The following is a 113302-nucleotide window of genomic DNA, read 5'->3' as shown; positions in this document are numbered from 1 at the left end:
TCGGGCTCGACCGGCTGATCGACGGGTTGAGGGCCGTCATTCCAGCCGGCTGAGCCCGATCGGGAGGCGCTCAGTGCGCCTCTTCCCAGTTGTCGCCGATGCCGGCCTCGGCGACCAGCGGCACGCTGAGGCTCGCGGCCTCCTCCATCACCTTGCGCACCAGCGCCGCCGCCTGCTCGGCCTCGGCCTCCGGGACCTCGAACAGCAGTTCGTCGTGCACCTGGAGCAGCATCCTGGCGTTGCTGCCGGCCTCGGCCAGCGCGGCGGGCATCCGGTTCATCGCGCGCTTCATGATGTCGGCGGCGGTGCCCTGGATCGGCGCGTTGATCGCCTGACGCTCGGCGAAGGAGCGGCGGGCGGCGTTCCTGTCCTGGATGCCCGGCATGTAGCAGCGCCGCCCGAACAGCGTCACCACATGGCCGTGCTGGCGGGCGAAGGCCTTGGTCGCCTCCATCCAGACCTTCAGCTCGTGGAAGTTCTCCAGGTAGGCCTTGATGAAGGCGTTCGCCTCGCCCGGCGCGATGCCGAGCTGGCGGCCGAGCCCGAAGCCGGAGATGCCGTAGATGATGCCGAAATTGATCGCCTTGGCCTTGCGGCGGATGTCGGAGGTCATCTGCTCCAGCGGGATGCCGAACACCTTGGCGGCGGTCGCCGCGTGAATGTCCAGCCCGTCGCGGAAGGCGTCCTTCAGGGCCTTGATGTCGGCCATCTCGGCGACCAGCCGCAGCTCGATCTGCGAATAATCGACGCTCAGCAGCTTGTGGCCGTCGGCCGCCACGAAGGCGCGGCGGATCTTGCGCCCCTCCTCGGTGCGGACCGGGATGTTCTGCAAGTTGGGATCGGTGGAGGACAGCCGCCCGGTGTTGGTCGCCGCCAGCGCGAAGGCGGTGTGGACGCGGCCGGTGTTCTTGTCGATCTTCTGTTGGAGCGCGTCGGTGTAGGTGCTCTTCAGCTTGGCGAGCTGGCGCCAGTCCAGCACCCGCTGGGCGATGGCATGGCCCTGTTCGGCCAGTTCCTCCAGCACGCTGGAATCGGTGGAGTAGGCGCCGGTCTTGCCCTTCTTGCCGGCGCCGAGCTTCAGCGTGTCGAACAGCACCTCGCCGAGTTGCTTGGGCGAGCCGATGTTGAAGCCCTGCCCGGCCAGCGCGTGGACGTCCTTCTCGATCTCGACGAGGCGGACCGCCAGATCCTGCGACAGCCGGGCCAGCGCCGCCTGGTCCAGCCGGACGCCGCAGCGCTCCATGTCGGCGACGACCGGAACCAGCGGGCGGTCGATCGTCTCGTAGACCGTGACCATGCGCGCCTCGACCAGCCGGGGCTTCAGCAGGGTCCACAGGCGCAGCGTGATGTCGGCGTCCTCCGCCGCGTAGTCGAGCGCCTTGTCGAGCGGCACCTTGTCGAAGGTGATCTGGTTCTTGCCGGTGCCGCAGACCTCCTTGAAGGGGATCGGGGTGTAGGCGAGGTGCAGCTCGGCCAGCTCGTCCATGCCGTGGCCGTGGGCGCCGCCCTCCAGCGCGTAGGAGATCAGCATGCTGTCGTCGATCGGCGACACGCTGATGCCGTGGCGGGCGAAGAGCTGGTGGTCGAACTTGAAATTGTGCCCGACCTTGAGGATCGCCGGATCCTCCAGCACGCCCTTCAGCGCGGCCATCGCCTCGGCGACGGGGATCTGCGCGGGGGGCGGTGCCGCGTCGAAATCGAGCTGCCCGGCCTCCGCCGCCCCGGCGCCATGGGCAAGCGGAATGTAGCAGGCCAGCCCCGGCTCGGTCGCCAGCGAGATTCCGACCAGCGTCGCCGTCGCCGGGGTCAGGCTGTCGGTCTCGGTGTCCACCGCGACGACGCCGGTCGTCCGCGCGCGCTCGACCCAGACCGCCAGCGCGGCAAGATCCTGGACCAGCTTGTAACGCTTCTCGACGCTGTGCAGGGCGTGCGGGCGCGCGGCCGGAGCCGGCGCTTCGGTGGCCGCGGCCGTTCCGGAGAGGGCCGTTCCGGCGGGGGCGGCGGCGGTCGGGGAGGAAGCCGCGGCGGGCGCCGAGCCGTCGGCGATGCGGCCGTCCTTCTGCATCTCCATCTCGACGCGGGCGACGATGCTGCGGAAGCCCTGCGCCTTCAGGAAGTCGATCAGCTTCTGATGATCCGGCTCGCGGACGCGCAGTTCCTCCAGCGGCTTGGGCGGCGGGGCGTGCGCGTCGAGCTGGACCAGCCGGCGCGAGACGCGCGCCTGCTCGGCGAAGTCGATCAGCTTCTGGCGGCGGGCCGGCTGCTTGATCTTCTCGGCGTTGGCCAGCAGCCCGTCGAGATCGCCGTATTCGGTGATGAGCTGGGCCGCCGTCTTGATGCCGATGCCGGGAACGCCCGGCACGTTGTCGACGCTGTCGCCGGCCAGCGCCTGCACGTCCACCACCTTGTCGGGGGCGACGCCGAACTTCTCGAACACCTCGTCGGGGCCGATGCTCTTGTTCTTCATCGGGTCGAACATGCCGATTCCGGGACCGACGAGCTGCATCAGGTCCTTGTCCGACGACACGATGGTCACCGGCCGCCCGGCGTCGCGGGCCAACCGCGCGTAGGTGGCGATCAGGTCGTCGGCCTCATAGCCCTCCAGCTCCAGGCAGGGCAGGCAGAAGGCCTCGGTCGCCTCGCGGATCAGGGCGAACTGCGGCCTCAGCTCCTCCGGCGGCTCGGGACGGTGGGCCTTGTAGTCGGGATAGAACTCGTTGCGGAAATTCAGCCGCTTGCTGTCGAAGACGACGGCCACCGCCTCGGCCTTGATGTCGGCCAGCAGCTTCAGCAGCATGTTGGAGAAGCCCATGACCGCGTTGACCGGCGTGCCGTCCGGCCGCGTCATCATCGGCAGCGCGTGGAAGGCCCGGAAGATGAAGCCCGAGCCGTCCACGAGATACAGGCCGCTGCGGTCGGGGACCGTGGCGGTGTCCGGGGTTGCGGTGTCGGTCGTTCCGTCGGTCGTTCCGGTGGCGTCGGTCATGGGGCTGGTCTCGTGTGCGTCCTTGCGGGCGCTACCATCGCCGAAGGACGGACGGGAGTCGAGCGGCGATGACCGGGGAACACCCAATCCCCGGCCCGTTCCCGTCCGCCGGTCCGGTTCAGCCGGCGAAGGCGCGGTCGGCCTCCAGCAGCGTCGACGCGGCGGCGCGGATCGCGGCGAGCTGCCCTTCGTCGGTGAGGTTGGAGAGCATGGGGAGCATCGGCCCCATGTCGGCGACTCCCGACAGCGTCACCGCCTCGTGCAGCACGCGGATCGGCGAGATTCCGTCGCGCAGATCCTCCAGCGGCAGGAAGCGCTCGCGCAGCGCCGCCGCCTCGGCGACGTCGCCGCGGGTCAGGGCCCGCAGGATCGCCATCGACAGGTTGGGCGCGACGCAGACCGAGCCGGAGGTGAAGCCGGTCAGGCCGAACTGGGGCAGATGGGCCAGCACCGGCCGCTCGCCGATGCCGCTGACGATGTACCGGGCGTCGACCGCGTCGAGGATGCGCTGGAGATACTCGTCCTTCGACGGATCGTCGCGCACCACCGCGTATTTGACCGAGCACACCGCCCCGTCGCGGACCAGCGCCGCCAGCGCCTTGGGCTCCAGGTAGTTGTCGGACTTGACGTAGGCGGTCAGCGGGCGGCCGGCGCGCTCGGCGACGCGGGCGATGGCGGTGGCAATGCCGGCCGGGGTGGCGCCGAACGCCATCGGCAGCATCATCGCGGTCGGGAAATCGAACTCGCGCAGGATGGCGGCCTGGTCCAGCGCCTTGCCGTAATCGGGACCGATCGACGGGATCACCCAGGTCTCGGGGCCGGCGATGTCGCGCAGCAGCGCCAGCAGTTCGGGAAACTCGCCGGTGCCGATGTTGTAGAGGTTGGCGTTGCCGCCATACAGCAGCGTGGAGACGCCGCCCCGCTCCAGATGCTGGACCAGCTTGCGGTTTTCCTCACGGTTCAGCGACAGGTCGGCGTTGCGCGCCAGCGGCGGCACCGCGATGACCGACCGTTCGAGATCGGCGCGCGTGACGGGGGTCGTCTTCACGTAATCCTCCTACAACGACGTTTCCGGGGCATGTCCGGGATGGTCCGGGCCTTTGGCGACGGGACGCGGCGGCGCAACGCCCAAGGCGTAAAGAGGTATGACAACATCCTTGTTGTCTGACAAGTGAAAACCGCATTCACGCTGCGATGCCGGCTTCCAGCCGTACCGATGACCAATCAGCCACAAATTTGTTTGACAACATCGAGGCCGCCAATCACTTTCTCAGCCCAACAAACCGTGACGCACCGGCACGCGGGCGCGCGATCGGCGCAAGGACGAAACGAGGGGGAGGCGCACGGCCATGCTCGGCCCGATCCAATGTCTGGTGGACGCGCGGGCGCGCGTCGGGGAAAGCCCGGTCTGGGATGCCGGCGGCAACCGCCTGTTCTGGGTGGACATACCGGGATGCCGCCTGTCCGCCGTCGATCTGGCGAGCGGCGCCGTGCGTTCCTGGGCCCTGCCCGCCCCCGTCGGCTCCATCGCCCTGTGCGCCAAGCCGAACGGAAGGGCGTCCGACGACGTGGCCGTCGCCCTGCCCGACGGCGTCCACATCCTGTCGCTGGCGACCGGCGCCCTGCGCTTCCTGGTCGATCCGGAGCCCGGCATGACCACCAACCGGCTGAACGACGGCAAGGCCGGGCCGGACGGCGCCTTCTGGGTCGGCAGCATGGACGACCGGCCGACCAAGGAGCCGGTCGCCGCCCTCCACCGCATCGCCCCCGACGGCACGGCGGAGCGCAAGGTGGATGGGCTTCTGGTCTCCAACGGGCTGGCCTGGAGCGCCGACGGGCGCACCCTGTTCCATTCCGATTCGCGCGGCCCCTGGATCGACCGCTGGAGCTTCGACCCGGCGACCGGCGCGCTCGGCGACCGCACCCGCATCGCCACCCTGACCGGCGAGGAGGGCCGCCCCGACGGCGGCGCCACCGACGTCGAGGGCTGCTATTGGAGCTGCGGCGTGTCGGCCGGCTGCCTGAACCGCTTCGCCCCCGACGGCACGCTGCTGCAACGCATCCCGGTGCCGGTGCCGGCCCCCACCATGTGCGCCTTCGGCGGGCCGGACATGCGGACCCTGTTCATCACCAGCCTGCGCGACGGCCTGTCCGACGATGCCCTGCTCCGCCACCCGCAATCGGGCGGCGTGTTCATGGCGCGCGCCGAGGTGGCGGGCGTTCCGGTCGGCCGTTTCCAGTTGGCCAGTTCCAGCAAGGGGCTTTGACAGATGCACATCCTGATGACCGGCGCCGGCGGCGCCGTCGCCACCGCCCTGACGCCGCGCCTGACCGCGCTGGGCCACAGCCTGCGCTTCAGCGACCGCGTCCGCCCGGCGGCCCTGCCGGCGGACGCCGAGTTCGTGCCCGCCGACCTGACCGACCGCACCGCGGTTCACGCCGCCTGCGACGGGGTGGACGCCGTGCTGCATCTCGGCGCCATCTCCGTCGAGGATTCCTTCGAGGCGATCCTCGACGTCAACATCCGCGGCACCCAGCACGTCTTCGAGAGCGCGCGCCGCGCCGGCAACCGTCGCGTCGTCTTCGCCAGCTCCAACCACGCCATCGGCATGCACCCGCGCAGCGCCCTGCTCGACGAGACCTCGCCCTACCGGCCCGATAGCTTCTACGGGCTCAGCAAGGCCTATGGCGAGCTGCTGGCACGATTCTACTGGGACAAGCACGGGCTGGAGAGCGCGTCCTTGCGCATCGGCTCCTGCGAGGCGGCACCCAGCCAGAAGCGGCATCTCAGCACCTGGCTCAGCCACGACGATCTGGCGCAGCTCATCGACCGCAGCTTGCGCGCCGAGCGGCTGGGCGCGGCCGTCTTCTACGGCGTGTCGGCCAACGACCGCCGCTGGTGGCGCGACCGCTCGGCCGAGACGATCGGCTACCGGCCCAAGGACAACGCCGAGGCCCACGCCGGCAAGCCCGGCATGCTCGACCCGATGCCCAACCCGCTTGACGAGACGCACCAGGGCGGCACCTTCGTCAGCGCCAACTACACGCGCACCCTGCCCCCCTCCGACCTGTGGGAGGCGATGGGCGCCGAACAGAAGCAAGGGAGCCTGTGATGGCCGACATCCACGCCAACCTCATCGGCGGCGAGTGGACGACCTCCACCAACGCCAGCCGCAACATCAACCCGTCGGACCTGTCCGACGTCGTCGGCGACTACGCCCAGGCCGACGCCGCCCAGACCGAAGCCGCCATCGACGCGGCGGCCGCCGCCTTCCCCGGCTGGGCCGCCGCCTCGCCGCAGCGGCGCGGCGACATCCTCGACGCCGCCGGCAGCGCCATCCTCGCCCGCAAGGACGAGCTGGGCCGCCTGCTGTCGCGCGAGGAGGGCAAGACGCTGGCCGAGGGCGTCGGCGAAGCGACGCGCGCCGGCCAGATCTTCAAGTATTTCGCCGGCGAGGCGCTGCGCCTGTCGGGCGAGCGGCTCGATTCCACCCGCCCCGGCGTCGATGTCGAGATCACCCGCGAGCCGCTGGGCGTCGTCGGTCTGATCACCCCGTGGAACTTCCCCATCGCCATCCCGGCCTGGAAGATCGCCCCGGCGCTCGCCTACGGGAACAGCGTCGTCATGAAGCCGGCCGACGCGGTGCCGGGCTCCTCCTGGGCGCTGGCCGAGATCCTCGTCCAGGCCGGGCTGCCGGCCGGCGTCTTCAACCTCGTGATGGGGCGCGGCTCGGTGGTCGGCGAGGCCATCGTCGCGTCGCCGAAGGTCACCGCCATCAGCTTCACCGGCTCGGTCTCCACCGGGCGGCGCATCGGCGCCCGCGCCTTCGAGACGGGCAAGAAGTTCCAGCTCGAGATGGGCGGCAAGAACCCGCTGGTCGTGCTGGACGACGCCGATCTCGGCACCGCCGTGGGCGCCGCGCTCAACGGCGCTTTCTTCTCCACCGGGCAGCGCTGCACCGCCTCGTCGCGGCTGGTGGTGACGGAGGGCATCCACGACCGCTTCGTCGCCGCGTTGGCCGAGAAGATGCAGGCGCTCAAGGTGGACCACGCCCTGAAGCCCGGCACCGACATCGGCCCGGTGGTCTCGTCCGACCAGCTGGAGCAGGATCTGCGCTACATCGCCATCGCCAGGGAGGAAGGCGGCCGCCTCGTCACCGGCGGCGAGCGGTTGTCGCGCGAGACCGAGGGCTATTACCTCGCCCCCGCGCTGTTCGCCGACACCGACAACAGCATGCGGATCAACCGGGAGGAGGTGTTCGGCCCGGTCGCCTCGGTGGTCCGCGTCCGCGACTACGACGAGGCCCTGGCGGTCGCCAACGACACCGAGTTCGGGTTGTCGGCCGGCATCTGCACGACCTCGCTGAAGCACGCGACCCATTTCAAGCGCCACGCCCAGGCCGGCATGGTGATGGTCAATTTGCCGACCGCCGGGGTCGATCCACACGCCCCCTTCGGCGGCCGCAAGGGATCGAGCTACGGCGCCCGCGAGCAGGGCTCCTACGCGCGGGAGTTCTACACGACGGTCAAGACCGCCTACGTCTTCGGCGGTTGATCAACCGGCGCCACGGCCCCTTTCCCCTCCGGGAAAGGGGCTCCCGCCATCACCCCGTCCCGTCCTCGGATGCCGTCGTGACCACCGCGCCGACGAAGGCGTAGCCGACGCCGTGCACCGCCTGCACCGGCAGCGCGCAGCCGGTGCGTTCCTCCACCTTGATGCGCAGGCGGCGGACCAGCGAATCGATGGAACGGCTGTAGGGATCCCAGTCCCGCCCGGTCAGCGCGATGGAGATGTCCTGGCGGCTGACCGGCTCGCCGGGAGCGACGACCAGCAGCGCCAGGAACTTGTATTCGGTGGCCGTCAGCGGCACCGCCGGCCCCTCGGGCGGCTGGATGCGCCACTCGACGTCGTCGAACTGCCAGCTTTTCTTGGTTTCCGCCACGGACGCCAGCCCCGGCGCGGGCGCCGGCACGGCCACCGGCGCGGCGCCCTTCTGGATGCGGCGGACCAGCGCCTTGATCTGGGCCTCGATCTCGCGGAAATCGACCGGCTTGACCAGATAGACGTCGGCGCCCAGTTCCAGCCCGATGACCCGGTCGATCAGGCTCGACCGCGCCGTCAGCATGATGATCGCCGCCTGCGACGCCGCCCGCACCCGCCGGGCGACGGAAAACCCGTCCTCGTCCGGCAGATTGATGTCGAGCACGATCACGTCGGCGCCGTGGCTTTCCAGAAGACCGTCCAGCTCGACTCCGCTCGACGCGCCACGCACCTCGAAGCCGCACCGATCCAGATATTCGACAAGATCATCCCGAAGGTCGGCTTCGTCTTCGACCACGATGATGCGAGGCACGGGGTTCCCAATCCTCAGTTCCAGACCGTATGCGGCGATATTAACCACCGTCCGCCGCCACGCCAACCCCAACCGCCAAACCTCGCAACCTAAATTATCCTTGTTTCAACGATTTGGCAGATACTGGTCACCAACGGTTGAGGAATAGCGTGCGATGGCGTCGCGATCGATGGCATCGGCGCGGCCGCTCTTTACCAAATCCCCATGACAGCGGTCAAACTCCCCGCGCAAGGCGTCATCCCGGAACATCATCGCGTATGGAGTCGGCGGGAAGATCGCGGTGAACACCACATCCTGGGCGGGATCGAACGGCAGCCCGCCGCCGCTCCCCGCCTTCTCCCGAAGCTGCCGGTTGTATTCCGCGAAGATCAGCCCGTCGGCCAGCACCGCGTCGACGCGCCCGGCGAACAGCAGGTTGGAGTGCACGAGCTGGTCGGCGCGCTCGCGGAAATCGGCGAAGCTGGGGATCGCCTCGCGCAAGCCCGGCAGCACGTCGGGCGCGCCGGAAAAGGTGACGACCCGCTTGCCGGCGAGGTCGGCCAGCGAGGCGACCTTCAGCCCGCCCGCCTTCAGCACCGACGCGCCGTTCTGGTAGCGGATGTAGGGCACCGACCGGGCACCCGGCATCGCCATGCCCGCCGGCACGGTGGAAACCGCGTCCACGGCCGCGCCGTCGCGGAAATCGATCCAGTGCCGGCCGAAGGGCACGATCTTGAAGACGGCCGTGTGGCCGCAGGCGGCCAGGGTCTCGGCGATGATCGACACCTCGCGCCCGGTGCCGTCGGCGGCGACCATCGGCGGCAGTTCCGGTGCGAGGATGGTCAAGGTCCGCGCCGTCGCGGCCGGCGCATGGCCCGCAACGGCCAGAACCGCCAGCCCCAGGATTCCGAACGTCCGACCGACGCGCGACGCCATCGCCCACCTCCGCTTCGTTGCAGTGCCGCGGACGTTAGCATGCGGGACCGGGCCCCTGACCATAGGATTTGACGCGCCAAGCGGCCGGCGCATCGCGAAATGGTCACTTTTCGTCACAAATCGGCGATGTTCGTTTTGCCACGTCGTGGATCATTGGGAATCCATACAGAATCTCACAGTCAAGTCACGCAACGCCGCAGGTTCTTGAGAGAAACTTCGGAACCCCCGTGGTACGGATACGAAAGGGGGGACAGAAGGTCACAGGCCCGTTGCGTACATGGCGATTGACACTATGCTGCCTGCACGGACGGGATTACTGCCCGGATGGCAAGCGCCGAAGACTCTGAACCGGGACGGAACATGCGTGGAACGGATCGGCCGGACGGAGCCGCACCTGGGCGCGCCGTGCACCGGATGAGCATCGTGGAGTGGATCAGGAGAAGCTGGATGAGCGTCACGGGCTGGGACGACACCGAATCCTACGAATCGCTCCGCTCCGGATCGGACCGCGAACTGCACGACCCGATCACCCCCGGTCCCGGAGGCGCCGGAACGGCCGCCCGGCCCAAACGGTCGGCCTCGCTGCTGACCCGCGTCATCGTGATGATCGTCGGCTGCACGCTGCTGGTCGGCATGGTGTCGATGGCCGTGTCCGCGATCCTCGTCGGGCAGCAGCAGCGCGAGGCGCTGGTCCACCGGGCGGAATTGATCGGCACGCTCCAGGCCGGCGCGCTGGGGCAGGCGGTGTGGGAGTTCGACACCCGCGCGGTGGAGGAGATGTTCCGCGGCCTGATGGCGCAGGACCCGGCCGTGCGCTCGGTGAAGGTCTGGGCGTCCAGCGGGCGCCAGGGCGCGCCGCTGGCCTCGCTCGAACGGCCGGCCGACCGTGCCGGCTTCACCACCGTCGAGCGCACCGTGTCGATCACCGGCGCCGACGGCCAGCGCAGCTCGGTCGGGCTGCTGCGGCTGGACTATTCATTGCAGGAGGCCGACAACGCCACCCTGACGGCGCTGGCGCCGATGGCCGGGCTGGTGTTCTTCTCGCTGCTGGCGGTCATCGGGATGATCAGCATCCTGCTGAACCGGCTGGTGCTGGCGCCGCTGGCGCGGCTGACCCGGTCGGCCGGCGCCATCGCGACCGGCGACTACCGCATCCGCCTGCGCAACACCCGCAGTGACGAGATCGGCCAGCTGACCAGCGCCTTCAACCATATGGCCAGCACGGTGCACGACTACACCATGACGCTCGAACAGCGCGTCACCGAACGCACCGAGGAGTTGCGCCAGTCCAACGAGCAATTGGGGGTGGTCAACCGGCAGGTGATGGACAGCATCCAGTACGCCAGCCTGTTGCAGGCGGCCATCCTGCCCGACGAGCGCGCCATGGCGCGCCGGCTCGACGAGGTCTTCGCGCTGTGGCGGCCGCGCGACGTGGTCGGCGGCGACTTCTACATCTTCCGCGAGCTGGGCGACGGGCCGGACGGCGATTTCCTGATCGGCGTCGCCGATTGCTCCGGCCACGGGGTGCCGGGAGCCTTCATGACCATGATGGTCAACGCGGTGCTCGACCATGTGGTGTCGGAGACGCCGGACGGCGATCCGTCGGCCATCCTCGGCGGGCTGAACCGCATGGTGCGCGCGGCGCTGGCGCGCGGGCGGGAGAATCCGCGCTTCGACAACGGGCTCGACATCGGCCTGTGCCTCGTCCGTCCGCGGTCCGGCGACCTGCGCTTCGCCGGCGGGCGCATCGGCCTGCACGTCGTCGATCCGGCGGCGGGCACGGTCGCCGAGATCAAGGGCGATCCGCAGAGCCTCGGCTACCGCCGCTCGCGCATCGACCACGTCTTCACCGTCCACACGGTTCCGCTGGCGCCGGGCGTCAGCTTCTACCTGACCACGGACGGTTTCCTCGACCAGGCCGGCGGGCCGCGCGGTTTCGGTTTCGGCAACCGGCGCTTCGACGCGATGCTGCTGGAACAGGCCGGACAGCCGATGGCCGATCGCAAGACGGCCTTCGCCCGCGCCCTTGCCAATCACCAGGGCGACCGGCCGCAGCGTGACGACATCACCCTTCTCGGTTTCGCCGTCGCGCCCGCCTCCACCACCAATTCCCAGTCAAGTCAGGCCATGGCGGAACAATGAAAGGCACCGACCTCTTCAACCTTCAAGAGCTTCTGTCACGGCAGAAGCTCCTGATCTGCTTCAGCGGCCCCTTCAGCCACAGCGTCATCGAAGAGCTGGGCAAGGCCGTCCGCAACCATCTGGAAACCGAGCAGATCGGAAAGTCGGCCATCATGGACGTCTTCTCCGTCTATGTGGAGCAGGCCCAGAACGTCCGCAACTACACCGCCTCCTGCGAGGCGGCGGGCCGGCCGATCCCGGCCAACAGCGGCATCGTGGTGATCGGCAAGGACGGCGACCATTACGTCGTCAGTTCCGGCAACCTGGTCGAGGCTGACGCCGTGCCCATCCTGTCGGCGTCGCTCGACCGGCTGCGCGGCCTGGACAAGGCCGGGCTGAAGGCCGCCTACAAGGAGCAGTCCCGCAAGCCGCGCGAGGCCGCCGCCAGCGGCGCCGGGCTGGGACTGATCGACATGGCCCGCAAGGCCAGCCGTCCGCTCGACTACGCGGTGCGCCCCGTCGACAGCCGGTATTTCTTCTTCAGCCTTGAAGTCCAGATTTAAGGACGCGGAAGCACGACGATGGACAGTTTGCGAATCGAGGCGACCTCCTGCTCGCCTCTCATCGATTTCGACGCCGAGGCCGGAACCCTGCGGATCGAGGGGGAATCCTATCCGGAGAACTCCTTCGACTTCTACGCCCCCGTCTTTTCCTGGCTGGAGGATTTCCTGAAGGAACCGGCCCCCGCCGTGGTGCTCGACATCGGCCTCAGCTACCTCAACACCAGCAGCATCAAGTGCCTGATCGACGTGCTGGAGATGCTCGACACCGCCAACGCCCAGGGCCGGCCGGCGTCGGTGCGCTGGCACTACGACCGCGACAACGACCGCGCGCTCGACATGGCGGAGGAGTTCAAGGAAGACGTGACCCTGCCCTTCGACATCCTGGCCCGCTGAAGGAATGCCCGTCATGCGGTCGCAGGAAGAGGACCTCCATCTCTGGGTCCGGCGTCTGGCCGAGGACCCGGCCAACGCCGGCAATCCCCTGCTGACGGAGTTCCAGACTCTGGCCGACCGCCATGGAAAGCTGCTGCGCCAGTTCCGCAAGATCGCCAAGATCAGCGACCGGTTGCAGACCGAAACCAAGGAGATGGCCCAGCAGCAGCGCCAGTTCGTGCTGATGGTCAGCCACGAGTTCCGCACCCCCCTGGCCATCGTCGACAGCGCCTCGCAGATGCTGGAGATCGAGCCCAACCTGCCGGCGTCGGCGGGACCGCGCGTGCGCAAGATCCGCAACGCGGTGCGGCGCATGCTGCATCTGATCGACCGATGCCTCGCCGACGACCGGCTGGACAGCGTCGCCCGCACGGTGACCGGCCGCTTCGACCTCGCCGCCCTGCTGATGGAGATGATGGCGGAACGCGGAAGCGCCAGCCCCAACCATCATTTCGAGATCCGGGGCTGTAGCCGGCCGCTGGTCATTCCCGGCGACCGCGACCTGCTGGCCGTGGTCTTCTCCAACCTCCTGGAGAACGCCGTCAAATACTCTCCGGGGGGCGGCCACATCCGGCTCAGCCTCGCGCAGGAGGACGTCCAGGCGGTCGTGCGTGTCGAGGACGAGGGAATCGGCGTGAACGCCGCCGACAGCCCGCGCATCTTCGACAAGTATTTCCGCGCCTCCAACGCCGCCGGCACGACCGGGGCCGGCCTCGGCCTGCATCTTGCCCGCCGCATCCTCGGGGCGCATGGCGGCGCCGTCGCGGTGGCGAGCGAACCCGAACTGGGATCGACCTTCACCGTCCGCCTGCCGCTGGAATCCACACCATGAGCCGATGGACCGTGCCGCGCGGAACGACGGAGATGAGCGCCCAGGAGCGCCGGCTCCTGGATTGGGTGCAGCGTCTGGAGGAGACGGGCGACAACGCCGGGCATCCCCTGATGGAGGAGTTCCGGACGCTCGCCGCCGAGCACCGCAAGCTGATGCGGCAGTTGACCAAGATCGCCACGATCAGCGACCGCATGCACACCGACTCGCGCCAGATGGCGCAGGTCCTCCACGCCGCGGCGCAGACCGACCCGCTGACCCAGTTGCCGAACCGCCGCCACATGATCGAGCGGCTCGAATCGGAACTGGGCCGCATCGCCCGCCATGGCGGCGGCTTCACGCTGGTCATGGTGGACATCGATCATTTCAAGGCGATCAACGACGCCTTCGGCCACGCCGTGGGCGACACGGCGCTGGTGGAGACGGCCCGGATCCTGCGGCAGAATCTGCGCGGCCACGATCTGTGCGCCCGCTGGGGCGGCGAGGAATTCCTGATCCTGCTGACCCAGACCGACCAGGAGCAGGCGAAGACCGTCGCGGAAAAGCTGCGGCGGCTGGTCGACGACCACCGGATGCACGTCGAGGGACGGGACATCCACATCACCCTCAGCCTCGGCATCGCGGCGTATCGTCCGGACTGGACCGCCGATGCCTGCATCCAGGCCGCCGACGACGCGCTCTACGCCGCCAAGCGCGCCGGGCGCAACCGCTGGGCGGCGTAACGCCGCCCGCGGCGCCCCCGATCAGATCGTCGGGGCATCCCCGGCGGGCCCGGCGGCCCGCCGCAGTTCCTCCAGCACGCGCCGCAACTCGCCCGGATGCAGAGGCTTGTGCAGGAAGGCGCAGCCGCGCCGCTGACCTTCCAGCAGCGCGTCCGGCGCCGTTTCCCCGGTCAGCACCACCGCCGGGATGGTGGAGCGGAACAGCTTGCGGACCCGGTCGATCACGTCGAAGCCCGACACCTTCCCCGGCAGACGCAGGTCGGTCAGGATCGCGTCCGGCGGGCCTTCCAGCCCGTCGACCGCCGCGAAGACCTCGCGCATGTCCGACGCCGACACCGAGGCGCAGCCCCAGGATTCCAGCGTCAGAAGCAGGCCGGACAGCACCATGCTGTCATCGTCCACCACCAGGATCCTCATGCCGTCCAGCAGCGTCCCGCCAGCCTCGGCGCTCTGGAGCGGAGGCGGCGCGGCCTCGGCGGGCGCCTCCTCCTCCAGCCGCTCCACCGTCACCGCGAAGACGGAGCCCCGGCCGGAGCGCGACTGCACGTCGATGGGCGCGTTCAGCAGGACCGACAGGCGCCGCACGATGGCGAGCCCGAGACCGAGCCCGCGGGTCGGGTCGCGGCTGGGGTTGGTGAGCTGGTGGAATTCGTCGAAGATGACGTCCTGCTTGTCCGGCGGGATGCCGAAGCCGGTGTCCCACACCTCGATCCGCCAGCGGTCGCCGCGCCGGCGCGCGCTCAGCAGGATGCCGCCCTGCTGGGTGTAGCGGATGGCGTTGGCCAGCAGGTTGCGGACGATCCGCCCGAGCAGGACCGGGTCGCTGCGGGTCGTCCCCTTCGGCACGCGCACGCGCAGCCGCAGGCCCTTCTCCTCCGCCTGCGGGCGGAATTCGTCGGCCAGCGAGTTCAGCATCGTGTCGAGCGCCACCACCTGCATCTCGGGCTCGACCGTTCCGGCGTCCAGCGTCGAGATGTCGAGCAGCGCGTTGAGCAGCCGCTCGCCCGCCGTCATGGCGTTTCCCAGCATGCCGGTGGTCCGCATCGCCCGCGAGTTGCCCACAACCTGCCGGGTCAGCGCGTCGAGGAACAGCCGCATCGCCTGGAAGGGTTGGCGCAGGTCGTGGCTGGCCGAGGCCAGGAAGCGCGAGCGGGCCGCGGTGGTGCGCTCGACCTCCGCCCGCATGGTCGTGGTCATGTGCTCGACCGCGTCGTCCAGCGTGGCGGTCGCCAGGGCGCCGATCACCGTCCCATCCACCGTCAGCGGCACCGCGCGCAGGGTCAGCGGCGGCGTCAGCGGCAGGCGCAGCGTGGCGACCTCCGGCCGCTGCGCCGCGTCGCCGTAGAGCGGGCGCAGTTCGGCCAGCAGCGACGGCCAGACGCCCGCCAGCAGGGTCGGGCCGGTTTCGTCCCGCGCCGCCGCGCGCGGCTTTCCGAGCAGCAGAGCCAGCGCCTCGTTGCAGCGCAGCGCCGCCATGTCCGGAGCGCCGACGATCAGCAGCGACGGGATGGCGCTCGCCGCGCACAGGCGCCGGGCGTTGTCGAGGCAGTCTCGATACCGCAGGTCGGTCGCGGAGATGGGGGTAGCCGAGGAACGGAGCATCGCGTCACGGGCTCTTGAGATCGGAGTCTCGGGATGGGTCAGGCTGATCGCCATGCGGGAACGACGTCCGTCATCGGAACAATTTGAAAAGCCTGCCGATAATAAACGGCTGCACCGCATCGCGAAATCAAACGTTGGCGCTATCTCCCTCCTATGCTGAAGGTCCAGGTCTCGGCAGGCGCAGCAGATGATCCTCGACGAAATACTTCCGGCGCAGCAGCGCCATCAGCCGCACCTTCAGCACGTCCATGGTCTGCGCCTTGCCGACGAAATCGTCGGCGCCGGCGTTCAGGCTGATGGCGAGCTGCTCCTCGTCGTCCTGGCTGGTCAGGATGACGATCTGGAAGAACAGCCCGCGCCGGCGGCGGAACCGGTCGAAGCGCTGGCAGAGCTGGGTGCCGCTGGTCCCCGGCATAACGAGGTCGAGGATCACGCAGTCGAGCCCGCCGCCGGACAGCGCCGCGACCGCCTCGTCGGCGTTGCGGGCGGCCGTCACGATGCAGCCCTCCTGCTCCAGTTCGGAACGCAGGAACTCGCGGTAGGTGGCGCTGTCGTCGACGATCAGGATGCGCGCCCGGCGGAAGATGTCCGCCGCGGTCGGGGCGGCGTTGCGCTGCTCCAGCAGGGCGACGGCCTCGCCGACCACCCCCTGCGGGTCGGCGGGATCATGCTCCCCCTCGCCGTGCCCCAGCACGATGACCGACGTCGGTCCGCCGGCCTGCAAGGCCGCCAGCCCGCTCCGCCCCACCGTTTCGGCCTCGACGATCAGCAGGTCGGTCGGCTGGCGGGCCAGCTCGTCCCACGCGCGCTCGATCCCCTCGACGCAGGTGGTTTCGAATCCACGCTCCTCCAGCAGCAGCTTCAGCAGCAGCCCCTGCGTCTGCGAGGCCATGACAACGAGGGTACGGGGTCCGTTCATGACGCCATCTTATCATCGGAGATCAGTTGCACGAGCCGGGATGCGATCTGGTCGAGCGGCAGTTCCTCCACGGCGCCGCCCAGGCGGACCGCCGTTCCCGGCATGCTGTGGATGACGGCGGTGGAGGCATGCTCGGCGATGGTGTAGGCGCCGGCCCGCCGCATCTCGACCAGCCCGCGGGCGCCATCCTCGCCCATGCCGGTCAGCAGGACGCCGATGCCGGCGGCGCCGTAGGCGGTCGCCATCGACCGGAACAGCAGCTCGCCCGCCGGCCGCTGCCCGCAGACCGGATCCCCGGCGGTCAGGCGGACCACGCCGTTCTCGATCGTCAGGTGGCGGTCGCCGGGGGCGACATGGACATGGCCGGGGCGCGGGATCGCGCCATGCTCGGCCAGCAGAACCGGCAGCGGAACGACCGTGTCGAGCCAGGAGGCGAAGCCCGCCATGAAGGGCGCCCCCATGTGCTGGACCACGAAGACCGGCATCGGATAGTCGGGCGGCAGCTCCTTCAGCAGCCGCGCCAGCGCCGCCGGCCCGCCGGTGGAGGTCACCAGCCCGAGCGCGCGGAAGCGCCGCCGCCGGCCGTCCGCCGCCGCCGCCTCGCCGGGCAGCGCCCCCGGCCCGGAGCCGGCGTCGCCGCCGTCCGCCGCCCGGCCGGGCCGCAGGGCGGCGCGGGCGCTGATGCGGTGGCGGATGACCTTCACCTGGCTCATGATGACGAGCTGGGTGCAGAGATGGTGGGCGACCGTCTGGTAATCGGCCCGCGCGACGCTGCCCGGCTTCTCCACCACCGCCAGCGCCCCGGCCTGGAGCGCCCGCATGGGGATGTCGAGGTCGCCCACGTCGGAGGCGACGACGACGATGGGCAGCGGGTGCTGCCGCATGATGCGGCTGGTCACCTCGAAGCCGTCGATGCCGGGCAGGCGGATGTCGAGCGACACCACGTCCGGCGCCGCCCGCTCGATCATGCGCAGCGCCTGCTCGCCGGAGGACGCGACGCCGGCCACCTCCAGGCGCGGGTCGGTCCCGATGATGTGGGCGAGCAGCTGCTGGACGACCGGCGAGTCCTCCACCACCAGCACCCGGATGCGGCGCGGCGCGGTCACAGCAGCCGCCGGATGCCGGCCAGAAGCTCGTTCTGGTCGAAACGTGTCTTGACGATGTAGGCGTCGGCGCCGAGCCGCAGGCCGCGCTCGCGGTCCTCGTCGCTGGCGCGCGAGGTCACCAGGATGACGGGAATCTCCGCCATCCGCTTGTCCGCCTTGACGGCCTGCAACAGGGCGAAGCCATCCATGCGCGGCATTTCGACGTCGCTGACGATCAGCCCGACCTCCATCCCCTCGGCGAGACGCTCCAGCGCCTCGCGCCCGTCGACGCACTGCGTCACCCGATAACCATGGGCCTCCAGGATGCTCTTTTCCAGCGTGCGCGTGGTGATGCTGTCGTCAACCACCAGGATGTGGGCGCGGGCGGGCGGCGCCTCCTCCGCCGGGCGGGCGGCGGCGGGCAGCGCGCTGCCGGGCAACGGCATCAGGCCGGGCACGTTCAGCACCAGACAGGGGCCGCCGTCGTCGAGCAGCACGGTGCCGAGGTAGCGCGCCGGGTCCAGCCCGGTCTCCTCGGCCGCCGTCACCACCGCCTCGCGCGTCGCGGCGAAGCCGTCCACCGCCAGAGCCAGCCGGCGCTCGCCCGCCCGCACCACGATCAGCGCCAGCCGCTTTCCGGTGGCGGGCAGCACCGGCGCCTCCAGCCCCAGCAGGGCGGCGAGCGAGGTGACGGCGATGTCCTCCTCCCCGACCCGGATCATCGGGGTGCCGACCCCGGAGAACAGGGTGTCGGACAGGGTGTGGTTCAGCCGGACCACGTCGGCCGACGGCAGGGCGAAGGTCTGGTCCTGCACCGCGACGAAGACGAGGCGCTGGCTCAGCAGGCTGAGCGGCACCTCGATGGTGACGACGGCGCCGCCCTCCGGCCTTCCGGCGATGGTCAGGTTGCCCTGGAGCCGCTCGACCTCGGCCCGCGCGATGGCGAGCCCCATGCCGCGCCCGGCCAGCTCGGTCGTCCGGGCCGCGGTGGAGAAGCCGGGGTGGAACAGAAAGTCGACCAGCCGTTCCAGCGGCGCCTCGCCGGCCTCCTCGGGGGGCAGCAGGCCGCGTTCGACCGCGCGGCGGGCGATGGCGGCGCGGTCGAGCCCGCGCCCGTCATCCTCGATGCGCAGGCGCAGGCGCGCCCCCTCCACCGACGCGGCGATCGCCACGCGGGCGGCCGGGCGCTTGCCCATGGCCTGCCGTTCGGCCGGCGGCTCGATGCCGTGGCTGATGGCGTTGCGGGCGATGTGCAGGATCGGATCCTTGAGCCGTTGCAGGACGGCGCGGTCGGCCTCGACCTCCAGGCCACGGACATCGACCTCGACCTCCTTGCCCTCGCTGCGGCTGATGTCGCGGATCATGCGGCCGAGGCCGCCGAGCTGGTTTTCCGCCGGCAGCATGCGCAGCCGCCGCATGTCCTCCTGGAAGCCGCCGCCCCAGCGCCGCATCGACCACAGCAGCCGGTCGTGGGTGCGGTGCGCCTGGTCGAGCGCGCCGCCCAGTTCGCGGAAACGCTGCTCGAAGGCCGCCGCCGGGCCGGAACCGCGCGCCGTCTCGCCCTGCTCGCCGGCCAGCACGGCGGCCTGGTTCAACTGGACGCGCAGGTGCCGCCACGAGCGCTCCAGAGCCAACCATTCCCGCCGCATCATCTGGATCTGCTCGCCCAGCCCCGCCTGCGCCTCGACCTCCGGCAACAGGGCCGACGCGGTGTCGGACAGGCGCTCCAGCCCCCGCGCGGCGATGCGGACGAGGGCGGAGGTGTCGCCCTCCCCCGCCCGGTCGGGCGCGCGCTCCGGGCCCGGGCCCGGGCCATGCGCGGGCCGGCGGGCCGGCGGCGGCGGCGGGGCGGCGATGGCGACGCGCTCGCCGGCGATGCGGTCGAGATCGGCCGACACGCCGGCCAGCTCGACCTCCGCGCCTCCCTGGGTCGACCAGGCGACGACGTCCTCGATGGCGTCGAGCGCGCGGCGCACCACCGCCATGGTGGAGGCGTCGAGCGGCGCCTCGCCGCGCTGCACGGCGATGAAGGCCGCCTCCAGCCGGTGCGAGAGATTCTCCACCTCCGGCAGGTCGACGGCGCGGGCCGCGCCCTTGAGGCTGTGGGCCCGGCGGTGGATCTCGACGAGGTCGGGCGCCTCGCCGCTCGCCTCGGCCGCGCGCAGGGCGGCGCGGATCACCGTCAGATGATCCTTGTGCTCCAGCTCGAAGGCGGCCAGCAGCCGTTGACGGATGTCCATCAGGCGGGCGTCCCCATCACACCCGGTAGTTCCGCACCGCCTCGACCAGCCCCTGGCCGAGGTTGTTCAGGTTGGCCGCCGCCCCTTCGAGCTGCCGGGTGCCGGCCGCCGTCTGGCTGCTCGCCTCGCGGATGTTCTGGAGCGCCTGGATGACCTGCTCCAGGCCGATCTGCTGCTGGTTGGTGCCGGCGACGATCTGCTGGAAGGCCAGCACGCTCTCCTGGATGTTGTCCGCCATGCTGCGGATGGTCGTCTGGGTGGAATCGGTCTGGCGCTTGCCGGCGGCGACGCGCTTGACCGCCTCCTCCGTCAGCATCACCGAGGCGTTGATCCCGTGCTGGATCTCGCTGAGGTTGGAGCGCACCTGCGCCGTCGCCTCCTTCGACTGGTCGGCGAGGCTCTTGATCTCGCCGGCGACGATGGTGAAGGTCCGGCCATGCTCGCCGGCCGCCGCCGCCTCGATGGCGGCGTTCAGCGCCAGCAGGTGGCAGCGCTCGGCGATGTCGTTGACGGTGACGATGATCTCGCCGATCGCCTGGGTGCGTTCGGACAGCATGACGATGTTCTCGGCCACCGCCTCCGCCTGCTCGCGGATGGCGTCCATCGCCTGGATGGTGTCGTCCACCGCCTTCAGCCCGGAATGGCTCGACGCCGCGACCGACTGCGCCCCGTGCGCCACGTCCTGGGCGCGGCGGTTGATCTGGGCGCCGGATTCGGTGATCTCCGACAGGGTCGCCGTGGTCTGCTCGACCGCGGCGAGCTGCTCGGCGACGCTGGCCGACTGCTGCTGGGTGGAGGCGCGGATCTGGGCGGTGGCGGCGTGGACGCTCTCGGCGGTCTGGCGCGTCGTGCCGGCCATGGATTTCAGCCGACCGGCCATCTCGTTCAGATGGTCGCCGAGAATCGCCAGCTCGTCGCGGCCGGGGATGGTCACCGACTGGGTCAGGTCGCCGTGCCCGACCTTGGTGACGAACTCGATCGCCTTGCCCAGCCGCCTGGTGATCGATCCGCCGATCAGGTAGGCGACCAGCACCGCGATCAGGAACACCACGACCAGCGCGACGATCGACGCCTGGAGGGCCGAGTTGTAGATCGAGCGGATCTCCTCGCGCCCGGCCTGGGTCAGCCGGTCGATCACCTCCTGCGACTTGGCGATGCTGGCTTCCATGGTCTTGCGCAGATCCTCGACGCGCGCGCGGTGCTGAAGCGCCTCGTTCACCTGGTTGCGCTCCAGCAGGCCGTAGATGAGGCGGGCCTCGTCGCCGACCATGGCGACGGCGCGGCCCATCTCGCTGGACGCGTTGTCCAGCTCGATCCAGCCACGGCGGCGGCCGTCGATCGGGGACAGGGAGGCGCGCTCGGCCGCCATCGTCCTCAGCCTGCCGAGCGTGCCGCGCAGCCGCGCCCCGACCTCCTCGTAGCGCTGCCGGATCGGCGGTATCAGGGCCGGGATCTCGGCGGCCCGCCCCTCGGCGTTGGCGACGGAGACGGCGTTCAGCGCCGATTCGCGGATGCTGCGCAGCTCCGCCTGGAGGGTGCCGACCTCGTTCACCTGCTCGGCGGCGTCGGTGTCGTAGCTGGACACCGCCATGATCACGCCCAGCGCGTCGGAGAAGCGGGCCATCTGGAACAGGGCCAGCATGGCCGACAGCACGCAGATCACCCCGAAACCGAGGACCAGCTTGTGCGCGACTTTGATGTTCATTCCTGGTCTCCGGCCTTAGGCTTTCACGAAATCGAGAAGTGCGGTCATGTCGAGGACCGCCGTGCGGTCCGCCGTGATGCTCCGGACGAATCCGCCGGCTTCCGGCGGGGCGGCGGCGCGCGGCGGATCGACGTCGGCCACCCGTTCCACCGCCGCCACCCGCAGGGCGGCGGGGCGGCCGCTCCCGGTGCGCAGGACGATGGCGTAGCCGGCTTCGCCCCTTTCCCCGCCGGGCAGCGGCAGCGCCACGCCGCCGCACAGCCGGTCGAGATCGAACAGCCGCATCACCCGGCCGCCCACCGCGATGACGCCCAGCATCGCCGGCACGCTCCCCGGCACGGGGGCTAGGCGCGGCATCGGCACGATGTGCGCCAGATGGCGCAGGTCCAGCCCGTACAGGGTCGCCGCGCCGCGCGCCAGCAGCAGGGGCACCAGCGGGCGGTCGTCCTGCGTCTCCGGGCCTTCCGCGAGCGCTTCGGCGCGGCGGCGCAGAACGGCGTCGGCCCAGGGCCCGCGCCCGGCAAAGGCCTCGTCCATCGCCGCGTTGCGGCGCGCCACGCTGTCGCGCACCAGCTCCCAGTCGATGGAGGAGCCGGCCGTCGGGGTTTCATCGGCCATCACGCCTCCTCGCCCGACAGCCAGAGATCCAGCATGCCGCGCAGTTCACGCACGGTCAGCCCGCCGCCCTCGGCGATGGGCTCGTCGTCCGCGCGCCCGGCCAGGGCGTCGCAGGCGTTGCGGAAATGGCGCTGCGCCGGCCCGAGACGGCCGCGCCGCCAGTAGGCCAGCGCCAGATGGTAGTCGGCCAGCACGAAGCCCGAATCGAGATACAGCGCCCGCTTGAAGGCGGCCACCGGATCGCCGACCCCCAGTTCCTCCTCGACCAGCCCGAGCTGGTAATGGGCCGTGGGGTCGAGCCGGTTGGCCTCGATCCGGGCGAGGCAGGATTCCAGCGCGGTGGAGCGCTCGCCGGCCGCCCCATCCAACGGGGCCGGCGGCGGAGGCGGCGGGACGGCGGGGCGGCGGACGGACGGCTTGGCCGCCGCCGGGCGCGGCGTCCCGACGGGCGCCGGCGCCCATCGTCCCGGCGGAGGCGGCGGAGGCGGGGCCGCCGGCTCCATCTGCTTGCGGTAGAGCGTGGCCCCCGGAACCGACACCGGGGTGAACAGCTCGTTCAACTGCGGTCCGGCCTCGGCGTGGCCGACCACCAGCCAGCCGCCGTCGGACAGCGCCTTGTGCAGGTCGCCGAGCAGCCGGTGCCGGGTCGTCTCGTCGAAATAGATCATGACGTTGCGGCACAGGATGATGTCGAACAGCCCGATCCCGTGCGGGTAGGACGGGATGGTGCCCTCCACCAGATTGAACGGCATGAAGCTGGTCCATTGCCGGAACTTCGGCTTCACCGACCACAGCCGGTCGAGCCGGTCGAAGCAGGCGTCCAGCGTCTCCGGCGACAGGCCGCGCACCGCCCAGTCGCCGTAGGCGCCGCGCCGCGCCTGTTCGAGGAAGTTGGCGTTGATGTCGGTGCCGACGATGTGGACCTGCCAGCCGTCGAGCTGGTCGGCGAAATGCTGCTTCAGCAGGATTTCCAGCGTGTAGGCTTCCGGCCCGATCGAGCAGCCGGCGCTCCAGATGCGCAGCAGCCGGCTGTTGCGGTTGCGCCGCAGGCATTCGGGGATGGCGACCGCCCGCAGCGCGTCGAACTGCTCGATGTAGCGGAAGAAGAAGGTCTCGCCGACCGTCAGTTCGTTGATCAGACCCTGATACTCGGCGCCGCCCGGCCCCTGCGCCTCCAGCGCCGCCAGATAGCCGCCGACGCTGGTCACCCGCCCGTAGGGCAGGCGGCGGTTGATGCGTTCGGCGAAGGCCGCGTCCTTGTCGGCGTAATAGGCCAGCCCGGTGGCGTTGATCACCATCGCCTTCAGCCGGGGATAGGCCGGGTCGCGCAGGATCGTTTCGATGGGAGTCATGGCGCCGCCCCCTCGGCCGTCCCGTCCGTCCACAGCCCGAGCCGGCGCTCCTCGGCGGCACGGAAGGCCTCGAGCAGCCGCCCTTCCGCGCGGCTCAGCAGCCGGTCCGGATCAAGCAGGCTGACCGTCCCGCCCGGCCCGGCGGCCGGATCGGCGAATCCGGCCATGGCGCAGCCGTTGAAGGACAGCGACGGCTCGGCCGGCAGCAGAGCTTCCGCCGGCACCGCGACGTCGCCGCGCACCTGGTCCACCAGCAGCGCCAGCGGTCGTCCCTGCCATGTGACCAGGATCAGCGGGGCGTAGAGCCCCGCGTCGCCCGCCCCCAGATCGAGAAGGATCGACAGTCGCAGAACGGGAACGATTTCGCCGTGGTAGCGGAACACGCCCTCCACCGGCGGCGGGGCGGTCGGCAGCCGGTCGAGATGGGGCAAGGGCAGGAATCGCCGCACGGCCTCCACCGGCAGCGCCAGCGGGTGGCCGGCAACCAGGAAAACGACGCAGCGCGACACCGGAGGTGAAGAGGCCGAAAGCGTGGCGAGTGGCGACATCCGTCCGTCAGCGTGTTGGAAACCGGCCCGGAACATGCCCCATCGGGACCGGAATGCGAACTACGCCAAAGGTTTGCACCAGAGGTTCTATGCCTTCCAAGCGAACGGAGCGCCCGCCATGTCGAAGGGGTATGCCCAAGGTGACGTTCACAGGCACCAAAGACCCAATCCGCCCAAGCCCGCCCGCCCGCGCGGAGGGTGCTGACAATCCCACTCTTGGGCAGATCGAGTAAAATTCTATTCAATTGCCACGCTCATGCCCCCCTTTGATGCCTCGACGCAATCTTCACGCATCGGATTTCGCTAACGATTTGGAAAGAAAGTCCGCTTCACAGTTGTTGCATCGCAACATCGTCATGCTCTTCTTGGGAGGCGGCGATGATGGACCAAGACCAGGCGGCATCGGACAGGGGCACGCCGCCTGTTCGCCCGACACACCAATCAATCGCCGGAACGGCATGGGCCATGCCGGAAAAACCTGGGCCGAGGACACGCGCCGCCTGTTCCGGCGCGAAGCGGAATGGGGCCGTCCGGCGGAAGGCTGCCGGCGGCAAACGGTTTCTCTTGTTTTCGAGCGGTGGGAGACGCCCATGACCAACCCAGGCAACAGCCTGTTCGACCTGTCGCGCGGCGTCCTCGACGTGGCGTCACAGAAGGTGGCCCGGATCGAGGACATCACCCGGCGCATGAAGATGCTGGCGATGAACGCGCTGATCGAGGCGGCCCGCGCTGGCGACCGCGGCCGCGGCTTCGCCGTGGTGGCCAACGAGGTCTCGGAGATCTCGACCCAGGTGAACGGCATCACCAGGGAACTGCGCTCGGAGATCGTCGCCCGCGTCGATCACCTGACCACCACCGGCAGCGCCATGGTGCGGGAGATGCATGGCAGGCGGCTGGCCGACCTGTCCTTGAACATGATCGAGATCATCGACCGCAACCTGTACGAGCGCTCCTGCGACGTGCGCTGGTGGGCGACCGACAGCGCCGTGGTCGATTGCGCGGCATCCCCGTCCGAGCAGGCGCGCCGCCACGCCGCGCACCGGCTGGGCGTCATCCTGGAATCCTACACCGTCTACCTCGACCTGTGGATCGCCGACCGCAACGGCACCGTCATCGCCAACGGCCGTCCCGACCGCTACCGCAACGCCGTCGGCGCCAACGTGTCGGACGAGCCGTGGTTCCGGCAGGCGCTGGCGACGCGCGACGGCGGCGGGTTCACGGTGGGCGACGTCGCCCGCAACCGGACGCTGGACGACCGGGTGGTGGCGACCTACGCGACGGCGATCCGCCGCGGCGGCGAGGCCAACGGCGAGCCGGTCGGCGTGCTCGGCATCTTCTTCGACTGGGAGCCGCAGGCGGCGGCGGTGGTGCAGGGGGTGCGGCTGGAGGAGAACGAGCGGGAGCGCTCGCGCTGCCTGCTGCTCGACGCCCGCCACCGGGTAATCGCCTCGTCGGACGGGCGCGGCATCCTGGCCGAGACGATCCCGCTGAAGCGCGGTGCCGGCACCATGGGCCATTACATCGACGCCCAGGGCAAGCTGGTCGGCTACGCCCTGACGCCGGGCTACGAGACCTACAAGGGTCTCGGCTGGTACGGGGTCATCGTCCAGAAGCCGTGATCACGCGGGCGCGTCAGTGCGCCGCCGCCATTCCGTGGCAGTCGAAGGCGCCGGACAGGGCATGGGCGTTGCGGAGCTGGAGCGCCTCGACCAGATCGCGAACCTCGTCGGCCAACTCGTCGGCGGCCCAGTCATGCCGGTCGGCACCGGCGACGGCGAGAAGGCGCAGGGTGGTGCGCAACAGGTCGCCGGGCTCCCAGCCGTTCGCCCGTTCGGCGTCGCTGGCGACCTGGAGCAGCGAGGTCGCGAAAGCCAGCACATCCGGTTCGACGTTCATGAGGCATGCCTCCACGAATTCGTTGGCCTTACGGACTATACTTCCTTTCGGATGATCCGCTGTCAAACGAAAGTTTGCGGCGCTGCGAAACAAGCCCTAGGTCTTGCCCGGCCGATCCTCCTCCGGCTCGTCCAAAGGCGGCATACGGGCAACGAAACGACCCTTGACACCCTGCGGCCATTGCTTGAACGGAACGATTCCGTCCGAAGTGTCGGCGTAAGCCCGCAGATAGGCCGTCAGCGTCTCCACCGACGCATCGTCGGCCGGCAGGTCGCCCAGCACATAGCTCATCCGGCCGGCGGCGCGCACGGCGACGGCGCAGGGGCGGCGGCAGCTCATCAGGCAGCGCAACGGGCGCAGCCGGACCCTGCCCGCCAGGTCCGGATCCGCCGCCAGCGCCCGTTCCATCAGGCCGGCCAGTTGGGCGCCGGCGCGCGGCATGGCCTCCGGCGGATCCTCGGGATGACGGCAGGTTTCGCAGACGATAAGTTCGACAGGCATCGGACCGTTTCCGGAATGGGATCGGCGACGGGCGGGTGCCGCCTTTGCCCGGCCAGTGCTAACGGCCGGCGGACGGCGCTGTCAACCGGGCCGGCCGCGCGTGGTTGCGGCTTGCCAACGACCGGCAAACTCCCGACCATGCGGTGCGGCGGCGAATGGCCGAGGACGGGCGGAACGGGCGGGCATGAGCGCAAGGCAGAGAATCGTTCGCGAACGCCGGCAATACAACCAGCTCGCCGCCGACCAGACGCTCGAAGACTACGCGCTGCGCTACACCGCCGAACGGGCGCGGCACTGGACCGCCTCGCGGGTCGCCAACACGGCCCTCGGCGCCATCTCCTTCCTCGCCTGCGAGGCCATCGGCGCGGCGGTGACGCTGACCTACGGCTTCGCCAACGCCATGGCCGCGATCCTGGCGGTCGGCGTGCTGACCTTCCTGGTCGGGCTGCCGATCACCCGCCACGCCGCCCGCGCCGGGGTCGACATCGACCTGCTGGCGCGCGGCGCCGGCTTCGGCTATCTCGGCTCGACCATCACCTCGCTGGTCTACGCCTCCTTCACCTTCATCCTCTTCTCCATCGAGGCCAGCATCATGTCGGCCGGCCTACAGATGGTGCTGGGGATCCCGGCCTCGGTCGCCCACGTCATCAGCTCGCTGGCGGTGATCCCCATCGCCGTCTACGGCATCCGCTTCATCAGCCGGATGCAGGTGGCGACGCAGCCCATCTGGATCGCCCTGCAATGCGTGCCGCTGGCCTACGTCGCCCTGCTCGACCGTTCGACGGTGGCGGAGTGGATGGCGATGCCCGGCACCCTGGGGGCGCCCGGCGGCGGGCTGGCGCTGCTGCCTTTCGGCATGGCGGCGTCGGTGCTGCTGTCGCTGCTGCCGCAGATCGGCGAGCAGGTCGACTATCTGCGCTTCCTGCCGCCCCGGGAAAGGATCGGCCGGCTGCGCTGGTGGACGGCGATGCTGGCCGGCGGCCCCGGCTGGGTGCTGATCGGCAGCCTGAAGCTGGTCGCCGGATCCCTGCTGGCCTTCCTCGCCGTGCGGCACGGGCTGTCGGCCGAGGAGGCGGCGCAGCCGACGCAGATGTATCATCTGGCCTTCCTCGACGTCTTCGGCTCGCCCGGCCTGGCGCTGGCGCTGACCGGGCTGTTCGTCGTCGTCTGCCAGATCAAGATCAACGTCACCAACGCCTACGCCGGCTCCATCGCCTGGTCGAACTTCTTCTCCCGCCTGACCCGCAGCCATCCCGGCCGCGTCGTCTGGCTGGTGTTCAACGTGCTGCTGGCGCTGCTGCTGATGGAGATCGGCATCCTCGGCGTGATCGAGAGCATCCTCGGCCTCTACGCCAACGTCGCGGTCGGCTGGCTCGGCGCCGTCGCCGCCGACCTCGCGATCAACAAGCGGCTGGGATTCAGCCCGCCCCACATCGAGTTCAAGCGCGCCCACCTCTACGACATCAACCCGGTCGGGGTCGGCGCCATGGGGCTGTCGGTGCTGTGCTCCACCACCGCCTTCTTCGGATTCCTCGGGCCGGTGGCTCAGGCGCTGGCCCCCTTCATCGGCCTGACCGTCGCCTTCATCGCCGCCCCGCTGATCGCCTGGAGGACCGGCGGGCGCTACTACCTCGCCCGCCCCCCGACCGGGCTGCCGGAGGGCAAGGCCGAGATCCGCTGCTGCATCTGCGAGAACCTGTTCGAACGGCCCGACATGGCCCATTGCCCGGCCTACGACGCGCCGATCTGCTCGCTCTGCTGCACGCTGGAGGCGCGCTGCCACGACCTGTGCAAGACCGACAGCCGCTTCGCCGACCAGATCGCCCGTTTCCTCAAGGGCGTCCTGCCGGGCCGGATGGGGGCGGGGGTGCACACCCGCACCGGCCATTTCATCGGGGTGATGACGCTGTTCACGCTGGTGCTGGGCGGCGTGCTGCTGGTCATCGACTTCCAGTACGCCAACGCCGAGGAGGCCCAGCGCGCCGCCATCCACACCGCCCTGTTCGCGGTCTTCGTCTGCCTGTTCATCCTGTCCGGCGTCGCCGCCTGGCTGCTGGTGCTGGCGCACGAGAGCCGCCGCAAGGCCGAGGAGGAGACCGGCCGCCAGACCGCCATGCTGATGGACGAGATCGCCGCCCACGAGCGCACCGACGCCGCCCTCCAGAAGGCCAAGGAGGTCGCCGAGGCCGCCAACGCCGCCAAGAGCCGCTACATCATCGGCGTCAGCCACGAGATCCGGGCGCCGCTGAACGCCATCTCCGGCTACGCCCAGCTCATGGAGCGCAACGCCACCGAGCGCCCGCAGGACGCCGTCCGCGTCATCCGCCGCAGCGCCGAGCATCTGTCGAACCTGATCGACGGGCTGCTCGACATCTCCAAGATCGAATCGGGCCTGCGCCGGCTCAGCCGCGAGAAGATCAACCTGATCGAGTTCCTCGACCAGCTCGCCGACATGTTCCGCCTCCAGGCCGCCGCCAAGGGGCTGGAGTTCCGCTACGCCCGCGTCGCCCACCTGCCGGCCTACGTCCACACCGACAGCAAGATCCTGCGGCAGATCCTGATCAACCTGCTGTCCAACGCGGTGAAATACACCGAGAGCGGCCACGTCACCCTGTCCGTGCGCTACCGCAGCCAGATCGCCGAGTTCGAGATCGCCGACACCGGCATCGGCATCCGGCCGGAGGATCTCGACCGCGTCTTCGAGCCGTTCGAGCGCGGCCACGGCGCCGCCGTGCGGACGGTGGCCGGCACCGGGCTGGGGCTGACCATCACCCGGCTGCTGACCCGCATCATGGGCGGCGACATCGCGCTGCGCAGCCGGCTGGGCGAGGGCAGCGCCTTCACCGTCCGCCTGCTGCTGTCGGAGGCGATGCACAGGCCGGGCGAGATCGCCGAGCGCCGCGCCGTCAGCGGCTACGCCGGTCCGCCGATCACCGTCCTGCTGGCCGACGACGACCGCGACCATCTGGCGCTGATGACCGACATCCTGCGGCCGCTGGGCTTCGTGCTGTTCACCGCGTCCGACGCCGGAAGCTGTCTGGCGACGGCGGCGCAGTGCAAGCCGGACATCGCCATGCTCGACATCTCGATGCCCGGCGAGAGCGGCTGGGACGTCGCCGAGGGGCTGCGGCGGCTGTTCGAGGACCGCATCCGCATCATCATGGTCTCGGCCAACGCCTACGAGTCGCAGGGCCCCGGCGACGGCCGCGCCCCGCACGACGCTTTCGTCGCCAAGCCGATCGAGATCCACGCCCTGCTCGACCGCGTGCAGGAGCTGACCGGTCTGGAATGGATCCACGCCGCCGACCCCTTGCCGGAGAAGGCCCCCGCTCCGCCTGTCACCGCTCCGGCCGCCGCTCCGCCGCCCGCCGGCCCGCCGAAATCGGCGTTGCGGCACATCGACGACCTGCGCCAACTGGGCCGTATCGGTTACATTCGCGGGATCGAAGCCAAGCTGCGCGAGATCGAGGCGGAGGACGCAAGCGCCCTCCCCTTCGTCGAGCGGCTGCGCGCGCTGCTGCGCGCCTTCGACCTGAAGGGCTACATGAGGGCGCTGGACGGGGCGGCCAGCACCGCCGACGCGAGGAGCGATGGGACCTGACACGATGAAACGCCGCGACATGATCCTGGTGGTGGACGACACGCCCGAGACGCTGGGATTCCTGACGGAGGCCATCGAGCAGGCCGACCTGACCGTGCTGGTCGCCGTCGACGGCGAGAGCGCGCTGGAGCTGCTGGGCCAGATCACCCCCGACCTGATCCTGATGGACGCGGTGATGCCGGGGCTGGACGGCTTCGAGACCTGCCGGCGGCTGAAGCAGGTCCCCCACCTGTCGCACCTGCCGGTCGTCTTCATGACCGGGCTCAGCGACACCGGGCATGTGGTCAAGGGGCTGGAGGCCGGCGGCGTCGATTACGTCACCAAGCCGATCGTCGTGGACGAGCTGATCGCCCGCATCCGTGTCCACCTGAACAACGCGCGGGTGTCCCACGCCGCCCGCGCGGCGCTGGACGCCACCGGCCGCTTCCTGCTGGCGACCGACGGGGCGGGCAAGCTCCTGTGGTGCACCCCGCAGGCCGAGCGGCTGCTGGCCGGCCTGCTGCCGGGAACCGACGCCCAGATCCCCGGCCGGAGCCCCGCCCTGGCGGCCGCGCTGGCCGAGGGGCTGACCCGGCTGCGCCAGACCCCGGCGGTGGCCGCCACCGGGGTCGGCGAGGTGTTCTCGCTGGAGATCCCGGACGGCGCTTCGACCCGGCGGCTGGATTTCTCCTACCTCAGCCCGGCCAACCCGGACGAGTTCCTCTACCGCCTGAGCGAGCCCGCCGCCGGCCGGCAGGAGGCGATCCTGCGCGACGCGCTCGGCCTGACCGCGCGCGAGGCCGAGGTCCTGCTGTGGATCGCCAACGGCAAGCCCAACCGCGACATCGGCGAGATCCTGGGCATCAGCCCGCGCACGGTGAACAAGCACCTGGAGCAGGTCTTCGCCAAGCTGGGCGTCGAGAACCGCGCCTCGGCGACCGCCCTGGCGATCCGCACCCTCGCCGCGAGGGGGTGAGGGAGGGCCGGCGCTCCCCTCCCGCCGTCATCCCGCCAGATCGCGCAGGATCGGGCATTCCGGCCGCTCGTCGCCATGGCAGGCGTCGGCCAGTTCGCGCAGCGTGTCGCGCATCGCCGCCAGCTCGGCGATCTTCGCCTCCAGCTCGTCGATGTGCTCCAGCGCCACCCGCTTGACCTCGGAACTGCACCGCGAGCGGTCCTGCCACAACCCGACCAGCCGCTGGATGCGCTCGATCCCGAAGCCCAGCGTGCGGGCGCGCTTGACGAAACGCAGGACGTTCACCTCGCTCGGGCTGTAGACCCGGTAGCCGGACACCGTCCGCCCGGCCTCCGGGATCAGGCCGATGGATTCGTAATAGCGGATCAGCTTCGCGTTGACCCCCGACGCCTTGGCCGCGTCGCCGATGGTCATGCCCATGCCAACGCCCGTGTCCATGTTCACCCCTCTCCTCCCGTCCTTGGCGCCCAGCCGCGCAGGGTCAGCGCGTTGAGCACGACGCTGACCGAGCTGAGCGCCATCGCCGCCCCCGCCAGCACCGGGCTGAGGTGTCCGGACGCCGCCAGCGGGATGCCGACCACGTTGTAGGCGAAGGCCCAGAACAGCCCCTGGCGGATCTTGGCGTAGGTCCGCCGCGACACGTCGATGGCGCCCGCCACCAGGGCCGGATCGCCGCGCATCAGGGTGACGCCGGCGCTGTGCATCGCCACGTCGGTGCCGGTCGCCATCGCGATGCCGACATCGGCCGCCGCCAGGGCGGGCGCGTCGTTCACGCCGTCGCCGACCATGCCGACGGTCCTGCCTTCGCCCTTCAGCGTCGCCACCACGGCGGCCTTGTCGCCGGGCAGCACCTCGGCGAAGACACGCCCGATCCCCAGCGCGGCGGCGACCGAACGGGCCGCCCCCCAGCCGTCGCCGGTCACCATCACCGGCTCGACCCCCTGCGCCTCGAGCGCCCGCAAGGCCGAGGCCGCCGTCTCCTTCACGGTGTCGCCGAAGGCGATCAGGCCGAGCAGGCGGGCCGCGCCGCTCCCTTCCCCCGTCCCTCCGGTCTCGATCAGCCACGACAGGGTGCGGCCATCCCCTTCCAGCGCCGCCGCGCGCCCGGCCAGCTCCCCGCCGTCCAGGCCGGCCTCCTTGAGGGCGCGCGCGTTGCCCAGCAGCAGTTCCCGCCCCTCCACCCGGCCGGACACGCCGCGCCCGGCCAGCGCCCGGAAATCGGCCGGCCGTTCCGGCGTCAGCCCGGCCTCCACGGCCTGGGCGCGGACGGCGTGGGCGAGCGGGTGCTCGCTGCCCGCCTGCAAGCCGGCGGCGAGGCGCAGCAGGGTCGCGGCGTCGGTGCCCTCCGCCGGGATCAGGTCGGTGACGCGCGGCTTGCCCTCGGTCAGCGTGCCGGTCTTGTCGAAGGCGACGGCGGTCAGGGCGTGCGCCTGCTCCAGCGCCTCGGCGTCCTTGATGAGGATGCCGTGGCGCGCCGCCGCGCCGGTCCCGACCATGATCGCCGTCGGCGTCGCCAGCCCGAGCGCGCAGGGGCAGGCGATGACCAGCACGGAGACGGCGGTGACGATGGCGTGCTCCAGGTCGCCGGTGGCGAACCACCAGCCGGCCAGCGTCAGCGCCGCGACCGCCAGCACCACCGGCACGAAGACCGCGCTGACCTTGTCGACCAGCCGCTGGATCGGCGCCTTCGACGCCTGCGCCCCCTCCACCATGCGGACGATCCGCGCCAGCATCGTCTCGGTGCCGACCGCCGTGGTTTCCACCACCAGCAACCCGTCGACGCCGATCGACCCGCCGGTGACGCGGGCGCCGGGCTCCTTGTCGACCGGCAGGCTCTCGCCGGTCAGCATGGATTCATCGACGCTGCCGGCGCCCTCGACGAGGCGGCCGTCGACCGGGATGCGCTCGCCGGGGCGGACGACGACGAGGTCGCCGACACGGACCCGCTCGACCGGAACCTCGGTCTCGACGCCGTCGCGGCGCAGCCGGGCGGTGGCCGGACGCAGATCCATCAGGGCGCGGATCGCCGCCGCCGTCTGGCCCTTGGCGCGGGCCTCCAGCCATTTGCCGAACAGCACGAAGGTGATGAGGACCGCCGACGCCTCGAAATAGAGATGCGGCGTGTGCCCCGGATGGGCGGTCGCCACCATGTAGACGCTGAGCCCCCAGGCCGCCGAGGTGCCGAGCGCCACCAGCAGATCCATGTTCCCGGCGCCCGCCCGCACGGCGTTCCAGCCGGCCCGGTAGAAGCGCGCGCCCAGCCAGAACTGCACCACGCTGGCCAGCGCCATCTGGACCCAGCCGGGCAGCATCCAGTCGAGCCCCACGAGGTCGCCGGCCATGCCCGCCAGCAGCGGCGCCGACAGGGCCGCCGCGATCAGGACGTGGTTGCGGTCGCGCCGCCCGCGATCCTCGCGGGCCTCGGCCTCGGCCCGCTCGCCGCCGGCCTCGACCGGGGCGGCGCCGTAACCGGCCCGCTCGACCGCCGCGACCAGCGCGGCGGCGTCGGTGCTGCCGGCGAAGGCGACGACATGGGCCCGCTCGGTCGCCAGATTGACGGACGCCGTTTCCACGCCGGGAACCCGCCCCAGCGCCTTCTCGACCCGGCCGGCGCAGGAGGCGCAGGTCATGCCCGACACCGACAGGTCGAACTCCCGCCGCTCCGCCTGGAAGCCGGCGGCCTCGATGGCGGCGGCGGCGGCCCTGGCGTCCGGGGGACCGGAGAAGGCCAGCCGCGCCCGCTCGGTCGCGAGATTCACCGAGACGGACGTCACGCCCGGCACCCGGCCCAGCGCCTTCTCGACCCGCCGCACGCAGGAGGCGCAGGTCATGCCGGACACGCCGATGTCGAGATCGGCGGTCGTCGTGGCGGCGGCGGTGTCCGGTGCGCTGGTCATGCCGGCTCTCCTTCCAGTGGGTTGCTGCCCGTTCGATGCGGCATGTCCAGATATGGAGGTTCCAGCCATTGGAAGGTCAAGGGGTGAAAGCGCGCCTGAACAAAGCGCCGCGGCTGCCGTTCCCTCCGAACCCGCTTCACAACCCCGAGCCGCCCCGAATGACCCGCCTGACCATCGACGAGGCACACGCCCGCGTCTTCCGCTTCCTCACCCAGGACATGGTGGAGGAGCTGCGCGCCGTGGAGTACGAGACGCCGCCGCTGTCCGACGCCCCTTCCCCCGCGCCGCTTCATGAGCTGCGGCGCGCGGCGGTGGAGTTCAGCCACGCCCCCGGCGCGCCCGACTGCATCTACCGCATCCGCGCCTTCGGCGATTCGCTGCTGATGCGGCTGCAACTGAACGTCCGCCGCTTCGTCGCGATCTATCAGGTGCCCGTGTCCGACCCCATCGACAGCAACACCATCGCCCCGCATTTCGAGCGCTGGGCGATCGGCGCCGGGCATGCCGGCTGGATGATCGGCTGGCGCGACGGCACCGACCCCTGGGCTCCCGAGCGGCGGACGGTGGAAACCTACTGCTACGCCATGCTGCCCGAGGATTTCCTCGACGATCCGCTGGCCCAGCTCTATTGGCGCACCGACCTGTTGCAGATGACGCGGGCCTTCATGCTGGAATCGCGGCGCATGGGCATCCGGCTGTCGGCGCCCGACCCGACCTGAGCGGTTCACCGGCGGCCACGGTTTCGCTTGGCGGCGGGCGCCGGCTGTGCTCAGTCTTTGGGCATCCCACGGACCGAGACCAGCGACGACCCGACCATGCACGCCGACCTGACCACCCTGCTCTACGCCATGGATCTGACCGGCGTCTTCGTCTTCGGCCTCAGCGGCGGAACCTTGGCGGTCCGCAAGAAGCTCGACATCTTCGGGGTGATGGTGCTGTCGCTGGCGGCGGCGCTGGCCGGCGGCGTGTGCCGCGACCTGCTGATCGGCGCGGTGCCGCCGGCCTCGCTGCACGACGACCGCTATCTGTGGGCGGCTCTGGCGGCCGGGCTGGTCGCCTTCTTCTTCCACCCGCAGATCAACCGGCTGGGCAAGCCGGTGATGGTGCTGGACGCCGCCGGGCTCGGCCTGTTCGCGGTGGCCGGCTGCGGCAAGGCGCTGGCCTACGGCTTGAGTCCGCTGCCGGCGGCGCTGCTCGGCGTGATGACCGCCTGCGGCGGCGGGGTGGCGCGCGACCTGCTGGTCGCCGAGGTGCCGCGCGTGCTGCGCGAGGAGATCTACGCCATGGCGGCGCTGGTCGGCGCCCTGGTGGTGATCGCCGGCCAGTGGCTCGCGCTGCCGCCGGTGCCGGTGGCGGTGTCCGGGGCGGTGGTGGTGTTCGGCCTGCGCGTGGTCAGCGTGCTGCGCGGCTGGAGCGCGCCCCGCGCGCCGGGAAGCTGACGTTTCGTGCGTTTAACAAGAAACGCACGAAACCTTAGCCTTTTGATGACGAGCGGATTCACGCTCCAAACCGATTCCGGTTTCACGCGATCCGCTCCAGCCTTCCTCCCCTGGGAACAAGGTCCCCCGCACACGGGAACCATTTCCCCCCGGCCCTCTCCCCGGCGCGGAGGGAGAAGCCGTGGCTCGGGAATTTGCCGAAATCTCCGCGCCCGAAGGCCTTTTTCCCTATCATGGAGGCCCCCTTCCGTCGCCCACGGAGCCCCGTCATGCTCCCCGACACCCCCGTCACCCCAATCCCGGCCAGCCGGACGAACCGCGCGGCCAAGCGCGCGCACGCCCCGTCCGGCGACGGGGGAGACGATGGAACACGGAACAGGGCCGGGAAAATGTTCCACGGTGTTTCAAACGTTCCAAACGTTCCATTCCCCGCCCCGCGCGGGCCGGGAGACCGCCTCCGCCGAAGGCGGCCGCCCAGCCTCCCGGAACGGGACGGGAAGAGGAAAAGCGCCTTACGCCCGCTTGCCCCAGCCCGGCGCCGGGAACACCGGGTCGTGCTCGGCCGAGCCCTTCGGCAGCACCACCGTCGGGCGCTGGCCGTGGTTCTGGATGCAGGCCGAGACGAGCTGGGTGTTCTGGCCCTTCGCGTCGAACTTGATCGCCGGACCGACCATCATCTTGTCGGTCAGGTTGGTCTCGCGCAGCGCCGCCAGCAGGCTGGCCGGATCGGCCGAACCGGCGCGCTTGAAGGCGTCGGCGGCGATCAGGATCGCCTCGAAGGTGAAGGCGACGTTGAAGGCGTAGCCCTCGAAGCGGTCGTTGGGGAACTGCTTCTTGAAGGCGGCCTCGACCTTCTTCGTCATCGCCGCCTTGGGATCGTACCAGGGCAGGTTGGTCATGGCGAAGTCGGCGTACTTGCCGAGCACCTTGTAGAACTGCTCGTCGTACAGGCCGGGCGAACCGGGGGAGACGATGCCCTTGGGCTCCCAGCGCTGCTTGACCATCTCGCGCACCAGCATGATGGCGTCGTTGGCGCGCGTGGTGACGATGGCGAGTTCGGCGCCGGTCGCCTTGGCCTTGGCCACCTCGACCGCCAGATCCTGCGCCTTCGGGTCGTAGGAGATCGACTCGATCAGCGTGAAGGGCATGTTCAGCGTCGGGAACAGGGCGTCGAGCGCCTGCTTGTTCGCCATGCCGAAGGTGTCGTTGGCGTGCAGGAAGACCGCCGACTTCGGCGTCGTGCCGGTCGCCGCGAACAGGTCCTTCATCAGCGCCAGCCCGTTCGACACCAGCATGGTCGAGGTCGGGAAGTTGCGGAAGACGGTCTTGAAGCCCTGCTCGGTCAGCCGGTCGGCGGCGGCGATGTTCATCACCAGCGGCACGCCGCGCTGCTCGCAGACCTGGGCGGCGGCGGCGGTCTGGCCGCTGTCGAAGGCGCCGACGATGACGTTGGCGCCGTCGTTGATCAGTTTCTCGGTGCGCGAGCGGGCGACGTCGACGTTCGATTCGGTGTCGGCCGACATCACCTCGACCTTGTAGCCCATCTCGGCGAGCACGGCGGGCGCGATCTCGGCGCCGCGCTGGCAGGCCTGGCCGGCCTGGGCCAGCAGGCCGGAACGCGGCAGCAGCACGCCGACCTTCAGCGTCGTGTTCTGGGCGAAGGCCGGCGCCCGGCCGAAGGCGGCGAGCGCGCCGCCGGCGACGGCGGCCTGCCCGAGCTGGCGGCGGGTGAGCGTGATTCCTCCGGTGGAACGGTTCTTATGGTCGTTGGTCATGGGTGCCACGTTGCCTTTGGTGGGACGGTTCGATCCTGGGGCCGAAGAGTCCACCGGAGCGACCCGTTCTGTCAAAGCGGAATCGCCGTTCCGGCCCGAAGCGCAACAAAATGGCGCCCCCTCCATCAGGCCCGGTGGACGGCGGCGAAGAAGCCGTCCACCTCGGCCGTCAGCGCCTTCGAGCGTTCGGCGACGCCGACCGCCGCCGCCAGCACCTGGGAGGCGGCAACCCCCGTCTCGGCGGCGGCGCCGCGGATGCCGCCCATCGTGTCGCTGACCTCGCAGGAACCGTGCGCCGCCTGCTGGATGTTGCGGACGATCTCCTCGGTCGCGGCCCCCTGCTCCTCGACGGCGGCGGCGATGGTGGCGGTGATGCGGTTGACCTGGGCGATGGTCTCGCCGATGCCCTGCATCGATGTGACGGTGCGGCCGGTCACCGCGCGGATCTCGTCGACCTGGGCGACGATGTCCTCGGTGGCCTTCGCCGTCTGGTTGGCGAGATTCTTGACCTCCTGCGCCACGACGGCGAAGCCCTTGCCGGCCTCGCCCGCCCGCGCCGCCTCGATGGTGGCGTTCAGCGCCAGCAGGTTGGTCTGGGCGGCGATCGACTGGATCAGCGTCACCACGTCGCCGATCCGCTGGGCGCCCTCGGCCAGCGCCGCGACCGTCTCGTTGGTGCGCTCCACGTCGGTGACGGCCGCTCCGGCGATGCGCGCCGATTCATCCACCTGCCGGCCGATGTCGCGGATCGAGGCGGAGAGCTGGTCGGTCGTCGCCGCCACGGTCTGCACGTTTCCGGAGGATTGCTGCGCGGTGGAGGCCACCGAGGCGGCCTGCCCGTTGGTGCGGGCGGCGATGGCGGCCAGCGCCTCGGCCGTCGCCTTCAGCTGCACCGCCGAGGCGGCCAGTTCGCCGGACAGCCCGCCGGCCTTGCCCTCGAACTCCCGCTGGAGGGTCGCCAACGCCGTCGCGCGTTCCTCCCGCGCCCGCCATTCGGCCTTCTGCGCGAGGTCGAGATCGCGGGCGCGGATCAGCCCGCCCTTGAAGACGTCGACCGCCCGCGCCATCGTCCCCGCCTCATCCTCACGGTCGAGCGCCGGGATCGGCGTCGCCAGATCGCCGTCGGCGAGCCGCTTCATCGCCTCGGTCATCGCCGCCAGCGGGCGGGCCAGCCCGCCGCCGATGGCCAGAGCGATCAGCGTGCCGGCGGCGACGCAGACCAGCCCGACCAGCGCCGACAGCAGGGTCAGCCGGTTGGCGTCGGCCATGATGCTGGCCTGCGGGACCGCGACGACGAAGGACCAGACGGCGTCGGTCCGTCCGAAACGGATCGGAGACACCCGCAGGTAATGGCTGCGCCCGGCCAGCTCCGCCTCGCCCTCGTAGACGCGCCCCTCGGCGGCGGCGCGGCGGGCGGCGGCGGGCAGATCGTCACCCGGCTGCGACAGGCGCGCCGCCTCGGGATGGGCGACGTAGTGGCCGGACGCCGACAGCACCGCGACATACCCGTCGCCGTAGGGCTTGGCCGACCGCACGATGTCGGTCAGCCCGGCCAGCGACAGGTCGATGCCGGCGACGCCGATGACCTTTCCGCCATCAACACCGTTTTCGAGCACCGGCATGGCGGCGCTGGTCATCAACTGCTTGGTCAGGTCGTCGAGGTAGGGTTCGGTCACCACCGCCTTCCGCGCGGTGGCGGCGGCCTTGTAATACTCCTTCTCCTGGACCTCGGCGTAGCCGACGCCCTCGCTGTCGTCGGCGCGGGGGCCGCCGGCGGAAGGCAGCCACAGCAGGCTCATGCGCCCCGTGTTCGGCAGCCCGAGAATCTCGTCGCCGCGGGCGGCGAAGTCGGCGTCCCGGCCGTCGAAGCCGTTGTCGGCCATGTCGACCCACACCCCGGCATAGGCCGGGTTTCCGGCGGCGAGCCGTGCCAGATAGCGGTTCACCACGGCGCGGCGCGGGCCGTCCAGGCTGCGCTCGGCGGCGACCAGATCGGCGATGCCGCGCGCGCCGTCCACGGCGGCGGCGATGTCGGCGGCGACGCGGGCGGCCTGATGCTCGGCGATCTCGGAGGTCAGGGCGATGGCCGAGGCCTGCGCGGCCTCGCGCGAGAACCACAGCGACACGCCGGTGATCGCCGTCGCGCCCACCGTCAGCACCGCCACCATCCCGACGACGATCTTCGTCCGCAACCGAAGCTTCATCCAACCCGCCACGACACCGCACCCCGCTGCTTGCAACGACACTTTCATATTTGTGCGATAATCAGTCGCAGTAAATCACAGATCAAGCCTTTGCGTCGTGTTTCAGAAAACAAACGACAATCTGAGGTGGGCCGCCCATCCGGCGCACGGCGACGCCAAGACAGGGATGGAACATCTTCGCCACGATGCGGATTTCCGCTGCGCTTCAGCCACAAGACCCGCACATGGCCTCTTGAGTCTCCAGCAGCCGAACCCCAGTTCTGCACAGGGGGACACGGCAAACGCGGAGGAACACGGGTGTTGAGTTTCGCGCGACGGCTGTGGTCGGAGGCCGAGGCGGCGCCAGCCTCGGTGCCGCAGGGGATGCGGGTGTACGCCGTGGGCGACGTCCATGGCCGCCTCGACCTGCTCGACCAACTGCTGGGCCAGATCGCCCGCGACGCCGAGCAGGCTCCCGACCTGATGAAATACCTCGTCTTCCTCGGCGACTACATCGACCGCGGGCCGCAGTCGGCCCATGTGATCGAACGTCTGGCGACCGGCCTGCCACCGGTCTTCGGCACCGTCTTCCTGCGCGGCAACCACGAGGAGACGATGCTGGCCTTCCTGACCGACATCACGGCCGGGCCGGGCTGGCTGACCTACGGCGGCGACGCCACGCTGGCCAGCTACGGCCTGCCCGCCCCGGCGCCCGACGCCCCGCCGGAGCATCTGCTGGAGGCCCAGCGCCTGCTGAACGCCGCCCTGCCGCCGCACCACCGCAGTTTCCTCGGCGGGCTGCGCAGCCACCTGACCATCGGCGATTATCACTTCGTCCATGCCGGCATCCGCCCCGGCGTGCCGCTCGACCGCCAGGACGACGGGGACCGGCTGTGGATCCGCAACGAGTTCCTGTCCTCGCGCACCAACCACGGGAAGATGGTGGTCCACGGCCACACCATCGCGCCGGAACCGGAGCAGCGTGCCAACCGCATCGGCATCGACACCGGGGCCTACACCACCAACCGCCTCACCGCGCTGGTGCTGGAGGGAACGCAGCGGCGCTTCCTCTGCACGGTGTGACGGGTCGCGCCGTGAGGACTTCAAGCGGCGGTGTTCTGGGTCAGCAGGGTGGTCAGCCAGCGGAAGTTGGAGCCGTCGCCGGCATGGATGGCGCTCTCCACGACCTGAAGCGCGCCCTCGTCGGGGTTCGGCGGCTGGATGTCGGCGGCTTGGCCAGCGCCCTCGGACCCCTCCGCCTGCTGGGCGAACAGGCTGACGGCGCCGACGCCGAGCCGCAGCGCCGGCTGAGCCACGGGCGCCACCGCCGGGCCGTTCGCACCGCCGGCCGATGCCTCGCCGACGCCGTTCAGCGTCTCCAGCATCGCCGCGAACTGGCCGGCCAGCGCCCCCGCCTGCCGGGGCGCGGACGCCCCCTTGCGCTCCAGGACCTCTTCGGCCCGGATCCGCATGGCTTGCGTGGCCTCGCTGTTGGCCATCGTCGACATGGAAACGCCCTTGCGAGCCGCGACGAACCATTCGCCGCGAACCCAGGGGATCAAGCAATTTACGCGCCATCGAACGGACGACGGGAGTCAAGCGGAGCAGCCGTCCTGCGGCAAATCGCCCGGCAGAAATTGCCCAGCGGCCCGGCATAATTTTCCCACACCCCGGCAAGCCCTGCCGGGGTGTGCCCGTCGCGAAGCGTCAGTCCCGGAAGTTCTGGTACTGCAACGGCTGCTCGATGCCCATGCGCTTGACCAGCGCGATGGCCTCTTGCAGATCGTCGCGCTTCTTGCCGGTCACGCGCAGTTCGTCGCCCTGGATGGAGACCTGGACCTTCATCTTGGCGTCCTTGATCCCTTTGACGATGGTCTTCGCCAGATCCTGCGCGATCCCCTGCTTCACCGTCACCTTGTGGCGCAGCGCGTCGCCCGCCGCCCGCTCCGGGGTGGCGGAAAAGTCGAGCGCCGCGGCGTCGAGCTTGCGGCGGGTGACATGGACGCGCAGCAGCTCCTGCATCTGCGCCAGCTTCGGCGCGTCGTCGGCCAGCAGGGTGATGTCGTTCTCGAGCCGCTCGACCGTGCATTTCGACCCCTTGAAGTCGAAGCGGGTCTCGATCTCGCGGCGGACGCCGGCGATGGCGTTGTCGATCTCGTGAATGTCGGTCTCGGACACGATGTCGAACGACGGCATGGCGGCTTTCTCCCTGATTTTTGAATGAGCGAATCCGGCGCACCGTAAAGAAGACGGCCGCCGCACTCAACAGCCGCCTTCCCCGGTCGTTCTCGCCGAACCCGCCCGTCAGTTCATCTGTTCGGCGTAATGGCAGGCGACCAGCCGGTCGTCCACCGGGCGCAGGGCCGGAACCTCCGCCGCGCAGCGCTCGGTGGCGTAGGGGCAGCGCTTGTGGAAGGAGCAGCCCGGCGGCGGGTTCAGCGGCGAGGGAAGCTCGCCCTTCGGCAGCACCCGCTCCAGCCGCAGGGACGGGTTCACCCGCGGCGTCGCCGCCAGCAGGATGCGGGTGTAGGGGTGGCGGGGACGCGCGAAGACCACGTCCTTGGCGCCATGCTCGACCGGCTTGCCGAGATACATCACCATGATGGCGTCGGCGATGTGCCGCACCACGCTGAGGTCGTGCGAGATGAACAGGTAGGCGAGGTTCAGCTCCTCCTGGAGATCCATCATCAGGTTGAGCACCTGCGCCTGGATCGACACGTCGAGCGCCGACACCGGCTCGTCCGCCACCACCACGCGGGGGTTCAGCATCAGGGCGCGGGCGATGGCGATGCGCTGGCGCTGCCCGCCGGAGAACATGTGCGGGTAGCGGTCGACCTGGTCGGGCCGCAGCCCGACCTTGCCCATCATGGCGACGGCGCGGGCGCGCCGCTCCTCCTTGCCCATGTCGGTGTTGATGACCAGCGGCTCGGTCAGGATCGAGCCGACCGTCTTGCGCGGGTTCAGCGAGCCGTAGGGGTTCTGGAAGACCATCTGCACCGTCCGGCGCAGATCCTTCATCTCGGACGCGCTGCGGCCGACGACGTCGCGGCCGTCGTAGCAGAGCACGCCGGCGCTCGGCGGCTCGATCATGGTGACCGAACGGGCGAGCGTCGACTTGCCGCAGCCGGACTCGCCGACCACCGCCAGCGTGCGCCCGGCCTGGAGCTGGAAGGACACGCCGTCCAGCGCCTTGACGGTCGCCATCGGCTTGAAGACGCCGCGTTTGACGGCGTAATACTTGCGCAGGTCCTGCGCCTCCAGGACGACGCCGCGGCCGGCGGCGTGATCGGGGGCGGCCTGCAAAATGTCGGTGTTCATCGGATCGCCCCCTCGGCGGCGGCGAGCCCGCCGGAGTAGGTGTCGGGCAGGGGGTAGAAGCAACGGGCCTTGCCGTTGTCCACGTCGAACAGGGCCGGACGCTCGGCCCGGCAGCGGTCGTCGGCAAAACGGCAGCGCGGGCTGAACAGGCAACCCGACGGCCGGTCGGCGATGCCCGGCACCATACCGGGGATGGTCGGCAGCCGCCGCTTGCCAAGCGCCCGCTCCGGCAGCGCGTCGAGCAGCGCCCCGGTGTAGGGGTGACGCGGCCGCTCGAACAGATCGGCGACCGGCCGCGTCTCCGCCACCTGGCCGGCGTACATCACGACGACGCGCTGGGCGGTCTCCGCCACCACGCCCATGTCGTGGGTGATCAGGATCAGGGCCATGCCCCGCTCCTTCTGGAGACGGACCAGCAGGTCGAGAATCTGCTTCTGGATGGTGACGTCGAGCGCGGTCGTCGGCTCGTCGGCCACCAGCAGGCGCGGGTTGCAGGCAATCGCGATGGCGATCATCACGCGCTGGCTCATGCCGCCCGAAAGCTGGTGCGGGAAGGCCGACAGCCGGGTCTCCGGTGCCGGGATGCCGACCTGCTCCAGCAGGGCGATGGCGCGGTTGCGCAGCGCCTTGCCGGACAGCCCCTCATGCACGCGCAGCGTCTCCATGATCTGGAAGCCGACGGTGAAGCAGGGGTTGAGGCTGGTCATCGGCTCCTGGAAGACCATGGCGACGTCCTTGCCGGTGATCGCCCGGCGCTGGGCCGGCGGCATGGTCAGCAGATCCTTGCCACCGAACATCATGCGGTCGGCGACGACCTTGCCGTTTGATCCCAGCAGGCCCATCACCGCCAGCGACGTCACCGATTTGCCGGAGCCGGACTCGCCGACGATGCCGACGACCTCGCCCTCGTCCACGGTCAGGTCGATCCCGTCCACCGCGCGGAAGGTGCCGGCGCGGGTGGTGAACTCGACCGACAGGTTCTTGATGTCGAGAAGAGGCATGACGTCAACGTTTCAGCTTGGGGTCGAGCGCGTCGCGGAGACCGTCGCCCAACAGATTGAAGGCCAGCACCGTCACCAGGATCGCAACACCGGGCCAGGTGACGACCCAGGGCGCACGCTGGAGGAACTGGAGGGAGGAGGCCAGCATGGTGCCCCATTCCGGGGTCGGCGGCTGCGCGCCCAGGCCGAGGAAGCCCAGCGCGGCGGCGTCGAGAATCGCGGTGGAGAATCCCAGAGTCGCCTGCACGATCAGCGGCGCCAGGCAGTTCGGCAGCACGACGATCAGCATCAGCCGCAGCGGTCCGGCCCCGGCGACGCGCGAGGCGACGACGTAGTCCTTGCCGGTCTCCGCCATCACCGCCGCGCGGGTCAGGCGAGCGTAGTGCGGGATGACGACCACCGACACCGCGATCATCGCGTTGGTCAACCCCGGCCCGAGGATGGCGGCGACCACCACGGCGAGCAGCAGGCTGGGCAGCGCCAGCAGGATGTCCATGAAGCGCATGATCAGCACGTCGGTCATGCCGCCGAAGAAGCCGGCGACCAGACCAAGCCCCAGCCCGATGGCCAGCGACAGGGTGACGACGATCAAGCCGATCATCATCGACAGCCGGGCGCCGAACATCAGGCGCGACAGCATGTCGCGGCCGATGTCGTCGGTGCCGAGGATGAAGCGCCACGTCCCGCCCTCGTACCAGACCGGCGCGGCGAGGATGGCGTCGCGGTACTGGATGTTGGGGTCGTGCGGAGCCAGCAGCTCGGCGAAGACGGCGACGAAGGCGATCACCAGGATCACCACGAGGCCGAGCAGCGCGCCCTTGTTCTGCTTGAAGTGATACCAGAACTCGACCAGCGGATGCGGCGGGCGCGACACCGGCGTGGTGTCGATCGACGTCGCCGGAACCGGCGAGGCCGGATCCGGCGTGGAGGGGGTGGAGGACAGATTCGTGGACATGGCTCGCCTCACCGCGCGTGACGGATGCGGGGGTTGAGGACGCCGTACAGCACGTCCACCAGCAGATTGACCAGGATGACCGAGGTGGCGATCAGCAGCACGCCGCCCTGGAGCGCCGGGTAGTCGCGCCGGCCGATCGATTCGATCAGCCATTTGCCGACGCCGGGCCAGGAGAAGATCGTCTCGGTCAGGATGGCGCCGCCCAACAGCGTGCCGACCTGGAGGCCGATGACCGTCACCACCGGGATCAGCGCGTTGCGCAGCGCGTGCATGCCGATGACGCGGCGGCCGGCCAGCCCCTTGGCGCGGGCGGTGCGGATGTAATCCTCGCCCAGCACCTCCAGCATGGCCGAGCGCGTCATGCGCGCCACCACGGCCAGCGGCACGGTGCCGAGCACGATGGTCGGCAGGATCAGGTGCTGCAACGCCGAGCGGAAGGCGCCGTACTCGCCGGCCAGCAGCGTATCGATCAGCATGAAGCCGGTGGTCGGCTCCACATAGTAGAGCAGGTCGAGCCGGCCCGACACCGGGGTCCAGCCGAGGCCGACCGAGAAGAACAGGATCAGCAGCAGACCCCACCAGAAGATCGGCATCGAGTAGCCGGTCAGGCTGAGCCCCATGACGCCATGGTCGAACATCGAGCCGCGCTTCACCGCCGCCAGGATGCCGGCCGGCAGGCCCACCAGCGTCGCGAACAGCATGGCGGAGAAGGCCAGCTCCAGCGTCGCCGGGAACAGCGTGACGAACTCGTCCAGAACCGGGTTGCGGGTGATCAGCGACAGGCCGAAATCGCCGCTGAGCACGTTCCCGACATAGTCGAGGAACTGCTGCCACAGCGGCAGGTCGAGCCCCATCTCGTGGCGAAGCTGGGCCAGCCGCTCGGGCGCGATGCCGCGTTCGCCGACGCGGACCTCGATGGGGTCGCCGGGAACCAGCCGGATCAGAATGAAGGTTAGAAAGGTGATGCCGAGAAAGGTCGGAATCACCAAGCTCACCCGCGTCAGGATGAAGCGCAGCATCGAAGGATCACTCTTTTAAAAACACGGTCGAAACATCAGGGTCGGCCGGGAAACACCCAAAAAAATGGTGTCCGGCCTGTGCGAAATCCATCATCCCCGCATGGGCGGGGATGATGGTCGGAAAGCTGGAAAACGACCTTGCCTGAACGGCGGCCGTCCAGGCCCGGTTTTAAAAACGCTACCGGGCCTGGACGGGAAACGCCGGCACCAACCTCACTGCTTCAGGTCGACGCCTTCGAAACGATGGATGCCGAAGGAATCCATCTTGTAATCGACGACGTTCTTGCTCAGCCCCATGTGCACCACCGAATGGGCGATGGTGTACCAGGGGGCGTCCTCCTTGAAGATCACCTGGGCCTGCTCATACAGCTTGGTGCGGGCGGCGACGTCGGTGGTGCGCTTGGCCTGGACGACGAGATCGTCGAACTCCTTGTTGCACCACTTGGACAGGTTGCTGCCGCCCGGACGGGCCGCCTCGCAGCCCAGCAGGTTGTACAGGAAATTGTCCGGATCGCCGTTGTCGCCGGTCCAGCCGAGCATGCCCATCTGGTGCTCGCCCTGCTGCATGCGCTTGCGGTACTCGCCCCACTCATACTGGACGATCTTGGCCTTGACGCCGATCTTGGCAAGGTCGGCCTGCATCATCTCGGCGATGCGCTTGGCGTTGGGGTTGTAGGGGCGCTGCACCGGCATCGCCCACAGATCCGTCTCGAAGCCGTTCGGGTAGCCCGCGTCGGCCAGCAGCTTCTTGGCGCGCTCCTGGTCGAAGGGGTAGTCCTCGATCGCCTTGTTGTAGGACCACATGGTCGGCGGAATCGGGTTCTTGGCCGGAACGCCGGCGCTCTGGTAGACGGCGTCGACCATCGCCTTCTTATCCAGCGCCATGCTGATGGCGCGGCGGACGCGCACGTCGTCGAACGGCTTCTTCTGCACGTTGAAGGACAGGTAGCCGACGTTCAGCCCCTCCTGCTCCTGCAGGACGATGGAGCTGTCCTTCTTCATCGCGTCCAGATCGGCCGGGTTCGGGTACGGCATGATCTGGCACTCGTTCGCCTTCAGCTTGGCGTAACGGACGGCCGCGTCGGGCGTGATGGCGAAGACGAGGTTGTCGAGCGGCTGGCGCCCGCCCCAGTAATTCTCGAACGCCTTGTAGCGGATCACCGCGTCCTTCTGGTAGGCGACGAACTGGAAGGGGCCGGTCCCGATCGGAATCTGGTCCAGCTTCTCCGGCGTGCCCTTCTTCAGGAGCTGCTCGGCATATTCGGCCGACATGATCGGCGCGAAGGGCATGGCGAGGTTGGCGAGGAAGGGAGCCTCGACCGCGTTCAGCGTGAACTTCACGGTCAGGTCGTCGACCTTCTCGATCGACTTCAACAGCTTCGGCATCGCCATGTCGCCGAAGTAGTCGTACGCGCCGCCCGACACCTTGTGGTACGGGTGGTCCGCCTTCCACTGGCGATTGAACGAGAACAGCACGTCGTCGGCGTTGGCGTCGCGGGTCGGCTTGAAATCGTTGCTGCTGTGCCACTTGGCGCCGGCGCGCAGCTTGAAGGTGTAGGTCAGACCGTCTTCGGAGACCGTCCAGGACTCGGCGAGGCCGGGGACGACCTTGGTACCGCCCCGCTCGAACTGGACGAGGTTGTTGTAGACCGGCAGCGACACGTCGAAGCTGGTGCCCGTCGTGTTCAGCATGGGGTTGAAGTTTTCGGGGCTACCCTCGGAGCAGTAGACAAGGGTCTTCGCGGCCTGGGCCGGCGCCGCGAGCGCCAGCGCCGCGGCCATACCAAGCCCGGCACCCAACAGGATGCGCTTCATTCTTCTAGCCTCCCGATTCCGGTTGAAGCGATCGAAATTCGCCAAATCGCCTTTGAGTTCCGGGGTATTTGGCTCGTGCCCGAGGCAACTGTCAACGTGAACATGCATACGTCGCTACTCTACCCTACGGCGCATTTTTCCGGGCTCCAGGACGATGTTTTCATACGCTTTTCGGGCAGCATTCGGCAACAGTTGCCAAGTTGAAAATTCCGTTTACCCAACGGACAGACGGTTGACGCGCCGAATCCGGTTTTCCGCTCCCTTGAAAGGGCCGCCGACAAGGGCGGCAGCCATGCGAACCCGCCCTACTCGGCCCCGTGGTGGACCATGCTAGGGTTGGTTGCAGCGGGCCGCGACGACGCGCCGCACCCCCTCCACCACGCTCCGCCCCGCTTCATGGCTTCCGCTCCGCGCTCGAACCCGCTGTCCATCTATGGCCTGTATCTGGTGGGTTCCGCCCTGCTGGCGTCGAATCCCGTGCTGGGGCGGGCGCTCGCCCATGTGGTGCCACCGGTCGGTCTGACCTTCTGGCGCTGGGCGCTGGCCTTCCTCATCATCCTGCCCTTCGCCCTGCCGGGGCTGCTGGCACACCGCCACCGGCTGCTCGCCGACTGGCGGCGCTTCCTCATGCTGGGGGTTCTCGGGCAGGGCATCTCGGGCGCCGTCGTCTATTACGGCCTTGCCCACACCGGCGCCACCAACGCCAGCCTGATCTACGCCACCAGCCCGGTGATGGTGCTGGCGATCGCCGCGGTCTGGCTGGGCGAGGCGATCCGCCCGCGGCAGGTCGCCGGCATCCTGGTGGCGATGGCCGGCGTGCTGGTGATCCTGACGCGCGGCGATCTCAACGCCCTGCTGCACCTGTCCTTCAACATCGGCGACCTCCAGGTGCTGACCGGCGCCATCTCCTGGTCGGTCTTCACCATCCTGCTGCGCCAGAGCCGCGGCGGCCCGCTGCCGGTGATGACCAGCTTCGCAGCCAACGCCCTGGCCGGCGTGCTGGTGCTGACGCCCTTCTACGCGTGGGAGACGCTGGCGGTGCGGCCGGTGCCCTTCACCGTTCACACCATGCTGTCGATCGGCAGCGTGGCTCTGTTCGCCTCGGTCCTCGCCTTCATCGCCTACCAGAGGACCATCGCCCTGATGGGAGCGGCGCAGGCCTCCACGGCGCTCTACCTGTCGCCGCTGTGGGCCGCGCTGGGCTCCTGGCTGCTGCTGGGCGAGGGGCTGGAGCCCTTCCATCTGGCCGGCGTCCTGCTGGTGCTGCCGGGCGTGGCGCTGGCCACCCTGCCCGCGAGGCCGGGCGCCCCGGCGCCGGAGGCGGCCGCCGACCGCGCCTGCACCGACCGGATCTAGACAAGCCGCGCTTGATCGGGCAGGACCGCCCGGCCATCTTGGCGAGGCATCCGCCATGCCTGACGAGCCGGACCCATGACCATCCCGATCCTGCTGTGCGCCGACGATTACGGACTGGCGCCGGGCGTCAACGCCGCCATCCGCGAACTGATCGCCCTGGACCGGCTGACCGCCACCTCGGTCATGAGCCTCTGCCCCTTCTGGGCTCCGGGCGCCGCCCCCCTGCGCGAGCTGGCCGGGAAGGCCGACGTCGGGCTGCATTTCACGCTGACCGACCAGCCTCCGCTCGGCCCGATGCCGCGACTGGCCCGCGACGGCCGCCTGCCGCCGCTCGGCCGGCTGATGGCGCTCGCCTATGGCGGCCGGCTCGACGCTGCCGAAATCCACGACGAGCTTGCGCGCCAGCTCGACGCCTTCGCCAAGGCCTGGGGCGGCCCGCCCGCCTACATCGACGGCCACCAGCACATCCACCAGTTGCCGACGGTGCGCGAGGCGGTCGCCGACGCCCTGGCCGCCCTGCCCGGCGCCTATGTCCGGCTGTGCAGCGAGCCGGCCGCCGCCGTCCTGCGGCGTGGCGTGGCGGTGCCCAAGGCGCTGCTGATCGGGGGCCTGGGCGGCGGCCTCGCCCGGCTGGCGCGGGAACGCGGCATTCCAGCCAACAACCGTTTCTCCGGAGTCTACGACTTCGCCACCGCCACCCCCTTCGCCGAGCTGCTGCCACGCTTCCTCGACACGCCCGGACACCGGCCGGACGACCGCCCGCTGGTCATGGTGCATCCCGGCATTCCCGACGAGGATCTGCGCCGCGTCGACAGCCTCGTCGAACCCCGACGTGCCGAACACGCCTATCTCAAAGGCCCGGCCTTTGCCGACCTGCTGGACCAGTGCGGCCTGCGGCTGGTCCGTTTCGCTGGATTCGCAAACATTCCGACTTGACGCCTTTCCGGTTTCTTTCCTACCCTTCCCCAGTGTTTCGTTGCGCGGTGGACCGGCACGTTTCGATGGCGCACCGCCGGCCGCGGGCAACCACCATTCCGGGGAGGGGCAGCGCACCGATGGACTCCGCTCGAACGGCCTCCCCGACCGCCCCGCCCTCCGCCGCCGATCGCTGGGTCGAGTTCTGGAACCGGCCACACAGCATCTACGCCAACCGGCGCCATCTCGAGGCTCATTTCGCCCGCATCGGGCAGGATGTGGCGGAGCATCTGCCGTCAGGCGGCACCGTGCTGGATTTCGGTTGCGGCGACGCGCTGGCGGCCGACGCGATGGCCGAACGCTGCGGCTGCCTCCTTCTCTTCGACGCCTCGCCGGCTGTCCGCGCCCGGCTGACCGAGCGCTTTTCCGGCAACCCGCGCGTCCGCATCCTCGACGAGCGCGGCCTGGCCGCGCTGCCGCCGGGAAGCGTCGATCTGCTGCTGGTCGTCTCGGTTCTCCAGTACATTCCGGAACCGGATCTGCCGATACTGCTGGCGTGCTGGCGCAAGCTCCTGTCCCCCGGCGGCAGGGCGCTGATCGCCGACGTGGTCGATCCCGGCACCCCGATGTTGGCCGACGTCGCCAGCCAGTTACGGATGGGCTGGGAGCATGGATTCCTGACCGCGTCGCTGGTGGCGCTGCTGCGGCTGACCCTTTCCGACTACCGGCAGGTCCGCCGCGAGGCCGGGTTCGCCACCTACACCCCCGACGAGGTTCTGGAGCGGCTTGAACACGCCGGCCTGCATGGCATCCGCCTGCCCCGCAACATCGGCCCGACGCCGCACCGGCGCAGCTTCATCGCCCACCCACGAACCCGGACGCCTCAGGACGCCGAGGAGCCGGCTCCGGCGCTGAACGTCCAATAGCGGTTCGCGGCGAAGCTCCACAGCATCACCAACCCGGTCGCCGTCACCTGGGCCAGCAGGTAATGCAGGGACACGCCATGCACCAGCGCCCACATGATGGCGCTGTTCAGGCCCAGCCCGACAGCGGCGACCGCGACGAACTTCGCGGCCGTCGGACCATGGTCCTGCTCGCTGCGGAACACATGCCCGTAGTTCAGAAGATAGCTGACCACGCCGCCGACGAGGAAACCGGCGGCCGAGGCCGGCACCGGCGCAACCCTGAACAGTTCGGCCAGCGCGACCAGCGTCCCGTAATGGACCACCGCCGCCACGCCCCCGACCAGGGCGAACAGCAGGAACTGGCGAAGCGGCCCGTCAGCCATGGACGCCGCCACCGACCGCGCCCGGCTCAGTCGTCCTCACCATGCTCCCATTCGCGGCGGCGCAGCTTGAAGCGCTGGACCTTGCCGGTCTCGGTGCGCGGCAACTCGTCGAGGAACTCGACCGCGCGCGGGTACTTGTAGGGGGCGATATGGTCCTTGACGTAGGTTTGCAACAGTTCGGCCAGCCGGTCGTCCGGCCGCATTCCCTCGCGGATGACCACGAACGCCTTGGGGATGGTGCCGCGCACCGGGTCGGGAGCGGCGATGACCGCGCATTCCTGCACCGCCTCGTGCTCCATCAGGATGTTCTCGACCTCCAGCCCGGAGATCTTGTAGCCGGCCGACACGATCAGGTCGTCGGTGCGGGCGTGATACCAGAAGAAGCCGTCCTCATCGACGTGGAAGGCGTCGCCGGTCAGGTTCCAGCCATGCTGGACGTAATTCTCCTGACGCGGGTCGTCGAGATACAGGCAGCCCGTGGCGCCGCGCACCGCCAGCCGCCCGACCTGGCCCGGCGGCACCGGCTGGAACTGCTCGTCCACCACCATCGCCTCGTAGCCGGGGACCGGCTTTCCGGTAGAGCCGGGCCGGACGTTGCCCGGCACCGCGTGCAGCACGGCGTTCAGCAATTCGGTCGTGCCGAGGCTGTCGAGGATCTCCTGCCCGGTCATCGCCCGCCAGCCCTCGAAGGTGGTCAGCGGCAGCGGCTCCCCGGCGGACACGCAGAGCCGCAGGCTGCGCAGCCCCTCGGCCAGCGCCGGCTCCTGCTCCAGATGGGCGATCATGCCGCGGTAGACGGTCGGCACGGTGAAGAGCACGGTCGCCTTGTGGCGGGTCGCCGCCTCCAGCAGCCGGTCGTGGGTTCCGCGCTCCAGCAGCACCACCGAGGCGCCGATGCGCAACGGGAACAGCAGCAGCCCGCCAAGCCCGTAGGCGAAGGCCAGCGTCGGCGAACCGCAGAAGACGTCGTCCGCCGTCGTGCCCAGCACCGAACGCGGCGACAGGTCGGCGATGGCGAGCAGATGCCGGTGCGGATGCGCCGCCGCCTTCGGCGTCCCGGTGGTGCCGGACGTAAAGGCGATCAACGCCACGTCGTCGTTGGCGGTGTCGGCGGCCTCGAAGCCGGCCGGCTTGCCGGCGATGCGGTGCTCCAGCTCGCCACCCTGGAGACCGTCGAGGAAGCCGACCACCCGCATCGACGGCGGGGCCGCCTCCTCCAGGTCGTGGAGGGCGCGGACGTCGCACAGCGCCATGTCGATGGAGGCGCGGGCCAGCACGTCGGCCAGCTCGGGCGCCCGCAGCAGCGGCATGGTCGGCACCAGCACGGCGCCGGCCTTGATCACCGCCAGCCAGCAGGCCGCCAGCATCGGACTGTTCGGCCCGCGCAGCAGCACGCGGTTGCCGGGCACGATGCCGTAATCCTCGGTGAGCACCCGCGCGATGCGGTCGACCGTGTCGCGGACCCGGCCATAGCTCCACACCGTGCCGGCGCCGTCGATCAGGCAGGGACGCTCGTCCCATCCGCGCGCGCGCCAGCCGTCGAGCAGGGCGGAGGCGGCGTTGAGCCGTTCGGGATAGGCCAGCTCGGGACGGTCGAGAAGGAAATCGGGGCGTTTCGAGGGCGCCGGCAGCCGGTCGCGGGTGAAGCTGTCGAGATGCCCGGTACGTCCCATGCGTCTACCGCCCTCCCCCGAATGCTCGACGGGTGCGGCGAGGTCGGCGTGATCGGTGGCGGGACAAGGCCGCCACGCGCCATCTTCCTGCGCAACCAGCCCCACGGCCGGTGCGAAGGCGCATGCCTTCATGGATTTGCTCCAACTCCCCCCGCGGTGGACGCGCGCACGCGGCCCCGTCTTTTCTTAGAGACCCCACTATAATGCAGGGCGGAGGCCAGGAGCCATGCAACGACCGAATGGTGGGTGCACCATCAATCGCCATTCGCGCCGGGCGTCTACGGCCGGAGATGGGCTTCCGGCGCGCGCGCCGCCGGCTCTCACAGCCCCCTTCAGCCCCTCTCGGCCCCTCTCAGCCGTTGCTGAGATAGAGGTCGATCTCGCCCTGCTCCATCACATGGGCGGTGCCATGGATGATGCCGTTGGCGACCTGGATGATGCGGTGGATCATCGCGACGGAAATCTGGCAGTCGGCCCGCAGCTTGTCCGGGTCGCCGCCCTGGATGTCGGTGGAGACCCGCTCCAGCGTGTGGGCGATCACCTGATGGGCCTGGGCGATGGTGTCCTCGAAAGGCCGGCGGAATTTCGACGGGACATGCCCATAAGCCTCGATGGCGAGGTCCCGGTCGGAAAAGCCACTGTCGCGGAAATGCTCGGCGTAGCTCTTGGGCTGCCAGATCAGGCACTCCTCCAGCATGTCCGGCATGTCCGGAACCATCTCGATCAGCATCACGATTTCGTTGAAGTGATTGAGGTAGTCGGTGGCGAGCAGCGTCTTGTCGGAAATGTTGGTGCCCCGCACGCGGTCGCGCCACCGGCTGTAATCGGCCAGCTCATCCGGCGGCACGCCGTCGGTCAGCGACCGGTCGAACTCTTGGTCTTCCATGCGTGAATCCGGACCCGCTGCGGCAACCGAAAAGGGTGCGGCATCCGACCGCAACCCCCATCCCTGAGATGACGTTGTGTCGATGTCATTAACTTCCGCTTAAGCGGCTTGCAAGCGCCGCTGTGTGAAAGAACCGGCAAAAAAAAGCGCCGCCCACGCGCTCCGGCGGGACGGGGGCGTGCGGCGGCGGGCAGGATGCGGCGGTTCGGGGAGGAATCACACCGTTGCATCGCTCAACACTCCCTTGCGCGGAGGGTTCCCGGCGCTCCCGGCCCGGCTATCCCCGAGGGCATCAAAAGCGGGACAAGAAAAAACGCGCCGGCCCGGGGGAAGGTGCCGGCGCGTCCAAGGATCGGGAACACTCGCCTCGCCCTCTCACAGCCGGAGCCGGAGGGCAATGTCAGAGTATGGCGCTAAGTCTTTCAGAACGGTTAAAGTCCGTTGGGCGTTTTCGCGAGGCAGGGAGAGCACTTATCCCTTTCGAGCTAAACGGGCGCATGTCCATTCGTCCGGCGGCCTAGCCATGAATGGGTAATTCTTTGCAGGTATCTCGAATAAATCTTTCGGGTTCACTCCCGTTTGGCCGTGGGCTGCGCCATATGAACTTGACCGCCGCGCTCCCGGACAGGGCACTCTCTTGTGAGCCGAGAGCTCGGCGGGCCGATTGGGGACCACCGCAAGACGCCCGGCAGAACGCGCCGCAAGTCAAGGCACGGGGAGAGAGATGGAGCAGTACACCGGCCACTTCATGCAGCATTTGCCTTACCTGCGTCGCTACGCCCGCGCGCTGACAGGCACCAGCGGCCGTGGCGACGCCTTGGTGACGCGGACCCTGGAATGGTACCTGGAAGCCCAGGGGGCCGCGGATCTGTCGCGCGGCGCCCTCTACCGTCACCTGAACCAGTTGCAGGACGAAGGCGCCGTTCCGCCGTCCGTCGCTCCCTACCACCCGGTGGAGTCGGCGCTGATGGCGTTGGACGAAACCGACCGGCGCCTGTATCTGCTGGTCAATCTGGAGGATCTGCCGGTCGCCGACGCCGCCGCCGTGCTGGGGCTGCCGCCGGAGGACGCGGTCCATCGCCTGACCCACGCCCGCGACCGGGTGCGCGCCCGCCTGACCGCGACGATCCTGATCGTCGAGGACGACGCCATCATCGCCTATGATCTGGCCGAGACGGTGCGCGGCATGGGCCACATCGTCTGCGGCAACGCCGCGACGATGGACGAGGCGCTGACGCTGGCGGCGGAGCACCGCCCGACGCTGGCGCTGATGGACATCCGGCTGGCCGACGGCGACAACGGGCTGGAGGTGGCGCGCGAGCTGCGGGCCCAGCGCTTCCTGCCGGTGATCTTCGTGACCGCCTTCCCGGACGACCTCGCCAAGCATGGGCTGGAGCATCTGGGGCCGGTGATTCCGAAACCCTTCACCCGCGACCAGATCGAGCAGGCAATCACCCGCGCGGTCTTCATGCCGCAGCCGGAGGACGCCCGCGAAACCGCCCAGCCACACTGAGCCGGAAACGGAAAGGGCGGCCCGGACCAAGGCCCGCGCCGCCCTTCGCGATTCGGAAGGCTCAGGGCGCCGCGGTCAGCGGAAGACCACCGTCTTGTTGCCGTTCAGCAGCACCCGATGCTCGACGTGGTAGCGGACGGCGCGCGCCAGCACGACGTTCTCGATGTCACGCCCCATGGCCACGAGGTCGTCGGGCGCCATCGTGTGGTCGACGCGCTCGGCCTCCTGCTCGATGATCGGTCCCTCGTCGAGGTTCGAGGTCACGTAATGGGCCGTCGCCCCGATCAGCTTCACGCCGCGCGCGTGCGCTTGGTGGTACGGCTTGGCGCCCTTGAAGCTGGGCAGGAAGCTGTGGTGGATGTTGATGACCCGCCCGGCCATCCGCTCGCACAGCGCGCCGGACAGCACCTGCATGTAGCGGGCGAGCACGACCAGATCGATCCGCTCCTCCTCGACAAGTTCCAGCAGCCGGGCCTCCTGCTGCGCCTTGTTCTCGGGGCCGACGGGGATGTGGTGGAACGGAATGTTGTGCCACGCCGCCAGTTGATAGAAGTCGCGGTGGTTGGAGACGATCGCCGGGATCTCGATCGGCAGGTAGCCGGTGCGGTAGCGGTACAGCAGGTCGTTCAGGCAGTGGCCGAACTTCGACACCATGATCAGCACGCGCTGGCGCCGGCCGGCGTCGTGCAGCTTCCACGTCATGGAGAAGCGGTCGGCGACATGGGCGGCGAAATCGGCCTGGAGCGACGCCTGCGACGGGCCGCCGGCACCGGCGGTGAAATGGATGCGCAGGAAGAACAGGCCCGACACCCGGTCGCCGAACTGGGCGCTGTCGACGATGTTGCAGCTCCGTTCCGCCAGGAAACCGGACACCGCATAGACGATGCCGACCGCGTCGGGGCAGGAAATGGTCAGGATGTAATCGGAGCCGGTCTCGGACATCGCGCGTCTACCAGTGCGGGCAACGGAAAAGGGGAAGCCTGCGTATCATGAACCGCGCTGCGTTGCACCCGCTCGATTGCGGCGGCACCCTTGCACGGATGCGGCAACGGGCTTTCGGTCCTCTGGCGTCGCACGGGAGGCGGTGCCACAATCACCCGGACAGGCGGCCACACCGGCCGCGCGCAACGGAGCGTCCCATGGCGTCGCGCGGAAAAGTCGTTGGAGAGTTCAACAAGGGCAAGGTGGACAAGCTTCTGCCGCCGGAGGCCGTCGACATCGGCGCCCGCCACCGCATCCGGCGCTTCCTGGAAAACATGGACGCCGCGATCCTGGAGGCCAATTGCGAGGTCATCGGGCGCGAACTGCCCAACCTGAACCGCGACACCTTCCTGCGCATGGCGGTGCGGGTGGCCGAACTGCGCGCCGATTATCTTCGCGCCGGCATCAAGGCCGCGGACAGCCGCCATCCCGATGCGGCGGCGGTCGCCGAGCTTGCCCGGCTGCGCGCCGCCTACGAGGAGATGCAATCGGTTTACGAGGCGGCGGAGCGGGTCATCGAGCGGGGCTACGTCAAGCTCGGGTGACGGTCCAGCTCCATCGCCGGTCCCCTTTCCAGCCTATCGCGGGAGAAGGGGGAGTAGGAAAACAGGCGTAATCATTTTTCTTCCAGAGAGCGTAAGGCTCCCTGGAAGCAGGGCCGGATGTTCCGAAGCGGATTCGGGGGCGGGCGCCCGGCTTCAGACGTCCCGGAAATGCTCCAGTTCGCGGCGCAGGCTGCTCACCTCCTGCCGCAGGCCGATCAGGCGTCCGACGTCGGGCGTGGAGCAGCGCTCCTCCTTCTCCAGCTCGTCCTCGACCTCGCGCTGCTCTTGCCGGATGATGTTGAACAAGGCTTTCCTCAACATCGTTACCTCCCGAGCTTGTCTCTAAAATTTTAGCGCTTTCCGACTCCATCTTCAAGCAACTGTTCACCTGTGTCGAATCATCATAGGGTCAACCCCGGAGGTATGACGAAGCGCACATCAATATTCGAAGGCGGTAACCTTGCGTCACTTGAAAACACTTTTTCGCACACCCACTGGTTAACGGCTCGCCAGAACCGGCCAAGCTCACGGCAGGGGTCGCCCGCAACACGCAATGTTATGAAACCGGTGTGTGGAATCATGGATCGCAGACGGCTTTTGAGATTGGCCTTGACGTTGCCGCTGGCGGTTCCGTCCCCCTTCACCACCCCGCCGGCGCTGGCCGCCCCCGATCCCGTTCCCCTCCCTGGCCGCAAGCCCCCCGCGAAACCCGGCGGCGCTGGACCGGCCCGGCGGCCGCGCCTGGTCATGCTCGATCCCGGCCATGGCGGCGCCGACCCCGGCGCCATCGGCACCCGCGGCACCCAGGAGAAGGAGGTCACGCTCGACATCGCGCGCGAGGTGGCCCGCCTGTTGGGCGAGCGCCACCGCGTCACCGCCCGCCTGACCCGCGGCGACGACCGCTTCCTGGCGCTGGAGGAGCGCGTGGCGATCACCCGCAAGGCCGACGCCGACCTCCTGGTGTCGATCCACGCCGACAGCGCCCCCAACCCGCAGGCGCGCGGCCTGTCGGCCTACACGCTGTCCGACAAGGCGTCGGACGCCTTCGCCTCGCGGCTGGCGCAGCGCGAGAACCAGGCCGACCGCTTCGCCGGACCGGACTGGAAGGGAGCGACCAAGGTGGTGAAGGACATCCTGCTCGATTTGACCGCCCGCCACACCCGCAACGCCTCGCTGATCGCCCGCCAGACGCTGGTGCGGGGGGCCGGCAAGGATCTGCGCCTGCTCGACAACCCGATGCGCTCCGCCAACTTCGCGGTGCTGAAGGCGCCCGACGTCCCTTCCGTGCTGGTCGAGACCGGCTTCCTGTCCAACCCCCGCGACGAGGAGATCCTGCGCGACGCCAAGGCCCGCCGCGTCATCGCCAACGTGCTGGCGCGCGAAATCGCCACCGTGCTGACGCTGCGCGGTTTCGCCTGATCCGAGGCCCGATCCCGGCCCCACCCTGCCCCGCGCGTTCCTTCGCAAGCGCAGCGAGTGCAACATCCGTGCATCACTGACGGACAAATCGACGATGACCCGCAAGACTTCCAAGAATCCCCATTGCCAACCCCCGCCGGCCGTGACTTTTTCCGGCCGCCCGCCACGTCGGCGGCCCGGCGGACGCGCCGGAGAGGGGAGGCATGCTGTGACGGGTCCGAGCCGCCATTCGACGTTCCGGCCGGCGCTTGCGACGTTGACGCTGGTCAGCCTGACGCTGGCCGCCGCCATGGCGCTGCCCGGCTGCGCGCCGCTGGTGATCGGCGGGGCCGGCGCCACCGCCGCCGTGGCGTCGGAGCATCGCGGGCTGAAGGGCTTCGCCAGCGACACCCAGATCCGGGCCAGCATCAACCATCTCTGGCTCCAGCATTCTCTGGAGATGACCAACCGCATCGGCCTGTCCATCAACCAGGGCCGCGTGCTGCTGACCGGCCGCGCGACCGACGCGCAGATGCGGCTGGACGCCGTCCGGCTTGCCTGGCAGGCCGAGGGCGTGCGGGAGGTCATCAACGAGATCCAGATCGACAACGGCGCCGGCATCGTCGACAACGCCCGCGACACCTGGATTTCGACCCAACTGCGCACCAGGATTACCTTCGATGGCGACGTTCATAGCCAGAACTACAGCATCGATACCGTCGACGGGGTTGTCTATCTGATGGGTGTCGCCACCACGCAGGCCGAGCTGGACACGGTGATCCAGCACGCCCGCTCGGTCGCCAACGTCCAGCGCGTCGTCAACTACGTCCGCCTTCTCACCAGCCCCTAAAGATCGAAGCCGCATCGCCATGGCCCCCGCCTTCGCCCGCGTGACCGCGTACGCCCGCACCGCCAGCCTCCTCGCCGCCCTGTTCCTGGCGGTGGCGGCGCTGGCCGGCCCCGCCATGGCGCAGGATCCGGGGCCGGCGAACCGCCTGTTCGTGCAGGCGATGCAGCTCATCCGGCAGGCCGACAACACCTACGACGTCGCCGAGGAATCGCGCCTCCTGAAGGAGGCCGACAAGCTGTTCAACGAGATCGTCACCAAGTTCCCGGACAGCCCGCTGGCGGTGCAGCTCGTCACCAACCAGTTCGTCGGCGACTTCGATTTCTACGAGTTCCGCTCGCGCATCCGCGCCATGGTCTGCAACGAGCCGCTGACCAGCCTGTGCTCCCTGCACCGCATCGGCGAGATGCTGCCGCCGGTGGAGACCCCGATCTCCGCCGCGCGCTGGGACTGGCTGTCCCTGGCCGTCGCCTACCACCAGATCGGCGACCCCGGCCGCGCCAAGGAGATCGTCGCCCCCTTCGTCAGCGCCGTGCGGCGCGGCGGCATCACCGACAGCTCCGGCCAGGATCTGTTCGTCGCCCGCGCGCTGGCCCTGATGGGGCAGACCCAGCTCGCGCTCGACATCACCCGGCAGATCGCCGACTGCTCGACCCGCATCTACAACCTCGCCGACATCGCCAAGGCCGCCGCCTGGCGCGGCGACGCCGGGCTCGCCAGCGCGCTGGCCGAGGAGGCCAAGACCTACGCCACCACCCGCAACTGCTCGTGGGAGCTCGGGCTGGTCTCGCAGGCGCTGCTGCGCGCCGGCAAGGAGGCGCAGGCCCGCACCCTGTTCCTCAACACGGTCGAGACCCAGTTCTCCAAGTTCAAGGAGACGCGCGGCGACTGCTGCCCGCCGGAGCTGGCGGTCGCGGCGGCGGAGATGGGCGACGCTCCCCTGGCGCTCAACCTGCTGCGCACCGTGCAGGACGAGAATCCCTGGACCATCCCGGCGGTGCTGGGACGGCTGGCCCGCCGCGGCGAGACCGTTGCCGCGCTGTCCTACGCCGAGCAGGTTTCGGACATCGACACGCGCGGCGAGGCCCTGGCCGAGCTGATCGATGCGGCGCACAAACGCAACGACTCCGCCGGCGCCAACGACCTGCTGCGCCGCCTGAACAAGCTGGTCGACGAGGCCGCCGGCCGCCGGCCCGGCCTGCTGGCCCAGCGCGCCAAGGCGGAGAAGATCGTCTACAACGACGACCGCTGGCGCCGCTCCTTCCAGCAGGCGATCAACGCGGCGGAGAAGTCGAGCAACTTCGTCCGGCGCGACATCGGCGCCCCGCTGCTGGCCGCCCTGGTCCGCATCGAAACCGGCCTGCCGATGCTGGACTGAAAGCGGGGATGACGCCCGACAGGGAGAGGCCGCCCGACCGGGAGGCCTCTCCCCACCCGGAAAATCACGAATCTTCGGCGAGGCCCGGTTCCGGCGCCTTGGCCGACACCACCCGGTACCACGCCGCGTAGGGCGTCGTCCGCACCATGCGCCGGTTGAGGTCGGGCGCGCCGTCGGACCACCACACCGGCCCGCGTTCGCCGAGCGCACGCTTGGCATGGTCGACCGCCGTGTGCGCGGTCGCTTCGGCGTCGCGATCGGACGTGCGGCGCGCCGCCGCGACCGCCCGGCGCGCGTCCATCAGGCCGGCGACCAGTCTCTCACGCTCCGCCTCGGGCAACGCAGGGTTGGCCGTCCGCCACAGCCGCCCCCGGACCACAATGTAGCGGCCGTCCGGAGTGACGAGAGGCGGGCGCTTGGCTGGCACGGATCGGCTCGCGCGTGATGGTTCGGAAAGGCCTCAGATAGTTGAGGGCGCCGGTTTGTCGAGCCCTTCCCACCCCCGCCCTGGACGGCGGTGCCATTGCGGGCGCCTGCCGGCATGAGGCGGGTGAAAAACCCCGAACGATCCGCCCCAATCCGGAAACCAGGAAGGATGCTATTGATTCCGTTGGTCGTCCCGTCATAGCCCGGCCTTCCCCCGCACGGCTGGAAGCCGCCATAAAGCGCTGATTTGTCGCAGAGAATGTGTGACAGTGCGGGATTAAAATCCAGCTATAGCCGTGCACGGAACGGCGCTGGCTCTACGGCGGATCGATGACCGACCTTCCCAACATCCGCCACCTCCGCGCCTTCCGGGAGGTTGCGCGGCAGCGCAGCATCAGCCAGGCGGCGGAGCGGGTACACCTGTCGCAGCCGGCCATCACCCAGGCCATCGCCAAGCTGGAGGCCCAACTCGGCACCGCGCTGTTCGAGCGCCGCTTCGACGGCATGCCGACCACCACGGCCGGAGCCCTGTTCCTAGACCGGGTGGAGCGCATGCTGGAGGGCCTGCGCAGCGGCGCCCGCGAGGCGGTCCGTGTCGGCGACCGCAAGGCGGCGCGCGGCTTCGCCGATTTCGACCAGCTCCTCACCGCCGCCCAACTCCGCGCCCTGGTCGCCATCGCCAACGCCGGAAACTTCAGCCTCGCCGCCCGCGCGGTGAACATCGCCCAACCCTCCATCCACCGCGCCGCCCGCGACCTGGAGCGGCTGTCGGGGCTGTCGCTGTTCACCCGCTCGGCGGCCGGAATCACCCTGACCGCCGCCGCCAAGGCGCTGGTCCAGCATGTGAAGCTCGCCATCGCCGAACTGGAGCAGGGCTTCGCCGAGCTAGCCGACCATCTCGGCACCGACCAGAGCCGCATCGTCGTCGGCAGCATGCCGCTGGCCCGCACCCACATCCTGCCGACGGCCATCAACGCGCTGGCCGCCGAACGGCCGGAGGTCCGCATCCAGGTCGTCGACGGTCCTTACGACGACCTGCTGCACGGGCTGCGGCACGGCGAGATCGATGTGCTGATCGGCGCGCTGCGCGACCCGGTGCCGATCGACGACGTGGTGCAGGAAACCCTGTTCACCGACCCCTTGGCCGTCGTCGTCCGCGCCTTCCACCCGCTGACCCGTCGGGCGGTGACTCCCGACGATCTGGCCGCCGGCCGCTGGGTGGTGCCGCGTCCCGGCACGCCGACCCGCAAGCACTTCGACGCGCTGTTCGCCGAGCGGGGTCTTCCCCTGCCCGCCGGGATCGTCGAGGCCAGCTCGCTGCAACTGATCCGCGGTCTGCTGCTGGGCAGCGACGCGCTGACGCTGATCTCGCTCCACCAGATCCGGCACGAGCGCAACCTCGGCCTGCTGGTGCCGCTGCCGGTCGAGCTGCCGGGCGGCGAGCGGCCGATCGGCCTGACCCTGCGGCGCGGCTGGCGCCCGACGGCGACGCAGGACCGCTTCCTGTCCTGCCTGCGCGACGCCGGAAAGCAGGCCCGCTAGCACAAGGCTCGAACACAAAATGAATAACGCTCCCTGTCATTCAATTTCAATGCGGGCTGATTGTTTGCTACCCGATGAGTCATGAGCAGCGGCGACGGAACAGGGCGGCCAGGGAAAGCTCCACCCAGCGGGAGCGGGCTGCCGGCCGAACGCCGGGTCTTTCATCTTCCGGGAGCATCAGCATGAAAATCTGCGTGGCCGGCGCCGCCGGCGCCTTCGGCGTCAAGCATCTCGACGCCATCGCCGCCATCGACGGGATCGAAGTGGTCTCGGTCGTCGGCGGCGGCCCGGACGACATCGAGGGCTTCGCCAAGCAGCGCGGCATCCCGCACTGGACCAAGGATCTGTCCGAGAGCCTGGAGCGGCCGGAGGTCGAGGCGGTCATCCTGGCGACCCCCACCCCGGTCCACGCCTCCCAGGCGATCCAGTGCCTGGAGGCCGGCAAGCATGTGCTGGTCGAAATCCCGATGGCCGACAGCCTCGCCGACGCCGAGCGGCTGGTCGAGGTCCAGAAGCGGAGCGGTCTGGTGGCGATGGCCGGCCATACCCGCCGCTTCAACCCGAGCCACCAGTGGATCCGCCAGCGCATCCAGGCCGGCGAGCTGACGATCCAGCAGATGGACGTGCAAACCTACTTCTTCCGCCGCACCAACATGAACGCGCTGGGCCAGCCGCGCACCTGGACCGACCATCTGCTGTGGCACCACGCCTGCCACACGGTCGACCTGTTCCAGTACCAGACCGGCGAGGTGGCGAGCCGCGCCCACGCGCTCCAGGGGCCGCCGCACCCCGAGCTGGGCATCGCCATGGACATGAGCATCGGCCTGAAGGTGCCGTCCGGCGCCCTCTGCACCCTGTCGCTGTCCTTCAACAACAAGGGACCGCTCGGCACCTTCTTCCGCTACATCTGCGACAACGGCACCTACATCGCCCGCTACGACGACCTCTACGACGGCAACGAGCAGAAGATCGACCTCAGCGGCGTCACCGTGTCGAACAACGGCATCGAGCTGATCGACCGCGAGTTCTTCGCCGCCATCCGCGAGGGACGCGAACCGAACGCCAGCGTCGCCCAATGCCTGCCGGCGATGCGCACGCTCGACCGGCTGGAGAAGGCGCTGGCCGACTGACGTCGCCTTTCACCGGCGCGCCTGTGGAAGGAGCCTCTCGCCTCACCCGTCATGCCCGGCCTTGTGCCGGGCACCCACGGCCGCAAGTCATGCGAGGCTGATTGGACGTGGATGACCGGGGCAAGCCCGGTCGCGGCGAACAGGGAGACATGCCGCCGCGCGAGAAGACACTCGGAAATTTTGCTGAAAGCTTGCCGAACATTTTACGACGCCTGGCGCAAACGCCATCGGGGCGCCGCTGCATCGACAGCAGCGGCGCCCCGATGGCGCTTCGGCGAAACGAAGAGCCGCCCCTCCCCCGCATGGATGCGAGGGAAAGGCGGCAGCCAATCGTCACGCGCTTTCCAGAACCAGCAAGCCGGCCCCGGTGTTGGAGATCGGAATGTGGTAGTTGCTGTGGACCTTCGACACCTTCTCCCCCAAGGCCCCGCGCATGATCAGCCACAGGATCAGCTCGGCCCCCTGGGCTCCGGCGAGCCGCACCAGATCATGGATGGAGTAGCGCGCCAGAGCCTCCGGCTCGTCGACGATCTTCTCCAGGCACATCAGGTCGAACTCCTTGTTGATGAAGCCCGCCCGCTCGCCGTCGAGCTGGTGCGACAGGCCGCCGGTGCCGAGCACGACGACCTTCTTGTCCTTGCCGTAGGACTCCACCGCCCGGCCGATCGCCTGCCCCAGCTTGAAGCAGCGGGCCGGGCTCGGCAGCGGGTGCTGCACCGTGTTGACCGCCACCGGGATGGTCTTGACGGTCATCTTCGAGCGGTCCGGCCACAGCAGCGACATCGGCACCGTGAAGCCGTGGTCGACCGCCATCTCCTGGCAGGAGCAGATGTCGAACTCGTCGCCCACCAGCGATTCGATGATGTGCCAGGACAGCTCCGGGTCGCCCTCGTAGGGCGGCAGCGGCTGGAGCCCCCAGCCCTCGTCCTTGTTCGTGTACTCGAAGGCGGCGCCGACCGAGAAGGTCGGCATCTTGTCGAGGAAGAAGTTCAGCCCGTGGTCGTTGTAGACCACGATGGCGACGTCCGGCTTGACCTGGTCCAGCCATTCGCGGACCGCCGGATAACCGTCGAAGAACGGCTTCCAGTAAGGGTCCTCGAACAGCTCCTTGGCGATGGCGTTGCCGATCGCGGGGATGTGGGAGGTGGTGACGCCACCGACGATCTTCGCCATGTCAGTGCCCCGCCGCCTGGAGTTTCGCCTTGAATTCCTCGACCGTCAGGCCGGTCTGCTGCGCGCCGACGTCCTGGACGTTCAGCCCGAGCATGCCGACGAACTTGGCGAGGTAGTAGATGTTGCCGCCGGCGGCCAGCAGGTCGAGCGCGTTGCGCGCCTTGATCGCCGCCCGCTGCGCGTCGTTCAGCCCGTACTTGGTGCAGTAGGCGTCCTCGTCGGCGAGGAACTCGGCCCGGCTGGCCGCCTCGTTGAAGGAGTAGCACATCTTGTTCAGGGCATAGCCGCGCATCGCCATCGTGCCGTCGAAGATGGTGGTGCCGGGAATCGGGTCCCGTGTCGGGGAGGGTTGCATGGGCATGGGCGCTTCCTCTTTCGGACTTTTCTTGTGGCCGTGGTTCTGCGGTTGCGGGTCAGCTCCAGTAGAGCCGCATCGGGTTGTCCACCAGCAGCGCCTTCTGCTTGGCGGCGTCGGTGGCGATGTGGGGGATGACGTCGACCAGCGCGCCATCGTCGGGCATGTGGGTCGTCATGTTCGGGTGCGGCCAGTCGGTGCCCCACAGCACGCGGTCGGTGAAGCGGTCGACCAGCCGGCGGGCGAAGGGCACGACGTCGGCGTAGTTGGTCGCCGGGCCGTCGACGCTGAGGCGCTCGGGACAGCTGACCTTCGACCAGACGTTCGGGTTGTCCGCCATCAGGTCGACGAAGCGCTGGAAGTCCGGGTGATCGACGCCCTTGGCGATGTCGGGACGGCCCATATGATCGACCACGATGGTGGTCGGCAGCTGGCGCAGGAAGGGGATCAGCCCCTCCAGGTCCGGCGCCTCGAAATAGACGACGATGTGCCAGCCGAGCGGCGCGATGCGGTCGGCGATGCCGAGATAGACCTCCTTCGGCGTGGCGTCGACCAGACGCTTGACGAAGTTGAAGCGGACGCCGCGCACCCCGGCCTCGTGCATGTCGTGCAGTTCGGCGTCGCTGACCGACGGCCCGACCGAGGCGACGCCGCGCGCCAGCCCGTTCGACGCCTTCAGCGCGTCGACCAGCGCCCGGTTGTCCTTGCCGTGGCAGGTCGCCTGGACGATGACGTTGCGCTCGAATCCCAGGAAGTCGCGCAGCGCGAACAGTTTTTCCTTGGGCGCGTCGCAGGGGGTGTATTTGCGCTCCGGCGCGTAGGGGAAGACGTCGCCCGGCCCGAAGACGTGACAATGGGCGTCCACCGCTCCCGGCGGCGGCGCGTAGGCCGGCTTGCGCGGGCTTGGATGGAAGGGCATGTAGTTGGCGTCCATCGGACAGACCTCTTCGAAAGCAATGCGCGTCGCGCTGCGCCGGGGCCCTGGCGCCGGCGGTGGACCCGCCATGGATGAGAGCACTCTCAATCACCGGCGGCGATGATTTGTGTCACCCCCATCATCGCCAAAGCCGCCCCCATTGCCATTTGGAAGCCCGACGCGGCTATTGGCTTTTGCTATAGACCGCCGCGCCGCCGGCCCCGGCCGCGTCCGGCGGTCGGTTTTTCTCGACGGCGGCGCCGGAGCGGCCTACCAGTGGAGCGAAACAGGCGGGGACCCCGAAAGCCATGACCACGCAACCCTGGGACGGCAGCGACCGGCTGGTCGCCATCGACATCGAAACCACCGGCCGGCGGATGCCGAAGCTGGAAGACATCCGCAAGGCCCCCAAGGGGCTGCGCCAGCCCGGCCTGGTCATCGAGATCGGCTGCATCGAGCTGCTGCGAGACGGCAAGGGGGAGAATGGAGGCTGGACCAAGGGCCGGACCTGGGAAACCCGCGTCAACCCCGACGCGCCGATCCACCCCGACGCCATCAAGGTCCACAACATCCGCCCCAACGACCTGAAGACCGCCCCGCGCTTCCCGCAGGTGGTCGAGGAGATGATGGCGTTCCTCGGCGACGATCCGCTGATCGCCCACGCCTACGAGAACGAGATGGACTTCCTGAACTACGAGTTCGCCCGCATGGGCAGGGTGCCGTGGGGAACGGAGGTGTTCGGCAGCTCGCGTTTCCTGTGCACCAAGGAGATGTCGCACGAGCATTTCCCCGGCGCCTCGGGGTCGCTGGACGCGCTGTGCGACCGGCTGTGGCTCGACCGCAGCGACCGCTTCGCCCACCACGGGGCGCTGCTCGACGCCGACCTGACCGCCGACGCCTTCCTGAAGATGGCCTACGGCGACCTCGGTCCGCGCGACGCAAGCTTCGGATAGTAAGGATCCGCGGGCCGGGCCGTCACGCCGTTGTCATGGACAAGGCGTAGACACGGGACGGCGCCGCGTGTTCCGCGCGGGCCCAAGACGATGCGCATGGAGATTGCAGACATGAAGGCCACCCTCGCCACCCTTGCCTCGGCGGCAGTGCTGTTGTTCGGGCTGTCGGCGCAGGCCGCCTCCGGCAAGCTGGTGCTCTACACCTCGCAGTTGGAGGCCGACGCCAAGCAGACGGTCGAGGCGTTCAAGGCGCGGAATCCCGGCGTCGAGGTCGATTGGGTCCGCAGCGGCACCACCGAGCTGATGAACAAGCTGCGCGCCGAGATCGCCGCCGGCGCCCCCCAGGCCGACCTGCTGCTGATCGCCGACGCCGTCACCATGGAATCCCTGAAGGCCGAGAAGCGCCTGCTGGCCTACAAGGACGCGCCGGTCCAGGGCTACCGCCCCGGCACCCACGACGCCGACGGCACCTGGTTCGCGACCAAGCTGATCACCACGGGCATCGTCTACAACACCGCCGCCCCGATGAAGCCGGCTTCCTGGACCGACCTGACCAAGCCGGAGGCCAAGGGCACCACGGTGATGCCCAGCCCGCTCTATTCCGGTGCCGCCGCCATCCACATGGCGGCGGTCAAGGAACAGCCGGCGCTCGGCATGGCCTATTACGAGGCTCTGGCCCGCAACGGCGTCACCGCCGCCAAGGGCAACGGCGGCATCCTGAAGGCGGTGGCCGGCGGCGAGAAGCTGTACGGCGTGATCGTCGATTACCTGCCGATCCGCGAGCAGGCGAAGGGCGCCCCCGTCGCCTTCGTCTTCCCCAAGGAGGGCGTCAGCGCGGTGAGCGAGCCGGTCGCCATCCTCAACACCACCAGGAACCCGGACGCCGCCAAGGCCTTCGTCTCCTTCCTGCTCGGCCGCGAGGGGCAGGAGCTGGCGTCGCGCCAGGGCTTCCTGCCGGCGCTGCCCGGCGTGCGCGCGCCGGACGGCTTCCCCGACCCGGCGACCGTCACCCTGATGCCCTACGACCCGGCCAAGGCCCTGAAGGACGACGACGCCAACAAGAAGGCCTTCGCCGACCTGTTCGGCGGCTGAAGCGGGGTGTGTTGGGCATGAAGGGTTCGGCATGACGAGCGCGGCGCTGTCCGGCCGGCGGGGGACGGAAACGCCCCGCCGCTTCGGCCTTCCCGGCGGGTCCTGGCTGTCGGTCCTGGTCTGCGCGGTCGTACTGCTGCCGATCCTGCGCCTGCTCTGGGAAGTCGCCGGGCCGGCGCTGGGCGGCGACGTGACGGCGCTCGCCCGCGTGCTGGATTCACCGATGACGTGGCGGGCGACCGGCAACAGCGTCGCCATCGCGCTGGGCGCCACCCTGGTCGCAGGCCTGCTCGGCGGCCCCTTCGCCCTGCTGGCCGGAACCACCGACCTGCGCGGCAAGACGGCGCTCGCCTTCTGCCTGATCCTGCCGCTGATGATCCCGCCGCAGATCATCGCCATGTCCTGGATCCACCTGACCGGCCCCGGCAGCCCGCTGCTGAAGCCGCTCGGGCTGGCGCCGCCCACCGGCACGCCCAACCCGGTGCATTCCTCGGCCGGACTGATCCTGGTGATGGGGATCGAGCATGCGCCGCTGGTCTTCCTCGCCTTCCGCGCGGCGTTGCGCGGCGTGCCGCGCGATCTGGTCGAGGCGGCACGGGCGACCGGCGCCGGGTCGTGGCGGGCACTGGCCGGGGTCGCGCTGCCGCTCGGCGTCCCCGGCTTCGCCGCCGGGCTGGCGCTGGCCTTCGTGGCCGCGCTCGGCAATTTCGGCGTGCCGGCGCTGCTGGCCATCCCGGCCGGCATCCCGACCCTGCCGACGCTGATCTACCGCCGGATGTCCGGCTTCGGCCCGTCGGCGCTGCCGGAGGTCGCGGTGCTGGCCCTGCTGATCGGCGCCATCGCCTGCCTCGGCATCGCCGTCCAGATGGTCTGCCAGCGCCGCCTGCACGCCCGCGTCGCCGGACGGATCGGCACGACGGCGGTGCTGCCACTCGGCCGCTGGCGGCTGCCGGTCGAGGTCGCCTGCTGGGTGGTGGTGGCGCTGGTGCTCGCCGCCCCGCTGGCCGCCCTGCTCTCAGCCAGCCTGATCCGCGTCTACGGCCTGCCGCTCGGCCCCGGCACGGCGACGCTGGCCCATTACGCCACCGTGCTCGGCCTCGATCAGGTCGGGCGGGCCTTCCGCAATTCGCTGCTGCTGTCCGGAGCGGCGGCGCTGCTGCTGGCGCTGGTCGCGGTCCCGCTGGCCCACGCCATGACCGGGCCGGGCCGTGCCGGACGCATCGCGCGGGCCGTCGGCGTGCTGGTCGAACTGCCGCACGCGGTACCCGGCGTCGTGCTCGCCATCGGCTGCATCCTGGTCTTCCTCAAGCCGCTGCCGCTGCTGGGGATCGGCCTTTACGGCACGCTGGGCATCATCCTGGCCGCCTACCTCGCCCGCTTCCTGTCGCTGGCGCTGCGCCCGGCCCAGGCCGCCTGCGCGGCGCTCGCCCCGACACTGGAGGAGGCGGCGCGTTCCTGCGGCGCCGGCCCGCTGCGCCGCCTGCTGACCATCGTCACCCCGCTGGTGGCGCCCGCCGTGGCGGCCGGCGGCGTGCTGGTGTTCCTGACCACCTTCAACGAGCTGACCGTCTCCATCCTGCTGTGGTCGCAGGGGACAGAGACGCTGGGCGTCGTCCTCTACGCGCTGGAGGAGGGCGGCAGCCCGACGCTGGGTGCGGCGCTGAGCATCCTCACCATCGTCCTGATCGTCGCCGTCATGCTGGCGGTCGGCGCGCTGGGCCGCCGCCTGCCGCCGGGCGTCATCCCCTGGCGGGACTGACCGCTTCGGCTTACCGCCCAACCGTCGATTTGCGGGCCGACAGCAGGATGTTCGTCTCGGTCGAGGCGATGCCAGGGATCTGGCGCATCCGGCGCAGCATGTCGTCGAAGCCCTCCAGCGTCTCCGTCTCGATCTCGGCGACGATGTCCCAGCGACCGTTGGTGGTGTAGAGCGTCCGCACCTCCGGAAAGCCGTTCAGCCGCGCGATGACCGCCTCCGCCGCGCGGCCCTCCACCTCGATCATGGTGATCGCGCGCAGCATCCGGCCCTGCGTGTCCGAACGGACCACCACGGTGAAGCCGACGATCACATGGTCGGCGACCAGCCGGTCGATGCGCGCGCGCACCGTCGCCCGCGCCAATCCCAGCTCCTCGGCGAGGCTGGCCACCGAGCGGCGCGAATCCGCGCGCAGCAACCCGAGCAGGCGGTGATCGAGATCGTCCATGCCGAAATGGTAAGTCAAGCTTGCCAAACTGTCAAAACGACCACGCGTTTCTAACGGTCTGCCGGCTTTTTACCGCCTCCTCCGTCCCCGATACTGTTGGCAGACCAAGCACAGGCGCAGCCACGGGAACAGGGAACGAGCATGACGGCGGCACGGCAACACCCACCCATCCACATCGTCGGCGTTCCGGTGGACGTCGGCGCCGGCCAGAAGGGCGCCTCCATGGGACCGGCGGCGCTGCGCATCGTCGGGCTGGTGGAGACGCTGGAGGGGCTGGGCCTGACGGTCCGCGACCTCGGCGACGTCGCGCCGGCCGACGGTGACCTCACCGCCAGCGACCGCCGCGCCCGCATCGCCGGCTGGTGCCACGCGCTGGCCGAGCGCTCCTACGGGGTGATGCGCGAGGGCGCCTTCCCGGTTTTCCTCGGCGGCGACCACAGCCTGTCGATCGGTTCGGTGTCCGGAATCGCCCGCCATTGCGCCGAGAACGGACGCCCGCTGTTCGTGCTGTGGCTCGACGCGCACGGCGACTTCAACACCCCCGCCACCTCGCCGTCCGGCAACCTCCACGGCATGCCGGCCGCCTTCCTGTGCGGCGAGGAGGGCTTCGACGGCATCGTCCCTCCCGCCTATCGCGCGCCGGTCGATCCCTCCCATGTCCATCTCTTCGGCATCCGCTCGCTCGACCCCGGCGAGCGCGCGCTGCTGCGGGCGCGCGGGGTGGAGGTCGCCGACATGCGTCTGATCGACGAGTACGGCGTCGCCGTGCTGCTGCGCCGGATCATCGAGCGGGTGCGGGCGGCGGGCGGCCATCTGCATGTCAGCCTCGACATCGACTTCCTCGACCCCTCCTTCGCACCGGCCGTCGGCACCGCCGTGCCGGGCGGGGCCACCTACCGCGAGGCGCACCTGATCATGGAGATGCTGCACGATTCCGGCATCGTCGGCTCGCTCGACATCGTCGAGCTGAACCCGATCCTCGACGAGCGGGGCCGCAGCGCCCAGGCGCTGGTCGATCTGGCGGCGAGCCTGCTCGGCCGCCGCATCCTCGACACCCCGGCATACACCCCGGCGCGGAGCCTCTGACCATGATCCCCAATCTGAACATCGTCCCCTTCGTCAGCGTCGACCATATGATGAAGCTGGTGCTGACCGTCGGCGTCGAGCGCTTCCTGTCCGAGCTGGCCGGCTATGTCGAGGAGGATTTCCGCCGCTGGGAGGCGTTCGACAAGACGCCGCGCGTCGCCTCGCACAGCCCCGAGGGTGTGATCGAGCTGATGCCGACCAGCGACGGCCGCAACTACGGCTTCAAATACGTCAACGGCCACCCGAAAAACACGCGCGAGGGCCGGCAGACCGTCACCGCCTTCGGCGTGCTGGCCGACGTCGCCACCGGCTATCCGGTGCTGATGTCGGAGATGACGATCCTCACCGCGCTGCGCACCGCCGCAACCTCCGCCGTTGCGGCGAAGCATCTGGCGCGGCCGGAGTCGCGCCGCATGGCGATCATCGGCAACGGCGCCCAGTCGGAGTTCCAGGCGCTGGCCTTCAAGGCGCTGCTCGGCGTCACCGAGCTGCGGCTCCACGACATCGACCCGGACGCCACGGAGAAATGCGCCCGCAACCTCGGCGGGCTCGGCTTCGCCATCACCGCCTGCCGCTCCGCGCAGGAGGCGGTGGAGGGCGCCGACATCATCACCACGGTGACCGCCGACAAGCAGTACGCGACCATCCTGACCGACAACATGGTCGGGACCGGGGTGCACATCAACGCGGTCGGCGGCGACTGCCCCGGCAAGACCGAGCTGCACCGTGACATCCTGCTGCGCTCCGACATCTTCGTCGAATACACGCCGCAGACCCGCGTCGAGGGCGAGATCCAGCAGCTCGCCGCCGACCATCCGGTGACCGAGCTGTGGCGGGTGATGACCGGCGCCGCCCCCGGCCGGCGCGACGCCCGCCAGATCACCCTGTTCGACAGCGTCGGCTTCGCCACCGAGGATTTCTCGGCCCTGCGCTACGTCCGCGACCGGCTGGCCGGCACCCGGCTGTACCAGGAGCTGGACATGCTGGCCGACCCCGACGAGCCGCGCGACCTCTTCGGCATGCTGCTGCGCGCCGTCCCCCTCGGCGCAGTCCCCGTGTAAGGGGGGCGAAGGTTCGGGCTCTCCCGCTTACGACATGCCTCTTTCTCCGTCAGCCCCACGCCCAACTTGACGCCCCCAAAGGCGGGTGGAAAGATCGCTGCCGGCCCGACCCGCCGGGCCATGGGTGAGAAGGGCCTTGATGGAAAAGAATATTTTTCATTACATCTGGAAACACAGCGCAAGACAGCAAATCTTCATCGCCTTTTTGACGATCGCGTCCTTCCCGGTCCTCTACGCCTCGCTCGAACTGCCGAAGATCATCATCAACCGGGCCATCTCGGAGCCGGAGGAGCATCGCTCCATCCTCGGCTTCGCGCTGGAGCCGGTGCCCTACCTGCTGGTGCTGTGCGTCGCCTTCCTGCTGCTGGTTCTGGCCAACGGCGCCTTCAAGATGCGGATCAACACGCTGAAGGGCGTGGTCGGCGAACGGCAGGTGCGGCGTCTGCGCTTCACCCTGCTCGACCGCATGCTGCGCTTTCCGCTGCCGCACTTCTCCAAGGTCAGCCAGGGCGAGCTGATCTCCACCGTGACGGCGGAGACCGAGCCGCTGGCCGGCTTCATCGGCGACGCCTTCGCCCAGCCGCTCTACCAGGGCGGCACGATGCTGACCATCCTGCTGTTCCTGTTCATCCAGGAGCCGCTGATCGGTCTGGTCTCGGTGGCGCTTATTCCATTGCAGGCCTACATTATTCCCAAGCTTCAGATCAAGGTGAAGCTGCTGGGCAAGGAGCGCATCCGCAAGGTCCGCCAGATCTCCGAGCGCATCGGCGAGAGCGTCGACAACATCCGCGAGATCCGCACCAACGGCACCATCCGCTATGTCGAGGCCGATTTCGCCAAGTACCTCGGGCAGATTTTCGACATCCGTTTCGAGATCTACCAGAGAAAATACTTCATCAAATTCCTGAACAATTTCATCAACCAGATCACTCCGTTCTTCTTCTTCTCGATCGGCGGCTATTTCGTGCTCAAGGGCGACCTGTCGATCGGCTCGCTGGTGGCGGCGCTGTCGGCCTTCAAGGATCTGACGGCCCCGTGGAAGGAGCTGCTCGACTATTACCAGAACGCCTACGACGCGCAGATCAAGTTCGAGCAGATCTCCGACCAGTTCTCGCCGCCCTTCCTGTTCGAGTGGCCGGCCCCCGCCCCCGGCCTGCCGACCGGCCTCCAGGCGCCCTACCGCATGGATTCGGTGAGCTGGACCAACGAGTATGGCGACCGGGTGCTGCACCGGCTGTCGCTCGACATCCCGCCGGGCGCCTTCGTCGGCATTGCCGGCGCCAACGCCCTGGCCCTGCGCCGGCTGGCCGAGATGATGGTCCGCCTGTCGCCGCCGACCTCCGGCCGCATCCTGATCGGCGAGCATCCGCTCGACACGCTGCCGCTCGACCTGCTGGGGCGGCGCATGGCCTACGCCGGCCCCGAACCGCACATGTTCACCGGCAGCATCATGCAGAACATGACCTACGGCCTGCGCCACCGCCCGCCGGAGGAGGATCCGGCGACCATGACGCCCGAACGCCGCCGCCAGATCCGCGAGGCCAAGGCGTCGGGCAACCCACACGAGAGCATGGAGGACATCTGGACCGACTTCGCCCAGGTCGGCGTCACCGACTGGAAGAGCCTGCGCCCCTGGCTGGTGCAGTGTCTGGAGGCGACGGGCGGCGAAGAGCAGATCTACCGCCGGGGCCTGCGCGAGGTCTTCGACCCCGACGACTACCCCTTCATCGCCGAGCCGCTGCTGCGCGCCCGCCACCGGCTGCGCGACACGCTGGCCGAGCGCGGCATGGACGGCGTGCTCGAACGCTTCGAGCCCGACCGCTTCAACCCCCACGCCAGCCTGGCGGAGAACATGCTGTTCGGCCTGCCGGACGGCAAGGGCCTGACCATCGCCCGCCTCGTCTGCCACGCCAGCCTGCGGGCGCTGATGGAGGAGCACGGGCTGTGGGAACCGGCGGTCCGCATCGGCCGCCGTTTCTCGATGCGGGTCGTCTCGGTCTATCAGGACAGCCCCGACGGCGAGGTCCTGATGATGCGCTACCCGCACCTCGACGACGCGCTGTTCGAGGAGCTGGTGGAGAGCGTCAACCGGCTGCGGCGGCGCGCCGACCGGCTGGAGCGCCGCCAGTCCGAAAGCGACAAGCTGCTGTTCGCCACCATGTTCCTGATGATCGTCCCGACCCGCGACGGCGGCGATCTGGTGCCGCAGCCGCAGCAGGACGCGATCATGGCGATCCGCCGCCGTCTGCTCGGCGACCCGCCGGAGGACCTGCGCGAGGCGATCCTCGTCTTCGACCAGAACCTCTATCACGGCCGCCTGAACGTGCTGGACAACCTGCTGTTCGGCCGCATCACCACCGAGGATCCCCAGGTCATCGCCGAACTGCGCGCCCTGGTCGACCAGACGCTGCTGGAGACCGACGCGCGCGGCTACGTGCTGGTGCTGGTGGCGCTGGACGAGGTCGGGATCGGCGGCTCCCTGCTGCCGGTCGGCGTGCGCCAGCGCATCCAGCTCGTGCGCGGGCTGCTGAAGAAGCCGGACATCTTCGTCATCCATCAGGCCATGAACAGCTACGACCCGGCGGAGCGGTTGGAGATTTTCCGCCGCATGAAGGCCGCGCTGCCGACCATGACGATGATCGTGCTGGAGGACCGCATCGCCGACGACGCGGCCTTCGACCGCGTCTATGATCTGGAGGACGGGCGTCTGGTTCCGCGCGGCCAGGACACCGACCAGGACGAGGACGAGGGCGCCCCGGCCGGCGACCGCGGCACCGACGAGGCGGCGCTGCGCCTGATGTCGCGCTCGCCTTTGTTCGCCGACCTGCCCGAAACCATTCTGCGCCGGCTGCTCGGCTCCTCGGAATGGCGGATGGTGAAGGCCGGCGACTTCATCTACCGCAGCGGCGACACCCCCGAGTTCGTCTTCGTCATCGCCGAGGGCGAGGCCGAGCTGGTCCGGCTCCAGCCGGGGCGCGAGCCGCTGCACATTGCCTATATCAAGCCGCCGGAGGTGTTCGGCGACATGGAACTGCTGGCGGGAACCCGGCGTTTCTCGACCATCCGCGCGCGCACCGACCTGCGGCTGCTGCGGCTGGACGGCACGACCCTGTTGCGTATCCTGCCGTCCGTGCCAAGCTTGCCGATGCGGGTCATCCAGCAGATCGGCCGGCGCCTGACCAGCGAGGCGCCACCATGACCCTCTTCCGGCGGGCAGCGAGGACGGTGCGATGCTGAGGGTGGAGAATCTGTCGATCCGGTTCCGCCGTTCGGCCTCTCCCCGCCCGGCGGTGAGCGGCGTGAGCTTCTCGGTCGGGGCCGGGCAGAGCGTGGCTCTGGTCGGCGAATCCGGCTCCGGCAAGACGCTGACCTGCCGCAGCATCCTGGGCATCCTGCCGCGCGGGGCCGAGGTCTGCGGCGGCTCCGTCCGCTTCGGCTGCAAGAAGGCGGGCGAGGTCGACCTGCTGACGCTGTCGCGGTCTGGCCTGCGCGCCATCCGCGGCAGCCAGATCTCCATGATCTTCCAGGAACCGATGAGCGCGCTCTCGCCGCTGCACACCATCGGCGCCCAGACGGCGGAGGTGCTGCGCCTGCACGGCAACGCCTCCCGCTCCCAGGCCCGCGCCGAGTGCTTGGCGATGTTCGAGCGGGTCGGCTTTCCCGATCCGGAGCGCGCCTACCGCTCCTACCCGTTCCAGCTCTCCGGCGGGCTGCGCCAGCGGGCGATGATCGCCATGGCGATGGTCGCCCGGCCGCGCCTGCTGATCGCCGACGAACCGACTACGGCGCTCGACGTCACGCTCCAGGCCCAGGTGCTGGCACTGATCAAGACGCTTCAGGCGGAAACCGGCATGGCGGTGCTGATGGTCACCCACGATCTCGGCGTGGTCGCCAACATGGCCGACGCCGTGGTGGTGCTGCGCGCCGGGCGGGTGATGGAGTCGGGGGCCTGCGCCGATGTGCTGGGCCGGCCGCTGCACGGATACACCCGCAAGCTGATGGCGGCGGCCCCGATGATCCCCGACTATCCAGAGGTCGCCCCGGAGGCGGCCGTGTCGCCGACCGACGCCGCCACCGCCCCCGTCGACGCCATCCTGGAGTTCCACGGCGTCGCCAAGACCTTCGAGCGCGGAGCCAGCCGGGTGAAGGCGCTGGCCGGAATCGACCTCCGGGTCCGGCGCGGCGAGACGCTGGCCATCGTCGGCGAATCCGGCTCGGGCAAGACGACGCTGGCGCGGCTCGCCATGCTGGCCGACCGGCCCGACCCCGGCGGCCGCATCCTGTTCCGCCCGGCGACCGGCGCGGAGGCGGTCGATCTGTCGGCGCAGCCGCCGTCCGCCCTGCTCGACTACCGTCGCCGCGCCCAGATGGTGTTCCAGGATCCCTACGCCTCGCTCAGCCCGCGCATGACGGTCGGCTCGATCATCGGCGAGCCGCTGACCATCCACGGCGTCTGCGACGCCGGCGAGCGGCACCGGCGGGTGCGGGCGCTGATGGCGCGGGTCGGGCTCGACCCCGCATGGGCGACCCGCTACCCGCACGCCTTCTCCGGCGGCCAGCGCCAGCGCATCGGCATCGCCCGCGCGCTGGCGCTCGACCCGATGCTGCTGATCTGCGACGAGCCGACCTCGGCGCTCGACGTCTCGGTGCAGGCGCAGGTCCTGGACCTGCTGGAGTCGATCAAGGAACGGCTCGGCCTCAGCCTGATGTTCATCTCCCACGATCTGGCGGTGGTCGCCCGGCTGGCCGACCGCGTCGTCGTCATGCGCGCCGGACAGGTGGTGGAGCAGGCGCCGCCGGCCGTCCTGTTCTCCGCCCCGGTCCACCCCTACACCCAGGCGCTGATCGCTGCCTCGCCGGAGCCGGACGTGAACCGCCCCATCGACATCCGCAAGGTGGCGCTCGGCGCCGGCGCGCCCGACCTGTGGCCGGCCGCCTTCCGCCCCGCGCCGGACGGACCGCCCCCGCTGGTCGAGGTCGCCCCCGGCCATTTCGTGCGGCGGGCGGCATGAGCCCGGCGCTCCGCATCCTGCTGGCGGCCCTGCTGCTGCTGCCGGCGCTGGCCCGGGCGTGTCCGGCCCAGACCAATCCCGATTTCGTCCCGCGCGAGACCCCGCCGCTGGGCGACATCGCCACCTACGGCCTGCTGCCCCCGGTGTCCGAGCGGATGCCCGAGGAGCCGCTGATCGTCGACCTGCCGGCCAAGGGGCGCGAGTACGGCCAGCGCGGCGGCTGGATCCGCAGCTTCATCACCCAGCGGCGCAACAGCCGCATCGCCGCGCTCTACGGCTACGCCCGTCTCGTCGGCTACAACGAGAAGCGCGAGCTGGTCCCCGACATCCTGAAGGCGGTGACGGTCGGGGAGGGACGCGACTTCACCCTGACGCTGCGGCGCGGCCACCGCTGGTCGGACGGCGCCCCCTTCACCAGCGACGACATCCGCTACTGGTGGGAGGACATCGTCAACAACCCGATGCTGTCGCCGTCGGGACCGCCACGCTTCATGCTGGTCGACGGCAAGCCGCCGGAGGTCGCGTTTCCCGACCCGGTGACCGTCCGCTTCCGCTGGGCCTCGCCCAACCCGCATTTCCTCCCCAACCTCGCCGCCGCCCGGCCGCCCTTCATCTACCGGCCGGCCCATTACCTGAAGCAGTTCCACGCCCGCTACACCGACGAGACGACGCTGGCCTCGCAGATCGCCAAGGCCAAGGTGCGCAACTGGGCGGCGCTGCACAACGCGCGCGACGACATGTTCCGCATGGAGAATGCCGACGAGCCGACGCTCCAGCCCTGGATGGCGGTGGCGCGCGGCAGCGGCTCCCACCTGCTGTTCCAGCGCAACCCCTACTACCACCGCTTCGACGCCAACGGCGTGCAGTTGCCCTACGCCGACGGGCTCGACGTGACGGTGATGTCTGGCGGCCTGATCCCCGCCCAGGTCGCCACCGGCCACGCCGACCTCCAGGCCGAGGCGCTGACCTTCTCGCAGGTGCCCGTCCTGGTGTCGGGCGAGGCATCGGGAAACTACCGGACCCGGTTGTGGCCTTCGGGGACCGCAGCCGACATCGCGCTCTACCCCAACCTGAACTACAACGACCCGGTGTGGCGCGGGCTGCTGCGCGACGTCCGCTTCCGCCGTGCCCTGTCGCTCGCCATCGACCGCCGCATCGTCAACCGCTCGCTCTATTTCGGGCTGGCGCGCGAGGGCGGCGTCGGCGTGCTGCCCTTCAGCTCCCTCTACAAGCCGGAGCGCCACGGGCTGTGGGCCGAGTACGACCCCAAGGCCGCCGCCGCCCTGCTCGACGAGATCGGCCTGCCGAAGAAGCGCGGCGAGGCCTACCGCAGCCTGCCGGACGGCCGCCCGCTGGAGGTGATCGTCGAGACCACCGGCGAGAAGCCGGAGGTCGCCGACACGCTCCAGATCATCGCCGAGACCTGGCGCGACGTCGGGGTGCGGCTGCTGGTGCGCACCGCCGACCGCGACGTGCTGCGCAACCGGGTCTACGCCGGCCAAGTGATGATGGCGGTGTGGTCGGGCTGGGACAACGGCGTGCCGGAGCCCGACAGCAACCCGGAGGAGCTGGCGCCGATGACCCAGGAGAATTTCTCCTGGCCGAAATGGGGGCAGTATTACCAGACCTCCGGCGCCGCCGGGGAGCCGATCGGCATGCCGGTCGCCGAGACCCTGATGCGGCTCGCCCACGACTGGGCACACGTCGCCACCACCGAGGAGCGGCGACCGCTGTGGGAGCGGATGCTGGACATCCACGCCGAGAACGTCCTGGTCATCGGCATCGTCGGCGAGGCGCCGCAGCCGGTGGTCGCCAGCAACCGCCTGCGCAACGTTCCGGAGCGCGGGCTGTGGCTGTGGGATCCCGGCGCCTTCCTCGGCATCTACCGCCCCGACGAGTTCTTCTTCGCCGATCCCCCGCCGAGGAGCTGAGGACATGCGCTGCCCGATCGCGCTTTCCGCACCGACCATCTTCCTCGCTCTCCCGCTCCTGCCTCCCTCTTCTCCCCGGTGGGGTGAGGGGGAGGCACGGCGTAACTTCGTGGGACGGGGCGGCGCTTTCCGTTTTCCCGGACTCCTCGCCAGGCTCCCCCCTCACCCCGACCCTCTCCCCGGGGGGGAGAGGGAGCTTGTGGGCTTCCTGGCAATCCGGAGGACCTGACCCGCCATGCTGCGCTTCATCCTCCGGCGTCTGCTGATCATGATCCCGACGCTGGTCGTCGTGTCGATGCTGATCTTCGTCGTCATCAACCTGCCGCCCGGCGATTTCCTGTCCAACCAGATCGCCGAGCTGCGCGCGACGGGCCAGGAGGCCGGGCTGGCCAAGGCCGAGTTCCTGCGCCACGAATACGCGCTCGACCGCCCGCTGGCCGAACAGTATCTGATCTGGATCGGCGTCTGGCCGGGGCCGAGCGGCTTCAACGGGCTGCTCCAGGGCGACCTCGGCTGGTCCTTCGAGTTCGGCAAGCCGGTCGCCGAGGTGGTCGGCGAGACGCTGTGGTTCACCGTCATCCTCAACTTCGCGGCGGTGCTGTTCGTCTATCTGGTCTCCTTCCCGCTCGGCGCGCTGGCCGCCATCCGCGCCAACAGCTGGGTCGACTACCTCGCCGCCGCCGTCGGCTACATCGGGCTGGCGACGCCCAACTTCCTGCTGGCGCTGATCCTGCTCTATTACGGCCAGAAATGGCTGGGGCTGCCGATCGGCGGGCTGGTCGACCCGCGCTACGAGAACGAGCCGATGAGCCTCGCCAAGCTTGGCTCGATCCTGCATCACCTGATCATCCCGACCATCGTCATCGGCCTGTCGGGCACCGCCGCGATGGTGCGGCGGCTGCGCGCCAACCTGCTCGACGAGCTGGGCAAGCCCTACGTCGTCACCGCCAAGGCCAAGGGCGTGCCGCCGGTGCGCCGGCTGACCCGCTACCCGCTGCGCATGGCGCTGAATCCCTTCGTCTCCGATATCGGCTCCCTTCTGCCGTCGATGGTGTCGGGGTCGGTGCTGATCTCGGTGGTCTTGAGCCTGCCGACCATCGGACCGGCGCTGCTGGAGGCGTTGCGCGCCCAGGACCAGTTCCTCGCCGGATTCATCCTGCTGTTCATCTCGCTGCTGGTGCTGGTCGGCATGCTGATCTCCGACATCCTGCTGGCGCTGCTCGACCCGCGCATCCGCCTGACCAAGAGGTCGCGCCCATGAGCGAGACCCGGCCGAAGCCGCAAGCCTGGCCCCATTACGTCGATCCGGAACCCTGGTCGCCCGACGACGACGCCCCGCACGCCTCGCGGCTCGATCCGGGAGCGTCGGCGGCGCGGTTGATGCTGAAGCGCTTCCTGCGCCACCGGTTGGCGGTGCTGGCGGCCCTGTTCCTCGGCTTCTCCTACCTCAGCCTGCCCTTCGTCAACTTCCTGGTGCCGCACGGCGCCAACGAACGCGACGTCGAGCATCTCTACGCCCCGCCGCAAGCCATCCACCTGTTCCACGAGGGGCAATTCATCGGCCCCTTCGTCTACCCGACGACCGGCCGTGCCGACCTGCGCGAGTACCGCTGGCGCTACGAATCCGACACCACGCGCCCGCTGCCGCTGCGCTTCCTCTGCCCCGGCGAGCCCTACCGCTTCCTCGGGCTGGTCGAGGCGCGGCTGCGGCTGGTCTGCCCGCCGCCGGGCGGCAGCCTGCACCTGCTGGGCACCGACCGGCTGGGCCGCGACGTGCTGTCCCGGCTCGCCATCGGGGCACAGCTCTCGCTGACCGTCGGGCTGCTCGGCATCGCCGTGTCCTTCACCATCGGCGTCACGCTGGGCGGGCTGGCCGGCTATCTCGGCGGCTGGGTCGACGCCGGGGTGCAGCGCCTGTCGGAGATCCTGAAGTCCCTGCCGGAGCTGCCGCTGTGGCTGGCCCTGTCGGCCGCCGTCCCGGCGCACTGGAGCCCGGTGACGGTGTTCCTCTGCATCTCGGTGATCCTCGGGCTGCTCGACTGGCCGAGTCTGGCGCGCGCCGTGCGGTCGCGTTTCCTGGCGCTGCGCGAGGAGGATTTCGTCATGGCGGCGGAGCTGATGGGCGCCTCGCCCGCGCGAATCATACGCCGCCACCTGCTGCCCAACTTCGCCAGCCATCTGCTGGCCAGCGCCACCCTGTCAATTCCGGCGATGATCCTCGGCGAGACGGCGTTGTCCTTCCTCGGGCTCGGCCTGCGTCCGCCGGCGACGAGCTGGGGGGTGATGCTGAACGACGCGCAGAATTTGATGGCGGTGGAAACCTACCCCTGGATCTCGGCGCCGATGATTCCGGTGATCCTGGTGGTGCTTTCTTTCAATTTCCTTGGCGACGGGCTGCGCGACGCCCTCGACCCCTACCACGACCAGTGAGGGAGAAAACCGTTGGCAAACCGGCGACCCGTTCCGATATTGCAACGCAACGCTGGGACATCGCAGCCGGCCGCACATTGCGCTTGAAGCCGGACGAAAAGCGTGTGAGGGCTTTTGCCACGGGGCAGCCCGACACCGAAGGCGACAGGACCAACCGACGCTTGACACCACGAGACCCAAGGCTGGCGCCACGGCTTCAACACACCGACTCGCAACGGTTTTCCCGCTTCCAACGCGCAGCTGATGCGGAGTTCCCAAGCATGTCCCTGCCCCAGGCCGCACCGCGTTCGGACCACGGCGACCGGACGGCGCCGCGCATCCTGCTCTACAGCCACGACACCTTCGGGCTGGGCCATCTGCGCCGCTCGCGCACCATTGCCCAAGCCCTGGTCTCGGCCTTTCCCGACGCCTCGGCCCTGATCCTCACCGGCTCGCCGGTGGCCGGGCGCTTCGATTTCCCCGAGCGGGTCGACCATGTCCGCCTGCCCGGCGTGGTCAAGCTCCAGGACGGCAGCTACACCGCGCAGAATCTCGGCCTGCCGATCGAGGAGATGACGGCGATGCGGGCGGAGATCATCCGCGCCGCCGCGCAGTCCTTCCGCCCGACCCTGGCGGTGGTCGACAAGGAACCGACCGGCCTGCATGGCGAGTTCGTCCCCGCCCTGGAGATGATGCGGACCAGCGGCCGGACGCGGGTGGTGCTGGGGCTGCGCGACGTGCTGGACTCGCCCGACGCCCTCCAGCCGGAATGGGAGCGCAAGGAGGCGCTGACCGCCATCCGCCGCTATTACGACGAGGTCTGGATCTACGGCCTGCGCGAGGTCTACCAGCCGCTGGCCGGGCTCGACCTGCCGGCCGACGTCGAGGCGCGGCTGCGCTACACCGGCTATCTGCGGCGCGGAACGCCGCCGGAGGCTCCGGCAGACGCCTCCCCCTTCGTGCTGGTGACGCCCGGCGGCGGCGGCGACGGCGGCGCGCTGATCGACTGGACGCTGTCCGCCTACGAGCACGACCCGTCGCTGGCCCCGCGCGCGCTGATCGTCTACGGCCCCTTCCTCGACGGGGCGATGCGCAAGGGCTTCGCCAAGCGCATCCGCCGCCTGAAGGGCCGGGTCGAGGCGATGGATTTCCACTCCCGCATGGAGGATCTCTACGCCGGCGCCATCGGGGTGGTTGCGATGGGCGGCTACAACACCTTTTGCGAGATCCTGTCCTTCGACAAGCCGTCGGTCATCGCCCCGCGCACCCGGCCGCGCATGGAGCAGCACATCCGCGCCGCCGCCGCCGAGGCGCTGGGCTTGACGCGGATGCTCGATTGCGAGCGCGACGGCACCGGCCCCCAGGTGATGGCCGACGCGATCCGCGCGCTGGCCAGCCAGCCGCCGCCCTCGGCCAACCCGCTGCCCAGCCTGCTGAGCGGTCTGGAAAGCGTGGTGGCGCTGGCCCGCGACGCCATGGCCGACCTCATGGAACCGGCCCCCTTGTGGGCGGCGCGGTCGGCGTGAGGGATTCGGCATGAGGGATTGCGTCGCCCCGCCGTTGCGGCTGGCGGTGGTGGTGAAGGGTTATCCCCGCCTGTCGGAGACCTTCGTCGCCCAGGAGCTGCTGGCCCTTCAGGAACGCGGCGTGGAGCTGTCGATCTGGTCGCTGCGCCACCCGACCGACAAGCGGCGCCACGCGCTGCACGAGCGCATCACGGCACCTGTGCATTACCTGCCGGAATACCTGCACCAGGAGCCGTTGCGCGTGCTGCGCGCCCTGCCGCGTCTGCCGCGCGCCGGGCTGTGGGCGGCGGCGCGGCTGTGGTGGCGCGACCTGCGGCGGGATCCCACCGCCAACCGCGGGCGCCGCTTCGGACAGGCACTGGTCCTGGCGGCGGAACTGCCGGCCCACGCGCCCTTCCTCTACGTCCATTTCCTGCACACGCCGGCCTCGGTCGCCCGCTACGCGGCGGCGATCCGCGGCGTCGGCTGGGGCTTCTCGGCCCACGCCAAGGACATCTGGACCACGCCGGACTGGGAGAAGCGCGAGAAGCTGGCCGAGGCGCGTTTCGGCGTGACCTGCACCGCCAGCGGCGCCGCGCATCTGCGGGCGCTCGCCGCCGAGGCGGAACGGATCGAGCTGGTCTATCACGGGCTCGATCTCGGCCGCTTCCCGGCTCCGCCCGACCGCGCGGCCGGCCCCGGCGCCGAGCGCGACGGCTCCAGCCCGGAACGGGCCGTGGAGATCCTGTCGGTCGGCCGCCTCGTCGAAAAGAAGGGCTACGACCGCCTGCTCGACGCGCTGGCACGCCTGCCCGACAGGCTGCACTGGCGGCTGGTCCACATCGGCGGCGGGCCGCTGGGTGACGGCTTGCGCGCCCAGGCCGGGCGGCTCGGCCTCGCCGGCCGCATCGAGTGGCGCGGCGCCCAGGACCAAGCCACGGTGATCGAGGCGCTGCGCCGCGCCGACCTGTTCACGCTGACCAGCGTCATCGCCGGCGACGGCGACCGCGACGGGCTGCCCAACGTGCTGATGGAGGCGGCCAGCCAGAAGTTGGCGATCCTCTCCACCGCCGTCGCCGCCATCCCGGAGTTCATCGCCGACGGCGAGCATGGAATCCTCGCCGAGCCGAACGCCGAGGCCATCGCCGCCGGCCTGTCCCGCCTGCTGCCCGATCCGGCGCTCCGCCTGCGCCTCGGCGAGGCGGCCCACGCGCGGCTGCGCGCCGAGTTCGGCATGACCGCCGGCATCGACCGGCTGCTGGACCGGCTGGCCCGATCGGCGCGCGAGGAGGCGGCGCGCGAAGACGCCCGTCCGTAGGAGCCCGCCATGCGGATCGCCTTCCACGCCCCGCTGAAGCCGCCCGACCATCCGGTCCCCTCCGGAGACCGCCAGATGGCCCGGCTGCTGCTGCGCGCGCTGGCCGAAGGCGGCCACGCCGTGGAGGTCGCCAGCGCCTTGCGCAGCCGCGATGGCGCGGGCGACACGGCGGTCCAGCGCCGCCTGCTCACCGAAGCCGGGGCGGAACAGGCGCGACTGCTGCGTCTCTACACCGCCGAACCGGAGCGGCGGCCTGACCTGTGGTTCAGCTACCACGTCTATTACAAGGCACCCGACCTGATCGGGCCGGCGGTGGCCGGCGCGCTCGGCATCCCCTACGTGGTCGCCGAGGCGTCGCGCGCCCGCAAGCGCCTGGACGGCCCCTGGGCAGCCTTCGCGGCGGCGGCGGAATCGGCGATCGACGCGGCGGCGCTGGTGCTCTGCCTCAGCGACCGCGACCGGCAGGCCGTCGAGGCGCACCGCCCGCCGGGCCAGCGCGTCGCCACGCTGGCGCCCTTCCTCGACCCGCCGCCCGCCCCGCCCACCCGGAACGGTCCGGCGGACGGCATCCCCCGCCTGCTGACCGTCGCCATGATGCGGCCGGGCGACAAGCTGGCCACCTACCGCCTGTTGGCCGAGGCGCTTGGACGGCTGGCGGACCGCCCCTGGACGCTGGATGTGATCGGCGACGGTCCGGCGGCGGACGCCGTCGCGGCGCTGCTCGCCCCCTTCGGCGAGCGCGTGCGCCGGCATGGCGCCTTGCCGCCCGAGACGCTGGCCCCCTGGTATGGACAAGCCGACCTGTTCCTGTGGCCCGGCCTGAACGAGGCGTTCGGCATGGTCTATCTGGAGTCCCAGGCCCATGGGCTCCCTGTGGTCGCGGTCGACAACGCCGGAACCGGGACCGTCGTCCGCGACGGCGTCGGCGGCCGCCTGACCGGCCTGTCGGCGGCGCATCAAACGGCGACGGACTACGCGGCGGCGGTGGCGTCCCTGCTCGACGATCCGCCCCGACTGGCCGCCCTGCGCGAAGGCGCCCGCCGCCATGTCGAGCAGTGCCACAGCCTGACGGCGGCGGCGCGGCGCCTCAACATCCTGCTGGAGGAGACCCGGCGATGACCGAACCGAAACGGCTGGCCTTCCTGCGCCACGGCGTCACGGGTTGGAACCGCGACGGCCGCATCCAGGGCCACACCGACATCCCGCTCGACGCCGAGGGGCGCGCGCATCTCGGCCGGCTGGTCCTGCCGGCGGGCTGGGGGGAGGCGACGCTGCACGCCAGCCCGCTGGGCCGCGCGCGCGAAACCGCCGAGCTGCTGGGGCGCGGCCGGCCCGTGCGCACCGACCCGCGCCTGATGGAAATGAACTGGGGTGATTGGGAGGGATGCCGGGGCGCCGAGCTGCGCGCCGACCCGGCTTCGGGCTACCGCGACCTGGAGCATTGGGGCTGGGACTTCCGCCCGCCCGGCGGCGAGAGCCCGGCGGAGTTGCGCGACCGCCTGCAAGGCTGGCTCGCCGACGTGACGCGGGGCAGCGGGCCCGATCACCTCGCGGTGGTGCATGTCGGGGTGATCCGGGTGGTGGTGGCGCTCGGCTGGGGATGGAACTTCCTCGGGCCGCCACCGCTCGACATCAAGCGCGACCGGCTCTACGCGGTGACGCTGGCGGCCGATGGGTCCATCCGGGCAGCCTGCGGGCCGGAAGGAATCCGCCTGTCATGCGCATGACCCCCGGACGCGTGACCATCGCCGTCACCCATCTGCTCGGCAGCGGCCATCTCAGCCGCGCGCTGGCCCTGGCCGACGCCTTCGCCCGCGCGGGCTGGACCGCCGACGTCATCAGCGGCGGGCGCCCGGCCCCGCACCTGTCCCCCGGCCGCGCGACCCTGCACCAGCTGCCGCCGCTGGCGAGCGCCGGGACCGACTTCCGCACCCTGCTGGCCGCCGACGGCCGGGTCGCCGGCCCCGACGATCTCGCCGAACGCCGCCGGATGCTGACCGGCCTTCTCGACGGTCTGCGCCCCGATGTCCTGATCACCGAATTGTTCCCCTTCGGGCGCCGGGCGCTGGCCGCCGAGTTCGAGTCCCTGCTGGAGCGGGCGCGCGCCGCCGCCGTGCCGCCGCTGGTCCTCGCCTCCATCCGCGACATCCTGGCCCCACCCTCGCGGCCGGAGCGGCTGCACGAGACCGGAGAGCGGCTGGCCCGCTTCTACGACGGCGTGCTGGTCCATTCCGACCCGCGACTCATCCCGCTGGAGGCCAGCTGGCCGATCACCCCGGCGATGCGCGGCCTGCTCCACTACACCGGCTTCGTCGCGCCACCGCCGCCCGACGAGGCGGAGGGCCCGGAGGGGCGCGGCGAGATCCTGGTCACCGCCGGCGGCGGGCCGGTCGGCCGCGTCCTGTTCGAAGCCGCCGCCCGCTGCGCCGCCTCCGGCGCCCTGCCGCAGCGCTGGCGGCTGCTCGCACCGGAGACCGAGGCGGCGGACCTCGCCGGTCACCTGCGCGCCATCGCCGGACCGGAGCGGCTGACGGTCGAACCCCTGCGCCCCGATTTCCGCAGCCTGCTGGGCCGCGCCGCCGCCTCGGTCGGGCGCTGCGGCTACAACACCGCGCTGGATTGCCTCGCGCTGGGAGTGCCGAGCGTCTTCTGCCCCTTCGAGGACGGCCACGAGACCGAACAGGCGACGCGCGCGGCGCTCCTCGCCCGTCGCCCCGGCGTCGCCACGCTGCGCGAGGCCGACCTCACGCCGGACACTCTGGCGGCGGCGCTGGCCGGCGTGATCGGCGTCGCCGTGCCCCGGCTCGACCCGGCGGCGCTGGCCGGCGCCGCGCGCAGCGTGGAGATCGCCACCGCCCTTCGGAAGGATTTGCGGAAGGAACGGACCCGATGACCGGATGGCGGGCGCTCGACGCCGAACTGGCGCGGTGGGCGGAGGCCGGCTGGCGCTGTCCGCTCTGGCTGCGCGACGACGACGCGGTGGCCGCCAGCCCGGAACTGGAACGGCTGCTGGCGCTGTGCGCGTCGGCTGGCATCCCGCTCGGCCTCGCCGCCATCCCCGCCGACGCGACGCCCTCGCTGGCCGAACCGCTGTCCGCGCACCGCGATGTGGCGATCCTCGTGCATGGCTGGGCGCACAGCAACCACGCCGCCCCAGGCGAGAAGAAGGCCGAGTTCGGTGCCGGCCGCCCGGCCGAGGCACGGCGGGCCGACGCGGCGCGCGGCCTCGACCGCCTGCGCGGGCTGTTCGGCGACCGGGTCCTGCCGCTGTTCGTGCCGCCCTGGAACCGGCTGGGCAGGGACATGCCGGCTCTGCTGGTCGAGGCCGGCTATGGCGCCGTGTCGGGTTTCGGCCCTCGTCCAGCCGTCGAGGCACCGCCGGGTCTACGCTGGCTGAACACCCACATCGACCTGATCGACTGGCATGGCGGGCGCTCGGCGGTGGACAGCGAGGCGCTGCTCGGCCGTCTGTGCCGCGCCCTGGCCGAACGCCGCGAAGCCCCCGCCGACGATCCGCCGGGGGCCGAACCCATCGGGCTGCTGACGCATCACCGCGTCCATGACGCGGCGATCTGGCGGCTGCTGGAGGCTCTGCTCGACCGCCTCGCCGGCCACCCCGCCGCGGCATGGCCGGCGCCGGGGAGCCTGATCGGCCTTGCCCCGGCAACCGGCCACGCTCCTTAACGGACGGCCGTCACAGGCGCTCGACGCACAGCGCGACGCCCATGCCGCCGCCGATGCAGAGCGTGGCGAGCCCCTTCTTCGCATCGCGGCGGCGCAGTGCGAACAGCAGCGTGGTCAGCACGCGGGCACCAGAAGCGCCGATGGGGTGGCCGAGCGCGATGGCGCCGCCGTTGACGTTCACCTTGGCGGCGTCCCAGCCCAGATCCCGGTTGACCGCCAGCGCCTGGGCCGCGAAGGCCTCGTTCGCCTCGACCAGATCGAGATCGCCGACATCCCAGCCGGCCTTTCTCAACGCCAGACGCGAGGCCGGGATCGGGCCGGTGCCCATGATGGCCGGGTCGACGCCGGCGGTCGCCCAGGAGGCGATGCGGGCGAGCGGCGTGACTCCGCGCCGGGCGGCGTTCTCCGCGGTCATCAGCACCAGCGCGGCGGCACCGTCGTTGATGCCCGACGCGTTGCCGGCGGTCACCGTGCCGTCCTTGGCGAAGGCCGGGCGCAGCTTGGCCAGCGACTCCGCCGTCGTGCCGTGCTTCGGGTACTCGTCGGCGTCGACGGTGAGGTCGCCCTTGCGGCCCTTCACCAGGACCGGAACGATCTCGTCCTTGAACAGGCCGGCCTTCTGGGCCGCCTCGGCTTTCTGCTGCGAGGCCGCGGCGAAAGCGTCCTGCTCCTCGCGGGAGAGTTGCCACTGGCGGGCGATGTTCTCGGCGGTGGTGCCCATGTGGTAGCCATGGAAGGCCTCCCACAGACCGTCCCTGATCATGCTGTCGACCATCTCCGCCGGGCCCATCTTGGTGCCGTTGCGCAGATGCATGAGATGGGGCGACAGGCTCATGCTCTCCTGGCCGCCGACGACCATCACCTCGGCGTCGCCGCTCTTGATCGCCTGATAGCCGAGCGCCACCGCGCGCAATCCCGAGCCGCAGACCTGGTTGATGCCGAAGGCGGTCTTCTCGACCGGAACGCCGGCGGCGACGGCGGCCTGGCGGGCCGGGTTCTGCCCCTGGCCGGCGGTCAGCACCTGGCCGAGGATCACCTCGTCGACCTCCGCCGCGTCAGTCGCGGCGCGGGCGAGCGCCTCGCGGATGACGGCAGCGCCCAGCAGATGGGCCGGAACCGCGCCGAGCGCGCCGTTGAAGCTGCCGATGGGGGTGCGCGCGGCGCCGGCGATGACGATGTCAGTCATGTGTCCCTCCGTTTGGATGGTCTCGGAGACAACACAAGGACCGGTTCGCCCGGTCCCCGTGCCTTGTTCGGTTGAAGCGTCAGAAGTAGAGCCCGATCACGAAGATCGGCATGGTGATGATGAGCGCGGTCACGCAGTAGCCCATGATGTCCCGCACCCCGAGCCCGGCGATGGCGAGCGCCGGCAGCGCCCAGAAGGGTTGCGCCATGTTCATCCACGCCTCGCCGTAGGCGATCGCCATCGCCGCCTTGCCGAGATCGACGCCGAGCGCCTGGGCGGCCGGCATGATGAAGGGACCCTGCACCACCCAATGGCCGCCGCCCGACGGCACCGCGAAGTTGATCAGGCCCGAGGAGAAGAAGGCGAGCACCGGGAAGCTGTCCTTGGTGGCGATCTCGACGAACCAGTTGGTGATCAGCCCGCCCAGCCCGGAATGCTCCATCATGATCTGGATGCCGGCGTAGAAGGGGAACTGGATCAGCACGCCCGCCGTGCCGCGCGCCGCGTTGGTGATGGCGCGGGCGTAGGCCATCGGCGTCTTGTGCAGGATGATGCCGGCGATCAGCATCATCAGGTTGACGGTGTTGATCGTGAGGTTGAAGCCGTTCTTCTGGAAATAGAGGAACAGGTAGACCAGACCGAAGGCGGCGACGACCAGCGACAGGATGCGGCTTTCCTCGAAGCGCTCAGCCGGGCTGGCGTCGGGGCCGAGCGTGCGCTGGACGCTCTCCTCCGGCTTCAGCAGCTTGGGATCGATGGCGACGACGTCCTTGGCGGCCGGGTGCATCATCCGGCAGATCAGCGGCAGCACCAGGATCAGGGCCAGCGTGATGCCGATGTTGTAGGTGGTGAAGAGGGTGTCGGAGATTGGGATGATGCCGACCGTCTTCTCCATCGGGTTGCCCTTGGTCGCCGCGACCAGCGGCACCGAGCCGGACAGGCCGCCGTGCCACGTCATAAAGCCGATGTAGGCGGACGCGATCAGCAGCCGGTAGTCGGCGGCCGGGATGCGGCGGGCGACCTGCCGGGCGAACATCGCGCCCACCACCAGCCCGAAGCCCCAGTTGATGGTGCAGGCGATGGCCGAGGAGAAGGCCACCAGCATGACGCCCTGGGTCGGCGTCCTGGCGATGGAAGACAGGCGCTCCATCAGCTTGAACACCGGCTCGGAGCTGGCCAGCGCGTGGCCGGTGACCAGAACCAGCGCCATCTGCATGGCGAAGGCCAGCAGGTTCCAGAAGCCGTCGCCCCACATGCGGACCATGTCGAGCGGCGTGGAGGGGGTCAGCGCGACGCCGAGCACGAAGGTCAGGATGGTCAACAGGATGGCGAAGACCAGCGGGTCGGGCAGATAGCGGCTGACCAGCCCGGTCAGCCCGCGCGAGAGGATGGGGATCGGGTTGAAGCGGCTGCCGGTGTCGGCGCCGTCCTGGGAGGTGATGGACATGCGGTGTCTCCCGCTTGGCGTTGGGCCGCTTGAAAAGCCCTTCTCCCCTTGCGGGAGAAGGGTTGGGGTGAGGGGTATCCGCCGAAGGCGGAAGGGAAGATTTGCGCCCCCTCACCCCAACCCCTCTCCCTCAGGGAGAGGGGCTTACAGCGGCATCAGGCGTCGATGGGCATGGCGGGGACCGTGGCGGGCACGATCAGCTCGCAGCCGGTGGCGGCCAGCACCTGGGCGACGCTGACGCCGGGCGCCGTCTCCTTCAGGAGCAGGCCGGACTCGGTCGGCTCCAGCACCGCGAGGTCGGTGACGACCAGATCGACGCGACGGACCGAGGTCAGCGGCAGGGTGCAGCGCTTGACGATCTTGGATTCGCCCTTGGCGCTGTGCTGCATGGCGACGATGACGCGCTTGGCGCCCGACACCAGATCCATGGCGCCGCCCATGCCGGGCACCATCTTGCCGGGCACCATCCAGTTGGCGAGCCGGCCCTCCTCGTCGACCTGGAGGCCGCCGAGCACGGTGACGTCGAGATGGCCGCCGCGGATCAATCCGAAGGACACCGCGCTGTCGAAGGAGGCCGCGCCGGGCACGGCACCGATCGGGCTGCCGCCGGCGTCGCTCAGGTCCGCGTTCTCCAGCCCCTCCTCGGGCACCGGCTCCATGCCGATGATGCCGTTCTCCGACTGGAAGAAGACGTTGGTCCCGGCCGGCAGATAGCGGGCCACCAGGGTCGGCAGGCCGATGCCGAGGTTGACCAGACGGGCGTCGCGCAGTTCCAGCGCGACGCGCTTGGCGATCAGGGTCTTTTCATCCATGGCGCGCCTCCTTGGCGACGAGGACGTCGACCAGCACGTTCGGGGTGACGACGTGGTCCGGCGGGATCATGCCGACCGGGACGATGTCCTCGGCCTCGACGATCACGGTCTCGGCGGCCATCGCCATCAGCGGGTTGAAGTTGCGCGCGGTCAGGGCGTATTCGAGATTTCCGTAATAGTCGGCGCGCTTGGCGAGGATCAGCGCGAAATCCGCCTTCAGCGGGGTCTCCAGCAGGAAGGTCTTGCCGTCCAGCTCGATGGTGCGCTTGCCGTCGGCGACGACGGTGCCGACGCCGGTCGGGGTCAGGATGCCGCCGAGGCCGAAGCCGCCGGCGCGCACGCGCTCGGCCAGCGTGCCCTGCGGCACCAGCTCCACCTCGGTCTCGCCGGCGATCATCTGGCGCTGGGTCTCGGGGTTGGTGCCGATGTGGCTGGCGATCACGCGGGCGACGTGGCGCCCGGCGACCAGCTTGCCGATGCCCACGGCCGGGCGGGCGGTGTCGTTGGCGATCACGGTCAGGCCGCGCTTGTTCTGGCGGATCAGCTCGTCGATCAGGCGCGGCGGGGTGCCGACGCCCATGAAGCCTCCGATCATCAGAACCGCGCCGTCGGGTATCGCCGCGACGGCGTCTTCAAGCTTTCGCACTTTACTCATGGCGTCCCCCTCAGTCGTTTGAAGCACACGAGAGAGCATCCGGCGGAAAATCGGGACGTCGGGGGACGTTCCGGGACCACCGGCACTGTGGCGGACAGGGATCGTGTCGGTCGGCTGCTTGATCTTGGCCCGTGATCGGGTCGTTCAGTCGGTCGAAAGCCCGGATACTGGACTCCGGTTTACGCGGTCCGTTGCACGCACTTATAGAAAAGCAAGCCGCGTGCCAACCGAAGATGGCCTTGCCGGGATGTTCCAAGGGCGGAAAACCGCCCAAAACAACGCTTTCGGTCGAAGGCACGCAAGGGCCGGACCGCCGACGGTGCGCAGAGCGTTGCGCGCTGCGCAGGGTTTTGCGCAGCGCGCGCTTGCCCGACACCGTCATGCCCGGACTCGGTCCAGGCATCCACAACCGCAATCTTTGGAAAATGGACGGAACATGGATGGCCGGGTCAAGCCCGGCCATGAAGATGTTTGAATACGAAGCGATCGTTGAAGAGCGGCCCCCTTCACCGGCTGTTCCGCTCGACCGGCCGTTCAGGCGATGCCGTATTCCTGGAGCTTGTAGAGCAGCGACCGGCGGCTGATCCCCAGCTCCTGCGCGGTGCGCATGCGGTTGCCGCCGTTGCGCAGCAGGGCCTCGCCGATCGCCCGCGCCTCGTACTGGCTGATCATCACGCGCAGGGGCAGGCCGCTTCCCGGTGCGATGTCCACCGCCGCATCGGCCGGCACCGGCTCCTCCGCATCCTCCGGCTCGGCGGGACGGCAGGCGATCTGTTCGGGAAGATCCTCCGGGAAGATCAGGCGGCCGGTGCACATCACCACCGCCCGCTCGACGGCGTTGGACAGTTCGCGGATGTTGCCGGGCCAGGAATGGCGAAGCAGGCAGTCCATCGCCCGGTCGTCGAAGCCGGTGACGTCGATCTGGTTCTCGGCGGCGAAGCGCTGGAGGAAATGGCCCGACAGCAGCCGGACATCCTCCGGCCGCTCGCGCAGCGGGATGGTGCGCAGCGTCACCACGTTCAGGCGGAAATACAGATCCTGGCGGAACTGGCCCTGGCGGACCATCTCCTCCAGGTTCCGGTTGGTCGCCACCACGACGCGGACGTCGGACCGCACCGGCTCCGTCCCACCGACCCGCTCGAACTCGCGCTCCTGCAACACGCGCAGCAGCTTGACCTGGAGGCTGGGCGAGATGTCGCCGATCTCGTCGAGGAACAGGGTTCCGTGCTCGGCCTGCTCGAAGCGGCCGCGGCGCCGCGCCACGGCGCCGGTGAAGGCGCCCTTCTCGTGGCCGAAGAACTCGCTTTCCAGCAGCCCCTCGGGCACGGCGGCGCAGTTGACCTTCACGAAGGGACCGCCGCTGCGCGGGCTGTTGTAGTGGACGGCGGCGGCCACCAGCTCCTTGCCGGTGCCGCTCTCGCCGGTCACCAGCACGGTGGCGTTGCTCTTGGCCACCTTGGCGACGGACTGGAGCAGCTCCATCATGCGCGGATTGTTGGTCAGGATGCGGTCGGTGCGGTAGCTGGCCGTCAGCGCCCGGTGCAGCACGGCGATGTCGTCGCGCAGGCCGCGCACCTGGAGCGCGCGGCCGACCAGCAGCAGCACCTCGGCGATGTCGAAGGGCTTGATGATGTAGTCGAAGGCGCCCTCCTTGATCGCCTGCACCGCCGTCTCGACCTGGGCGAAGGCGGTCATCAGGATGACGGCGGCGGCGCGGTCGATCTTGCGCATGGCGGCGAGCGCCTGGAGCCCGGTCATCCGCGGCATGCGGATGTCCATCAGCACCACCGCCGGGCGGCTGGCCTCGAAGGCGGCGACCGCCTCGACCCCGTCGGCGGCGGTGGTCACCGCGAAGCCCTCCTTGCTCAGCACCGCCGACAGCATCTGGCGGATGCCTTCGTCGTCGTCGACGACCAGGGCCAGGGGAGAGGGGTTGCTCATGAGGGGGCCGGCGCGTTGTGACGGAAGGGAAGCCGCAGGGTGGCGGTGGTCCCCGCCCCCGGCGTGCTGGTCAGGACGATCGTACCATGGTGGGCGTCGACAATGCGGTGGACCATCGCCAACCCCAGCCCGGTGCCGCTCGGCTTGGTGGAATAGAAGGGGTCGAAGATCTTTTCCAAATCCTCCGGCGGGATGCCGACGCCGTCGTCGGTCACGGTGACGACGGCATCGCCGTCACCGGGGCCGGAGCCGTCACCCGCCCGGGTGGCGATGCGGATGGTTCCGGACTCCGGAATCGCCTGGATGGCGTTGATGACCAGATTGAGGATCACCTGCTTCAGCGCCTCGCCGTCCGCCTCGACCGGCGGCAGGGTCGGATCGGGTTCCAGGATCACCTGGGCGTTGGACTTGCGGCCGATCAGCAGCGTGACCTCGCGAATCAGCTCGTTCAGCCCGACCGGGCGGATGAAGGGCGGGCGGGAGCGGCCGAACTCCAGCAGCTCGGTGATGATGCGGTTGAGGCTGTCGACCTGCCGCACGATCAGGGGCGCGTAGGTCCGCCACTCGGCGATGTCGTCGCAGGTCTCCAGGAACTGCATGAAGCCGCGGATCGAGGTCAGCGGGTTGCGGATCTCGTGGGCGACGCCGGCCATCAGCTCGCCCAGGGCCGCCAGCCGGTCGGCCCGCATGATCTGCTTGTTCAGCCGACGCTGCTCGGTCAGGTCCTTCAGCACCGCCACCGCGCCGATCGGCGTGCCGCGGCTGTCGCGCAGCAGGCTGCTGCTGACGCTGACATGCAGGACCTGGGCCGGCAGCGGCCAGTCGACGAGCACGGCCAGATGCTCGCGCCCGGTCTCCAGCGTGTCGAGCAGGGGGCTGGCGAAGGCCGCTCCCTCCTTGAACAGCGAGGCGTAGGGACGGCCGATCACCTCCGCTCCCTTTCCCGCATCCTCCCCCGCCCCCGCCAGCCCGACCATGCGCCGGGCGGCCGGATTGATCGAGGTCACCCGGCCCTGGCCGTCGACGGCGATGACCCCGTCGGCGATGCTGTGCAGGATGTTCTCGGTGAGCGAGCGGGCGTCGCGCAGGGCCCTGGCCATGGCGTTGACGGCGACGGCGATCTCGCCGATCTCGCCGGAGGGCGGAGCGATCCGGTGGCCCAGGTCGGCCCGCATGCGCTCCAGCCCGTCGGTGACGCCCTTGACGTCGCGCGACAGGCGGTTGGACATCAGATGGATCAGGAGCAGCCCGAACAGGGCGCCGAGCACGCTCACCGCCAGGATGGCGCGGTCCATCGCCGCCGACTGGCGGTCGATCACGTCGGCCAGCTCGTTGGCCCAGGCGTAGCCGATCACCACCCCGTCGCGGCGGATCGGCCACATGGCGTTCATGATCTGCCCGCGCACCTGCGGCCCGGTCTCCACCGCCGGCTCTCCGGTCGCCATGACGCGCCGTCCGGGATGGTCCGGCGCGATGGGCAGGCCGACCTTGTCGGCATACTCCCGGCTGGGTCCATAGGTGACGATGGCGTCGGCCGCCCTGCTGTAGAAACCGACCCCGACGCCGGGGTTGGCGGCGGCGACCCCGTCGGTGAAACGCGCCAGCGCCGCGTTCAGCCCGGCGATCACCGTGGCGCGGTCCGATGCGCCCCGCTCGGCCAGTAGCGGGTCGAATCCGCCCTCCAGATGGCTGTCGAGGATGCGGGCCAGACCGAACAGCCGCTCCTGCTTCTCCAGCAGCAGGGCCTGATGCCCCTCGCGCTCCAGCAGATAGCCGGCGGTGGCGATGGGGACCGAGATCACCGCCAGCGCGATGAGCAGCAGCTTGCCCCGCAGGGTGCCGGGCCGGTACTGGCGGAGCGGTTCGGGAAGCCTCATCGCGCTGCTCTCTTCTGCCGGTGTCCGGAATAGCCCCTGGACCGCCCCTCAGGATGCTGAAGACATCGCCGACCGGCCGCCACCGGGCAAGGGATTAACGCGGTGCCCGCTCCCTCAACGCGGTGCCCGCACCTGGACGATGAAGGTCCGGGCGGCGGCGGTGACGTCATGCATGCGCTCCTGCATGGAGCCCAGCTCGCGGCACAGCTCCTCGGCGCCGGCGCCAGCCTCGCGGGCGGCGGTCGCCGCCGAGGCGACGTTGCCCTCCAGACGGTGGACGCCGTCGGCGGCGGCCACGGCGGCGCGGCCGATCTCGGCGGTGGCGGCACTCTGCTCCTCGACGGCGGCGGCCACGGCCGAGCCGATGGCTTGAAGCTCGCGCACCACCCCGGCGATGCGGTTGATGTCGCCCGCCGCCAGCCCGGTCGCGGACTGGATCGCCGCCACCTGGGCGGCGATGTCCTCGGTGGCACGCGCCGTCTGGCTGGCGAGCTGCTTCACCTCGCTCGCCACCACCGCGAAGCCCTTCCCCGCCTCCCCCGCCCGCGCCGCCTCGATGGTGGCGTTGAGCGCCAGCAGGTTGGTCTGCCCGGCGATGCCGGCGATCAGATGGACGACGTCGCCGATGCGCTCGGCGCTGTCGACCAGCCCGGCGACCTTGCCGACCGCCTCGCCGGCGTGGGCCGCGGCCTGTTCGGCGACGCGCGAGGAATCGTCGATGCGGTCGGCGATCTCGCGGATCGAGCCGCCGAGCTGCTCGACGGCGGCCGACACCGCCTGCACGTTGGCCGACACGGTCTGCGCCACCTCGGCCGAGGCGCCGCTGCGGTCCATGTTGTGGTGGGCGCCGTCCAGCATCAGGCGGGCCGTCGCCTGTAGGCGGTCGGCCGTGCCCGACGCCTCCGACAGGGCACCGTCGATGCTGCCCTCGAAGCGCACCGCCACCGCGTCGAGCGCGCCGCGCCGCTGCTCGGCCGCCCGCGCCTCCAGTGTGGCGCTTTCGGCCTCCAGCCGCTTCTGGTCCTCGCGACGCTGCTTGAAGAGGCGGACGGCGCGGGCCATGTCGCCGATCTCGTCGCGGCGCTGCTGCTCCGGCACCTCGCAGGCCAGATCATCCTCGGCCAGACGCAGCATGACGGCGCGGAGGCGCGCCAGCGGCCCGGTGACGCCGCGCGCGACCAGCCAGCCGAGCAGAAGCGAGACCGCCCCCACCCCGGCGACGATCAGCCCGAACACCGTCATCATGCCGGCGAAGTCGGACCGCAGGTCGTCGACATAGACGCCAGTGCCGATCACCCAGTCCCATGGCTTGAAATGGACGGAGTAGCTGAGCTTCTCGTAGGTCGGGCCCTGAGGGTCGTTGGCCCTCGGCCATTCGTAATGCACGAACTCCGGAACCGGGGCCAGGGCCCCACGCACCGCCTCGCGGATGACGTAGACGCCGTTGCGGTCGCGGATCTCGCGCCCGCTCTGGCCGACCAGCTTGGCGTTGGCGTGGACGACGCCGACGATGTCGGAGGTCCAGACCCAGAGATACTCGCCGTTGTTGTAGCGGATCGCCCCGATGGCGGCGCGGGCGCGCTCCTTGGCCTCCGCCTCGTCGAGCGTCCCGTCCGTCGCCAGCCTGTGGTACCTGGCGGCGATGCTGCCGGCGCTTTCGGCGATGAAGCGGACGCTGTTCATGCGCTGCTCGACCAGCGCCCGGTTGATGAAGGAACCCCCGACCGCCGCCACCAGCCCGGCCGCGACGACCGACAGAAGCGCCAGAAACCAAATCCGCCACTTCAGGCGAAGACCAGGACCGTGCATGACCGCACCTCACGCGAAAGCCGCCGGACTTCGCGCCCGGACATTGATTCCTCCGCGGATTGCAAAAGACACGCCAGGGGTCCCGCCCGTCACGAAACCGCCACAAAAACAGGGGGCGGAAGGCCCGCCGGGCGGCCTGGGTCGGTCCATGGCGCGCAGGATTCTGCGCAGTGCGCAAAATCCTGCGCAGGGCGGGCCGGGCGGCGGTCAGCCCTGCCGGTAGGGGAACTGGAGGACCGAGGCGCCGACCTCGGCCCCGCTGACGGCGTTGCGGAACAGGCCGAACAGCTCACGGCCGCAGCCATGCTCGGAATCCTCGCTGGCCGGCGGCGGGGCGCCGCGGCTGTCCCACTCCTCCGCCTCGACCAGCGCCTCCAGCCGGCCGGTCTCGGCGTCGAGCCGCACGAGGTCGCCGTCGCGCAGCCGGCCGAGCGGCCCGCCCGCCTTCACCTCCGGCGTCACATGGATCGCCGCCGGGACCTTGCCCGAGGCGCCCGACATGCGGCCGTCGGTGACCAGCGCCACCTTGAAGCCCTTGTCCTGAAGCACGCCAAGGGGCGGGGTCAGCTTGTGCAGCTCCGGCATGCCGTTGGCGCCCGGCCCCTGGTAGCGCACCACCACCACCACGTCGCGGTCAAGCTCGCCGGCGCGGAAGGCCGCCTGCACCGCCTCCTGGGTGTCGAAGACGCGGGCCGGCGCCTCGATGACGCGGTGCTCCGGCTTGACCGCCGACACCTTGATGACGCCGCGCCCGAGGTTGCCGTCGAGCACGCGCAGGCCGCCCTCGGCCGCGAAGGGGGAGGCAACGGTGGCGACCACGCTCGCGTCGCCGCTCTTGTCCGTCGGCGAGCGGCGCCACGCCAGCCCGCCCTCGCCGGCCAGTTCCGGCATCGCCCGGTAGGGCTCCAGCCCGCCGTCGCCCCAGACGGTCGGAAGGTCGGCGTGCAGCAGCCCGGCGTCGAGCAACTGGCCGATGACGAAGGGCATGCCGCCGGCCTGATGGAAGCGGTTCACATCGGCCGAGCCGTTCGGGTAGACGCGGGCGAGCAGCGGCACCACCGCCGACAGGTCGGCGAAATCCTGCCACGTCAACTGGATGCCGGCCGCCGCCGCGATGGCCGGGATGTGCAGCGTGTGGTTGGTCGAGCCGCCGGTCGCCAGCAACCCGACGATGCCGTTGACCATCGCGCGCTCGTCGACGATGCGGCCGATGGGGGTGCCGCCGCCCTCCGCGCCGCCCTTCTGGGCCGTCATCGCCACCACACGGCGGGCCGCCGCGTCGGTCAGCGCCTCGCGCAGCGGCGTGTTGGGGTTGACGAAGCTGGCGCCCGGCAGATGCAGGCCCATGATCTCCATCAGCATCTGGTTGGTGTTGGCGGTGCCGTAGAAGGTGCAGGTGCCGGGGGAATGGTAGGATTGGGCCTCGGCCTCCAGCAGCTCGTCGCGGCCGATCTTGCCCTGGGCGTAGAGCTGGCGCGCCTTGGCCTTGTCGGCGTTGGACAGGCCCGACGGCATCGGGCCGGCGGGCACGAAGATCGTCGGCAGATGGCCGAAGGTGAGCGCGCCGATCATCAGGCCGGGCACGATCTTGTCGCAGATGCCGAGGCACAGCACGCCGTCGAAGGTGGCGTGCGACAGGGCGACGCCGGTCGCCAGCGCGATGACGTCGCGGCTGAACAGCGACAGCTCCATCCCCTCGTAGCCCTGGGTGACGCCGTCGCACATGGCCGGCACGCCGCCCGCCACCTGGGCGACGCCGCCCGCCGCCCGCACCGACTCCTTGATGAAGGCCGGGTAACGCTCGTAGGGCTGGTGGGCGGAGAGCATGTCGTTGTAGGCGGTGACGATGCCGATCGACGGCACCACGTCGCCGCGCAGCCCCTCCTTGTCACCGGCCGGGCAGGCGGCGAAGGCGTGGGCGAGGTTGGCGCAGCCCAGCTTCTGCCGGCGCGGCCTGGCGCTCGCCTTGTCGAGACGGGAGAGGTAGGCGGCGCGGCTGTCCCGGCTGCGTTCGGCGATGCGATCGGTGACGCGGGCGATGATGGCGTTCAGAGACTGGCTCATGATGGCGACTCAACCGCTGGAGGGGCGCGATGGTTTCCGGATCCAACCATACGCTTGGCGCTCCGGGCTGAAAAGAAAAAATTTTTCATTTTGCCGGCCTCCCGCTGCCCGACATCGGGCTTGCGCGGTCGAGGCGATGACCGCGCCCCTCGCGCAAGGCGAAAATCTTCGCCATAATCCGGCCATGCCGCGCCCCATCGACATCCTGGACGACATCCGCCGCCTGCAACCCGGCCTGAAGAAATCGGAGGCGCGGGTCGCCGCCCTGGTGCTGGCCGATCCCCGCAAGGTGTTGGAACAGAACGTCACCTCCCTTGCCCATGGCGCCGACGTCAGCGAAGCCACGGTCGTTCGCTTTTGCCGCAGCGTCGGCTGCGCCGGCTTCCCCGACTTCAAGCTTCGGCTGGCCGAATGCCAGGCGCGCGGCGGCACCCCCTATGTCAGCCAGGACGTCGCCCCCGGCGACGGTGTCGGCACGCTCGCAAGAAAAATTTTTTCATCGAGCGCCGCCGCCCTGACCGCCGCCGCCGCCGCGCTCGACGAGACGGCGCTCGGCGCCGCCATCGCCCTGCTGGCCGGCGCCCCGCGCGTGCTGTGCGTCGGGGCCGGCGCCTCGGGTGCGCTGGCGCAGGACGCCGCCCACAAGCTGCTGCGCTTCGGCGCCGACGCGCAGGCCTGCCCCGATCCGATGCTGGCCCACATGCTGCTGCTCAATCTGGGCGAGCGCGGGGTGCTGCTCGCCATCTCCAACACCGGGCGCAGCGGTGTCGTCAACGATCTGGCCATGGCGGCGCGGGCACAGGGCACGGCGGTGGTGGCGATCACCGCCCCCGGCTCGCCCCTCGCCCGCATCGCCAGCGTCGCCATCGCCAGCCAGCCGGTCGAGGACACGGAGATGTACACGCCGATGGCCTCGCGCCTCGTGCATCTGGCGCTGATCGACGTGCTGTCCACCGGGGTCGCCCTGCGGCTCGGCGATCCGGCCGTCCGTCACCTCGCCAGGATCAAGGCGGCGATCAACGCCAGCCGCTCCCCCGACGCCCCATCCGAATCCCCGCTGCCGCAACCGTCATCCGACCATTGACCAACGGGGTGGCCCCGCCCACGGGCCATCCCCTTGTACCATCGTCCAATTATTGCGCGTTCGAACGGTGGGTATCCTCCACAGCAACCCGCCCCCGCCAAACCGGGACACACCGTTGCCTAGGATGAGGACAGCCCCCATGAAGCGCCCCCTTTCCGCCCGCCTGCGCACGCTCGCCCTCGCCGGCCTCGCGCTCGGCGCCCTGGCCGCCGCCCCGACCACCGTCTCCGCCCACGGCGACATGACGCCCCAGCCGGTCGACACCACCGGCCTCGACAAGCTGGGCGAAACCTGGAAGGACGCCAACCCCTTCCGCGGCAACCCGCGCGCCATCGAGATCGGCGCCTCGGCCTTCAACCAGAATTGCGCGCGCTGCCACGGGCTGGGCGCGGTGTCCGGCGGCATCGCCCCCGACCTGCGCTACCTGGAGGCCGGCGACAGCGGCGACGAGTGGTTCAAGGAGCGCGTCATCAACGGCGCGGTCCGCAACGGCGTCACCTACATGCCGCGCTTCGGCGAGGCGCTGGGCCAGGAGGCCCTGTGGGCCATCCGGAGCTGGCTGGAGACCGTCCACGCCGACTGACGCCGGAAGCGACGCTTCCGGATGGCATGGTGGCGCGGCGTGCGGCAAGTTCGCGCACGAAACAGTCAGCCTCATGCATCAGTTGCCGCGCTCCGGTCGGTTCTGCCAGTATGATGAAAGGGGGACGGGAACCAACGCGTCCCGTTCCCCAACCGCGCCCTCCGTCGTTTCCATGGGGACCGCAGGCCATGACCCGGATCCTGATCGCCGACGACCACCCGATGGTGCGCGACGCCCTGCGCAACGCGGTGCTCTATTCCTGCCAGGCCACCGACGTGATGGAGGCCGACGGGCTGGAGTCCGTGATGCGCGCGCTGGAGGAGCGGGGCGACATGGACCTGATCCTGCTCGACGTGAACATGCCCGGCATGAACGGGCTGGGCGGACTGCGCACCCTGCGCCAGCGCTTCCCGGCCACGCCGGTCGTGGTCGTGTCGGCGCACGAGGAGCGGCGCATGGTGCGCGAGGCGATGGACAGCGGCGCCGCCGGCTTCATCCCCAAATCGACCCCGCGCGACGCCATCGCCTCGGCGCTGCGCCAGGTGCTGAACGGCGAACTCTACGTCCCTCCGCAGAGCGACGACGACCCCGCCGGGGACGACCTGGAGGACGCTGAAACCGCCGACATCGCCCGGCGCATCGCCACCCTCACCGCTCAGCAGCAGCGCGTGCTGGAGATGCTGGGAACCGGAAAGCTCAACAAGGAAATCGCCTTCGACCTCAGCATCACCGAAACCACGGTGAAGGCGCACGTCTCCGCCATCCTGCAAAAGTTGAAGGTCTACAGCCGCACCCAGGCGGTGGTCATCGCCAACCGGGTGCTGGCCGGACGCCGCTGACGGAACACCCGCCGACGGAACATCGCCGACACCATGAAACTCTTCAGCGCCGCCATGATCGCCGCCGCCCTGCTGGCGGCGGCAGTCCCGTTCGTTCCCGCCAAGGCCGCCGGCGTTGATGAGCCGCCGGGTTTCCGCCTGTCGGACTACCGCGCGCCCACGCCAGCGGGCCTGTCGGGCGCCGTCACCCTGGACACGGGCGGCGTACGCGCCCTGCTGGAGCAGGGCGGAACGGTGCCGATCTACGTCCAGAAGCTCGACCGCAGCACGCTCCCCGGCGCGCCCTGGCTGCTGTCGAAGCCCTTCCGCCAGATTCCGGGCAGCGTCTGGCTGCCCAACGTCGGGCTGGGCGCTCCCGACCCGGCGACGCTGTCCTGGTTCGAGCAGCATCTTGCCCGGCTGACCGGCGGCGACCGCGCGCATGGCCTTCTGTTCTACTGCCTGTCCGATTGCTGGCTGTCGTGGAACGCGGCCAAACGGGCGGTGCTGGCCGGCTACACCCGCGTCCATTGGTACCCCACGGGCGTCGACGGCTGGATGGAAGCCGGGTTGCCGACGGAGGAGGCGCAGCCGCTGCCCGGTCCGCCGGCACCGTAGAAGGCGCGATCTTGAAATCCCATGGCGGGGCCATGGAACCGATCAGCTCGCCCGGCATTGCACCATCGTACCATGGCCGGTCCCCCGTCCGACCGGTATTATTCCCATCGACCAACAGTAGTGGTCGCCAACAATCCATAATTGGGAGAAACCAGAATGAAGACCTGGCGCAAACCGAAGACCACCGAGATCGCCGTCGGTACGGAGATCAACGCCTACGCCTGCGCCGCGCTGTAAGCCGGATCGGCCCTGGCCGATGGGCGCCGCGTCCCCGCACCGCGGCGCCCATCCTCCGGCACCACCCCTTTTCAGCCCCCTGCCAGCGTGAGGGCCGGCCCATGCACATCCTTGTTCTCGGCTCGGCGGCCGGCGGCGGCTTTCCGCAATGGAACTGCGCCTGCGAAGGCTGCCGCCGCGCCCGCGCCGGCGATCCGGCCGCCCGGCCCCGCACCCAATCCTCGCTGGCGGTCAGCGCCGACGGCGCGCGCTGGATCCTGCTGAACGCCTCGCCCGACCTGGGGGCGCAACTGCTCGCCAACCCCGCCCTGCACCCCCCCGTCGCTTCCCAGGGAGATAGCGCCACGCGCGGCAACCCGATCGCCGCCGCCCTGCTGACCAACGCCGACATCGACCATGTGGCCGGGCTTCTCACCCTGCGGGAGTCCCACCCCTTCGCGGTCTACGCCACGCCGCGCGTCCAGGGCGTGCTGGCCGCCAACCCGGTCTTCAACGTGCTGAACCCGGCCCTGGTGCCGCGCCGCCCGATGAGCCTCGGCACGCCCTTCGAACCGGCCGACGCCGCCGGCCGGCCGCTGGGGCTGGAGATCGAAGCCTTCGCCGTCCCCGGCAAGGTGGCGCTCTATCTGGAGGACGAAGCCGCCGGCCCGTCCTTCGGCTCGGTCGCCGAGGACACGGTGGCGCTGCGCGTGCGGCCGGCGGACGGCTCCAGCGAGGGGCTGTTCTACATCCCCGGCTGCGCCGCCCTTCCCGGCTGGCTGGCCGACCGGCTGTTCGGGGCGCCGCTCGTGCTGTTCGACGGCACCACCTGGACCGACGACGAGATGATCCGCACCGGAACCGGCGTGAAGACGGCCGCCCGCATGGGCCACATGCCGATGTCGGGGCCGGACGGCAGCCTCGCCGCCTTCGCCTCGCTGAACGTCGCGACCAAGATCTACATCCACATCAACAACACCAACCCCGCGCTGCTGGAGGATTCGCCGGAACGGCGGAAGGCGGAAGCGGCGGGATGGCACATCGCCCATGACGGGCTGGAGCTGACCCTATGAGCGCATTTCTGTCGGTCGAGGCTTTCCGCGACGCGCTGCACGCCATCGGCGAGCGGCAGTACCACGACCTTCATCCCTTCCACCAGCTCCTGCACGGCGGCCGGCTGGAGAAGGGCCAGATCCAGGCCTGGGCGCTGAACCGCTTCTATTACCAGGTGTCGATCCCGCGCAAGGATCTGACCATCATGTCCCGCATGGACGACCCGGCCCTGCGCCGCGCCTGGCTGCAACGGGTGCTCGACCATGACGGGCTGAACCAGCAGGGCGAACCGGACGAGGGCAAGGTCGGCGGCATCGAGCGCTGGCTGCGGCTGACCGACGGGCTGGGACTCGACCGCGACTATGTGCGGTCGCTGGAGGGCATCCTGCCGGCGACGCGCTACGCGGTGGACGCCTACGTCAATTTCGTGCGCGACCATTCGCTGCTGGAGGCGGTCGCCTCCTCGCTGACCGAGCTGTTCGCCCCCTCGATCCACCGCGAGCGCATCGCCGGCTTCGAGCAGAACTACGCCTTCGCCAACGATAGCACGCTCTCCTACTTCCGCAAGCGGCTGGACGAGGCGCCGCGCGACGTCGAGTTCGGCCTCAACTACGTGCTGGCCAACGCCCGCACCGCCGAGCAGCAGCAGCAATGCCTGCGCGCCCTGCGCTTCAAGACCGAGCTGCTGTGGGCGCAGCTCGACGCGCTGCACCACGCCTACGTCACGCCGAACCTGATCCCACCCGGCGCCTTCGTCCCCACGGACATGGCACCGACGGAGTACCGCCGGTGACCCTGGCCGGCATTGCGGAGAGCGACCGGCTGCGGTTGGCCCCCGGCGTCATGCTGCGCCACGACCGCCTGCGCGGGCAGTGGATGCTGATGGGGCCGGAGCGGCTTCTGGTGCTGGACGAGATGGCCCTGGCCGTCGTCCGCGCCTTCACCGGCCCGGCCGGCGGCGCGGAGGCGGGGGACGTCGCCCAGGCCATCGACCGGCTGGCGGAGGAATACGACGCCCCGCGCGACGAGATCTCCGCCGACGTTCTGGAACTTCTGACCGACCTGCGCAACAAGGGGTATCTCACGGCATGAGCTGCACCCTGCCCGCCTTCGCCGCCGTGGCGGCCAACGCCCCGGCCCCGCCCTTCGCGGTGCTGATGGAGCTGACGCACCGCTGCCCGCTGCGCTGCCCCTACTGCTCCAACCCCACCGCCCTCGATCCGGCCAGCGCCGAGCTGGACACCGCGACCTGGAGGCGCGTGCTCGACGAGGCCGCCGACGTCGGCGCCCTCCAGGTCCATTTCTCGGGCGGCGAACCCTGCGTCCGCAAGGATCTGGAGGAGCTGGTCGCCCACGCCACCGGCATCGGGCTGTACAGCAACCTGATCACCTCGGCGGTTCTGCTCGACGCCGAGCGGCTGAAGCGGTTGAAAGCCGCCGGCCTCCAGCATGTCCAGATCAGCCTTCAGGACAGCGAGGCGGGGGGCGCCGACCGCATCGGCGGCTATCGCGGCGGCCACGCGCGCAAGCTCGACACCGCCCGGCGGGTGGTGGCGGAAGGGCTGGCGCTGACCATCAACGCCGTTCTCCACCGCCACAACATCGGGCGGGTGAACGAGGTCATCGATCTGGCGCTCGACCTTGGGGCCGGGCGGATCGAGATCGCCAACGTGCAGTATTACGGCTGGGCGCTGGAGAACCGCGCGGCGCTGATGCCGTCGCGCGAGCAGCTCCTGGAAATGGACGCCGCCGTGCGCGCCCGGCTGCCGGAACTGGCCGGGCGGATCGTCGTCGACTACGTGGTTCCCGACTATTACGCCCGCCGTCCGAAATCCTGCATGGGCGGCTGGGCGCGGCGCTTCATGAACGTCACCCCGCGCGGCCGCGTCCTGCCCTGCCACGCGGCGGAAACCATTCCGGGCCTGGAGTTCGAAACGGTGTTCGACCGCAGCCTGTCGGAGATCTGGACCGACGGCGCCGCCTTCGCCCGCTACCGGGGCACCGCCTGGATGCCGCAGCCCTGCCGGTCCTGCGACCACAAGGAGGAGGATTGGGGCGGCTGCCGCTGCCAGGCCCTGGCGCTGGCCGGCGACGCCGACGCCGCCGACCCGGTGTGCGAGCTGTCCTCGGCGCACGAGGCCGTCGCCGCGCTGCGCGACCGCGACGCGGCGGCGCTCGGCACGGAGTGGCGCTACCGGGGGCTGTGACGTCGCCGGGGCCACCGTCCAGGCACCGGACCCGGCGTCACGCCAGCATGTTCACCGTGGGCAGGCCTCCCCCGGCCGCCGCGTCGCCTCCCATCGGCACCGTGCCGCCATCCAGCCCGCTCACCGGCCCCCCGCCATCGCCGGCCGTCTCGTCCGGCACGGTCAGGGCGCCCGCCCCTTCAACCTTGGAGCCGAACGCCGCCTGACGCAGCGCGTTCACCTCCTTCTGCGCGCCGTCGACCAGCTTGTCGATCTGCTTGAACGCCTCGCGGCGCTCCTTGCGGCGCTTCTCGGATTCGTCCAGCTCGTTGGCGACCTTCGCCTCGCCGACCACCTGCTTGGCGACGTGCAGCACGCCCTCGACCCGCCGGCCGAAGGCATCCGCCTCCTTGTAGCGCGACATCTTCAGGTCGTTGTCGGCGATCATGTCCCGGATCAGCGCCCGCGCCCGCTCGCCGCGCGTGCCGCCGCCGGACACCCCGGCGCTGTCCGGCAGGCCGGCCAGCATGGAGTTGACCATGCCCGCCAGTTCCGGCGGCAGGCCGTCGTCGCCGGCCGGGAGAGCCGCCTCGGCCGCCTCCCCTTCCGCCAGGCCTGAGGCCAGCGCCTCCGCGGCTCCGGCCTCAGGCGGCGTCGGCGCCGGAATGGCGTCGCCCTCCACCCCGGCCGAAACCGTCAGCGAGAACGAAACCTCCGTCTGCCGCACCGTCAGGGACGTCACCGTGGTCGTCCGCGTGATCTCGGTGGCGCCGGCCATGCCGGCCCCGCCCGGCAAGCCCATCGCCGCCGCGTTGGCGATCCCGGCCCCGTACTCCTTCGCCGCCCGACCGGCCTCCTTGGCGAGGCGTCCGGCTTCAGCCGCGAGCTGCGCCATCTTCTGCGGATCGCCCTGGGCGTAGCGCATCGCCAGCTTGAGTTCCTGGATCTTGCGCTCGACCCGTTCCAGCCGCTGTTCGGCGGCGGCCTTGGGCCCGCCGACGCGCTGCGCCTCCTCCAGCGCCGCCTGGGCGCCGGCGTGGTCGCGCAACTGGCGCGGCGTCAGTTGGAAGGCCGCGCGCTCCGCCTTCCGGCCGAGCTGGCCCTTGGCGTCTTCCGCCTCGAGCTCCTTTTCCCACGGCTTCTTGGCCTGCTGCAAACGGAACATGCCCGTCCGCGCGTCCGACAGCACGCTGAAAACGCCGCTCATGCCCTTCGCCCTCCGGTTCGGCGGGACCGCGCTCTTTCGCGGGAAAGTTTAGCACAACCGGACGGCTTGTCCATTTTCCCCGCGCGGCTTTGCGGAACCCTGAAGCCTCCGCTCTGTTTCCTTCTCCGTCATCGGATGCCGCAACGCGCGGCGCAACGCCGCAGCCGGCGGAAGACAGGAATCCCGAGGAGGAAATCAGATGGCAGACCGCGACACGACCGACACCGGCCGCACCGGCACCCATTCCGCGTCTGCGGGAATGGGCACGGGCGACACGGTGGCGGGCCTGAAACAGTCCATCGGCCGCGCCGCCAGCGAGGCCGCCGACACGGCGATGGACACCGGCCGCGAGGCCGTCGGGTCGGCCCAGGGCCGCATCCGCTCGCTGCTGGAACAGCAGACCGACCGCGCCGCCGACCAGTTGGGCGGCGTCGCCAGCGCGCTCCACAAGGCCGCCGATCATCTGAACGCCGAGAACAACGGCACCGCCGCCCAATACGCCGTGCAGGCCGCCGACCGTGTCGAGCGGGTGGCCGACATGCTGCGCCATTCCAGCCTGGACGACATCGTCGGCGAGGTCGAGGGCTTCGCCCGCCGCCAGCCGGAGATCTTCATCGGCGGCGCCTTCGCGCTCGGCTTCCTCGCCGCGCGCTTCATCAAGAGCTCCGGCGAACGCCGTCTGCACGGCCAGACCGGCACGGTTCACAGCCGTGCCGCCGAGGCCGCCGGCCGCAACGCGCGGCGCAGCGCCGATTACCGCACGGCCGAAGGCAGCGGCCGCGCCATGGCCGGCGGCATCGCCGACTCGGCCCTGCGCACGCCGCGTCGCGCCGCCGATCTGGGCGAGGGCACCGGATCGCCGCTCAACGCTCCCGGCGGCGCCCACGGCATCGGCGCCCCCGGCATCGGTGCCCAGACCAGCGGAATGCCCAAGCCGGCGGCCGGCCTGCCGCTGTCGCGCGCCCCGGCGTCGGCGAGCGGCCACAACCCGCCCCCGACGGGCAGCGGCTCCGCGGAGACGGCCCTGGGCAGCGCCACCATCAAGACGCCGGACATCACGACGGCCAGCGTGAAGGGTGCCGATGTGAAGGCGGTCGACATCAAGCCGGCGGGACAACGGCCATGAGCGCGGCCGAGAACCGCTACGACGATCCCCGTCGCCCTGATCCACGGCAGGACCGGCCGCTGGCCGGCCTGTTCGCCGATCTGGCGCGCGAGACGACCAACCTCGCCCGCTCGGAGATCGCTCTGGCCAAGGCCGAACTCAGCGACAAGGCGGCCGAGGCGGCCGGTGGAGTCGCCTACATCGCCATCGGCGGTCTGGTCGCCTTCGCCGGCGTCCTGGTCCTGCTGGCGTCGGCGGTTCTCGGCCTGTCCACCGTGCTGGAACCCTGGCTGGCCGCGCTGATCGTCGGCGTCGCCGTCGCCGCGATCGGAGGCATTCTGGCCTATGTCGGCAAGAACCGGCTGAAGCCCGAGAATCTCCGTCCCCGGCGCACCATCGGCACGCTGAACGACGACAAGCGCTGGGCCGAATCCCAGCTCGCCCGCTGAGCCGCCTGATTTGAGCCCCCGATGCCCCGCCCGGACGCCGGCAACGGCAACACATCCCCCGACCTCGACCGCCTGGAGGGCGAGATCCGCGCCAGCCGCGCGCGCATCGACGGCACCGTCGACGCGCTGCGCGGCCGGATGGCGCGTCTTTCCCCCCGCACCCTGATGGAGCGCAAGATGAGCCACAGCTACACCTCCCCCGACCACGGGTCCGACCGCGACCAGCGCGACCGGCATGGCCAGCCGGCGCGCGGCACCTACCGCCCGGCCAGCGCCCCGTCGTCGATGATGGGCAGCGTGACCAGCAACCCGATCCCGCTGGCGCTGATCGGCGTCGGCCTTGGTTGGCTGGCGCTGTCGACCAGCGGCTACGACCGCCGCATCGCCCGCAGCAGCACCCTGCGTTCGATCCGCCACCGCGCCGAGGACGCCGTCGGCTACGCCCGTGACACGCTCGGCAGCGCCGGCGACAGCGTGCGCAGCGCCGCCAGCTCGGCCTATGACAGCGCATCGGATGCCGTCAGCGGCGCCTACGACAGCGCGTCGAGCGCGGTGAGCGGTGCGTACGACAACGCCTCCAGCGCGGTCGGCAGCGCCTATGACAGCGCCAGCAGCGCGCTGGGCGACAACGGCAACCGTGTCGCGAACCGCGGGCCGGGCGGTGCGCTGTCGACCTCGCACTCCACCTCCCACTCCAGCCTCCATGTGCGCGAGCGGATGCACGACGTCTCGACCGGCTTCTGGGACATGGTGGAGGACCACCCGATGGTCGCCGGCGCCATGGGCGTGGCGCTGGGCGCGGCCATCGGCGCCGCCCTGCCCTCCACCCAGTCCGAGAGCCGCTGGGTCGGCCCCTACGCCGACGAGGCGACCGAGCGCGCCAAGACGCTGGCCATGGACGCGTTGGACCGCGGCACCCGCGCCGCCCAGGCCGCCGTCGAGGCCGCCAGGGAGGAGGTGACCGAGGCGGCCTCGTCCACCGCCGACGCGGCCCGCAGCGCCGCCCGCGAGGAGGCGAAGAAGCCGGCCTGACCCGCGGGTTTCCATCCTGTTTCCATCCGACGGCCTTGAGCCCCGCGCCACCCCGGCGCGGGGCCTCTTTCGTTTCGGAAGGACCGCAACCGAGGGCGCCGCCGCGACGCAGCGGCGCAGCCTATTTTTCGTGTTGCGCGCTGACGCATGGCTGGGTTGTATACCCAAGCGGGCGGATCGGGCATTCCACCCCCTTGCCCAGCCACGCTTTTGCTTGACATAGGACCTAAGTAGGCCATCTAATCAGGACTAATTTAGTCCTGTATTCGGAGCCTGTCCTTGTCCATCGGGGTGCGCCCATGATCCGGCTCAGCAAGCTGACCGACTACGCCATCGTCGTCCTGAGCGAGATGGCGCGCCATGCCGGCACGGTCCACACCGTGTCGCTGCTGGCGGAGCGCACCGGCGTGCCCGCGCCGACGGTCGCCAAGCTGATGAAGGCGCTGACGCCCGCCGGGCTGACGACCTCGCAACGCGGGGCCGCCGGCGGTTATGCGCTCAGCCGGGCCGCCGATGCAATATCCATCGCGGAGATCATCACCGCGCTCGATGGGCCGATCGCGCTGACCGCCTGCGTCGACGGCGCCGACAGCCAGTGCGGGGTCGAGCGGCTTTGCCCGATGCGCGGCGGCTGGGAAAAAGTCAACCGCGCCATCCGCGGCGCGCTGGAGGAGGTCACCCTGTCCGACATGATGGTTCCCGTCACCTTCCCGGCCCCCGCCGCCGCGCCTTCGGCGCAGCCGGCGCACTAACCCACTTCTCACGAGAACGAGGCAAGCCATGGCCGCCCAGCCGGAAACCATCGAACAGGTCCGCGCCGTCACGGAGCAGAAGTACAAGTACGGCTTCACGACCGACATCGAATCCGACGTGGCGCCCAAGGGGCTGAACGAGGACATCGTCCGCTTCATCTCGGCCAAGAAGAACGAGCCGGAATGGCTGCTGGAATGGCGCCTGAAGGCCTTCCGCGTCTGGCAGACGATGGAGGAGCCGCAATGGGCCGCCGTCAGCTTCCCGCCGATCGACTACCAGGACGCGCATTATTACGCGGCGCCCAAGATGAAGGCCGGCCCGAAGTCGCTCGACGAGGTCGATCCCGAGCTGCTGAAGACCTACGCGAAGCTGGGCATCCCGCTGCGCGAACAGGAGATCCTGGCCGGCGTCGAAGGGTCGGAGGGCAAGAGCCCGGCCATCGCCGTCGACGCCGTGTTCGACAGCGTTTCGGTGGCGACCACCTTCAAGGCCAAGCTGGAGGAGATGGGCATCATCTTCTGCGCGATCTCCGAGGCCGTGCAGAAGCACCCGGATCTCGTGAAGAAGTATCTCGGCTCGGTCGTGCCCTACACCGACAATTTCTACGCGACGCTGAATTGCGCGGTCTTCACCGACGGCAGCTTCGTCTACATCCCCAAGGGCGTCCGCTGCCCGATGGAGCTGTCGACCTATTTCCGCATCAACCAAGCCAACACCGGCCAGTTCGAGCGCACGTTGATCATCGCCGACGAGGGCAGCTACGTCAGCTATCTGGAAGGCTGCACGGCGCCCAAGCGCGACGAGAACCAGCTCCACGCCGCCGTGGTCGAGCTGGTGGCGCATGACGACGCGACGATCAAATACTCCACGGTGCAGAACTGGTATCCGGGCAACGAGGAAGGCGTCGGCGGCATCTACAACTTCGTGACCAAGCGCGGCGCCTGCCGCGGCAGGAACTCGAAGATCTCGTGGACGCAGGTCGAGACCGGCTCGGCGATCACCTGGAAGTACCCAAGCTGCATCCTCCAGGGCGACAATTCGGTGGGCGAGTTCTATTCGGTCGCCATCACCAACAACTTCCAGCAGGCCGACACCGGCACCAAGATGATCCACATCGGCAAGAACACCCGCAGCACAATCGTGTCGAAGGGCATCTCGGCCGGCAAGGCGCAGCAGACCTACCGGGGCTTGGTGAAGATCCTGCCCAAGGCCGAGGGCGCGCGCAACCACACCCAGTGCGACAGCCTGCTGATCGGCGACCAATGCGGCGCCCACACCGTGCCCTACATCGAGAGCCGCAACCGCTCCGCCCGCATCGAGCACGAGGCGACCACCGCCAAGATCAGCGAGGACCAGCTCTTCTACTGCCGCCAGCGCGGCATCTCGGAGGAGGACGCGGTCTCCCTGATCGTCAACGGCTTCTGCAAGGAGGTCCTGAAGGAACTTCCCATGGAATTCGCCGTGGAAGCCCAGAAGCTGGTGGGCATCAGCCTGGAGGGCAGCGTGGGCTGACGCCCGCGCCCGCCGCCCGCTCGCGGAATTTCGACAGCCAGTCTCCGGAACAGCGCAGACACCCCGGACAGCCGAACGCCTGAAGGACCGAACCATGATCGAAATCAAGAATCTGCACGCCAAGGTGGACGGCAAGGACATTCTCAAGGGCGTCGACCTGACGATCCGCCCCGGCGAGGTCCACGCCATCATGGGTCCGAACGGCGCCGGCAAGAGCACCCTGTCCTACGTGCTGGCCGGCCGCGACGGCTACGAGGTCACCAAGGGTTCCGTCACCTATTACGGCAAGGATCTGCTGGCCCTGGAGCCGGAGGAGCGCGCCGCCGCCGGCGTCTTCCTCGCCTTCCAGTACCCGGTCGAGATCCCCGGCGTCGCCAACACCACCTTCCTGAAGACCGCGCTCAACGCCATCCGCAAGCATCGCGGCGAGAAGGAGCTGGACGCCATGCAGTTCCTCAAGCTGCTGCGCGAGAAGACCAAGGCGCTCGGCATGTCGGACGAGATGCTCAAGCGCGCGGTCAATGTCGGCTTCTCCGGCGGTGAGAAGAAGCGCAACGAAACGCTTCAGATGGCGGTGCTGGAGCCGAAATTCGCCGTGCTGGACGAAACCGACAGTGGGCTCGACATCGACGCGCTGAAGATCGTCGCCGAGGGCGTCAACGCCCTGCGCTCGCCCGAGCGCTCGATGCTGGTCATCACCCACTACCAGCGGCTGCTCGACTACATCGTCCCCGATTACGTCCATGTCCTGGCCGCCGGCCGCATCGTCAAGTCGGGCGGCAAGGAGCTGGCGCTGGAGCTGGAGAAGAACGGCTACCGCGATTTCGGCGTGAACGAGGCCGCGTGATGGCGACGATGACGACCACCTACTCGACGCGCGGCGCCGACCCGGCGACGGCCCCCGCCTTCCTGGAACCGCTCGACCATCTGAGGAGCGGCCTGCCGGGGGCGGCGCTGTCCTGGGTGCGCGAC

101 protein-coding genes (2 of these 101 only partly in view) are annotated in these 113302 nt (G+C 70.1%); 57 read left to right on the top strand and 44 right to left on the bottom strand.

The window, feature by feature from the left end; all coding sequences use genetic code 11:
- On the top strand, positions 1-53 hold the 3' end of the coding sequence (locus tag JN22_RS10490) for a TetR/AcrR family transcriptional regulator C-terminal domain-containing protein (RefSeq protein ID WP_085553885.1). It extends 577 nt beyond the left edge of the window; the window shows 53 of its 630 coding nt (coding positions 578-630); its start codon lies off the left edge, out of view; its stop codon occupies positions 51-53.
- Between the two features lie 17 nt (positions 54-70).
- On the opposite strand, the gene polA is transcribed toward JN22_RS10490, so the two are convergent.
- Complete coding sequence (polA, locus tag JN22_RS10485; RefSeq protein ID WP_085553884.1) at positions 71-2986, bottom strand: DNA polymerase I; 2916 nt, start codon at positions 2984-2986, stop codon at positions 71-73.
- Positions 2987-3104: 118 nt separating this feature from the next.
- Positions 3105-4034, bottom strand: a complete 930-nt coding sequence (locus JN22_RS10480) for a dihydrodipicolinate synthase family protein (protein WP_085553883.1) — start codon at positions 4032-4034, stop codon at positions 3105-3107.
- 301 nt (positions 4035-4335) lie between these two features.
- Here JN22_RS10480 and JN22_RS10475 point away from each other — a divergent pair, with 301 nt between their 5' ends.
- The 3 genes from JN22_RS10475 to JN22_RS10465 are packed head-to-tail and all read left to right on the top strand — an operon-like array spanning position 4336 to position 7541.
- Entirely contained in the window at positions 4336-5253 is a 918-nt protein-coding gene (locus tag JN22_RS10475) for an SMP-30/gluconolactonase/LRE family protein (protein ID WP_085553882.1), read from the top strand.
- Positions 5254-5256: 3 nt separating this feature from the next.
- Entirely contained in the window at positions 5257-6099 is an 843-nt protein-coding gene (locus JN22_RS10470) for an NAD-dependent epimerase/dehydratase family protein (RefSeq protein ID WP_085553881.1), read from the top strand.
- A complete protein-coding gene (locus JN22_RS10465; RefSeq protein ID WP_085553880.1) occupies positions 6099-7541 on the top strand; it encodes an aldehyde dehydrogenase family protein in 1443 nt (480 codons plus the stop codon). Before JN22_RS10470 ends, JN22_RS10465 begins: the two co-directional genes overlap by 1 nt.
- A 49-nt stretch (positions 7542-7590) precedes the next feature.
- On the opposite strand, the gene JN22_RS10460 is transcribed toward JN22_RS10465, so the two are convergent.
- A complete protein-coding gene (locus JN22_RS10460) occupies positions 7591-8340 on the bottom strand; it encodes a response regulator transcription factor (RefSeq protein ID WP_085553879.1) in 750 nt (249 codons plus the stop codon).
- A gap of 105 nt (positions 8341-8445) precedes the next feature.
- Entirely contained in the window at positions 8446-9255 is an 810-nt protein-coding gene (locus JN22_RS10455; protein ID WP_085553878.1) for a substrate-binding periplasmic protein, read from the bottom strand.
- A 447-nt stretch (positions 9256-9702) separates the two neighbouring features.
- Here JN22_RS10455 and JN22_RS10450 point away from each other — a divergent pair, with 447 nt between their 5' ends.
- Genes JN22_RS10450 through JN22_RS10430 form a run of 5 tightly spaced genes read left to right on the top strand, consistent with a single transcriptional unit; the run spans position 9703 to position 13922 of the window.
- A complete protein-coding gene (locus JN22_RS10450) occupies positions 9703-11397 on the top strand; it encodes a SpoIIE family protein phosphatase (protein ID WP_085553877.1) in 1695 nt (564 codons plus the stop codon).
- Positions 11394-11939 (top strand): SiaB family protein kinase, encoded by a 546-nt coding sequence (locus JN22_RS10445; RefSeq protein WP_085553876.1) that lies wholly within the window; start codon positions 11394-11396, stop codon positions 11937-11939. The genes JN22_RS10450 and JN22_RS10445 overlap by 4 nt, the downstream gene beginning before the upstream one ends.
- A gap of 18 nt (positions 11940-11957) precedes the next feature.
- Positions 11958-12332, top strand: coding sequence for a DUF1987 domain-containing protein (locus JN22_RS10440; protein ID WP_085553875.1), 375 nt, complete (start codon positions 11958-11960; stop codon positions 12330-12332).
- A gap of 13 nt (positions 12333-12345) precedes the next feature.
- Entirely contained in the window at positions 12346-13203 is an 858-nt protein-coding gene (locus JN22_RS10435; RefSeq protein WP_085553874.1) for a sensor histidine kinase, read from the top strand.
- Entirely contained in the window at positions 13200-13922 is a 723-nt protein-coding gene (locus JN22_RS10430) for a diguanylate cyclase (RefSeq protein WP_085553873.1), read from the top strand. Before JN22_RS10435 ends, JN22_RS10430 begins: the two co-directional genes overlap by 4 nt.
- A gap of 21 nt (positions 13923-13943) precedes the next feature.
- Here JN22_RS10430 and JN22_RS10425 read toward each other — a convergent pair whose 3' ends face one another.
- The 8 genes from JN22_RS10425 to JN22_RS10390 all read right to left on the bottom strand — a co-directional run bounded on the left by JN22_RS10425 (position 13944) and on the right by JN22_RS10390 (position 23991).
- On the bottom strand, positions 13944-15524 hold the full coding sequence (locus tag JN22_RS10425; protein ID WP_223677664.1) for an ATP-binding response regulator: 1581 nt from the start codon (positions 15522-15524) through the stop codon (positions 13944-13946).
- A gap of 151 nt (positions 15525-15675) precedes the next feature.
- Complete coding sequence (locus JN22_RS10420) at positions 15676-16443, bottom strand: response regulator transcription factor (protein WP_085553871.1); 768 nt, start codon at positions 16441-16443, stop codon at positions 15676-15678.
- The gene (gene cheB / locus JN22_RS10415; RefSeq protein WP_223677663.1) at positions 16440-17549 is read right to left on the bottom strand and encodes a chemotaxis-specific protein-glutamate methyltransferase CheB; all 1110 of its coding nucleotides are present in this window, start codon (positions 17547-17549) and stop codon (positions 16440-16442) included. The genes JN22_RS10420 and cheB overlap by 4 nt, the downstream gene beginning before the upstream one ends.
- A complete protein-coding gene (locus tag JN22_RS10410) occupies positions 17546-19768 on the bottom strand; it encodes a hybrid sensor histidine kinase/response regulator (RefSeq protein ID WP_085553870.1) in 2223 nt (740 codons plus the stop codon). Before JN22_RS10410 ends, cheB begins: the two co-directional genes overlap by 4 nt.
- Before the next feature lie 16 nt (positions 19769-19784).
- Positions 19785-21473: a methyl-accepting chemotaxis protein gene (locus JN22_RS10405; RefSeq protein WP_085553869.1), complete on the bottom strand. Its 1689-nt coding sequence runs from the start codon at positions 21471-21473 to the stop codon at positions 19785-19787.
- Between the two features lie 15 nt (positions 21474-21488).
- A complete protein-coding gene (locus JN22_RS10400; protein ID WP_085553868.1) occupies positions 21489-22091 on the bottom strand; it encodes a chemotaxis protein CheW in 603 nt (200 codons plus the stop codon).
- On the bottom strand, positions 22091-23443 hold the full coding sequence (locus JN22_RS10395) for a CheR family methyltransferase (RefSeq protein WP_085553867.1): 1353 nt from the start codon (positions 23441-23443) through the stop codon (positions 22091-22093). Before JN22_RS10395 ends, JN22_RS10400 begins: the two co-directional genes overlap by 1 nt.
- Positions 23440-23991, bottom strand: a complete 552-nt coding sequence (locus JN22_RS10390) for a chemotaxis protein CheW (RefSeq protein ID WP_223677662.1) — start codon at positions 23989-23991, stop codon at positions 23440-23442. The genes JN22_RS10395 and JN22_RS10390 overlap by 4 nt, the downstream gene beginning before the upstream one ends.
- 590 nt (positions 23992-24581) lie before the next feature.
- Here JN22_RS10390 and JN22_RS10385 point away from each other — a divergent pair.
- Complete coding sequence (locus JN22_RS10385; protein WP_085554628.1) at positions 24582-25610, top strand: methyl-accepting chemotaxis protein; 1029 nt, start codon at positions 24582-24584, stop codon at positions 25608-25610.
- A 13-nt stretch (positions 25611-25623) separates the two neighbouring features.
- Here JN22_RS10385 and JN22_RS10380 read toward each other — a convergent pair whose 3' ends face one another.
- Positions 25624-25887 (bottom strand): hypothetical protein, encoded by a 264-nt coding sequence (locus JN22_RS10380; protein WP_085553865.1) that lies wholly within the window; start codon positions 25885-25887, stop codon positions 25624-25626.
- Positions 25888-25983: 96 nt separating this feature from the next.
- A complete protein-coding gene (locus JN22_RS10375) occupies positions 25984-26388 on the bottom strand; it encodes a DUF1636 family protein (protein WP_085553864.1) in 405 nt (134 codons plus the stop codon).
- Positions 26389-26572: 184 nt separating this feature from the next.
- Here JN22_RS10375 and JN22_RS10370 point away from each other — a divergent pair, with 184 nt between their 5' ends.
- Together JN22_RS10370 and JN22_RS10365 are read left to right on the top strand one after the other, a co-directional pair.
- Positions 26573-29989: a hybrid sensor histidine kinase/response regulator gene (locus JN22_RS10370; protein WP_085553863.1), complete on the top strand. Its 3417-nt coding sequence runs from the start codon at positions 26573-26575 to the stop codon at positions 29987-29989.
- Positions 29990-29993: 4 nt separating this feature from the next.
- The gene (locus tag JN22_RS10365; protein ID WP_085553862.1) at positions 29994-30944 is read left to right on the top strand and encodes a response regulator transcription factor; all 951 of its coding nucleotides are present in this window, start codon (positions 29994-29996) and stop codon (positions 30942-30944) included.
- Positions 30945-30971: 27 nt separating this feature from the next.
- Here the strand turns inward: JN22_RS10365 and cueR are convergent, their stop codons facing one another.
- Positions 30972-31382: a Cu(I)-responsive transcriptional regulator gene (cueR, locus tag JN22_RS10360; RefSeq protein WP_282183170.1), complete on the bottom strand. Its 411-nt coding sequence runs from the start codon at positions 31380-31382 to the stop codon at positions 30972-30974.
- 2 nt (positions 31383-31384) lie between these two features.
- Positions 31385-33841, bottom strand: coding sequence for a heavy metal translocating P-type ATPase (locus JN22_RS10355; protein WP_085553861.1), 2457 nt, complete (start codon positions 33839-33841; stop codon positions 31385-31387).
- 158 nt (positions 33842-33999) lie between these two features.
- On the opposite strand from JN22_RS10355, the gene JN22_RS10350 reads away from it, so the two are divergent.
- Complete coding sequence (locus JN22_RS10350; protein ID WP_085553860.1) at positions 34000-34560, top strand: hypothetical protein; 561 nt, start codon at positions 34000-34002, stop codon at positions 34558-34560.
- 96 nt (positions 34561-34656) lie between these two features.
- Entirely contained in the window at positions 34657-35280 is a 624-nt protein-coding gene (locus JN22_RS10345) for a trimeric intracellular cation channel family protein (RefSeq protein WP_085553859.1), read from the top strand.
- 512 nt (positions 35281-35792) lie between these two features.
- Here the strand turns inward: JN22_RS10345 and JN22_RS10340 are convergent.
- On the bottom strand, positions 35793-37055 hold the full coding sequence (locus tag JN22_RS10340; protein ID WP_085553857.1) for an ABC transporter substrate-binding protein: 1263 nt from the start codon (positions 37053-37055) through the stop codon (positions 35793-35795).
- Positions 37056-37180: 125 nt separating this feature from the next.
- On the bottom strand, positions 37181-39259 hold the full coding sequence (locus JN22_RS10335) for a methyl-accepting chemotaxis protein (protein WP_085553856.1): 2079 nt from the start codon (positions 39257-39259) through the stop codon (positions 37181-37183).
- 297 nt (positions 39260-39556) lie between these two features.
- Between JN22_RS10335 and JN22_RS10330 the strand changes: the two genes are divergently transcribed.
- Entirely contained in the window at positions 39557-40321 is a 765-nt protein-coding gene (locus JN22_RS10330; RefSeq protein WP_143268255.1) for a metallophosphoesterase, read from the top strand.
- Positions 40322-40341: 20 nt separating this feature from the next.
- Here the strand turns inward: JN22_RS10330 and JN22_RS10325 are convergent, their stop codons facing one another.
- The 7 genes from JN22_RS10325 to JN22_RS10295 form a co-directional block, all read right to left on the bottom strand.
- A complete protein-coding gene (locus JN22_RS10325) occupies positions 40342-40746 on the bottom strand; it encodes a hypothetical protein (protein ID WP_085553855.1) in 405 nt (134 codons plus the stop codon).
- 199 nt (positions 40747-40945) lie between these two features.
- Entirely contained in the window at positions 40946-41434 is a 489-nt protein-coding gene (locus JN22_RS10320; protein ID WP_085553854.1) for a YajQ family cyclic di-GMP-binding protein, read from the bottom strand.
- A 108-nt stretch (positions 41435-41542) separates the two neighbouring features.
- Complete coding sequence (locus JN22_RS10315) at positions 41543-42556, bottom strand: peptide ABC transporter ATP-binding protein (RefSeq protein WP_085553853.1); 1014 nt, start codon at positions 42554-42556, stop codon at positions 41543-41545.
- Positions 42553-43557, bottom strand: coding sequence for an ABC transporter ATP-binding protein (locus JN22_RS10310; protein WP_085553852.1), 1005 nt, complete (start codon positions 43555-43557; stop codon positions 42553-42555). Before JN22_RS10310 ends, JN22_RS10315 begins: the two co-directional genes overlap by 4 nt.
- A gap of 4 nt (positions 43558-43561) precedes the next feature.
- Positions 43562-44512: an ABC transporter permease subunit gene (locus JN22_RS10305; protein WP_085553851.1), complete on the bottom strand. Its 951-nt coding sequence runs from the start codon at positions 44510-44512 to the stop codon at positions 43562-43564.
- An 8-nt stretch (positions 44513-44520) separates the two neighbouring features.
- Positions 44521-45531: an ABC transporter permease subunit gene (locus tag JN22_RS10300; protein WP_085553850.1), complete on the bottom strand. Its 1011-nt coding sequence runs from the start codon at positions 45529-45531 to the stop codon at positions 44521-44523.
- Between the two features lie 213 nt (positions 45532-45744).
- The gene (locus JN22_RS10295) at positions 45745-47346 is read right to left on the bottom strand and encodes an ABC transporter substrate-binding protein (RefSeq protein WP_085553849.1); all 1602 of its coding nucleotides are present in this window, start codon (positions 47344-47346) and stop codon (positions 45745-45747) included.
- Between the two features lie 396 nt (positions 47347-47742).
- Between JN22_RS10295 and JN22_RS10290 the strand changes: the two genes are divergently transcribed.
- The 3 genes from JN22_RS10290 (at position 47743) to JN22_RS10280 (ending at position 50543) form a co-directional block, all read left to right on the top strand.
- Entirely contained in the window at positions 47743-48702 is a 960-nt protein-coding gene (locus JN22_RS10290; protein ID WP_223677661.1) for a DMT family transporter, read from the top strand.
- A 75-nt stretch (positions 48703-48777) separates the two neighbouring features.
- Entirely contained in the window at positions 48778-49638 is an 861-nt protein-coding gene (locus tag JN22_RS10285; RefSeq protein ID WP_085553847.1) for a ChbG/HpnK family deacetylase, read from the top strand.
- A gap of 119 nt (positions 49639-49757) precedes the next feature.
- Positions 49758-50543 (top strand): class I SAM-dependent methyltransferase, encoded by a 786-nt coding sequence (locus tag JN22_RS10280; protein ID WP_085553846.1) that lies wholly within the window; start codon positions 49758-49760, stop codon positions 50541-50543.
- Here JN22_RS10280 and JN22_RS10275 read toward each other — a convergent pair.
- The 3 genes from JN22_RS10275 to JN22_RS10265 form a co-directional block, all read right to left on the bottom strand.
- A complete protein-coding gene (locus JN22_RS10275; protein WP_085553845.1) occupies positions 50501-50905 on the bottom strand; it encodes a GtrA family protein in 405 nt (134 codons plus the stop codon). The genes JN22_RS10280 and JN22_RS10275 overlap by 43 nt on opposite strands.
- Positions 50906-50931: 26 nt before the next feature.
- Entirely contained in the window at positions 50932-52578 is a 1647-nt protein-coding gene (locus tag JN22_RS10270) for an AMP-binding protein (RefSeq protein ID WP_085553844.1), read from the bottom strand.
- A gap of 352 nt (positions 52579-52930) precedes the next feature.
- Positions 52931-53464, bottom strand: a complete 534-nt coding sequence (locus JN22_RS10265; RefSeq protein WP_085553843.1) for a hypothetical protein — start codon at positions 53462-53464, stop codon at positions 52931-52933.
- A 724-nt stretch (positions 53465-54188) separates the two neighbouring features.
- Here JN22_RS10265 and JN22_RS10260 point away from each other — a divergent pair.
- Entirely contained in the window at positions 54189-54977 is a 789-nt protein-coding gene (locus tag JN22_RS10260) for a response regulator (protein WP_085553842.1), read from the top strand.
- A gap of 75 nt (positions 54978-55052) precedes the next feature.
- Here the strand turns inward: JN22_RS10260 and purU are convergent, their stop codons facing one another.
- On the bottom strand, positions 55053-55919 hold the full coding sequence (purU, locus tag JN22_RS10255) for a formyltetrahydrofolate deformylase (RefSeq protein ID WP_085553841.1): 867 nt from the start codon (positions 55917-55919) through the stop codon (positions 55053-55055).
- 197 nt (positions 55920-56116) lie between these two features.
- On the opposite strand from purU, the gene JN22_RS10250 reads away from it, so the two are divergent.
- Positions 56117-56503, top strand: coding sequence for a hypothetical protein (locus tag JN22_RS10250; RefSeq protein ID WP_085553840.1), 387 nt, complete (start codon positions 56117-56119; stop codon positions 56501-56503).
- Positions 56504-56656: 153 nt separating this feature from the next.
- On the opposite strand, the gene JN22_RS10245 is transcribed toward JN22_RS10250, so the two are convergent.
- Positions 56657-56824: a hypothetical protein gene (locus JN22_RS10245; protein WP_179166113.1), complete on the bottom strand. Its 168-nt coding sequence runs from the start codon at positions 56822-56824 to the stop codon at positions 56657-56659.
- Between the two features lie 288 nt (positions 56825-57112).
- Between JN22_RS10245 and JN22_RS10240 the strand changes: the two genes are divergently transcribed.
- The 3 genes from JN22_RS10240 to JN22_RS10230 all read left to right on the top strand — a co-directional run bounded on the left by JN22_RS10240 (position 57113) and on the right by JN22_RS10230 (position 60126).
- Entirely contained in the window at positions 57113-57922 is an 810-nt protein-coding gene (locus tag JN22_RS10240; RefSeq protein WP_223677660.1) for an N-acetylmuramoyl-L-alanine amidase family protein, read from the top strand.
- 208 nt (positions 57923-58130) lie between these two features.
- Positions 58131-58751: a BON domain-containing protein gene (locus JN22_RS10235; protein WP_223677659.1), complete on the top strand. Its 621-nt coding sequence runs from the start codon at positions 58131-58133 to the stop codon at positions 58749-58751.
- Between the two features lie 19 nt (positions 58752-58770).
- Positions 58771-60126, top strand: coding sequence for a tetratricopeptide repeat protein (locus JN22_RS10230; RefSeq protein ID WP_085553837.1), 1356 nt, complete (start codon positions 58771-58773; stop codon positions 60124-60126).
- A gap of 64 nt (positions 60127-60190) precedes the next feature.
- Here JN22_RS10230 and JN22_RS10225 read toward each other — a convergent pair whose 3' ends face one another.
- Positions 60191-60553 (bottom strand): hypothetical protein, encoded by a 363-nt coding sequence (locus JN22_RS10225; protein WP_085553836.1) that lies wholly within the window; start codon positions 60551-60553, stop codon positions 60191-60193.
- 329 nt (positions 60554-60882) lie between these two features.
- On the opposite strand from JN22_RS10225, the gene JN22_RS10220 reads away from it, so the two are divergent.
- Positions 60883-62094: a LysR family transcriptional regulator gene (locus JN22_RS10220; protein ID WP_085553835.1), complete on the top strand. Its 1212-nt coding sequence runs from the start codon at positions 60883-60885 to the stop codon at positions 62092-62094.
- A 182-nt stretch (positions 62095-62276) separates the two neighbouring features.
- Positions 62277-63224 (top strand): Gfo/Idh/MocA family oxidoreductase, encoded by a 948-nt coding sequence (locus JN22_RS10215; protein ID WP_085553834.1) that lies wholly within the window; start codon positions 62277-62279, stop codon positions 63222-63224.
- A gap of 333 nt (positions 63225-63557) precedes the next feature.
- Here JN22_RS10215 and JN22_RS10210 read toward each other — a convergent pair whose 3' ends face one another.
- From JN22_RS10210 to JN22_RS10200, 3 genes are read right to left on the bottom strand one after another with little or no spacing between them, the layout of a single operon-like run.
- A complete protein-coding gene (locus JN22_RS10210) occupies positions 63558-64397 on the bottom strand; it encodes a class III extradiol dioxygenase family protein (RefSeq protein WP_085553833.1) in 840 nt (279 codons plus the stop codon).
- A gap of 1 nt (position 64398) precedes the next feature.
- Positions 64399-64758: a protocatechuate 4,5-dioxygenase subunit alpha gene (locus JN22_RS10205; RefSeq protein WP_223677658.1), complete on the bottom strand. Its 360-nt coding sequence runs from the start codon at positions 64756-64758 to the stop codon at positions 64399-64401.
- A gap of 52 nt (positions 64759-64810) precedes the next feature.
- Entirely contained in the window at positions 64811-65686 is an 876-nt protein-coding gene (locus JN22_RS10200) for an amidohydrolase family protein (RefSeq protein ID WP_085553832.1), read from the bottom strand.
- 290 nt (positions 65687-65976) lie between these two features.
- Here JN22_RS10200 and JN22_RS10195 point away from each other — a divergent pair, with 290 nt between their 5' ends.
- The 3 genes from JN22_RS10195 to JN22_RS10185 all read left to right on the top strand — a co-directional run bounded on the left by JN22_RS10195 (position 65977) and on the right by JN22_RS10185 (position 69472).
- Complete coding sequence (locus JN22_RS10195; protein ID WP_085553831.1) at positions 65977-66621, top strand: 3'-5' exonuclease; 645 nt, start codon at positions 65977-65979, stop codon at positions 66619-66621.
- A 111-nt stretch (positions 66622-66732) separates the two neighbouring features.
- Positions 66733-67713: an ABC transporter substrate-binding protein gene (locus JN22_RS10190; protein WP_085553830.1), complete on the top strand. Its 981-nt coding sequence runs from the start codon at positions 66733-66735 to the stop codon at positions 67711-67713.
- Positions 67714-67744: 31 nt separating this feature from the next.
- The gene (locus tag JN22_RS10185) at positions 67745-69472 is read left to right on the top strand and encodes an ABC transporter permease (protein WP_085553829.1); all 1728 of its coding nucleotides are present in this window, start codon (positions 67745-67747) and stop codon (positions 69470-69472) included.
- Positions 69473-69482: 10 nt separating this feature from the next.
- Here JN22_RS10185 and JN22_RS10180 read toward each other — a convergent pair whose 3' ends face one another.
- Complete coding sequence (locus JN22_RS10180; RefSeq protein WP_085554624.1) at positions 69483-69917, bottom strand: Lrp/AsnC family transcriptional regulator; 435 nt, start codon at positions 69915-69917, stop codon at positions 69483-69485.
- Positions 69918-70058: 141 nt separating this feature from the next.
- Between JN22_RS10180 and rocF the strand changes: the two genes are divergently transcribed.
- The 13 genes from rocF (at position 70059) to JN22_RS10115 (ending at position 87923) form a co-directional block, all read left to right on the top strand.
- Positions 70059-71003, top strand: coding sequence for an arginase (gene rocF / locus JN22_RS10175; protein WP_085553828.1), 945 nt, complete (start codon positions 70059-70061; stop codon positions 71001-71003).
- Positions 71004-71005: 2 nt separating this feature from the next.
- Positions 71006-72064, top strand: a complete 1059-nt coding sequence (locus JN22_RS10170; RefSeq protein ID WP_085553827.1) for an ornithine cyclodeaminase — start codon at positions 71006-71008, stop codon at positions 72062-72064.
- Between the two features lie 205 nt (positions 72065-72269).
- Positions 72270-75263: an ABC transporter transmembrane domain-containing protein gene (locus JN22_RS10165; protein WP_223677657.1), complete on the top strand. Its 2994-nt coding sequence runs from the start codon at positions 72270-72272 to the stop codon at positions 75261-75263.
- Between the two features lie 31 nt (positions 75264-75294).
- Complete coding sequence (locus JN22_RS10160) at positions 75295-77076, top strand: ABC transporter ATP-binding protein (RefSeq protein WP_085553825.1); 1782 nt, start codon at positions 75295-75297, stop codon at positions 77074-77076.
- A complete protein-coding gene (locus JN22_RS10155; protein WP_085553824.1) occupies positions 77073-79007 on the top strand; it encodes an ABC transporter substrate-binding protein in 1935 nt (644 codons plus the stop codon). Before JN22_RS10160 ends, JN22_RS10155 begins: the two co-directional genes overlap by 4 nt.
- Before the next feature lie 235 nt (positions 79008-79242).
- A complete protein-coding gene (locus JN22_RS10150) occupies positions 79243-80268 on the top strand; it encodes an ABC transporter permease (RefSeq protein ID WP_085553823.1) in 1026 nt (341 codons plus the stop codon).
- Positions 80265-81437 carry an ABC transporter permease gene (locus JN22_RS10145; protein ID WP_085553822.1) on the top strand — a complete coding sequence of 391 codons (1173 nt, stop codon included), beginning with the start codon at positions 80265-80267 and terminating at the stop codon, positions 81435-81437. Before JN22_RS10150 ends, JN22_RS10145 begins: the two co-directional genes overlap by 4 nt.
- 260 nt (positions 81438-81697) lie before the next feature.
- Entirely contained in the window at positions 81698-82942 is a 1245-nt protein-coding gene (locus JN22_RS10140; protein WP_085553821.1) for a glycosyltransferase family protein, read from the top strand.
- Between the two features lie 10 nt (positions 82943-82952).
- Positions 82953-84239 carry a glycosyltransferase gene (locus JN22_RS10135; RefSeq protein WP_085553820.1) on the top strand — a complete coding sequence of 429 codons (1287 nt, stop codon included), beginning with the start codon at positions 82953-82955 and terminating at the stop codon, positions 84237-84239.
- Between the two features lie 9 nt (positions 84240-84248).
- On the top strand, positions 84249-85358 hold the full coding sequence (locus tag JN22_RS10130; RefSeq protein WP_085553819.1) for a glycosyltransferase family 4 protein: 1110 nt from the start codon (positions 84249-84251) through the stop codon (positions 85356-85358).
- Complete coding sequence (locus tag JN22_RS10125) at positions 85355-85966, top strand: histidine phosphatase family protein (protein WP_085553818.1); 612 nt, start codon at positions 85355-85357, stop codon at positions 85964-85966. The genes JN22_RS10130 and JN22_RS10125 overlap by 4 nt, the downstream gene beginning before the upstream one ends.
- Entirely contained in the window at positions 85957-87132 is a 1176-nt protein-coding gene (locus JN22_RS10120; RefSeq protein ID WP_223677656.1) for a glycosyltransferase family protein, read from the top strand. Before JN22_RS10125 ends, JN22_RS10120 begins: the two co-directional genes overlap by 10 nt.
- The gene (locus tag JN22_RS10115) at positions 87129-87923 is read left to right on the top strand and encodes a polysaccharide deacetylase family protein (protein ID WP_085553817.1); all 795 of its coding nucleotides are present in this window, start codon (positions 87129-87131) and stop codon (positions 87921-87923) included. The genes JN22_RS10120 and JN22_RS10115 overlap by 4 nt, the downstream gene beginning before the upstream one ends.
- A 10-nt stretch (positions 87924-87933) precedes the next feature.
- On the opposite strand, the gene JN22_RS10110 is transcribed toward JN22_RS10115, so the two are convergent.
- The 8 genes from JN22_RS10110 to edd form a co-directional block, all read right to left on the bottom strand.
- Entirely contained in the window at positions 87934-89109 is a 1176-nt protein-coding gene (locus JN22_RS10110; RefSeq protein WP_085553816.1) for an acetyl-CoA C-acetyltransferase, read from the bottom strand.
- Between the two features lie 79 nt (positions 89110-89188).
- Positions 89189-90556, bottom strand: a complete 1368-nt coding sequence (locus JN22_RS10105) for a TIGR00366 family protein (protein ID WP_085553815.1) — start codon at positions 90554-90556, stop codon at positions 89189-89191.
- A 155-nt stretch (positions 90557-90711) separates the two neighbouring features.
- Entirely contained in the window at positions 90712-91368 is a 657-nt protein-coding gene (locus JN22_RS10100; protein WP_085553814.1) for a 3-oxoacid CoA-transferase subunit B, read from the bottom strand.
- On the bottom strand, positions 91361-92023 hold the full coding sequence (locus JN22_RS10095) for a CoA transferase subunit A (RefSeq protein WP_085553813.1): 663 nt from the start codon (positions 92021-92023) through the stop codon (positions 91361-91363). Before JN22_RS10095 ends, JN22_RS10100 begins: the two co-directional genes overlap by 8 nt.
- A 534-nt stretch (positions 92024-92557) precedes the next feature.
- Positions 92558-93964 (bottom strand): acetoacetate metabolism transcriptional regulator AtoC, encoded by a 1407-nt coding sequence (atoC, locus tag JN22_RS10090; protein WP_085553812.1) that lies wholly within the window; start codon positions 93962-93964, stop codon positions 92558-92560.
- A complete protein-coding gene (atoS, locus tag JN22_RS10085) occupies positions 93961-95841 on the bottom strand; it encodes a two-component system sensor histidine kinase AtoS (RefSeq protein WP_085553811.1) in 1881 nt (626 codons plus the stop codon). Before atoS ends, atoC begins: the two co-directional genes overlap by 4 nt.
- Positions 95842-95955: 114 nt before the next feature.
- Positions 95956-97650, bottom strand: a complete 1695-nt coding sequence (locus JN22_RS10080; RefSeq protein ID WP_085553810.1) for a methyl-accepting chemotaxis protein — start codon at positions 97648-97650, stop codon at positions 95956-95958.
- Positions 97651-97857: 207 nt separating this feature from the next.
- Positions 97858-99714 carry a phosphogluconate dehydratase gene (edd, locus tag JN22_RS10075; RefSeq protein ID WP_085553809.1) on the bottom strand — a complete coding sequence of 619 codons (1857 nt, stop codon included), beginning with the start codon at positions 99712-99714 and terminating at the stop codon, positions 97858-97860.
- Positions 99715-99898: 184 nt separating this feature from the next.
- On the opposite strand from edd, the gene JN22_RS10070 reads away from it, so the two are divergent.
- The 9 genes from JN22_RS10070 to pqqE all read left to right on the top strand — a co-directional run bounded on the left by JN22_RS10070 (position 99899) and on the right by pqqE (position 106293).
- On the top strand, positions 99899-100798 hold the full coding sequence (locus JN22_RS10070) for an SIS domain-containing protein (protein WP_085553808.1): 900 nt from the start codon (positions 99899-99901) through the stop codon (positions 100796-100798).
- A gap of 139 nt (positions 100799-100937) precedes the next feature.
- Positions 100938-101381, top strand: coding sequence for a cytochrome c-550 PedF (pedF, locus tag JN22_RS10065; protein WP_143268254.1), 444 nt, complete (start codon positions 100938-100940; stop codon positions 101379-101381).
- Between the two features lie 188 nt (positions 101382-101569).
- On the top strand, positions 101570-102220 hold the full coding sequence (locus tag JN22_RS10060; RefSeq protein WP_085553806.1) for a response regulator: 651 nt from the start codon (positions 101570-101572) through the stop codon (positions 102218-102220).
- 33 nt (positions 102221-102253) lie between these two features.
- Positions 102254-102817, top strand: coding sequence for a rhodanese-like domain-containing protein (locus JN22_RS10055; protein WP_085553805.1), 564 nt, complete (start codon positions 102254-102256; stop codon positions 102815-102817).
- 141 nt (positions 102818-102958) lie between these two features.
- Entirely contained in the window at positions 102959-103054 is a 96-nt protein-coding gene (gene pqqA / locus JN22_RS10050) for a pyrroloquinoline quinone precursor peptide PqqA (RefSeq protein WP_223677655.1), read from the top strand.
- 101 nt (positions 103055-103155) lie between these two features.
- Positions 103156-104106, top strand: coding sequence for a pyrroloquinoline quinone biosynthesis protein PqqB (gene pqqB, locus JN22_RS10045; RefSeq protein WP_085553803.1), 951 nt, complete (start codon positions 103156-103158; stop codon positions 104104-104106).
- Positions 104103-104879 (top strand): pyrroloquinoline-quinone synthase PqqC, encoded by a 777-nt coding sequence (gene pqqC / locus JN22_RS10040; protein ID WP_085553802.1) that lies wholly within the window; start codon positions 104103-104105, stop codon positions 104877-104879. The genes pqqB and pqqC overlap by 4 nt, the downstream gene beginning before the upstream one ends.
- Complete coding sequence (gene pqqD, locus JN22_RS10035) at positions 104876-105178, top strand: pyrroloquinoline quinone biosynthesis peptide chaperone PqqD (protein ID WP_223677654.1); 303 nt, start codon at positions 104876-104878, stop codon at positions 105176-105178. The genes pqqC and pqqD overlap by 4 nt, the downstream gene beginning before the upstream one ends.
- Positions 105175-106293: a pyrroloquinoline quinone biosynthesis protein PqqE gene (pqqE, locus tag JN22_RS10030; protein WP_085553801.1), complete on the top strand. Its 1119-nt coding sequence runs from the start codon at positions 105175-105177 to the stop codon at positions 106291-106293. Before pqqD ends, pqqE begins: the two co-directional genes overlap by 4 nt.
- 37 nt (positions 106294-106330) lie before the next feature.
- Here the strand turns inward: pqqE and JN22_RS10025 are convergent, their stop codons facing one another.
- Positions 106331-107479 carry a hypothetical protein gene (locus JN22_RS10025; RefSeq protein WP_179166112.1) on the bottom strand — a complete coding sequence of 383 codons (1149 nt, stop codon included), beginning with the start codon at positions 107477-107479 and terminating at the stop codon, positions 106331-106333.
- A gap of 199 nt (positions 107480-107678) precedes the next feature.
- Between JN22_RS10025 and JN22_RS10020 the strand changes: the two genes are divergently transcribed.
- The 7 genes from JN22_RS10020 to sufD all read left to right on the top strand — a co-directional run.
- Positions 107679-108605 (top strand): hypothetical protein, encoded by a 927-nt coding sequence (locus JN22_RS10020; RefSeq protein WP_085553800.1) that lies wholly within the window; start codon positions 107679-107681, stop codon positions 108603-108605.
- Positions 108602-109033 carry a phage holin family protein gene (locus JN22_RS10015; RefSeq protein WP_085553799.1) on the top strand — a complete coding sequence of 144 codons (432 nt, stop codon included), beginning with the start codon at positions 108602-108604 and terminating at the stop codon, positions 109031-109033. Before JN22_RS10020 ends, JN22_RS10015 begins: the two co-directional genes overlap by 4 nt.
- A 21-nt stretch (positions 109034-109054) precedes the next feature.
- On the top strand, positions 109055-110065 hold the full coding sequence (locus JN22_RS10010) for a hypothetical protein (protein ID WP_085553798.1): 1011 nt from the start codon (positions 109055-109057) through the stop codon (positions 110063-110065).
- A 299-nt stretch (positions 110066-110364) separates the two neighbouring features.
- Entirely contained in the window at positions 110365-110817 is a 453-nt protein-coding gene (locus tag JN22_RS10005) for an SUF system Fe-S cluster assembly regulator (protein WP_085553797.1), read from the top strand.
- Between the two features lie 28 nt (positions 110818-110845).
- On the top strand, positions 110846-112330 hold the full coding sequence (gene sufB, locus JN22_RS10000) for a Fe-S cluster assembly protein SufB (RefSeq protein WP_085553796.1): 1485 nt from the start codon (positions 110846-110848) through the stop codon (positions 112328-112330).
- A gap of 94 nt (positions 112331-112424) precedes the next feature.
- Positions 112425-113177, top strand: a complete 753-nt coding sequence (gene sufC, locus JN22_RS09995; protein ID WP_085553795.1) for a Fe-S cluster assembly ATPase SufC — start codon at positions 112425-112427, stop codon at positions 113175-113177.
- Positions 113177-113302, top strand: partial view of a Fe-S cluster assembly protein SufD gene (gene sufD / locus JN22_RS09990; protein ID WP_085553794.1) — the start only. The gene runs 1230 nt beyond the window's last position; the window shows 126 of its 1356 coding nt (coding positions 1-126); its start codon is at positions 113177-113179; the stop codon falls past the right edge of the window. The genes sufC and sufD overlap by 1 nt, the downstream gene beginning before the upstream one ends.

Source organism: Azospirillum agricola (assembly GCF_020005195.1).
Taxonomy (GTDB): domain Bacteria; phylum Pseudomonadota; class Alphaproteobacteria; order Azospirillales; family Azospirillaceae; genus Azospirillum; species Azospirillum agricola.
This window is presented reverse-complemented; position numbering and strand designations above follow the sequence as displayed.

Excerpts from the sequence above, each read along its gene's own strand:
- JN22_RS10230 (WP_085553837.1), top strand. The coding sequence starts at position 58,771 with ATGGCCCCCGCCTTCGCCCGCGTGACCGCGTACGCCCGCACCGCCAGC.
- JN22_RS10145 (WP_085553822.1), top strand. The coding sequence starts at position 80,265 with ATGAGCGAGACCCGGCCGAAGCCGCAAGCCTGGCCCCATTACGTCGAT.
- purU (WP_085553841.1), bottom strand. The coding sequence starts at position 55,919 with ATGTCCGAGACCGGCTCCGATTACATCCTGACCATTTCCTGCCCCGAC.
- JN22_RS10005 (WP_085553797.1), top strand. The coding sequence starts at position 110,365 with ATGATCCGGCTCAGCAAGCTGACCGACTACGCCATCGTCGTCCTGAGC.
- JN22_RS10315 (WP_085553853.1), bottom strand. The coding sequence starts at position 42,556 with ATGAACACCGACATTTTGCAGGCCGCCCCCGATCACGCCGCCGGCCGC.
- pqqB (WP_085553803.1), top strand. The coding sequence starts at position 103,156 with ATGCACATCCTTGTTCTCGGCTCGGCGGCCGGCGGCGGCTTTCCGCAA.
- edd (WP_085553809.1), bottom strand. The coding sequence starts at position 99,714 with ATGAGCCAGTCTCTGAACGCCATCATCGCCCGCGTCACCGATCGCATC.
- JN22_RS10455 (WP_085553878.1), bottom strand. The coding sequence starts at position 9,255 with ATGGCGTCGCGCGTCGGTCGGACGTTCGGAATCCTGGGGCTGGCGGTT.
- JN22_RS10205 (WP_223677658.1), bottom strand. The coding sequence starts at position 64,758 with ATGCCCATGCAACCCTCCCCGACACGGGACCCGATTCCCGGCACCACC.
- JN22_RS10390 (WP_223677662.1), bottom strand. The coding sequence starts at position 23,991 with ATGTCGCCACTCGCCACGCTTTCGGCCTCTTCACCTCCGGTGTCGCGC.
- JN22_RS10465 (WP_085553880.1), top strand. The coding sequence starts at position 6,099 with ATGGCCGACATCCACGCCAACCTCATCGGCGGCGAGTGGACGACCTCC.
- JN22_RS10190 (WP_085553830.1), top strand. The coding sequence starts at position 66,733 with ATGAAGGCCACCCTCGCCACCCTTGCCTCGGCGGCAGTGCTGTTGTTC.
- JN22_RS10245 (WP_179166113.1), bottom strand. The coding sequence starts at position 56,824 with ATGTTGAGGAAAGCCTTGTTCAACATCATCCGGCAAGAGCAGCGCGAG.
- JN22_RS10290 (WP_223677661.1), top strand. The coding sequence starts at position 47,743 with ATGGCTTCCGCTCCGCGCTCGAACCCGCTGTCCATCTATGGCCTGTAT.
- JN22_RS10215 (WP_085553834.1), top strand. The coding sequence starts at position 62,277 with ATGAAAATCTGCGTGGCCGGCGCCGCCGGCGCCTTCGGCGTCAAGCAT.
- JN22_RS10355 (WP_085553861.1), bottom strand. The coding sequence starts at position 33,841 with ATGACCAGCGCACCGGACACCGCCGCCGCCACGACGACCGCCGATCTC.
- JN22_RS10150 (WP_085553823.1), top strand. The coding sequence starts at position 79,243 with ATGCTGCGCTTCATCCTCCGGCGTCTGCTGATCATGATCCCGACGCTG.
- JN22_RS10405 (WP_085553869.1), bottom strand. The coding sequence starts at position 21,473 with ATGAACATCAAAGTCGCGCACAAGCTGGTCCTCGGTTTCGGGGTGATC.
- pqqC (WP_085553802.1), top strand. The coding sequence starts at position 104,103 with ATGAGCGCATTTCTGTCGGTCGAGGCTTTCCGCGACGCGCTGCACGCC.
- JN22_RS10060 (WP_085553806.1), top strand. The coding sequence starts at position 101,570 with ATGACCCGGATCCTGATCGCCGACGACCACCCGATGGTGCGCGACGCC.
- JN22_RS10270 (WP_085553844.1), bottom strand. The coding sequence starts at position 52,578 with ATGGGACGTACCGGGCATCTCGACAGCTTCACCCGCGACCGGCTGCCG.
- JN22_RS10345 (WP_085553859.1), top strand. The coding sequence starts at position 34,657 with ATGCACGCCGACCTGACCACCCTGCTCTACGCCATGGATCTGACCGGC.
- JN22_RS10385 (WP_085554628.1), top strand. The coding sequence starts at position 24,582 with ATGACCAACCCAGGCAACAGCCTGTTCGACCTGTCGCGCGGCGTCCTC.
- JN22_RS10325 (WP_085553855.1), bottom strand. The coding sequence starts at position 40,746 with ATGTCGACGATGGCCAACAGCGAGGCCACGCAAGCCATGCGGATCCGG.
- JN22_RS10370 (WP_085553863.1), top strand. The coding sequence starts at position 26,573 with ATGAGCGCAAGGCAGAGAATCGTTCGCGAACGCCGGCAATACAACCAG.
- JN22_RS10470 (WP_085553881.1), top strand. The coding sequence starts at position 5,257 with ATGCACATCCTGATGACCGGCGCCGGCGGCGCCGTCGCCACCGCCCTG.
- JN22_RS10025 (WP_179166112.1), bottom strand. The coding sequence starts at position 107,479 with ATGAGCGGCGTTTTCAGCGTGCTGTCGGACGCGCGGACGGGCATGTTC.
- JN22_RS10200 (WP_085553832.1), bottom strand. The coding sequence starts at position 65,686 with ATGGACGCCAACTACATGCCCTTCCATCCAAGCCCGCGCAAGCCGGCC.
- JN22_RS10310 (WP_085553852.1), bottom strand. The coding sequence starts at position 43,557 with ATGCCTCTTCTCGACATCAAGAACCTGTCGGTCGAGTTCACCACCCGC.
- JN22_RS10115 (WP_085553817.1), top strand. The coding sequence starts at position 87,129 with ATGACCGGATGGCGGGCGCTCGACGCCGAACTGGCGCGGTGGGCGGAG.
- JN22_RS10335 (WP_085553856.1), bottom strand. The coding sequence starts at position 39,259 with ATGAAGCTTCGGTTGCGGACGAAGATCGTCGTCGGGATGGTGGCGGTG.
- atoC (WP_085553812.1), bottom strand. The coding sequence starts at position 93,964 with ATGAGCAACCCCTCTCCCCTGGCCCTGGTCGTCGACGACGACGAAGGC.
- pqqE (WP_085553801.1), top strand. The coding sequence starts at position 105,175 with ATGAGCTGCACCCTGCCCGCCTTCGCCGCCGTGGCGGCCAACGCCCCG.
- JN22_RS10410 (WP_085553870.1), bottom strand. The coding sequence starts at position 19,768 with ATGGACATCCGTCAACGGCTGCTGGCCGCCTTCGAGCTGGAGCACAAG.
- JN22_RS10280 (WP_085553846.1), top strand. The coding sequence starts at position 49,758 with ATGGACTCCGCTCGAACGGCCTCCCCGACCGCCCCGCCCTCCGCCGCC.
- JN22_RS10210 (WP_085553833.1), bottom strand. The coding sequence starts at position 64,397 with ATGGCGAAGATCGTCGGTGGCGTCACCACCTCCCACATCCCCGCGATC.
- JN22_RS10450 (WP_085553877.1), top strand. The coding sequence starts at position 9,703 with ATGAGCGTCACGGGCTGGGACGACACCGAATCCTACGAATCGCTCCGC.
- JN22_RS10340 (WP_085553857.1), bottom strand. The coding sequence starts at position 37,055 with ATGACCAACGACCATAAGAACCGTTCCACCGGAGGAATCACGCTCACC.
- JN22_RS10440 (WP_085553875.1), top strand. The coding sequence starts at position 11,958 with ATGGACAGTTTGCGAATCGAGGCGACCTCCTGCTCGCCTCTCATCGAT.
- JN22_RS10185 (WP_085553829.1), top strand. The coding sequence starts at position 67,745 with ATGACGAGCGCGGCGCTGTCCGGCCGGCGGGGGACGGAAACGCCCCGC.
- sufC (WP_085553795.1), top strand. The coding sequence starts at position 112,425 with ATGATCGAAATCAAGAATCTGCACGCCAAGGTGGACGGCAAGGACATT.
- JN22_RS10120 (WP_223677656.1), top strand. The coding sequence starts at position 85,957 with ATGCGCATGACCCCCGGACGCGTGACCATCGCCGTCACCCATCTGCTC.
- JN22_RS10350 (WP_085553860.1), top strand. The coding sequence starts at position 34,000 with ATGACCCGCCTGACCATCGACGAGGCACACGCCCGCGTCTTCCGCTTC.
- JN22_RS10425 (WP_223677664.1), bottom strand. The coding sequence starts at position 15,524 with ATGCTCCGTTCCTCGGCTACCCCCATCTCCGCGACCGACCTGCGGTAT.
- JN22_RS10180 (WP_085554624.1), bottom strand. The coding sequence starts at position 69,917 with ATGGACGATCTCGATCACCGCCTGCTCGGGTTGCTGCGCGCGGATTCG.
- JN22_RS10170 (WP_085553827.1), top strand. The coding sequence starts at position 71,006 with ATGATCCCCAATCTGAACATCGTCCCCTTCGTCAGCGTCGACCATATG.
- polA (WP_085553884.1), bottom strand. The coding sequence starts at position 2,986 with ATGACCGACGCCACCGGAACGACCGACGGAACGACCGACACCGCAACC.
- JN22_RS10130 (WP_085553819.1), top strand. The coding sequence starts at position 84,249 with ATGCGGATCGCCTTCCACGCCCCGCTGAAGCCGCCCGACCATCCGGTC.
- JN22_RS10305 (WP_085553851.1), bottom strand. The coding sequence starts at position 44,512 with ATGTCCACGAATCTGTCCTCCACCCCCTCCACGCCGGATCCGGCCTCG.
- atoS (WP_085553811.1), bottom strand. The coding sequence starts at position 95,841 with ATGAGGCTTCCCGAACCGCTCCGCCAGTACCGGCCCGGCACCCTGCGG.
- JN22_RS10160 (WP_085553825.1), top strand. The coding sequence starts at position 75,295 with ATGCTGAGGGTGGAGAATCTGTCGATCCGGTTCCGCCGTTCGGCCTCT.
- JN22_RS10285 (WP_085553847.1), top strand. The coding sequence starts at position 48,778 with ATGACCATCCCGATCCTGCTGTGCGCCGACGATTACGGACTGGCGCCG.
- JN22_RS10445 (WP_085553876.1), top strand. The coding sequence starts at position 11,394 with ATGAAAGGCACCGACCTCTTCAACCTTCAAGAGCTTCTGTCACGGCAG.
- JN22_RS10055 (WP_085553805.1), top strand. The coding sequence starts at position 102,254 with ATGAAACTCTTCAGCGCCGCCATGATCGCCGCCGCCCTGCTGGCGGCG.
- JN22_RS10135 (WP_085553820.1), top strand. The coding sequence starts at position 82,953 with ATGAGGGATTGCGTCGCCCCGCCGTTGCGGCTGGCGGTGGTGGTGAAG.
- JN22_RS10430 (WP_085553873.1), top strand. The coding sequence starts at position 13,200 with ATGAGCCGATGGACCGTGCCGCGCGGAACGACGGAGATGAGCGCCCAG.
- JN22_RS10195 (WP_085553831.1), top strand. The coding sequence starts at position 65,977 with ATGACCACGCAACCCTGGGACGGCAGCGACCGGCTGGTCGCCATCGAC.
- JN22_RS10105 (WP_085553815.1), bottom strand. The coding sequence starts at position 90,556 with ATGTCCATCACCTCCCAGGACGGCGCCGACACCGGCAGCCGCTTCAAC.
- JN22_RS10125 (WP_085553818.1), top strand. The coding sequence starts at position 85,355 with ATGACCGAACCGAAACGGCTGGCCTTCCTGCGCCACGGCGTCACGGGT.
- JN22_RS10110 (WP_085553816.1), bottom strand. The coding sequence starts at position 89,109 with ATGACTGACATCGTCATCGCCGGCGCCGCGCGCACCCCCATCGGCAGC.
- pedF (WP_143268254.1), top strand. The coding sequence starts at position 100,938 with ATGAAGCGCCCCCTTTCCGCCCGCCTGCGCACGCTCGCCCTCGCCGGC.
- JN22_RS10020 (WP_085553800.1), top strand. The coding sequence starts at position 107,679 with ATGGCAGACCGCGACACGACCGACACCGGCCGCACCGGCACCCATTCC.
- JN22_RS10260 (WP_085553842.1), top strand. The coding sequence starts at position 54,189 with ATGGAGCAGTACACCGGCCACTTCATGCAGCATTTGCCTTACCTGCGT.
- JN22_RS10400 (WP_085553868.1), bottom strand. The coding sequence starts at position 22,091 with ATGGCCGATGAAACCCCGACGGCCGGCTCCTCCATCGACTGGGAGCTG.
- JN22_RS10265 (WP_085553843.1), bottom strand. The coding sequence starts at position 53,464 with ATGGAAGACCAAGAGTTCGACCGGTCGCTGACCGACGGCGTGCCGCCG.
- rocF (WP_085553828.1), top strand. The coding sequence starts at position 70,059 with ATGACGGCGGCACGGCAACACCCACCCATCCACATCGTCGGCGTTCCG.
- JN22_RS10380 (WP_085553865.1), bottom strand. The coding sequence starts at position 25,887 with ATGAACGTCGAACCGGATGTGCTGGCTTTCGCGACCTCGCTGCTCCAG.
- JN22_RS10220 (WP_085553835.1), top strand. The coding sequence starts at position 60,883 with ATGACCGACCTTCCCAACATCCGCCACCTCCGCGCCTTCCGGGAGGTT.
- cueR (WP_282183170.1), bottom strand. The coding sequence starts at position 31,382 with ATGGACACGGGCGTTGGCATGGGCATGACCATCGGCGACGCGGCCAAG.
- JN22_RS10365 (WP_085553862.1), top strand. The coding sequence starts at position 29,994 with ATGAAACGCCGCGACATGATCCTGGTGGTGGACGACACGCCCGAGACG.
- JN22_RS10395 (WP_085553867.1), bottom strand. The coding sequence starts at position 23,443 with ATGACTCCCATCGAAACGATCCTGCGCGACCCGGCCTATCCCCGGCTG.
- JN22_RS10015 (WP_085553799.1), top strand. The coding sequence starts at position 108,602 with ATGAGCGCGGCCGAGAACCGCTACGACGATCCCCGTCGCCCTGATCCA.
- JN22_RS10420 (WP_085553871.1), bottom strand. The coding sequence starts at position 16,443 with ATGAACGGACCCCGTACCCTCGTTGTCATGGCCTCGCAGACGCAGGGG.
- JN22_RS10140 (WP_085553821.1), top strand. The coding sequence starts at position 81,698 with ATGTCCCTGCCCCAGGCCGCACCGCGTTCGGACCACGGCGACCGGACG.
- JN22_RS10100 (WP_085553814.1), bottom strand. The coding sequence starts at position 91,368 with ATGGATGAAAAGACCCTGATCGCCAAGCGCGTCGCGCTGGAACTGCGC.
- JN22_RS10070 (WP_085553808.1), top strand. The coding sequence starts at position 99,899 with ATGCCGCGCCCCATCGACATCCTGGACGACATCCGCCGCCTGCAACCC.
- JN22_RS10250 (WP_085553840.1), top strand. The coding sequence starts at position 56,117 with ATGGCGTCGCGCGGAAAAGTCGTTGGAGAGTTCAACAAGGGCAAGGTG.
- JN22_RS10435 (WP_085553874.1), top strand. The coding sequence starts at position 12,346 with ATGCGGTCGCAGGAAGAGGACCTCCATCTCTGGGTCCGGCGTCTGGCC.
- JN22_RS10375 (WP_085553864.1), bottom strand. The coding sequence starts at position 26,388 with ATGCCTGTCGAACTTATCGTCTGCGAAACCTGCCGTCATCCCGAGGAT.
- JN22_RS10095 (WP_085553813.1), bottom strand. The coding sequence starts at position 92,023 with ATGAGTAAAGTGCGAAAGCTTGAAGACGCCGTCGCGGCGATACCCGAC.
- JN22_RS10080 (WP_085553810.1), bottom strand. The coding sequence starts at position 97,650 with ATGCACGGTCCTGGTCTTCGCCTGAAGTGGCGGATTTGGTTTCTGGCG.
- sufB (WP_085553796.1), top strand. The coding sequence starts at position 110,846 with ATGGCCGCCCAGCCGGAAACCATCGAACAGGTCCGCGCCGTCACGGAG.
- JN22_RS10275 (WP_085553845.1), bottom strand. The coding sequence starts at position 50,905 with ATGGCTGACGGGCCGCTTCGCCAGTTCCTGCTGTTCGCCCTGGTCGGG.
- JN22_RS10155 (WP_085553824.1), top strand. The coding sequence starts at position 77,073 with ATGAGCCCGGCGCTCCGCATCCTGCTGGCGGCCCTGCTGCTGCTGCCG.
- JN22_RS10010 (WP_085553798.1), top strand. The coding sequence starts at position 109,055 with ATGCCCCGCCCGGACGCCGGCAACGGCAACACATCCCCCGACCTCGAC.
- JN22_RS10295 (WP_085553849.1), bottom strand. The coding sequence starts at position 47,346 with ATGAAGCGCATCCTGTTGGGTGCCGGGCTTGGTATGGCCGCGGCGCTG.
- JN22_RS10300 (WP_085553850.1), bottom strand. The coding sequence starts at position 45,531 with ATGCTGCGCTTCATCCTGACGCGGGTGAGCTTGGTGATTCCGACCTTT.
- JN22_RS10320 (WP_085553854.1), bottom strand. The coding sequence starts at position 41,434 with ATGCCGTCGTTCGACATCGTGTCCGAGACCGACATTCACGAGATCGAC.
- JN22_RS10475 (WP_085553882.1), top strand. The coding sequence starts at position 4,336 with ATGCTCGGCCCGATCCAATGTCTGGTGGACGCGCGGGCGCGCGTCGGG.